Here is a 113740-nt window from a genome sequence, read left to right as displayed (position 1 = left end):
GGACCATCGCATGGACCTCGTCGCCGACCTTGAACTGCGACACGTCTTCTCCGACGGCCACAACCGTGCCGGAAACGTCCGTGCCAAGGATCAGCGGAAAGCTTGGATTGGGCTGCCATTCCGGCGGGAGAGCCCGATAACCATCGCGCAGATAGAGATCCGGCGGGTTGAGGCTCGTGGCATGGACGCGAACAAGCACGTCGTCCGCCGAGATTTCCGGTCGGGGTACATCCTCATAGAGGAGGACATCTGGTCCACCGAATTCGCGCAATCGCACGGCTTTCATCATGTCAGTCATCATGGCCTCGCTTGGATATTGGTTTCGATGACTGAAGATACGATCAACTCCTTCGATTGATAATCATCAGACAATTCGCTTTAATAGTGCCATGAAGGAACAAATCGGAATTGATAGGCTGACGGGGTTGATTGCATTCGCTCGCGCCGGCTCGCTCGGAAGCTACACCGCCGCCGCCCGCTCCCTGTCCATCTCACCCTCGGCGGTCAGTAAAAGCATTCAGCGGCTGGAAAAGCAGCTCGGCGTTTCGCTTTTTGCGCGCACGACACGTTCCCTGACCCTGACGGCCGAAGGGCGCGATCTGCATGAGCGTGCGCTAAGGCTGCTGAACGACGCCGAAGAGATCGAGCAGGCGGCAAAAGCAGCGCGCACCGAGCCAGCCGGCACATTACGGATCGCGGCATCTTTGCCGATCGGCCTGCACGTAATAGCGCCCGTGCTTCCTCAGTTTCGCAGGCTCCATCCGAAGGTTAACATAGATCTACGTCTGAGCGATCACATGGTTGATCTTATTGAAGGCGGCTTCGATGTAGCGGTCCGCATCGGCGATCTGTCAGACTCGCGCCTGCTCTCCCGCCGCCTTCTGCCGCATCGGCTATGCTGCTATGCCTCGCCCGAATATCTGGCCGGGCGCAACCCGCCGACCCATCCGGACCAATTGGAAGAGCACGAGACTGTCAGTCTGCGCTATCAGAGTAGTGGCCAGCTATTCCGTTGGCCTTTCCGTGTCGGCGACAGGGAGGTGGAGATCGTGCCGACCTCCGGCGTTATCGTTGACGCGAGCGAAGCCGTGCTTGCGACGATCTCGGCGGGTGCCGGCATTGGAATGGCAACGAGTTTCATGGCCAGCGCCTGGGTGAGGCGTGGAGCGCTCGTGCCGGTTCTAGCCGACTATGCGGTTGACCGGCACAATATAACAGCGCTGTGGCCCGAGAGCCGACGGTCGAACCCCGCCGTCCGCGCTTTCCTCGACACCTTAGTGAAGTTGTCCTGACAATGGCAGCGAATGTCTGCTTCTGGGGCGACGCTGACTAGGCAGCATTTGCCAAAAGCGGGCGTGAGGACAGATGACAACCCGTCGACAAATTCCGCAGATTTCTACAAGCGGCATTAAGCAGCCACCTTATCCAGCTCCAACAATGCCTCCGAGGGGAGCTCTATCCTGGCCGCGGCGAGGTTTTCTCGCAGATGTCCCCGTGACGATGTGCCCGGGATCAGGAGAATGTTCGGCGATCGCTGGAGAAGCCAGGCAAGCGCAACCTGAATCGGCGTGGCGTTGAGCCGGGCGGCCACGTCAGACAGGGTAGAGGATTGCAGCGGCGAGAAGCCGCCAAGAGGAAAGAACGGCACATAGGCAACCCCTCGGGAGGCGAGTGTGTCGATTAAGGTTTCGTCCTGCCGATGCGCAAGATTGTACTGGTTCTGCACGCAAGCGATGTCGGTGATCTTTCCGGCGTCCTCGATTTGCTTCGCCGTGACGTTAGACAGTCCGATATGCCGGATCAGTCCCTGTTGCTTTAAACCGGCCAGAACTTCAAGAGGCTCGTCCAGCGAGCCTTCCGCGGGGCCGTGCACGTCGAACATAGCGCGCAGGTTGACCACATCGAGCACATCGAGTCCGAGATTGCGGAGGTTGTCATGAACGGCCTGTGTCAGCTCCGCGCGCGCGAACGCAGGATACCAAGAAGCGTCCGCGCCCCTGCCTGCGCCGACCTTGGTGACGATCACAAGGTCGTTGTCATAGGGATGCAAAGCTTCGCGGATTATCTCGTTTGTAACATGCGGGCCATAGAAATCGCTGGTATCTATATGGTTGACGCCGCTTTCCACCGCCTCGCGCAGGACGGCTATGGCCTCCGGACGATCGCTCGGAGGCCCGAAAACCCCCTTGCCTGCAAGCTGCATCGCGCCATAGCCCAGCCGGCGCACCGTATGATCGCCAAGCGCGAAGGTTCCTGAAGTTGCAACAGTGCTCATGGTCCATCTCCTTGTGTTCCTCCAAAATAGACAGGTAGCATATACGCTACAAGAAGCTATAATCCGGACAGGTTGTCCGTGAAGGCGGACAATTGTTTTTACGTTTGGAGAGCAGGGTGGCGGATTTAACGGATCTGAATGCGTTTTTACTGGTGGCTAGATCCAAAGGTTTTCGGCAGGCCGCGCGCGAAAGTGGAGTCAGCTCCTCGGCGTTGAGCGATGCGGTGAAGCGTCTCGAAGAAGACCTTGGGGTACGACTATTCAATCGCACCACCCGCAGCGTGCTCCTGACGGATGCAGGAAGTCTCTTGCTAGAGCGCACCGGACCCGCATTCGCAGAGGTGGCATCGGCACTCGACGAGGTGAAAAGCAGCCGCGGCCGCACCTCGGGGGATCTCAGACTCAATGTTCCGATGAGTGCGGCAAGGCTGGTTCTGCCTCCGATCGTGCCGCCGTTCCTAAAGGCCTACCCGGAAATAAGGCTGGAAATCGTGACCGATGAGAATTTCGTCGACATCATAAAGAGCGGCTGCGACGCAGGTATCCGTTATGACGAACGGCTCGAACAGGATATGGTGGCTTTGCCGATCGGACCGCGCCAGCAGCGCTACGCCCTTGCCGCATCGCCGGGTTACCTTGCAAGAAGAGGCAAACCGCAACATCCACAAGACCTGCTTTCGCATGATTGTATTTTAGGCCGGTTTTCGGGGCGCGCGCTTCCCTCCTGGGAATTCGAACGCGATGGGGAAGAAATCGCCATAAATCCTAAAGGTAGCCTCGTTGTTCAGTTCGGCGGCGGCACCGATCTTGGTATCGACGCAGCCATTGCCGGTTCTGGCATCATTTATATTTTTGAGGACTGGCTAAGGCCACACTTCGATAGAGGAGATCTGATACCGGTGATGGAAGAATGGTGGCTGCGGTTTTCCGGCCCGTTCCTCTATTATTCCGGACGGCGGCTTGTGCCCGCGCCTTTGCGCGCATTTATCGATTTCGTGAGACAATCGCACAAAGATGCAGCGAAATCCTTGCAGCCCGGCCCGTGAATTCAAAGTCCTTAGCTCTGTTTCTTGCCGCCGGCATTGGTCGATCCATCGTGCATATCGCGATAACACGCATTATGCATTCGACTAGAGCGACTATTCAGACATGGGCACGTCTTGCAGTAATCCAGTCCGTTAATCAGATATCGGATGCAACAGATGCGGCGGAGACGCTTTGGCTTGCCCTCGTATTGACGGTAGAGGATGGGCCTGAAAAGCGGGTTACGTGAGCCATCTGCCATGTGAGGCGATTCAAGCAGTTCCAGCGCATCGGCCACGCCCGCATCGGAGCAATGATTTTCCATGGCGTAACTGCGCGCGATGGCTTCGAACATGTTGCCCGCGTTTGACCAAAGGACATTGCGAGACAGTCCGCTCACATCCGAAACAGTTCGGATAACTCCCTCGATATTGCCACTGAACAAAAAGTCGAAACGGTCTTGTGCTGATTTTGCTTGAACCGGGCGACCAAAACCAGACAGGCCAAGCGAGACGATCTCCCCTTCTTCGCTGATGTCAATGCTCAAGTCTGCCGGTGTAAGAGGCATGCGCCAATCCAGCAGCATCGCAGCTGTAGCAATCGGTCTCATTACCTTGGCGAAGTACCGCTTCGACCACTCGCCAGCAACGGCGGCAAGGGGCGCGCTCGGCCCATGTCGGCGACCGTAATTGCCGAGTATCACTAAGAGATTATCGTGCTCCAGCAATTCAATGAAGGTCAGGTCGGTACGCCGCCTGCGCCGGAAGAAATCTCTCCACTGCGAGTGTGCCGGTTGCCGCAGCAATTCGCCAAGAACCTCTGACCTTCGCATACGCTCCCGCCCGCCTAGACAAACCGGGAGACGATCTGGCGAGCCAGATGCTGCAACGAGGCCGTGGAACCGAACGGCCAGGAGGGTGTGCCAGTCAAACGGACATTTCCTTGCGCAACGACAGGCAGCATAGGCCAGAGCGAAGCGTGGAGAAGATCAGCCGGAACGGACTCGCCAAGGATGAACAAGGTGCTGTCGCTATCGAGAGACGCAAGTCCTTCCAGATCGATTGTCGTAAAGCCGAAGGATTGCGCCGGCATTTCAATGCCATCGGCAAAACCGATTTTCCTGAGAAGGCTCGAAATTGCGGCGTTGGGTGCAAAGACCCCTAACCGCGGAACGCCAGGTAATGGTTGCGCGACAACCAGCTTGCGGCCTGCCTGCCAGGCATCGCGCAATTTCAGGTTTTCGATATCATCATCGAAACGTGCGAGGAGCCTTTCGACATCATCCGATCGGGAAAGTGCTGCGCCCGCCTGACGGGCGCTCTGATAGACGCTTACCAACATGTCACCGTCGTTTTCCTGATCGTCGATCAGGTGAACCGGAGCGATCTTACCGAGCGCACGGGCGATGGACGCGTGCCGGTAGCGAGACGTCAAGATGAGGTCAGGTTGCAATTTGCGGATCGCTTCCAGGCTTGGCTGCTGTCGTCGTCCAACGTCAACGGCGTCCGAAAGGCCTTCATTTGCGACATTGACCCATGTTCTGTAGCCGGAGATTTCCGTGCACCCAACGGGCGATATTCCAAGGCAAAGGGCAATCTCGGTGGCAGTCCAATCGAGCGTGACCAGGCGTGAAGATCCTGAGGCGGCGAGTGCCACTGGCGCAGCCATTAAAGCCACCGCGCCGCTCAAGAACGATCGTCTGCGAATACCAGCTACCACTTCACGCTCACTGTTCCGACAACGGTTAAACCCTGCCCGTAATAGCACTGCGTGGGGGTGTTGCAACCGGCAACGTAGGTCTTGTCGCCGAGATTGTACCCGTTAAGCTGGAACGAGTAGCGATCATGTTCGTAACGGGCAAATGCATCCACCAGCGTATAACCAGGAACGAAGAATGAGTTCGCCGTATCCCCGGCAGTCTTGCCGATGCGACGGACACCTGCACCAAGCGTCAATTTGCCGTTCCAGCTATCTGGCATCGGCAGATCATAGCTCACGAACAGCGATTGCTGCTGCTTTGGAACGGTATACGGCATCTTCCCGATCTGGGCTGGCGTCTGGCTCTCGGTTACCACAGGATCCTGCCAACTCGCCGCCGCAGTAAGGTTGAGGCTGTCCCAAAGCGTGGCGTTGGCCTCCAGTTCGATCCCACGAACGCGCACTTCGTCAGTCTGGTAATAAACGCTTGCAACACGATTGACGACATTCTGTTGCGTTGCCTCGAACCCGGACAGGGTCAGGCTGAAATCGTCCCCCTGTGGCGCGAATTTCACACCGACTTCCTTCAACTCGCCTTTGGTTGGCTTCAGCGGCGTTGGCGCCAATGTCAGCACCGGGGAGAAGGACGTTGAATATAGCGCGTAGGGTACAAGGCCGTTATCGAAGACATAAGCGGCACCAACCCTGCCCGTGAAAGCTGAATCGTCCTGCCGATATCGGGTGGTAAGACCGCTGGCAAGAGCGGTGCTGTCGGAGTCGTTACTGACATAGTCTTGGCGACCGCCAACGGTCAGACGAAGGCCGCCGAGTTCCATTTGATCCTGCAGATAAAAACCAACCTGACGCTGTGTCTGATCAAGGTGTGTCGTCAGTGCTGCCGGCTGTACGCCAATGCCGTAACCCGGGTTGAACAGGTCGAGAGTGGGGCCACTGCGTGATCCTGTCCTGTTGACGAGGTTTTGCCACTGCACATCGATACCGCCGAGAAGCGTATGGCTGATTGGCCCACTGTCGAACCTGTACTCAAGATTGGTGTCCAACGCCACGGCGTTGAGCGTTGGCTGCGCATTGTAGACGAGGCGTGAAAGCGTGCGCTGGTTAGCGGAAAGACCATTGCCGAAAAGGTTTTGATAATTGACGTCCAGGTACGAGTACCGGAAATTCTGGCGCAGAACGAGATCGTCGTTAAATGCGTGTTCCAGCCGATATCCGATATAGGCCGTTTCCTTGTCGTAGATCGCCAGCGAGGGATCTCCGTCCGAAAAGCTGCGCGGTATCGTTAAACCGAGACGATTGGGATAGATGCTCCCGACGGCAGGAATAAGCGAGGGCACCTGGCCAGCGTCATCCTTCATGTAAGCGCCATATACCGTGAAACTGGTATCTTCATCCGGCGACCACCTGACCGTCGGGCTTATGGCGAAACGGTCGTTTTTTCCGAAATCGTTCATTGTTTCGCTGTCGCGGATAATGCCTTCCAAGCGATAGGTGAGATCGGAATCCGCACCGAGAGGGCCGGTTACGTCAAACCCCGCTTCCTTCTGTTTGTAACTTCCGAAACGGGTGTAGACTTCTCCGCCAGCTGTCTCTGATGGATCCTTGCTGATCATGTTGACAACGCCGCCGACATTCGTTTGGCCGAAAAGCGCGGAACTTGGTCCGCGCAGCACTTCCACCCGATTAAGGAAGTAAGGCTCCACGCGAAAGCCAGCATAGCCGCCTGTCTGGTTTGCAATCTGTGGCACGCGCAAGCCATCGAGATAAAGATCGGCGCCAAAGCCGCGAATGCTGAAGTAATCGGAACGGGGATCGTTGCCGTAGCGTTGGCCGTTGACATTCGCGCTATAGAGCAAGCTGTCCGCCACCGTCTGTACGGCTCGATCGGTCATGGCGCCGCGGGTCACGACGGAGACAGATTGCGGTGTCTCGGCTATCGCCGTCGTGATCTTGGTGGCTGAAGCCGACTGCGTTGCTACGTAGCCACGTTGTTCGACACGGGCCCCTTTTGTCGCCGCTGTCCCCTGGACAACGATCGGCTGAAGCACGGTGGAAGCATTTGTCTCTTGTGCCTCAGCCGTATCCTTCTGGAGGACGAGCGCGCTCAACGCAACGCCCGACACGAAAAACAGGAGCCGCTGTCTGGTGACGTGGCAGGTTGATGTGCGAAGGCGAAGGACGGTGTTCTGCATTCGAGGACCTGTGATAGGAATACTGCGCGAAGGGTACCCCGGACTGTCCGCAGTGTTTGCCAAATCCCGCACGCTTGGCCGCTTAACTAGACTTTTTTTATCAGCATTGTCAGGTCAAAATCGAGCTTTTCCGGGCCATTTAGTGGCCTTATCTGGCTAAATCGTAGTTTTCTGTTTTGTCGGGCCAATCTTTCCTTTTGAAATATAGACGCTGCGCGATTATGGCTCTCTGCGTTGGATGCGGTCGTGAGACTGCTATGAGAAATCCCATCGCCTGGAACCATGATGAAACAGCCGCAAAGGGCAGCCGACCTTCAAAATGTGCCGCGGCCCGTCGCTGCCATGGCACGGACCTACGAGCAAAGCGTCGATTTTGGCTGGCACAGCCATCGCCGAGGCCAATTGTTACAGATCATCGACGGATTCATGACCGCCCGTACCCCCGACACCTCATTTATCATCCCCTGTGGCTACGGCTTGCTGATTACCCCGGAGATACCACACGCCGTTCATTCACACGGGCGGGTCTCCATGCAGTCGGTCTACATCGAACCGGATCCAGGCGTCGCCATGCCATGGGAGCCGACGCGTGTCATCTCAACCTCCACACTCCTTTCGGCAACGGTTGGGGCGTTTTTGAACGAACCGACCCTTTATGACGAAAATGGCCGCGGCGGACATCTCGCGGCACTGATACTCGAGGAGATCACAAATGCGCAGGAAGGCCCGTTTGCGCTTCCCATGCCAAGTGACAAGCGATTGCAACGGCTGTGTCGGGATCTTTCTGAAACACCGTCGCTCGATCTCGATATAGATCGCTGGGCAGACAATCTCGGCATGAGCAGGCGCACCATGACCCGGAAATTCCGAATTCAGACCGGCATGAGTTTCGCCGAATGGCGGCGTCGCTTGCGCATGGCGCATGTCATGCGCCGCCAAGCCGAGGGAGCGCGCCTGGAGGAGGCAGCGGCGGACGTCGGTTATCGCAGCTTGTCATCTCTTCGCAAGGCCATGCGTGAGGTGGCAGGATGAACAGCCCGCCGAGCAAACAGAGGACGCAGGCCATCGCGGCTCAGGCGTTTGGTCTCAGCGTCGTCTATGATCAGGCTCAAGCGCTCCGAAAGGTCGATGCCGTTGCGCTTGAGGGCCGGATTACAGTCATATGCGGCGCGAACGGCTCCGGGAAAAGCACGCTTCTCAAATGCCTCGCCGGACTCGAAAACCCGACGGAAGGCGAAATCCGCTTGTCCGGGCAGCCGCTCAACGCGTTGTCGCGACGCACCGTCGCCCGCCAGGTTGCCGTCCTGAGCCAGACACCAGAGGTTCACATCGGCCTGAGCGTCGAAGAACTCGTTGAACAAGGCCGTTATCCTCACCGCCCCTGGCTTGGTCGACTGTCGACACGGGACCGCAGGATTATCGAAAGCGCCATTTTTCGCGTCGGCCTTCAAAATTTGCGTGCGAGGCAACTCACGACCCTGTCCGGCGGTGAAAGGCAGCGAGCTTGGTTGGCGATGGCTCTGGCGCAGGAGCCGCGCATCCTTTTTCTTGATGAGCCCACGAGCTTTCTCGACATCAGACACCAGGCCGAATTGCTGACCCTCCTGCGCAAACTCAACGCAGAGGAAGGTCTTACGATCATCGCGGTGCTTCATGACCTCAATCAAGTCATGGATATCTCCAATGACGTCGTCCTGATGCAAAAGGGTCAGGTTCTTGCGGCTGGGCCGACACATCAGGTGCTGCGGACTGACCTGTTGCAGCAAGCCTTTGAGTGCCACGTCGATCTCGTGCCACATCCAGATGGAAGCGGGCGAACCTACTGCATGGTCGACTGGATCGGAGCCGGCAACCGGCAAAACCGTCAGGCCTTGGCTCAACTATGAATTTGTCTTGCCTCCCCCTTCGTCGATTTGCTCCAGCCCTTGTCTGGTCCGTCGGCGTGATCCTTCTGCTGGTCCTGGCAGCGCTGGAATTGAGAGTGGGAAGCAGGCTGGTCGGCTGGAGCGATGTGTTTCTTTTTCCGACAGGCCCTGAGACGCTCGCGCAGGCAATTTTGGAAACAACTCGGGCGCCCCGTCTGGTCGCAGCGATATCAACTGGCGCCGCGCTTGCGCTAGCAGGTTCGGTTCTTCAGACCGTCTTGAGGAACCCTTTGGCGGCTCCGGATATACTGTCCGTAACCAGTGGCGCGCAGCTGTTCCTCGTCGTATCGACCTTGCTGCTTCCCTTGTCTCTGCCGCCCATCGTAGTGACGAGCGCGGGCGGCCTTGCTGGCGCGGCCGCGTGCCTTGCACTGGCCGGCGGCTTTCAAGCCCCGCCGGGCCGGCTGGCTCTTTCCGGTGTCGCCGTGTCGCTTTGTTTTTCCGCGGTGTCATCGGCAATCGTGCTTATTGCTGACGAACGGGCGTCCGGTCTGTTACTCTGGTCGTCCGGCATTCTGGACCAGACCGGATGGTCCAGAACCGCAACAGCAGCCCCGTTGGTGCTCCTGTCCTTCGTGGCGCTCATCGTGATGGCGCGCGCCCTCGACTTGCTGGGACTGGGCGACAAGGCGTCGGCCAGTCTGGGGGTAACACGAGCCGTCACGCTTTTCGGTCTGCTCATCGGCGTTCTTCTTTGCGGCTGCGCCGTAACCCTTGCAGGGCCCATCGGCTTCGTCGGCCTTGCAGTCCCGAACGTATTGCGCGCATTGGGTATAAGCCGGCATCACCGCCACCTGCCGCTTTCAGCGGTTTGGGGAGCAAACAGCCTCCTCCTTGCAGATGTCGTCACGCAATCTCTGGCGCGCAATGGCACGACCATACCTACAGGCGTTGCGATTGCCTGCCTCGGGGCACCGGTCATGCTATTCCTGCTGCGCAGGGCAAAGATCGGGGGGGAGCGCCGCATAGGTTTGCCCATAGGCATCGCGCCCCCACCTTTCCTCCTCGCCGTTGGAGCCCTTGTCGCTTTGGGCCTGTTGACGATGGCGGCAAGTCTCGCGACAGGCGACGGAATATCATTGACACTTGCCGAGGTGACAGGAAACCTCGACCTGCGCGCGCCTCGCCTTCTTGTCGCACTCGGCTGTGGCGCGTTGCTCGCTGCTGCTGGCACGGTCTTTCAGGCGGTGACCCGCAACCCGCTATGCGGGCCAGAGACGCTGGGCCTTACACAGGGAGCAGCGTTGTTTAGCCTCGTCGCACTTCTGCTGGGACTTTCACCAGCAACGCCAACTTTCCAGGTCGTCGCTCTGTTGGGGGCCATCACCGTGCTTTTGCTGCTCCGGTTGCTGGCGCCGAAGAATTCTCCGGAAAAATTGGTTCTGGCTGGTGTCGCAATCGCCGCAAGCCTGGGCGCGGCCGCAACAATCATTGTCGTGGAGGCGCGCTTGCAAACGGCACAGGCACTTTCTTGGCTCGTCGGCTCGACGCACGCCCGCGGCTACGCCGACGCCTTCATGCTGATGCCGTGGGTTTTTGCATTGTCGGCTATAGGGCTGTTGTTCAGTCGCCATCTCGACGCCTTTTTGCTTGGGGACGAAAAGGCCCGCTCACTGGGCCTGGCGACGGGAACCGCGAGCAAATACGCGATGGTCTATGCCGCCTGTGCGGTGGCGATCGCCGTTTCTTCCATCGGGGCCGTCAGTTTCGTTGCCCTGCTCGCACCGCACGCGGCTCGACTTCTTACCGGAGCACGCCACGCAAAAAATCTCCCTATCGCAATGATGCTGGGCGCTGTGATGCTGGCTTTTGCCGACACCGTCGGTCGCAGCATTATCGTGCCACTCGAACTTCCGGCAGGCATCATCACCGCTATTATCGGCGCACCCGCCTTCATGATCCTGCTGCGTTCCGGATTGAGGTCACGGTTGTCTTGATCGCACCGAAGTAGCGCAGAACTCCGATACGATTGTTTGCAGGTGTTCGCTCTTATGAGACCAACGGATCACGCAGTGTCGGGCCAACCGACCCAGCGACAATGCTTGATCATTTCTTCGGGAGAGGAGGTGCCGCCTGGTCCCCCTTTTGCTCAATCGAAACGGTCGCCGTCCTTCCCGCGACCAGCCGAACCGTCGTCGGAGCCTCATCGATCTCGATCCGCACCGGGATTCTCTGGGCAAGTCGAACCCATGAGAATGTCGGCGTCACGCTTGCCAGCGAACCCGCACTATCGCTTCGTTCCTGATCCTCGATCCCCGCAGCAATTCCCGCGACATGCCCGGTGACCGATTGGGCTTCACCCATGATATTGATCGTAACTGGATCACCGATATGGATTCTCGGTAGCTTTGTCTCTTCAAAATACCCTGCAAGATAGATGGATTCTTTTTCCACCAGGACGCCCACCGCAGTTCCAGCCAGGACATAGTTACCCCGGCGCAGCGAAAAGTTCGTAATTGCCCCGGACGCCGGCGCTCTTACGATTGTCCGCTCAAGGTTCAGCTTTGCCAGATCCCGCGCGACCAGTGCAGATCGATAGGCGGCCTCTGCCTGATACATCCGGCTTTCCGCTTGCTGTCGCTCCTTGAGGCTGGCTGCTTCCTTTGAGGCAAGCAATTGATACCGCTCGAAATCGGTTTTCGCCATCTCCGCAGCCGCCCTGCTACCCGTTACCTTCGCTTCTGCCTCGCGCAGCGCGAGGCAGAAGCGATCCGTTTCAATGCGAAACAGCGGCGTTCCTTTTTCCACCTGCGCATTGTCTGATATCAGAACCTCGGCGACAGGCCCGGAAACATCTGGTGCCAATCGGATGATATCAGCGCGGACATGGGCGTCACGGGTCCATGGCGCCTCCATGTAGAAAGACCACAAGTGCCAGCCCAGAATGGCAGCACATGCCGTCATCGACAGGGTTAGAAGCACTTGACCCGTGGTGAGCGTCAGATTTTTCATGATCATTGAAACCAGTTGATAGCGGCAGAAAATCCGCCGACAAGGGTAATGTAGAGCGCAAGGTTGAACAGAGAGCGGTGCCAAACCATTCGGTAGAACCCGATCTTGCCGAGAAGTGATGTGAGAAGACGCAGGCCTGCATACGCAAACAATGCGTGCGCCGCGAGCGAGGGCAGAAAGATGCCATAGAGTTCGACCTGCTCCGTCACGCGGGTTTCCTCCCCGCCCCGGCTATTGGGTAAACGGGAGCGTAAGCGTCCGGAGCAATGCAGAGGCGAAGTGCAACGGCGCGCATCAGAAGCTCGGTATCCATCGCGGTGGCGGCCGCGGGGGAAAGGATCAAACCATCCAGCGCCTGCACCGCCTTTTCCACGCAGCCCTCACCTTTAGCGGCACGGGCACCATACAGGGCTGCGACCGCCTGAAAGGCCGGTTTGGCAGCGAGCCGGATACCGCTCGAAGCCTTAGGCACAAGCTCGTACATTGCAAGCAGATGCAGCCCTGCCCGGACATCCCTCAAGACGTCGCAGTCGCCGATTTCCAAGACCGCTGGTCGTTTTGCCATTCGTAAGGCCAACAGACCGGCAACGTCGATCATGCGATGGTGGGTGATCAGGAAGTCGGATTGGTTGCCAACCGCGATGCTTACGATATGTTTCCGGATAACAGAAAAAAGCCTTCTGGCATTTGTCTCGCTTCGCACGGATCGAAGCAGGCTGCAAACCGTGATCGTCCAGACCATTGCGAGTATGGTCGCCGCTGCGGCATTGACGAAGCTGATGAAGTCTGTCGCTGGATAGGCCTGAAGGGTAAGAAGCAGCGGAAAATTTATGCAAAGACCCATGCCGACGAGGGCAAGCGAAGGCACTGCGAGACATAGGCCCGCCGGTATCAGAAACAGTCCCAAAACAGCGGCGAGCGACGCAAAACCGTCGATTGCCGGAAGGATCGCAAAGCCGTAGATGAATGCCGCAATCGCTGCACCGATCGTCACATTGACAAACTTGCGCATGGCAGGGACCGGATCATCCATGGTGGCAAGGAGGCAACAAAGGACGCCCGATATCTGGGCGAAGGTAACCCCGTCGGACCATCCGGTTGCGATCCAGAAGAAGAGGGAGGTAACAAGGCATACTGCAACCGTCAGCGATGACAGCAAAGCCATTCCGATATCCCGATGCGGTGCAGGCATTCTGTCAGACGCGCCAGCCGCTCTAGGTCCGCCCTCATCTTCAATGGATTTTCTAAGAGTGAGGCACTCGTCAGAGAGCCGAACAACAGCCCGCAGATCTCGGGCAAATTTGACGAGAAGAAGTTCTTCCCATGTCGGAGGCGAGGTGGAGAAGGCGAGCGCATCGATCGTGGAGGAGGAGCCTCTCGGTCTCGAATCCATCTCGGCGATTATCGCCAATGCCTCTTCCCGGCCAGCCGGGTCAAACCTGCCCAGTGATCGTCGCAAATCCTCCAGTTCGCTCAGTAACGGCAGAAAGGAAAGCATCCGGTGCTGCAGCGACCTTACCAGTGCCACTCTGCTTTGGTATCTGGATCCGTCATATTGAAGATGAACCGCGAACGACCGCAGATCGGCAGCCTCTGCCGCCAAGGCGTGGCGTTCCATCCGGCTTTGGTTTCCGTCCTTTTTTGCGGTTGCTGTGGCTTCGAAAAGCTCCTGCGCCCTGGCCATCCATTCATCGATCCGGTTGAGAAGGGTCGTCCCCACGTGAACCGGAAAAACAACGTGACTGACAATCGACGCGCAGATGATTGCGAGGCCGATCTCCTCGGTGCGGGAAACGACAATATCGAAGGTGTTTACCGGAGCGTTGACGAGCGGCAGTCCTGCAAGAAGCACGGTATAGCCCGCCAACAGGCAAATATAACTACGCGGTGTGCGATCAAGGAGACTGACGAAGGTACACCCGGAGACCCACAGGATGATCGCGCCGGAAAGAAATATAGGTTCGTTCACAAGATTCGGGACCATGAGGATTGTTGCACCGCCGCCGATGATTGTGCCCAGCAGCCGATATGCCGATTTTGACGAGATCGCGCCGGACAGGGGATGAGCGACGATGTAGACTGTTGCAACTGCCCAGGACGGCCGGTAGAGATCGAAGCAGATGGCTGCAAGATATGCCGTCATGGCCGCAAGAAATGTTTTCAGCGAAAAGATGACGTTCCCGCTGGTGACAACTGGCCGGGAACTCACACCTCATCCCCCGGCAGTGTGGCCTTGCGCTCGATGCCTTTTTCATCGTTGGCAACATTGTCTGCGAGGCCGTAGGTCGCTGGCGACACGTAGAAAAAGAATGGTGCAGCGAGGCACGCGTGCAGATAGGCTTCGGCAGGGTCAGCGCGCACAACAGTCGACATGGCCGGAGGCTGGCGGGCAAGCAACGCTCGGGCTTTCGAAAAAAGAATGCCTGTAATCCTTTTCAGAACAGCGGCACGATCCGGCCTTTTCCCCATCAGGGATGGGGGCAGGATGCAGAGCCTGCGAGGTCCTTTCGAGGTCATACGAATTTCGGTCCGGACGATATCCGACCACCAGCGGTCGTTGTGTTTTTGAAGTGCCATGATCACCCTCCAGCTTCTTGCGAGATGACCCTATCGACAAACCGATCGGACGAATTTAGATATTCCCTCTAATGATCACTAAATACCCCCAGCCACCACTATCCCTGTCCGGTGCCCTCGCCGACCATGATGTCGAAAGCTCTTCATCGCGCGTTCGCGCTGTGAGGATTGACGTGTCTCAGAATGAACGCGAGGCTCCCGAACACCAGCACCGTAAGGGCCAGCTTGTCATGCCGCTGCTGGGAGGCGTGACTTGTCGCGTCCCAAGCGGCATGTGGATGGTTCCGCCTCATTGTGGCGTCTGGGTTCCAGGGGGCATGCTTCACAGCAATGTGGCCACCGCCAACGCACGTTTGTTCTTCCTATTCATCGAGCCGGGGGCTGCCGATCTGCCGAACCGGTGCTGCACGCTTTCCCTGTCTCCGCTCGTCAGGGAACTGATCATCGAGATGGCCGACCAATCGGCTGCCGCGACTGCTGACTTAGAGCTCATGGAAACGCTGCTTCTGTCGGCATTGTCGCGGATGCCGGTCGAGCATCTTCACCTCCCGCTGACGGACGAGCCCCGGCTTGCACGCATCGCATCCGAGCTGGCAGACGATCCATCCAATCGCAGTACGATGGCGCAATGGGCAAAACGAGTGGCGATGAGTGAGAATTCGCTCGCCCGTCTCGTTCAAAGCGAAACGGGCCTTACCTTCGGCCGCTGGCGACAACAATTGCAGGTGATTGTCGCAATCCGAAGCCTTGCAGCGGGGGCAACGGTGCAGCAGGTTTCGGGGGATCTTGGATATCAATCCGTCTCTGCATTCATAACCATGTTCAAGAAAGCGCTTGGCACATCGCCTGCCCGATATCTGGGAAACTTCGACCGCTGAACGTTAGAAGGTACAGCGACACCTGAAAGGAAATCGGCCGGCTGGCGGAGCTTCCTCCCAATGGACACTCTCCTACCGCAATGGTTTTTACGACCCGCCTCCCACGTGCCGCCTTGCGCGCATTTCTCGATTACATGAGAAGCTATAACGGTCAAACGAAGGGCGCACTAGAACGCCTCGACATTGTCGATCAGCTGATCGACCAGCGACTGGACCGCTGCGCTTCTTACCCACGCCACATACGGCGTCAGGATGAAGTTCGGCAAATCAAGCAGACGCATGAGTGGATGATAGTATGCGGCAGCTCCGTGATGACAACGTCGAAGCCAGGCCCGCACAATCGCCGCATTATCGGCGCTGGTTTTTCGAATGACGACCTCTCCAGACGATCATCGCAAAAGTTGCTGGGCCAACACCTGCATTCGGGACGTTTTGCATTTTTTCAATATCCGCCCACTCAATAACCTCCGGTGAGAAAAATCGTCTCGCCCGTCATGAAACTACATGCCTCCGACGCCAGAAAGACAGCTGCCCCCACCATCTCTTCCGGTCGCCCGGCCCGCCCCATCCAGTTCAGTGCGCTTACATATTCATTCCAGCCCTCCGGGTCCTCGACGCGGCGATGAGCGTTGCGATCCGTATCGATGAGGCCGGGAGCGAGAGTATTGAGCAACACGTTGTCGCGGGCATAATCTCTAGCCTGACTTTGAATTAAATTGTGCTGTGCGGCCTTCGTCGCCGCATAGGCGGTAACGATGCTCTTGGGCCTTAGCTGATTGACTGATCCTATGGAGACGATCCTGCCCCATTTCCGAGCCGACATTCGCGGCAGTGCCGTCTGTAGCATGTCGACCGTCGAGCCCAGATTGACCGCCAGTTGAAACGCCAGATCACCTGGCGTCAGCGCCGATAGAGTGGCATTGATCTGGGCACTGGCGTTGATAACAAGGATATCGAGTGGTGCGATCGCCTCTGCTCGCTCGATAAGATCCCGACCAGCCCCGACTTCGGAGAGATCGCCTGCCAGATGATCCGCCGCTCCCCCGTGCGTAACAATCCGCTCATGTAAAGCCGCTGTGGCGCCCGGCTTGACGCCATGCAGGATGACATGGGCACCTGCCCCAGCCAGCCCTTCGGCAATCGCCGCTCCTATCCCGCGGCTTGAACCGGTAACGAGCGCCACGCGGCCCTTCAGGCCAAAGATGTTTTCAAGGTTCATCCTTTATCCTTCGAACAATGAGACGTGCGCACCGGAAACTCCCGGGCGGCAGGAAAACAGACCACCTGACAGAGGCGCGTCGGCGAGTGTCGAGGCCGGCAGGCGAGTGCGGGCGCTGGTGATGAACAGCGTCGACAGATCCGGGCCACCAAAGGCGATGCTGGTGGGACGGGGCACCGGCATCTCAATTACCTGGTCGAGCTTCCCGTTTGGAAGATAACGGCGCACGGACCAGCCATCCCAGATCGCACACCAGACCCCTCCTTCCGCGTCCACCGCAAGACCGTCCGGCCTGCCGTCAGCGACGGGAATGCGTGCGAATTCGCGGCATCCCGACAGCGTTCCGGTCGCGGGATCGCAATCATAGGCGTGGATGAGGCCAGGTACCGTGTCAACAAAGTAGAAGGTTTTCCCATCCGCGCTCCAGCCGAGGCCGTTGGAGACGATGATGCCGCCTTCCTTGCGTTCGAATGCGCCATCGGTGCTGATACGATAAAGCGCACCCGTGGGCTTGGAGGCGTCAATCCTCATCGATCCCACCCATATCGCACCGTCAGGCCCGCATTTGGCATCATTCAAGCGGTTGTCGACGATGCCTGCCTCCGGGCTGACGAAGGGTGTGAGCCGACCTGATGCAAAATCCAGCCATTCGATCCCATCCTGAGACGCCACCAGCAGACGCCCACCGCGAACCGGAATGACCGCGCTGACCAACTTCCCGGTCTCGCAGGTTTCGTTCCGGCCACTCGCTGGATCAAACCGGTGGACAGCGGGATGAAGAATATCGACCCAGTAGAGCGTATTTTCGCCATCGTGCCACACTGGACTCTCGCCAAGCTGTGCGCCCCATGGCAAGACGCAACTCAGCTCGGCACTCGGACGGCCGGTGACAGACCGGGGCCTGGGCCTGGAACTAATGGCGACAGCCCCAGCCGCACCCGTGATACGGCGCGCGGCAGCAATCAATTCGCGCCCGGCTGGATGGATATTGGAGGAACTGAGTCGCGATGATGGGCCAAGCGCAACAAGCACGCCGATCGGCGTATTGTCGCGACCCATGACAGGGGCGGCTGCCGAATTTACACCTGGCAAGTGCTCCTCATAAGAAATCGAATAACCACGTGCCCGGGTCAACGTCAGGTCGGCCTGGAGCGCATCGAGCGTGGTGATGGTTTTCGGGGTCTGCACATCCAGCGTCAGACGGTCCAGGAGGGCGCGGCCTACGGCGGGGTCCTGAAAGGCGAGCAGTGCCTTGCCGGGTGCTGTGCAATGCAGCGGGACGCGGCGCCCCACCTCGACGCGCACAGAAAGGCCATTCGGCGAACGTTCGGCCAGATATTGCGTCATCGTGCCGTCAAGCCGGCACAGCGCAACCGTTTCCCCCAGTTCGGCCGCCAGCCGCTCGAGTTCCGGGGTTGCCGCCGAGACGAGATCGAAACTCTCCCAGACCCTATGGGACATTTCCAGAAAACGCTGGCCCAGAACATAAGTGCCCCGGGCCGCATCCTGACGGACGAGACCATAGGCGATAAGGGTGCGCAGGATGCGTGCAAAGGTCGGCTTCGGCAGGCCGGAGGCGCGCAGCAACTCGGCAAAACGTAGCGGTTCCTGCGCGTCGGCAACCATATCGAGCAGCGTTAGCCCCTTGGCCAGCGCCGCCGTGCCGCCCGGCGTCTCGGGCTTCATCGCCTCTGCTCCTTCGCGAGTCGCCCCAGCCTTGCGGCCGCCGCTTCGTCCAGCATCCGGTCCATCGTCCATTCTGCTTCAAACCCCAAAGTGTTTCTGATCCGCTCGTTGGACGTATGGTAATAAACGCCGTCGCCGGGAAAATCGACTGTCACGATGGGAAGGCCGGTCAGCACCGCAATCTTCGGCAGAAGCTCGGCGAAATCGGCGGGTTCATCCGCGCCGAGATTGAAGGTGCCACCCGCCGCCTCGGGGTGATCGAGAGCGAGCAGAATTCCTGCCACCATGTCTCGCGTATCGGTGATGTGCATACGGAATGGACGGCCGTTTTCGTTGCGCGACAGAATGTGCGACGGCTCACCGATATCTCGGGACTGGAGCAATTCGGCGATAGCAACGTTTCCGAAATTCTGCTGCTGGCGAATGCGTGGCCGCAGGAAAAACCGGGGACCGGAAAAGAAACTCTCTTCGTCCAGCAGTTCCGCCGCATCCTGCGTATGCGAAAACCGCAGGATCACCGTTTCCATGGTGCCGCTTCGCTGTTGAAAGCGCACCAGCTCTTCGCCCAAAAGCTTGGTCAGGCCATAGGGCGAATTGGGGCAAAGCGGATGATCCTCGGTGACCGGCAGGAATTCCGGTCGGTTTTCCGGATAGACCTCGCCTGAGGAAGCGAACACGAAACGCCGCAGGCCAGATGATGAAGCGGCATCCAGAAGCCGGCGCGTACCCTCGACATTTACAGCGAACATACGATCGCGATCTGCCGGAGCCCAGGACATGAAGGCTCCCAGATGCAGGACGGCGCTCACGCCCTTCATAGCTTCGGACAGTGCCTGCGCATCCTCCAGCGACCCGACGACTTCCTCGCCGCCGGTTCCCGATGGCCTGAGATCAAAACCGCGAACGCTGCGGCCCTGTGCGCGCAAGGCGGCGACAGCGGCACGACCGACACGGCCCGCCGATCCGGTGACGAGGATCATAGCCGTTCTCCGGTCTTTGCATCGAAGAGATAAAGCTTGGCCGGATCGAAACCGAGCCGGAGTGCCTCGTTGCCAGGAAGATTGCCGGTATGCGAGACGCGCGCGATCAGACCCTTGGACTTGCCCTCCTCGCCATCGGCCACCCTTGCGCCTTCCGCGTCGAAATAGACGTATTTTTCCGATCCGAGGCTTTCCACCAGCGTCGGGTGAACATCGAAGGTGACCGGCGCATCGCCGAGAACGAGATGTTCCGGCCGCAGACCGACGATCACGCTGCCTTGGCGATCAGCCGCGCCCGGCACGGAAACATGTTGCCCAAACAGGGTAACAGTGCCGTCACGCAGTTGCGCATTGAGGAAGTTCATGCCCGGCGAGCCGATGAAACCGGCAACGAAAAGATTGGCCGGGTTGTTGAACAGTTCGTCTGGTGCGGCAATTTGCTGGATGATGCCGCCCTGCATGATCACGACCCGGTCCGCCATGGTCATGGCTTCGACCTGGTCATGCGTCACGTAGACGGTGGTGACCCCGATGCGTTTGTGCAAAGCGCCGATTTCGGCACGCATATGGACACGCAGCTTGGCATCGAGGTTGGACAGCGGCTCGTCCATGAGGAAGGCTTGCGGCTGGCGCACGATGGCGCGACCAAGCGCGACGCGCTGCCGCTGACCGCCTGACAGATCCTTGGGCTTGCGATCCAGATAGGGCGTCACTTCCAGAATGCGCGCCGCATCGTCGACCCGGCGGTCAATCTCATGCCTGTCCGTGCCGCGCATCTTCAGCCCGAAGCCGATGTTCTGGCGAACCGTCAGATGCGGATAGAGCGCATAATTCTGAAACACCATGGCTATATCGCGGTCCCCGGGCGCCAGATCCGTGACTTCATTGTCGCCGATGAAGATCTGCCCTTCGCTTGCCGGTTCGAGACCAGCAAGGATTTTCAAGATCGTCGACTTGCCGCAACCGGAAGGTCCGACCAGCACCACGAACTCGCCGTTCTCGATCTCAAGCGAAAAGGGCCTGAGCACGTTGAGCGCGCCATAGGACTTGCTGACGTTGCGAATGGAAATATTGGCCATGCTTATTTCTCCGCGCCAGCGGTCAAACCGCCGACCAAATAACGTTCAAGGAACAGATAGATTGCGATGATCGGCAGCGCGATGAACACCGATGCGGCGGAGATGTCGTTCCAATAGGTGACATATTCGCCCTGCATCGTGGTGATGCCGAGATTGGCGGTCCAGTTGTCCGGCGAGTTGACCAGAAAGGTGCGCGCATAGGCGTAATCGGCCCAGCTGAGCACAAAGGCGTAAAGCGCGGTGGCAGCAAGCCCCGGTGTTGCGATGGGAAGCACGACACGCACCATGGCGCCGATCGGCGAGCAGCCATCGACCATTGCGGCCTGTTCCAGTTCCTTGGGGATCGTGTCGAAGTAACCCTTCAGCATCCAGGTTGCGAAGGGAATGATCATGGTCGAATGTGCAAGCACAAGCGTCCATAGACTACCGATCAAACCGAAGCTCGAAAAGATCGAAAACAGCGGGATAACGAGTAGCGTGGCGGGCAACATCTTGGCTGTGAGAACGAACATTCCCATGGTAGCGCCGCCCCGCATCGAATAGCGGGACAGGGCGTATCCGGCGCTGACCGAAACCAGCATCGACAGCGCAACCGAGCCGACAGCGGCAAGCATCGAATTCCACAGCCACAGAAGGATCGGTTTTGCCGCCCAGACACGGGCAAAAATGTCCCATTGCGGATCGTCCGGCCAGAAAGTCGGTGGCAGGCGGTAGAGTTCGTCGGTGGTGGAAAGGGCGGTAACCAGCAGCCAGTAGACCGGGAACAGGATCATCACCAGCGTAAAGATCACCGTCGCGTAGAGGGCAAGGCTCTGTGCAAAGCTACGTTTCATCAAAGCCTCCTCAGTAGATTGATTTCGAGCGCCGGCCGAGCATCAGCAGGCTGGCAATGATGCAGATCACCAGCGTCAGCACGCCGACGGCGGCGGCGCGACCGAAGTTGTGATACTGGAAGGCCTGGTCGTAGGTCATGATCGACAGCGTCTGGGTTGAACGCAGCGGGCCGCCGCCGGTCAGAACCTTGATGATGGAAAAGTCGCGGAACACCCAGAGCAGGGTCAGCACCAGCGTGACCCCGAGAACCGGCATCAGCAACGGCATGGTGATCCAGCGGAAACGCTGCCAGACACTGGCGCCATCCACCTTGGCAGCGGCGTAATAATCGGCGGGAATGGACTGCAGACCGGCCAGACACATGATCGACACGAAAGGAAAGCCCTTCCACACCATGGTGATGGCAACGGCCCAGAAGGCGGCTGTGGAACTGCTGACCCAGGGGATCATCTGGTCGGTGAAACCGAGCTTGATCGCCAGCCAGCCGAACAGGCCGAAGGACGTGTCGAACATCCATGCAAAGATGACGACCGCGATGATTTCCGGCACCGCCCAGGGCAGCGCCATTCCCAGCCGCGCGACGGTCCGGCCCTTGAAGCGATTATTGGCCAGAAGCGCCGTGCTGAGGCCGACTGCGACGCTGCCGGCCGTTACGACGATAACCAGCTTCAGCGTCACCCAGCAGGCCAGCCAGAATTCCGGCGAGGAGAACAACCATGTGTAATTGCTCAGCGAAAACGGCCGGCTGGCACCGCCAAGCCTTGGTATCTTGACCTGCTGGAACGACAGGTCGATGGCCAAAACGAGCGGCCAGACGATGATGGCGGCAACCATCAGGACTGCGGGCGCGATCAGAATATAGCCTAGGAGATGTTGCCGGCTGGGGCGCGCAAGATCGAAGAACTTGCGACGCCCAGCCCGAACGGGTTCGGTCATGGATGGTCCTCCTGCCGGATGCGGATGATGGCCATGGCCCTTTCCGGGCCACGGCAAGACAACGGGATCAACCCTTGATGGCTTCGGCCTTTGCCTGCATGGTTTTCGCCACCGCCGCCGGATCGAGATCCTGAATGATCATCCGCTGGCTTTCTTCCATCACCATCTTGCTGAACTCGTTGTAGAAGAGCTCAAGTCCGGTCGGAATGCGGTCGATCCCCGCCTCGGACGCGGCCTTCATCGTCTCGATCAGCACCGGAAAATGCGGGATGGTCTTTTCGACACCCGAGACGTCGGCCGTCGGGCTTGGCGGGGTGTTGCCGCCAAGGGTGGCATAGCTGCGCTGGAATTCCGGTGACATCGTCAGCTTGATGAAATCCCAGACCAATGCCTTCTGGTCGTCAGGAATATCGGCCGGCATGGCGAGTACATTGGACGAGCCGCCAAGCGGCGGATGAAGCGGCGGTGCGGCGTAAACGATATCAGCCTTGGCCGAACCTTTTTCGGTGGTGCCGTAAAGCCAGGGGCCGTCCAGCCGCATGGCCATCTTGCCATCGGCAAACAGCTTGCGCACGTCGCTGGCGCTCATGTCGACCGGGCTGATCCCGCTCTTCATCACGGTTTTCCAGCGTGAAAGACCCTCCACCATCTGCGGCGTATCGATGGTGATATTGCCGTCCTTGTCGGTCCAGTAGGCGCCAGCGTCGAGGATATAGTTCAGCATCTCCGTCAGATATTGACCCGGACCGCCTTTCGTTTCATGGCCTGTGCCGAACTGGTCGATGATGCCGTCGCCGTTCAGATCCTTGGTCGTCGCCTTCGCAGCGGCCAGAAACTCGTCATAGGTCTTCGGAACCGCGACGCCCGCTTCTTCGAGAAGCTTCTTGTTGTAGGCCATGACGAAACCGAAATAGTTGGTCATAATGCAGACGGTTTCGCCATTCCATTCGCATTTCTGCTGGCCGGCCCAGCCGGTCATGTCGATGCCGTCCTTCTTCAGCCACGGGTCGAGCGGCTCGAGCCAGCCGCTATCGGCAAACATTTGAAATTCGAAGGACGCCAGATGCACAATCTGCGGCGGCTGGTTGGCCGCAAAAAGCGTCGTCATCGTGTCGGCATAGGAGCTGCGCTCGGCCTTGGTGAATTCGATTTTCACGCCCGGATGCTGTTTTTCGAAGGCGGCAATGGCCGAATGCCACCATTCGCCTGTGCCGGCATCGTCCGTCTGCCAGGAAATGAATTTCAGAACGGTATCGGCCTTGGCCGGGGCAAGGCTGCCCATTGTCATCAAAACGGCGGTCGCGGTGCCGAGCGCCAATCGGCTTATTGTCTTGTTCATGGCTTCCTCCTCCAAAAAACCAGTTCAGATACGTTCAATCAGACCGAGTGCCGCCTCCGACGGCCTTACCCCAAGTCCGGGTCCGGACGGCAGGTGATACCTGCCCTCCCGGCAATCCATGTCGCCTTCCAGCAGGTGACGGTTCGGCTCGAAGATCGAATGCTGGAATTCGTGACCTTTGAGCGTTGGCAATGTCGACGACGCCTGCAGGCTGGCGGCAAGAAATATGCCGGCGCCAACGGTGGCGTGCGGGATGACATCGATGCCGTGCTCGGAAGCAAGAGCACCGATACGGATGAAATTGGTGATACCCTTATGGCCCATTTCCGGCTGCACGATCGCAATGCGGCAGCGCTCGACGCGGGCGCGCATATCCCAATGGGTGCGCCATTCCTCACCAACTGCAATCGGCACTTCGGTATTCTTCGAAACCTTCTCCAGACCGGCAATGTCCTCCGTCCAGACCGGAGCCTCTGCGAACCAAGGGTCGAAGGGCTGCATTTCGGCAATCAGTTCCAGCGCCCGTTCCGGCGTCTGGTTCCAGTGCATGTCGGCGGCAATCTTTGCATCGGGTCCAAGCACCTTCCGGAGATTCGCCATTTCGGCCGCCGGGCCATCGTCTGCCACCGGCGTTGCGAACTTGAAGGCGTTGAAACCGCGGTCCTGCCAGTATTTCGCCAATTCCCCGCGGGCCTTGAGCGTCTTTTCAGGCAGGCCTGAAACATAGGCCGGAAACGTATCCACGCCGCCGCCGAGCAGGTCGCGAACGGACTTGCCGGCTTCCTGTCCGGCAATATCCCATAGCGCAATATCGAGCGCGGCGAGCGCATCCACGTAGAAGCCACCGGTATAACCGCGCACCCGCATCATGTCGTAAAGGTCGTCATAGATCGCCGAAGGGTTCGAAGCATCGCGGCCGATCACGAAACCGGCGAGAAGATCGTTGATGAGAGCGGCGACCGCACCGGGGGCGACGATACCGTAGGTCTCACCCCAGCCCACGACGCCGGCCTCGGTCGTCATGCGCACCAGAACGCTGCGGTCGAAGGTCGGGTAAACCGTGCGATTTCCCTTGCGTACGATATAGCCGTTGGGATTGACCACCTCACCTTCACGCAAGGCGCCGAGATAAGGCACTTTGCGCGGCTGCGTCAGGGTGAAGACTTCGACGCTTGCGATGGGGCTGTTCATGCGGCCTCCACGGCAACGAGGCCTAGTTCGACCAGATTGGCGTCGATATCGGCAATGGCCGCCGCATCAAGCTCGGGTGTCGGCGCACGCACACCGACGCCTTCGATCACGCCGCGGCGGGCCAGCACATATTTGGTCAGCCGCATGCGATAGACCGCCTGCAGCACCAAAAGAGGCAGGGTGCGGACATAAATCCGACGAGCCTCATCCTGCCGCCCGGCAACAAGCGCCCGATCGATGGCAACATGTTCCTCGGCGATCTCCAGCGCCGGCATTGCGGCCGTAGCACCTCGGGCATATTCGTCGAGAATGTAACGCGCGCCGCCCCCGCCGATGACGCCCTTCAGTGTCGAAGGCGCATGGGCGACGATGTGGCTGATGGCTGGGCCTGCAGGAAGCGTCTCTTCCTTGACATAGGTCACCTGCGGCAACGCCCGCACGATTTCCACGATCGCCTGCGGCGAAAGGTCGGAGCCGCGCGGCGCGGGCGCGTTCTGCAGGATGATTTCAACTTCGGGCAACGCCTCGACGATCCTGCCGAGGAATTCGATCAGCGCCGGCGCATCCGTGCCGACCGACTTGGGCACCTGCACCATCAGGTGGCGGATGCCAAGCGCCAATGCCGCCCGCCCGTGCTCAACCACATCACGCCAGTCGGCCGCACTTGCCCCGGCCACGACCGGCACCCGCCCGGCCACCACATCCACGACAATTTTCAGCAACGCCGCACGCTCGGCGGCATTCAAAGTCTCCACCTCGCTGGCGAAACCGGGAAACACGACACCATCGACGCCCTTGTCGAGCGCAAAGACCACCAGTCGCTTCATACCCGCTTCGTCAATGCCGCCATCAGCCAGAAACGGCGTAGGCAGAACAGGCAAAATCCCCTTAAGGCCAGCCAACATCTTTCTCCTCCCGATTAAGTATCATATTTTGATACCTTGAATTCACTAATTGACACTATATAGACTTGCGACCTATGACAAGCCCCAAGATGAAATGAACGAGGAGGTTCAAGACATGGCAGCAGCGGCGACATCGATCATCGTTGATTGGGGAACGACATCACGGAGGGCGGCGCTCGTTGATGAAGGCGGCGAAGAACTCGATCATCTTGAAACCGCCGACGGTATTTCGAGCCTTGGCAAGGGTGAGCACGAGGCGGCGCTGATGGATGCACTCGCACCCTGGTTCTCAAGCCATGGGGCCTTGCCCGTCGCCGCACTCGGCATGATCACCAGCCGAAATGGCTGGGTCGAGGTCCCTTATGTGCCGTGCCCGGCCGGCCCGACGGAACTTGCCGCCGGCACGGTGCGCAGGTCGCTGCCGAACGGGTCCGATCTCGTGTTCCTGCCCGGTCTGACCGATCCCGCCCGCCAGCCCTTCCCGGACGTGATGCGCGGTGAAGAAACCCAAATCGTCGGCCACGGCCTTGGCGACGATGCCACCTTGATCATCCCTGGAACACACAGCAAATGGGCGCGGGTGACGGCGGGAAGGATCGATGGCTTCCAGACATTCGTCACTGGTGAAATCTTCAACCTGCTTATCAATCACTCCTTCATCGCGCGCGGTTCCACGCAGCCGCCGGTCGATGATCAGGAGGCCTATCGCTGGGGTCTGACAGAGGCAAAACGATCCGCCGCCATGCTGTCGCTGCTGTTTTCGGCGCGAACCGGCGGGCTTGCGGGCCGGCTTTCGCCGGATCAGTTGCGATCCTATGTGCGAGGACTGGTCATCGGGCAGGAGTTTCGGCAAGCCCGCGAGGCCGGATGGTATGCGGAAGGAGACGAGGCAGCTATCGTCGGCAATGACGGGCTGAACGATCTCTATCTGGTTGCCGCCGATGTGTTCGGGCTCAAGACATCCATGGGTGCGGATGACGCCCTCACAAAAGGCGCTCTGACTGTCCTGCGGCAAGCGCTTTTATAACCCTTGCCGATCGCCGGTTGCCGAAATGGCGGCATCCGGCTTTCAAGACAATCTTTAGGGCCAATCATGTACGACTTCCCAGCCAATATCGGCACCAGCCGCCACGAAAATGATATCATTGCCGTTCTGGCCCGCATTCAGCGCATCGGCCTTCCAGACAATCCGATCGCCTTTTATGGCTCATCCTCGTTTCGAATCTGGAGCTCCATCACCGAGGATCTCGGCTCGCTGGAGATCGTCAATCTGGGATTTGGCGGTGGCACTTACCTCTCTGCCAGCCACTACCTCGACCGGCTCCTGGTTCCCTTGAAGCCAGGTAGAGTGGCGCTTTATTTCGGCGAAAACGATATTGCCAGCGACGGCCTCAAAGCGCAGACGACGCTTGCGCACCTGCAGGATTTGCGCGATCGCATCTCTCGAGCGCTACCGCAGGCGCACGTCTTTGTTCTGGCGATCAAGCCCAGTCCGGCGCGCTGGATATACCGCCACGAATTCGATCTTTTCAACCAGACGGCGCACGAATGGTGCAACGGCCGCGAACACACGACATGGCTTGATCCGAACGCCGGCCTCATTGGTGAAAATGGCCTGCCGATGTTCCGTTATTATTTATCCGATCTGGTTCACCTGAATGCGGCAGGCTACGCGGTCTGGTCGGAAGCGCTTAGAAAAAAGTTGGGTCTGCTGAACTGAGACAAGGGGTATCTTTATCTTTAGCTCTTGAAAGGAGCCGAACTGTCCCCAGCATTGTTCACAGGCTGATTTCCATTGGATTTATAGAGCACGTCCGTTGAACGCGGAATCGCGTTTAGGCCCCCTTACTGGCGGAATTCTAATTCCATCGCTCCGATTGGTGATTTGGTCGCGGGCAACATGCCCTCAGCTTTCAACGATGATCTGCGTAGCCGCGTTCTAGCTGCGTCACGGGATGGCATATCGACGCGCTCAGCAGCGTCCAGATTTGGGATTTGTATTTTGACAGCCACCGCGTGGATTGCGAGCGAGCAGGAAAGCCGGCTGACCCGGCAAAACAGGGACGACTCCGTCCGCCGGGGCGGCCTCTATCCGGCACTGAAGGATCTTAGTTGAGCCTACCCGCCCTAAGGCGACAGCCAACAATGTGCACAGGCTGAAAGACGTGGTCTCGACCACCGACGACGAAACGGTACACCTCGACTCCGACTCCAGAACCGCCGCCAGGATTTTTCGGGCCATCGTCGAGGCTTATTTGCGCTTCCGCCGTAACTCGTCGCCATGAATGCCAAAGTGCTGGATGATCATATCGACGTTACGGCGGTGCGATTTGAAATAAATATCAAACAGATCACCGAAGACAGGAACACTGCCCACAAGAGCATCCATGGCGATGTTGCCAACCATTCGCGCAAGCTTTTCCTGCGGCACACCAAGGCGGCGCGCTTCATTGACGATATAGAGGCCGACAATCGCGCCCGCACCATCACCAATCAGTGGCAGCAAACCCATGATGGAATCTGCACCAAAACGGATTCCCGTGCCAGGAATGCGGATCGCTGTGTCCATCATACGAGCGATGCCCGACAGCCGCCGCAGACGGCGGAGCCGCTCAGCACCATCCACGAAGTCGTCCGATGTGCCGTGGGCGTTCCACGTTCTCGCTGTCATACAATCGTGCTCCATAAAAGAGATATGCCTCAGCCTAATATGAATGGGGATGTGGAGAGTTGCGTTCAAGAGCGTTGCGCAAGCTATCTGCATCCATTGAAACCGAACCAGTTACGCTCAATCTCTCGGTCCTGCCTATGTGACAGCACCAATCGCCCTTCATCGCTCAGGACCTACACCCCTTTTTCGATTCCGATAGGCCACAGTAATTTTAAGAAATATTTTCCCTTACATTGGCGCGACTACAGGACTGCTAGGTCGAGAGAAAGATGTGAGGCACGCCCTTGCATCTTTAACGTCTTTCGCGAGTTAAAGCTGATCTTCATTAAGTAGATGCGGACATGGCACATATTTTTTGAGTTCATCGGTGCATCTAAAGGCGGACTGCTGATGGACACTGGCGCTTTAACAACAAACGACATCGGAAAACTTATGGCCGTTTCTCATCAAGGTCCGCTGGCTAACACCAGGCTTTCTGGACGAACGATTCTCATTCTGATTGGCGTCGCGGTCATCCTGCACGTGGGTCAGGAAATCTTCGTGCCATTAGCCTTGGCTCTCCTCCTGACATTCACTCTGGCACCTATTGTCTCCTTTCTCCGAAAACACTCTGTGCCCAAGATTGCCGCCGTTATTATGGCGGTCGCCTCAGCCTTCATGGCAATTGCGCTGTTCAGTTTCGTCGTCGCCACGCAGGTGACAAATCTTGCCGAAAACATCCCGACATATCAGCGCAATATCGTCACCAAGGTTCAGGCGCTCAGCCAAGCCGGATCAGGCAATGGTGTGCTCGAACATCTGAGCAAGGTTGTCGAGCGTGTCGGCGCCGAGTTGCAGACACGCGCCGTCGAAAGTCAGGACGAGCAGTCGACCGCACCAACCATGCGAGAGCCGATGCCCGTTGAAATCGTCACGCGATCCCATCCGGTCGAGACACTTGGCAATTTCATTCTTCCGCTTATCAGCCCGTTTGCAACGGCAGGTTTGGTCATCGTTCTTGTTATTTTCATGTTGATCGAGCGTGAGGACCTTCGCGACAGGTTTATCAGGCTGGTTGGACTTGGTGACCTGCATCGCACGACGGCAGCGCTGCAGGACGCTGGAAAACGGGTTGGGAAATACCTTCTGATGCAATTGGTGGTAAATGCCCTTTACGCCTTTCCCATCACCATTGGGCTTTGGGTGCTTGGCATTCCGAACGCGATTCTATGGGGTCTGCTGACGCTGGTTCTGCGTTTCGTGCCCTATATTGGTCCCGTTATCGGAATGGTGTTGCCGCTGTTCCTCGCCCTTGCAATCTCTCCCGGCTGGTCGTTGGTCGCGTGGGTCGCGGCACTTTTCATCATCACCGAACTGATCAGCAATAACGTCGTTGAGCCTTGGCTCTATGGTAGCCACACCGGCTTGTCTCCGATGGCGATCATCATCTCCGCAATCTTCTGGTCCTGGCTTTGGGGACCACTGGGGTTAATGCTGTCGACACCTCTCACGGTGTGTCTGGTCGTTCTTGGCAGATATGTCCCCGAGTTCAGTTTTCTGGACGTTCTGCTCGGAAATGAACCAGTCCTCCAACCGCAGGAAAAGCTTTACCAGCGGCTGCTCTCCGGCGACCCCAACGAAGCGACTGACAACGCCGAGGAGTTTCTCGAAGAGGAATATCTCATCGACTACTACGAAAAAGTTGGTCTTCCTGCCTTGATCCTGGGCGAAGCGGACCGCCAGCGCGGCGTGATGACAGAGGCTCAGATCGCGCTTCTTGCCTCCAGCGCCCATGCCCTCATTGAAAATCTTGCAGAGATTGCGAGCGAAGAGGAAAACGAGGGACTGTCGGAAGACGAACAGACTTCCGCGCCAGAGACCAAAGAGACAATCGCGCTACCGGACGGTAAAGGCAGATCAATTCTATCCCTGGGAGGCCGAGGGGCCATGGACGACGCAGCGTCAGCGATGTTATCGCAAGTTCTCTTGGTTCAGGGTGCGCAGATCAGACAAGCAGACTATACAAGAATTGAAGGGCGAGATTTGAAGGCTCTGGTGGCTGACGATATCGACACCGTTGTCGTTACGTTTCTCAATGAGAACTCGAAATCGCACGCACGACAGATCGTCCGTCGTTTGAAGCGTGTAAGACCTTCTCTTCGTGTCGGCATATTGTTGCCGATGGGAGAGGGCGGGCGCGAAGCGCCAATCGACCCTCAAGACATAAGCGCCGACTTCGTTGCCGCTTCGCTGACGCAGGCCGTCTTGTCGGCCCTGAGCGACACAGGCCCTGTGGCCTTGAAAAGCCCCGTGAGAAAAGTGGCGCGCCAGCGCCGAGTGCCGCCGGTGGCTGCCTGAACGCAGCCACGAGAAGTCTGTCGATGTTACCAAGGGGCACGCATCTCGTCTCCTGGATCATAACGCATAGGACCACCCGAAAGCTTCAGCGCCTGAACTTGCGCACGCTCATCACCGCACAAACCTGCTTTCTGGAAAAAGCACGATGCATCGATACAAAGATTGAAAACGTTACGCGTCTCTAGGTATCTACTGCGAACTAAGAGCAGTCAGGTCTAAAGCTTGACAGTTGCGACATCAAAAGCGGCCTGCGGTTGTGAGACCTTTCAGCTTGGAGTCTCCCCTTGCTGAAACTTGGATTTGAGCCACTGATGTATGGATGACGTTCCCGCCAACAGTGAACCGCCGTCTTCTACAACACCGCCATTGAGGGAGGTAACAAGCGCTCCGGCTTCCTGGGCAATAATCTTTCCAGCCGCGTAGTCGTAATGGCTGAGGCCGTCTTCGAAATAGCCATTTAGCCTGCCCGCGCCAACATATGCGAGATCAAGTGCGGCCGAGCCGAGTCTACGGATGCCTGCTGTCTCGTTGGTGATGGTATCAAGGGCGCGGAAGAAAGCACTGCGGTCCATCGACTTCAACTGTCCGTGGATCGGCATAGATAGAGATATGATGGATTCTTCCGGCTTCTTCTCTTCCAACCGTGTCAGTTCCTTACCGTTCATCCGGGCACCCTGCCCTCGAACTGCCGTGAACATCTCGTCCCGCAATGGGTCAAGGACGACGCCCAGTATTTCGCCATCGTCGTCGCAAAGAGCGATGCTGACAGCAAAATAGGGAATGCCCCAGATGAAGTTGCTGGTTCCGTCAAGCGGGTCTACCACCCAACGGCGTCGTGCGTCTGGCTTGCGCGTACCGGTTTCTTCACCCACGAAACCGTAGCGATCACCTGCCCTTGCCAGAACTGCGGCAATAGCCTCCTCGGCAGCAAGATCGGCCTTGGACGCATAATCACCCAAAGCTTTTCGTTGAACACTATCGCGGGACATGGCGCCGAAATGCGTCTTCAGTTCAGCGCCTCCGGCAAGTGCGGCGGACAATGCAAGCTGCATCAGTTTGTCAAGCGACCGGTCCGCCATCTCATACTCCCGAGGGTAGAAAAGTTATCGTCTCGAAATCCACACCGACGCGAGAGTCGAGATCGAGTGCGTGTCGTGTTTCCACCGAGATGGTCGCACCGTTCTCAAGTCGAAGGCTCTGCGTCCAGGCCTTGCCCATGAAGCGGCGATCTTTCACCGTTGCATTGACGAGAGCGCTGCCGTTTTCGCGGGTCATTACCTGTTCGGGACGTACGACAAGTGTGCCTTTACCGCGGTGGCCGCTTCCTGTGATAGGAAGTCGCGATCCGTCAGCCATCTGGAAGCCGGCCTCATCAAATTCACCCTCCAGAAAGTTTGCGCTACCGACGAACTCGGCAACGAAGCGGTTCGCCGGTCGCGAATAAATTGTTTCGGGATCTGCAAGCTGCTGCACGATTCCATTCTGCATCACGGCGATCCGGTCCGACATTTCGAGGGCTTCTTCCTGATCATGCGTCACATAGATTGCTGTGAGACCGAGTCTCTTCTGCAGACTGCGCAGTTCATGGCGAAGAGCCACGCGAAGACGCGCATCAAGGTTGGACATGGGCTCGTCCATGAGAAGCAGCGGCGGGTTGATGACGAGTGCACGCGCCAGCGCGATGCGCTGCTGCATACCACCACTCATTTCTGCGGGATAGCGCTTCTCGACGCCGTGAAGCTCGACCTGGGCCAGTGCGGCCCGAACCCTTTCAGCAACTTCGTTCTTCGGAACCTTACGCAGTTTGAGCCCGTAAGCGACATTGTCGAACACGGTCTGGTTTGGCCATAGCGCATAGTTCTGAAAGACGAAGCCGATATTTCTGTCCCAGGCGGCGAGCGAGGTCACGTTCTGCCCGTTGAACAGGATTTTTCCGCCATCGATTGGGTGGAAGCCTGCAATGGCGCGCAATAGTGTCGTCTTGCCGCAACCGGACGGCCCTAGCAGCGTGAAGAATTCGCCGGGCCTGATCGTGAGGCTGATGTCTTTCAGAACTGCATGATTGCCAAAGGTCTTGGAGACGGCGTCGATGACGACCTCGCAGCCTTGGGTTGGAGTTTTGGAAGATGAGGTTTCAACCACCGGAATTTCCTCGAATTTGGCCGTAGCGGACAATGAAATAGAGAGGGATGTAAATGATCAGCATCAGCAGGATGGTCTGTGCCGCGGAGACACCGAAATCGGCATCGACCAGCGTGTTTTCGAAGATCACGGCTGTCATCGGCTTCCACGGCGGACGATAGAGAACGATGGTAGACGACAGCTCCGTGACGATGTGAAGGAAGGTGAGCGTTGCACCGGTTACCGCACCCGCCAGAACCAGAGGTGCCGTTATGGTGAAGAAGACCCTGAATGGGCGCGCTCCAAGACTGATTGCGGCCTCTTCGAGAGCCGGGTGAACGCGCCTCAGGGCCGCCTCCGACGCCTTCACCGTAAAAGGCAGGTTACGAATGAGATAGGCAAGGAGAAGGATGAACCAGGTGCCGGTCAGTTGCAGCGGCGCCTTGTTGAACATCATGATGAGACCGATACCGAGCACCGTGCCGGGAATGACGTAGGGCATCATGACGGTGAGGCTGAGAACGGGGGCAATGATCCGGTAGCGCTTGCGTATAATCACATATGCAATCCCCAACCCGATTGCTGTTGCCGCCAGCGTTCCGGCAATACCAAGCGACAAGGTCACCCAAGCCGGCCCCATGCCGGTGCGCCACATAGTGGCGTAGTTCTCCAGCGTAAAGTTCGCCCTGGGCAGGCCGACCCGCCATTCCATGAAGCTGGAAACCAGCACCGTCAGGTGGGGCGTGAATGCCATGAGAAGGGCAATGATGACCGCGCCAAGCACTGTGACATGAGTAAGAGGCGATAGCGGCTTGCGTTCCAGCGCCCGCGACGACACCACGGCAAAACCGCGTCGCGCCAAATAGATTTGCTGCGCCATGAGGAACAGGCTCGAGATGGTGATGAGCACCATCGACCCTGTGGCCGCAAGCGCCGGATTGCGTCCTGCCTCACTCAGGAAGGACGTATAGATCAGAACCGGCAGTGCGTTGACATCGAGGCCAATGATGCGCGGCGTTCCGAAGTCAGACAGGGCTGCCATCGTTGCCAGATAGAGACCGGTGATGATGCCGGGAAGTGCCAGCGGAATTTCGACCGTCATGCGCACACGAGGCGGCTTGGCACCAAGGCTTTCCGCTGCCTCGATATGGCCAGCGTCCAAACTCTGAAACGAGCTGTGACTGAGCAGAAAGATGATTGGAAAGACCAGCCAGGTGATGACCCAAATGACGCCATGCAAGCCGACAATCGAGACATCGAGGCCGAGATAGTTGGTCAGAACGCCGTTTCGTCCCAGGAGCAAGCGCCAGGCGTACGCCCCCAGAAATGGTGGAGACACGGACGCCATAGTGACAAGAAAGACGATAGCAGTGCTGCCCGCGACCCGGTAACGTGCGATAAGATAAGCCAGCGATACGCCGATCAAAGCGGCAAGTCCGGTGGACGTCAACGCGATCAGCAGGCTGTTTACCGTGGCGGAAAGGGTTTCCGAGCGTGTAAAGAAGTCGGTATAGTGGACAGCAGAGAGCGACAGCGATTTGTTTTCGAAGGTGATGTAGGCGTTCGCGGCATGTGAGAGCAGGACAGTGTTGAGCGACTGCGCGTTGATATCTAAGGGTGCTGGTGAAGTTGTCGCGAATAGCCCCCGGGGCGCCTGCTGCGAAAGCGTGAACCGAGCCGAGCCCAGATCGAGTTCAAGTAAACCTGCCTCGTCCTTACCAACCGAAATCGGCTCTTGCGAAGAGAGGCGCAGCGTTCGGTCATCCTGGACGTCTACAGTCAGACTGTCAGTCGAACTCAGCGTTATCGCAACGCCGTCAGAAAGTTTAGCAACGCTGTATCGGGCGGTCATCTCCGGGACGAATTGCAAGCCGTCTTTATTATGCAGAAGAGTAAAACGGCCGCCCTCCTCCAGGAGGGAGGCGGCCATGAGGCGAACCTGCGGGACAACAATCGTCAGGCCGCAGAGCACGAGCGCGACGATTGAAAATATCAGCCAATTGTCGCGCAGCACCTTCATTTTCCGCGAAGCTCCTGAAAGCGAGCCACGACCACAGGGCGCGGATCGACAGCGGATACGATCGTGAGCGTAGCCATGTCAGGCAGAGCGGCGGGAGGCGTTACATCCTTGCGTGCCGAGCGTCGAACGGTGGCGTCGCGAACGATTTCATGCGCCGTCTTGCTGCCGAGGAAATCGATGAAGCTCTTGGCGTCTTCGATGCGCTGTGCGCCCTTGACGATGGCTTGCGCATCGATCTGGCCGGTAACCGCATCGGTCGGATAGACGATTTCGATCGGCAGACCTTGAGCCTTCCACTTGGCACCCAGATCCTCGTTAATCCAGCCAACTGCTGCTTCACCGTCGCGTACGGCGTTGAAGGCGTCATCGGAACCGGGAGCAATGCGCGCACCCTTGGCCATTTGACCGACGAAATCCCAACCGAAATTGCCAGCAAGAGCGGAAAGAATGACATAGCCGGTGCCGGATTTTGCAGGGTCTGGAATAATCAGGCCACCGTTCTTTGCGAAGTCCTGTGAGACGAGATCTTTCTGCGTCCTTGGTATGGAGCCGGCCTCGACGCGTTTGGTGCTGACGACCAGCGGCTGCAGCAGCACCGTGAACGGATGCCAGATGTGATTGGGATCGTTAGTCACCATGTCGGCGTCGGACTTGCTTTCGAACGATTGGAAGAGGGCTGCATTTTCTTCGAAGGTCTGCGTCGGTCCGCCCCACATGACGTCTGCCGAGGAATTGCCACCTTCTGCACGCAGGCGCTCGATCAGCTCGCCAGTACCGCCGCGCACGACGGTCACCTTCACATCCGGATTTTCCTTGGCAAAAGCGTCGAGGATGGGAGCAGATGTCGCCTCCCCATGAGCGGTGTAGACCACAAGTTCTCCGGCATTCGCGACACTGATGATCGACGCCGACGCCAACGCGCCCGCCATGATACGCCGCAAGGTCCATTTCAGCATGACTATGTTCCCTTTTTAAAGTCACTGAGAAGAAGGCGACCCTATTAATCCATTTACCAGATTAAAAATCAAGCCGCCTTTTCTGCGGAATTACGGTCCTTACGTTACAGTATTATGACTGAAGGCTAAGATTATCTGCATTGCGAACTGCTTGACGCCCATAGGCTGGGCTGATAAATTCCATTTAATTTATTAAATAGGAATTGGCCCCGATGAGCTTGATGGGCAGCAATCACACATATTCCGGCCGCTACAACCGTCGCCTCGTTTTCGATCTTATCCGATCTGGCAATGGCATAAGCCGGCGTGACCTTGTTGATGTGACAGGCTTGAAGCCGCAGACCATGTCCAATATCTGCAAGGACCTGATAGACCGTTCAGTGGTTGTGGAAACCATCCAACAAGAGGGCGCGCGCGGTGCGCCGCAAAAGAAGATGTGGGTCAGGGCCGAGGCCGGCTGCTGCCTGGGTATTCACGTGGATCGCGACGGGCTTCTGGGCATCGTCTGCGATCTGGCGGGGCAGGAGTTGGGTCGCGAAACCGCCTCCGCATCGCTCGAAGATCCATCCGACACCATCCGTGCCATTGCCGATATGACGCAGCGTCTGCGGTCGGTTACGGCGGATCGTCCCGCCTGGGGCATCGGCATCGCGATGCCCACATTGCAGGAGGCCGAATTCGAACATCCCGTCGGCCCGCCGGGTTGGGATGCGTGGAGCCGTATGCCGGTGGCGGAAGCCATAGAAGATGCATGTGGCCTCCCCACCATTATCGAGAATGACGCCACAGCCGCAGCAGTTGCCGAACTGAGGGTGGGAAGTGCGGGAGGACTGAGCCACTACGTCCATATTTTCGTCGGGCACGGACTTGGGGCAGGCATTATCAATGACAGCATGCCGCTCCAGGGATTTTGGAACAATGCCGGAGAAATCGGTCTCCTGACATGGCCGGCGGAACTTGCCAATCCAGATGCGGGGAAACAGACACCGTTTTCGATCGACGAGCTTGCAGCGATGCTGTCGTGCGAAAGCAGGGAGATTGCGCGGCCTGGGGCATTGGAGAAACTTTACGCTCAACGCGACAGTATTCTGATGCGATGGCTCGATCTCAATTCAAAGCGCCTGCGGTTGCTGGTGTCGCTGCTTGAAAACATCATGGACCCGCAGACCATCGTGGTTGGAGGGCACTTTCCACCAGCGCTCATCAATTCCCTCATCGACCGGGCCTATCCCCTTTTGCCGTCAGTCAGCGCCCGAAGCCACCGCGAAATTCCCCGGCTGTGTGCTGGCGCTCTAGGGCCGGAGGCCGCCGCGATCGGCGCTGCCATGCTACCTGTGATTGCCCATGGCAGCCCAGACTTCAGGCGCCTCTCATCCATGCGCGGACGCAGCCAGACGATCGATTTCGAAAGACGCTTCGATCGGGTCGCAGGCGCGCCAACGGATGACGACACGTCATCCTGATTTACATAACTCTTGCCGACAGGACCAAAACATGAAAATCGCAATTGCCGGGCTCGGCTTTCGGCTTGCCAATGTCATTGCCTCCTTCCGCAAGGCCTGCCCTGAACTGGAAATTGTCGGCTTGATGGACCCGCAGCCTGCTGGGCTGCCAGCCATTCAGTCGGCAGGCATGGCGGCGCCGCGACGTTTCGAAACCATCGAGGCTATGCTGACGCAGACGAAGCCGGATCTTCTTATGGTCGGTTCGCCCAATCTTTTCCATCTGGAACATATCACCGCGGGATTGCGCGCAGGCGTGCGGGTTTTCACGGAGAAGCCGGTGGTGATCGACGAAAACCAGACGATGACGATGGCGCGTCTGCTTGCCGAATATGGCGATGAAAGCGTTATGGTGGGGCTCGTTCTGCGGTACTCTGACCTTTATCGGGATCTGCGCGCAGCGCAGACGCAAGGTCAAATCGGCGCCATCACGTCGATTGAGGCATCCGAGCATATCGCACCCTACCACGGAGCGTTCTTCATGCGGGACTGGCGACGGCATACGCGCTATGCCGGGCCGTTTATCTTGGAGAAATGCTGCCACGATCTCGACCTCTATGGCAGCGTTGTTGGGCAGCGGGCCATGGCCGTTGCCAGCTTCGGCGGCCGAAAGTCGTTTATCGCGGAAAACAAACCGGATCAGTTCTCCGCGTTTCAACAGCGGGAATTCTATAAAAAGCCGAGCGGCTGGCTAGAGGGTGGCGCGGTGTTTGAGAGTGACGGCGATATTATCGACTATCAGACCGCGATTATCGAATATAATGGCGGGGCGACGATGACGTTTCATACCAATCTCAACGTTCCAGATCAGTTTCGCCGCTTCTGCGTGATCGGTAGCAAGGGAATGGCCGAAGGCGATTTCATCCGCAATCGCTTCGAGGTGCACTCTGCAATAACAGGCGAAAAGCTAGTCGAGCGGCGTTACGAGGGGCACGAAAGCGATCACTATGGCGCAGATGATCAGATGGCCTCGGATATCTACAGGCATCTGACCGAGGCCTCTCCCCTGCCCGTCAATATCGTCTCAGCCTTGGAAGCGGGGCTCGTCGCGATCAAGATCGATGAGGCACGCCGTGTCCGGCGCACCATCGAGCTTGCTGAAACCTGGCAGCGCTTCGATGACGCGCTTCGCACCCCTCATGTGGCTGCCTGAGGCCGCGATTATGACCATGCCAGCGTCTTTGTCATCCGTTATCATCCGCAACGCCCGACCGTCCGATGAGACGGCGATCCTCGACATATGTGTGCGCACTTCGGATCGAGGCGAAGACGGATCACAATACTACTCTGACCCGAGACTTCCCGGACTCTTATGGGCGCTGCCCTATGTCCGCTTCTGCGCAGAAACTGCATTCGTGCTGACGAAGGATGACGTCGTCATGGGCTACTGTGTCGCCGCACCCGATACGATTGCCTATGAAAATTGGCTCGAGGCCGCATGGTGGCCGTCCTTGCAGGAAGAGCTCCGCGATTTCGAAACACGGACAGTAGAGGATGAGAACGTTCTTTCCTATATTCGAAGCGCAAGAAAGACCCCGGCTGAGGTCACACGGCCCTACCCCGCCCATCTGCATATCAATCTTCTGCCTGAGATCCAAAATGGCGGCCATGGGTCGTCGCTGCTGCGACATCAACTGGATTCTTTAACGAGGTCTGACGTAAGAGGCGTCCATCTAGGCGTTAATCAGTATAACGAAAAGGTCGTAGCATTTTACGCCAAATTCGGCTTTGTGGAAATTGACCGGACACCATCGATCGTGATGGCGAAGCGACTGATTGAATGAAATACTTAAAGCGCGTCGCGATCTCTAACGTCGCTCTTCAAGCTGTAGCGCCTTTTGTTTTCTTTTGTTGAAGCTCGAGGATAACCAAAACTTTTCCAGAAATGATTTTCATGACGAGCTGGCTTTTATAGTTCACTCCGTTTTGCGACAAAGTGTCTTTTGCCCTGAAGGGGTACGAACCCGCCGAACGTCATTTGTTGTCAGACTTTTTGGAGCAGTTCCATTGGCTTAGAAACACAGTGGAATGGACTCAATCGAAAATTATTGATGAATTTCGTTTAGGTATTCAGCGCGTTATTGAGGTCGTGCAAACCGACCATCAGCATCATGGGATCGGACGGAGAAGACAGGAAGCCGACGGCTTCGTAGAAGGCTCGTGCGTCATCAGAAATCGCATGGACCAGCACGCCGCGGATCCCGAGCACTTCAGCGGCATTCAGCAGGCGCAAACCCGCGTCGCGCACCAATGCCCTGCCGATACCACGCCCTTGACAGGATTGATCAATGGCGAGGCGGCCAAGCACTGCAACTGGGATTGGATCAGGCATATTGCGCCGAAAGCGACCAGGCACTTCCGGCGGTTTCACGAAGCCAGAGGCCAGGGCGTAGTACGCGATGACGCGGCTCTCGTCGCACACGACAAAGGTCCGCGACGCGCCGCCTGCTTGATTGGCCCGGGCACGGCGCCGAAGCCAGTCGTCCAGTTCAGGCACTCCAGAATTGAATTCGGCCAGTTCGTGATGATCGGCCAGAGGGACTGGTGCGCTGAGAGTCACGCCTCATCCCAGGGCGCTTTGGTCGACATCGTGCGCTTTAGACGCTCATTGGGCTGTGCAGGCGCATCGAGACGGGCAAGATATTCGGCATAAATTTCGGGGCTTACCGTGACGATTGTACGGTCGAGCAGCACCTCCTCCGCACGGCGCTCGGAAGCTTCCAACATGAAATCTGTGCGCGTTTTGCCGAGCAACTCTGCGGCGCGATCGATCAAGTTGCGAGTAGCAGGTTTGATGCGCATATTCAGCGGCACACTTGCGTCCGGGCTCTTACCCGTGTGTGAGGTCGGCATGGGAAACTCCTATCCAAGCGCATTTATATAGCGTAACGACATTATCTTTACAAGCGTCGTAAAGATAATGTCGTTACATTCGCCTGCGGACGAGCGCACGACAGACGCCGGCTTGAAGCATAACCTCATGGGATGTTGTCACGTTAAGTTACCTAGGCCGAGAAAGGCAGCGGCTCGAATTTTCAAGCGATGCAGGCAGCAATTTTCGATGCATCGAACGCTTCGAGGCGGTAGCGAATTGTTTGTGCGGCGCGGCGGCGGGCGGAAACAGAAAAGCGATGTGGGTAGCGCAGTGCATAGAAACGAACTGTTGCAACGCTCCCGGCGATTAGCGACCGTGCAGGGTTCGTTCTCGGTTGGAAACGGCAGATGGCGGTTCTCGGCCCGATTGTTGAAGCTGTTGTGCGACCAATTGTTAAGGCCGGCAGCCACGTCCGCATTTGCCGCACTCGTAGGAGCGCAGCTTGTCAGTGATGATCCGCTAGGGAGCAAAACCACAGCGCTTCATCAAAGACACGACTAGGCGCTTGGCCTCCCTTTTGTCACGTCGCTTCTGTAATATTTCTTCGAGAACAACGCCATCCTGATCGACTGCGCGCCCAATCCAAAACGTGGGCAACGGCAAGGCGTTTAGCGTGACAACGCCTCTTGACGGGCTAAGGCCACTAGGCGCTGCAGGAGGCATACGCCGCCGCTCGGAAGACGTTGATCGCCAGGGGATATCCTTGAGATAGGAACGCATAACCTTACTGATTGCGCGGGGTTCAAGACAGGCGGAGCGCCCGGAATAGCCGTTATGTGCGTGAGGCACCTACGCCCCTGTCAACTTTCAATAGAAAGTCTAATACACCCAGACAGTCGTTGACCGGGCGAGATCGTTTCGACGCCGCGGCTATTTCGCTCTGGTTCCGGTAAGCCAAGTGCTCCGGCGACCATGGAAACGGGTTCAAGACAAAGATAGCGGTCCATACGGTGGGCAGCGAGATTGCTAAAAACAGGGTCGGCCTCGAGCAACAGTGAAAAACTGTCAAAACCGATGCGCGCATATGACCAGTCGGTGAAGTGCAAGGTGTATCCCGTCGAAGCAGGAATGGTAGGTTTCGAGCGGGGCACCGCTTGCTGGCCGGTTGGCACGTTCCGCACATCGAGGGGATATTGCAGTTTGGCATCGGTGCTGGCGTCGCAGCCCAATTCTGCCGAAAAATAGGGATGCCAGCCAAGCGAAACCGGCACAGGCCGGTTTTCCAGATTGGTTATCGACAATTCCACCGTCAGACGGTTGCTTTCAAGCATAAAAGATTGTTCAGCGCGGAAGGAAAATGGCCACTCAGCATCCGGCTTATAGTCAAGCACCAGCGTGCACTGATCGGCCGCCAGGATGGAAATATCCCACGATCGTCGGTGAGCAGGTCCATGCATGGCATCAGGCGAAAGGGCGGGATGTGGAAGAAGGTCGTGCCGGATATCCGCGTGAACGAATGAGCTGCCATATAACCTGTTGTGGTAAGGAATGAGCGGATAGGCACCTGCCCTCGGCCAGTTCAACGGGTCAAAAGACTCCCCCGCTGTCGGCACCAGAATATCGCCGTGATCCTCGTGGTGCAGATGCGTCATCCTTCCACCCCAGGAAGGGCGGAGGCGGGCCGAAAGCTTCCTGAAGGCAATCGTAACCGTTTCAGGCAAAAGCATATGAGCCATCAGGCCGCTTCGGCACGCGTCGCTGCCAGTGAACATAGCCATCTTCCTGCATGGCCTTTTCATCCATCTCGACTCCCCAACCCGGTCGGTCCGGCCTCAGTTCCAGGTATCCATCCTTTGGCAGGTAAGGGTCGACAACATAGCGCGTTTCATCCTCGCGTTTTTCGAGGTCGGTGCCACCATAAACATAGCACTGCCCCTTCGGCAGCCTGTATTCAAGAATACGGAAATTCTGCTGGGCGGCGGAGAAATGCACGTTGACGGCGGTGGCGAGCGGCCCCATCGGGTTGTGCGGCGCGATGCTGACGAAATGCGCCTCTGCCAGCGTGGCGATGCGGCGCATTTCCGAAATACCACCGACAACGCAGATGTCGGGTTGAATGATATCGGCGCCCCGGACTTGCAGAAGACGCAGGAAGTCATTGCGATTGTAAAGACTTTCACCCGTTGCCAGCGTGCAGTTCAGCCCCTGCTTCAGGTCTCCCCACATCTCGATATTTTCCGGACGCAACGGCTCTTCGAAAAATAGCGGATCATAAGGGGCAAGCGCATTGCCCAGTTGACGAGCGGCAGCAGGCTCGAAAATCTTGGCATGCGCGTCGAAGGCAATATCGTAGTCGGGCCGCACCGTTTCGCGAAGCGAGCGGAAATATTCGGCCGAACTGCGCACCACCTCACCCCAGCGATGGGCGTGAATATCGACGCGCCATGGGCTTAGCTTGAAGGCTGTGAACCCCCAATCTTCGTTGAGACGATCGAATTCTTCCCTTGCCGCCGGTGCATCCGGTGCCGTGTAGACGCCGGCGTAAACCTTGATACGGTCACGCACTTCGCCGCCCAGAAGCTTGTAGACAGGCACGCCTGCCGCCTTGGCGGCAAGGTCCCAGAGGCAATGGTCAAGCGCTGAGATTGCCGAAAGACCAAGTGCTCCGGGCGGAAAGCGGTTTTGTTGGAGGAGGAGATTGTAGAGATACTCGACCCGAGTCGGATCCTGCCCGGCAAGGAAGCCGTAGAGGTAATCCAGAACCGGGGGCAATGCGAGATCGGGGCCGTGATTGTAGCATTCGCCCCAGCCGGTCAAACCGTCATCGGTATCGAGAGCGACGATAACGCGGGGGCGGTCCTTGTCGCGGGTAACGAATACCCGCATGCGATCGATTTTCATGCTTTGGTCTTCCTCTTGAATTGCGAGAAGCAACAGCCGCGCTGTTATCTGGCAGCAGCTCCGTTCTTGATCTCGGGCGGCTCGACGTAGCGGAACCTTCTCGTGCGGTCGCGGTCGCGCGGATCCGGGCGCGGAATGGCCGACAGAAGTGCCTGCGTATAAGGGTGATCCGGCGCGTTGCAGACTTTTTCGGCGTCTCCCACCTCAACAAGCTTGCCGCGATACATCACTCCGACGCGGTCGCACATGTATCTGATGACGCCGATGTCATGGCTGATGAAGATGTAGGCCAGGCCAAGTTCGTCCTGCAGCCGCATGAGCAGGTCCAGCACCTGGAAACGCACCGAAACATCGAGCGCCGACGTCGCCTCATCCGCAACGATGATACGCGGCCGGAGCGTGATGGCGCGGGCGATACCGATGCGCTGGCGCTGGCCGCCGGAAAAGGCGTGCGGATAACGCTCACGTCCGGCAGGGTCCAGACCCACCTGCTCCATCAGGGCGCAGACGCGCTCATCCAGCTCCTTGCCTTTCGCAATGCCGTTGACCAGCAGCGGCTCGCCGATGACCTGTGCCACCGTCATGCGCGGATTGAGCGAACCGAACGGATCCTGAAAAACCATGCGCAACTCACGCCGCGCCGCTTTCAGCTCCGCACCTTCGATTTTGGCAAGATCGACCACCGTGCCATCCGCCCGGCGATAGCGCATCTCGCCCCCGGTCGGATCGTAGAGGCGCATGATCGAGCGGCCCATGGTGGTCTTGCCGGAGCCGCTTTCGCCGACGATGCCGAGCGTTTCGCCCGGAAGCAGCTTGATCGACACGCCATCCAGCGCCTTCATCTCACCGAAGTGCATCGAGAGGTCGTTCACTTCCAGGATAGGCGCCGCGGCAAGATCGAGCGGCGGGCGGGCAAGCCGGATTTCCGCCTTCTGCTCAAGCTTCAGAACCGAGCCGATCAGCATGCGCGTATAGGGGTCTTGTGGATTGTGGAATATCTCATCGACTGTGCCATATTCCTTGGCGACGCCGTGATGCATGACCAGCACGTCATCGGCAATCTGCGCCACCACGCCCATGTCGTGGGTGATGAACAGCACCGCCATGCCATGCGCCTTTTGCAGCCGCGATATCAGGTCGAGGATTTCGGCCTGCGTCGTGACGTCCAGCGCGGTTGTCGGTTCGTCGGCGATCAACAGTTGCGGTTTGCAGGCCAGCGCCATGGCGATCATGGCGCGCTGGCGCATGCCGCCGGAATATTGGAAGGCATAACGATCCAGCGCCTTTTCGGGGTTGGGAATTTCCACCTGTCGCAGCAGCTCGATGGCTTCCGCCCGTGCCTGCGCCTTGCTCATCTTCAAGTGCAGCCGCAGAACTTCGGTGATCTGATCACCGACGGTATGCACCGGCGACAGCGACGACATCGGCTCTTGAAAAATCATCGCGATGTCTGCGCCGCGCACCGAGCGGATGGCCCGGCTGCGCGGATCGAGCTTTGCGAGATCCAACGACGTGCCGTCGGCACGGTTGAGGATGATCGACCCGGAAGCGATGTAACCGGGGCTGTCGATGATCTGCAGGATCGAGCGGGCGGTGACGGATTTGCCCGAACCGCTTTCACCCACAACGCAGAGCGTCTTGCCGGGATCGATGGAAAAAGACAGATCGTTTACCGCGCGGAAAATGCCGTTTCGCACGGGAAATTCGGTGACCAGATTGCGGACGTCAAGCAGCGGTCGGTCTGGCTTCATGGAGAGAATATCGCTCATCCGGGGCCTCACTTGTTATAGGGGTCGGCTGCGTCACGCAGACCGTCGCCGAGCAGATTGAGCGCCATGACGGCAACGACAACAGCCACGCCGGGCAGGAACAGCCACGGCGCGGTTGCGATCGAGCGAATATTCTGCGCCTCGCGAAGCAGCACGCCCCAGGAAATGGTCGGCGGCTGGAGGCCAAGACCGAGGAAGGACAGCGAGGTTTCCGCAAGGATCATCGCCGGAACGGCAAGCGTGACCGAGGCGATGATGTGGCTCGAAAAACTCGGCAGCATATGGCGGAAAATGATGCGCCCTTCCGGCACGCCATCCAGCCGGGCTGCCGCCACGAACTCTTCCGTCCTCAATGACAGGAACCTGCCGCGCACGACGCGGGCAAGCTGCGCCCAGCCGGTCAAGGACAGGATGATGGTGATCATCATATATTGCAGCGTTGCCGGCCAACCCTGCGGCAGGGCAGCGGCAAGCGCCAGCCAGATGGGAATGGTCGGCAGCGACAAAACGAAGTCGATGACGCGCTGCATGACAAAATCGATGCGGCCGCCGTAATAACCGGAGATACCGCCCAGAACGACACCGAGAAGCAGCGAGAAAAACACGCCGACGAGACCGATGGACAGCGAAATTTGCGAGCCCTGTATTACCCGGCTGAAAACATCACGGCCAAGGCGATCCGCGCCGAAAAGGAAGAGCGGTCGGGTCTTGTCGGTCGAGGCCAGCAGATGGATATCCGTGGTGAACAGGCCGAGCACCGAATATTCGTAGCCGCGACCGAATAGCTGGATCGGGATTTTCTTGGCCGTATCTTCGACGAACACCGCCGCCAGCGTTTCGGGATCACGCGTCAGCTTCAGCGGATAATAGTGCAGACCAAGCGAGAGGCCGTCCGTCGTATCGATGAAATGCACACGTTGCGGCGGATGGAAGGTGGCGCGCGCATTCTGCAGAACCGGATCGTTGATGGCGAAGAAACCTGGCAAAAGCGCGACGATATACATTGCGATGGTGACGAACAGGGCGGCCATGGCCAGCCTGTGGCGCTTGAACGCCCACCAGATCAGTTGCCATTGCGAGGCGACGGCAGCGCGGTCCGGCCGGGTATTGGTGGTGATGGCGATATCGCTCATGGCGCCCTCCTATTCGAGACGGATGCGCGGATCGACCAGCGCAAGAAGGATGTCGCTGATGAGTGATCCGATCAACGTCAACCCGCAGATCAAAAGCACAAAGGCGCCGGCGAGATACATGTCCTGCGCCATCAGCGACTGCAAAAGCAGCGGCGCGGCCGTCGGCAGATTGAGCACGATAGCAACCACAACCGAGCCTGAAATGAGATTGGGCAACAGCCATGCAATCGTGGAAATGAATGGGTTGAGCGCAATTCTCAAAGGATATTTCGTCAGCAGCCGGAACTCGGACAATCCCTTTGCGCGCGCGGTGGTCACGTATGGTTTGGGTAATTCGTCCAGCATGTTTGCGCGCATGACGCGGATGAGGCTTGCCGTGGAGGATACCGCGAGGATCGCAACTGGTAGCCAGATGTGGGCCATCAGATCCATCATTTTGGCGATGCTCCACGAGGCAGTCTCGTACTCCGCCGAAAACAGCCCTCCGACATCGGCCCCAAATTCCACCGCCGCGACATACATCAGCACCAGCGCCAGAAGGAATGACGGTATGGACAGGCCGAAAAAGGAGAAGGCGGTAAAAAGATAATCGCCGATTGAATATTTGCGCACGGCGGAGAAGACGCCGATCGGAAGTGCGATGGCCCAGGTTGCGAGAAGGCTTGCTATGGCCAGAACCAGCGTCAGCGCCATGCGCTCCCAGATGAGGCCGGAAACGGGCTGCTGCCATTCGAACGAGATGCCAAAATCGCCGCGACTGATAATGCCCCATATCCATTTGAGATATTGCACGATCATCGGGTCATCGAGGCCGAAGCGCTCTCGCAGTTGCGCCGCCGTATTGTGGTCTATGACTTCGTTCGACGCAGCAAGCGTGGCGATGTAAGTCGTCACGTAGTCACCGGGTGGCAGCTGGATCAGTACAAAGGCAAGAAAACTGACGGCGAACAGGGACGGTATCATCCACAGCAGGCGTTTTACGATAAATAGCAGCATGACGTTCTCGCAATCACGTTTTACCACACGCGCCGCCTTCCACTACGAGACGGCTTGCGGGTGGTCGAAGCAACCTGAGAGGCGCCGCCGCATTGATGAAGCGACGCCCATGTGGCGGTGTCAGCTTGTGAAGGTGAACTGTTGCGGCAACGCCGGGCCGGGGTTGGGCCATGACCAGCTGTCGGGTTCTTTCTCCGGCACGTTGCGAAGGTTGTTGCGGATGATACCGAAACCACCAACGGCAAGGCAAAGACCGATCGTCTCGAACTCGTCGGCCGCGATATCGAAGATTTCCTTCATCTTCTCGCCGCGCTTGACAAGGTCGGCCGTCGAACGCGCTTCATCGAACAGTTTGAAGCGCTTCTTCTGGCTTTCCGGCGGCTCTTCCCCCTTCTGCCCGTTGGATGTGTACCAAAGCGCCCACGGAATGGCGTAGCGCGACCCCTGCGGGTGGAACGCGAAGAAGTCACGCGGGTCGAGCATCGGATCGAGACCGCCCGGACCCGGCCAGACCGCCGCATCATGGGCGTTGTCATCGCCGCGTGTGTAGTACAGCGCGCGTTCGATGGTGTTGACCTTGATATCGACGCCGATTTGCGCCCACTGCGCCTTCACCAGTTCCAGCGCATCGACCAGATCGGGATAGAGTGTCGGGATCACATCGATCGAGAAGAAAATCGGCTGGCCGTCGGGCCGGAGCCGCATGCCGTTGCCGTTCTTCTTGTCGTAGCCGGCCTTGTCGAGAAGATCGTTCGCTTTGGCGACATCGTATTCGGTGTTCTGACGCGCCAGCTTTTCGTGATACCAGGGATGTGTCGGGCGCGGCCCGGCCTGATAGCCCTCGCTCTGGCCGAAATAGACGATGTCGATGATTTCCTGGCGGTTGAGCGCGATGGACAGCGCCTGACGGAACGACTTGTCGCCGAACATCTTGCGCATCTCAGGGTCTTTGTGGGTGATATTGAGGTAGATCTGGCACTGCTGCGCAGCCGATGGCACCAGCGTCAACAGACGGTAATCGCCCTTTTTCATGTTCTGCGACAGCGTCGGCTTGTTGGCGAGAACGCTGATATGGCGTTCCTGAATGTCGATCTTGCCGGAGATGACGTTCAGCATCAGCGATTCGACATCCTGCGAAATGCCGAAATTGACTTCGTTGATATAGGGAAGCTGGTTGCCTTCCGTATCGACCTGCCAGAAGTAAGGATTGCGTGTCATGACCACACGAGTCGCGCCGCCGGAATAGGGTTCCTTGACCACCCACGGGTCGAGCGTCGGCTTGTCGACATTCGACCAGCGCGACGGAATTTCGATGTCGCCGCACTTGGCGCGGAACAGTTCCGTCCAGCTGGACACGCCAGCCGCCTTGACGTCGGCATCGAGCGCCGTGTTGTATTTCGGCAGAAACTTGCTGCAATAATGCTTGGCAAACAGCGTCGGATGCTGGCCGAGCGGCGTGGCAAGGTTTTCCAGATAGAGCGCGTTTGGCGCTGCGAATTTGAACCTGACCGTGAAATCATCGACTTTCTCGACATCGACCGCCTTACCGGCGACGGAGAGCTGCGCCGGGGTAGCGCTGTAAAGCTCCTTGTTCTTGATGCAGTCCTCGATGGCGAACACCACGTCATCTGCAGTAAAGGGATGTCCATCAGACCATTTCGCGCCCTGCAACAGATGGAAGGTGAACTGCGAGGCGTCGTCATTGACCTCCCATTTCTCGGCAAGGTTGGGCAGAACTTCGGTGAAGTCCATGTTCCAGCGCACCAGCCCCTGGTTGCCGACCATGCGCAGGATGCCGTTATGGTCCGACGAACCGCGCAGGCCGCGGCGCAATGTGCCGCCATAGGTGCCGATCTTTTCATGCGGCGTCACCACCATGGGGTTTTTTGGCAGACGTTCCGCCAAGGGCGGCAGTTTGCCGTCTTTTACCAGGGCTGCCAGTTCCGGCGCTTCCTTGCCGGCAGCAGCCAGGGCCGAGCTCCCGATGACGGACACGGCGGCGACGCCGCCAAGCCCAGCCATAAAGGTTCGGCGCGTCACGCCCAGTGAAAATTTATCGCCATCGCGCATCGACTATCCTCCCAAAAAATCACCGGCAGCGAGACAGCTTTCACCGAACCGCAACAGCCTCCCGGCCAGCCAGCACACCGATCCTCCACCGGCAGGGCAGACCATATGGGCGTTTTCAGATGATTACAAGTATTGACAGATTTTTACATATTTTTTATTCGTAGACCGGTTTTCACGATCAGGTTTGAGGAAAGAACCGGCACGACAGTAACCACGTTCATGAAAAACCCGGTATTTCTGTTGCGATTGAAATGCAGGAAACCCATTAACTTCAGCGATTTGCAACGGAAGGGCTGCTGATGGACAATCAAACCGCATCCGCCGCCGCTCGAGGCGAGACTCGCTTGAGCGACATCATCTACGAAAAGATCATCGGAATGATTTCTGATGGGCGGTTTCCCGTGAACGAGCGGTTGCCGTCGGAGCAAAATCTGGCTTCCCTGTTCGGGGCTTCCCGGCCTGTGGTGCGCGAAGCGCTGGAGCGGCTGCGCAACGACGGGCTTATCGTTTCGCAGAAAGGTTCCGGCTCCTATGTGCGCCAGCAGCCGGATTCATCCGTGTTGCAGCAGGTTCCTGTCGGCTCGCTTGCCGATGTGCAGCGTTTCTTCGAGTTCCGGTCCGGCCTTGAGTCTGCAGCCGCCGAACTTGCAGCACGCAGTTGGCAGGCTGCCGACAAAGCCCGCATCGAACAGGCCATCACCGCGCTGGAACAGTGTCTTGCGCGCAACGATCTTGGTGCGGAGGAGGACTTTGCCCTGCACGAAGCCATTGCGAAAGCGAGCCATAACCAGTTCCACATCACCGTGCGGATATGGTTCAAGCCGCATTTCGCGATCGGCCAGTCGGTGACACGCAGCCTCAGCCTCAAGCGTACGCCGCAACATGTGCGCGAGGTACAGAACGAACATACGGCAATCGTGGAAGCGATTTTTGCCCGCCAGGAACAGGCCGCGCATGACGCAATGAAAGATCACATCCTGAAGGCCCGTGCCCGCATGTTTCAGGGCGTCGGCAGCTAGAACCGTTTTTCCACATTTCAAAAGGCGAGCCATACAGGGCAAGGGAAAATAATCAGTGATCCAGCCACGCATCATAGAGCCGAAACTCCGCTCTCTCATCGACACGCCGTTGAAGGTCGGCGAATCACCGGCATGGGATGAGCGTACCGGGAATCTGTGGTTCGTCGACATTCTCGCCCCCGCCATTTTCTGCCTGCATCCGGGCGGCAAACTCGACAGATACGAAATGCCCGCCCAGGTGGGTTGCCTCGGTCTTTGCGACAATGGCCTTGTTGTGGCGGGCCTCAAGACGGGCGTGCACCTTCTAGACCCCGCAAACGGCGCGCTCGAACTGCTGTGCGATCCGGACGAAGGACGAGCAGACAGCCGTCTCAACGACGGCAAGGTCGGCCCCGATGGCCATTTCTGGGTGGGAACCCGCGACGAGGCTGCCGTGCAGACAGGAAATGCCCGCCTCTATCGTATCGCGCCGGATGGCGGCGTCGAGCTTGTCATCAATGGCGATATGTTCACATCGAACGGGCTTGCCTGGAATCTGGACGGAACGCGTATGTATCATTCTGACAGCAGCGGTCTGATGTATCAGGCGTTCGATTTCGATGCCGCGACGGGCAGGCTCGGTCCAGCCGAGCGCCTGCACGATTTCGCACCCGACGAAGGCAGGCCTGATGGCGCGGCGACCGATTGCGAAGGCTGTTACTGGAGCGCCGGCGTTCAGGCCGGGCGTCTCAACCGCTTTTCGCCGGAGGGCGAACTGTTTGAGATATACAGGTTGCCGTTCAAAGGGCCGACAATGCCATGTTTCGGCGGCCCGGACCTCAAAACGATCTATCTGACGAGTCTTGTGACCGAAACGAACGGAACAACCACCCCAGGTACGCTTGTTGCGTTTGATGTGCCTGTCGCGGGCGTAGCCGTTCACAAATTTTCTATCTGAAGATGCCCTTTGATTTTTAAGGAAACCAGTTGATGACGACATTCGATTTCCGCCAGGCTCTGCACGGTATTTCCGGCGTCCCCGTTACGGCTTACGAGACAGACGGGGAAGTCGATATAGCTGTCACCATCGAAGCCTATGCCCGTGTAGCAAAGGCGGGCATCCACAATATCGTTGCTGCGGGCAATACCGGCGAGTTTTACGCGTTGACGCCCGCTGAAATTTTCAAGGTCTACGAAGCTGCGATCGAAGGGGTGAACGGGCAAGCCCCCGTTACTGCAGCGATTGGACGCTCGCAGCGGGAGGCCCTGTCCATGGCGCGTCGGGCCAGGGAGATGGGCGCGTCTGCGGTCATGTCCCACCAGCCGGTTGACCCGTTCGCAGCGCCGCAATCACAGATCGACTATTTTATCGGCCTGGCTGAAGGCAGCGAATTGCCTCTCGTAGCGTATGTCCGCGCCGACGGGTTCTCGGTCAACGACATGGTCAGACTATCGAGCCATCCGAATGTCGCAGGCATAAAGTTCGCGACGACGGATATTATGCTTCTGTCGCGTGCGATCGCCGCTTCCGATCCTGACGGCTCACTTTACGTGTGTGGACTGGCAGAAAGCTGGGCTCCCGCCTTCTGCGCCGTCGGAGCCCGCGGTTTCACATCCGGTCTCGTCAATGTCGCGCCGCAATTTTCCATGCAAGTTCATGATGCACTGACGGCCGGCGATTTCTCGACCGCACGTAAGATCGTTGAAAAGATCGAGTTGTTCGAACGGCTGCGGACACGATACCGGAACGGCGCCAATGTGACTGTGGTAAAGGAAGCGATGCAGATACAGGGCCTTGCGGTTGGCCCAGTTCGAGCACCAGGACTCGCCCGTCTGGACGACGAGGATCGTGCAACACTTGAAGTCCTGCTTGCCAGCTGGCAATGACAAAAGCCTCATTCCCAACTGTGGAGACACACTACGATGCCGATGATGGCACCCAACCCATCTGTGGAATTATGCGCCTAACCGGCTCGGTTGCGATGGACAAACAATGCCTTGCGTCACGCCCAGACGAACATTGTGGTTATCTGGACCAGGGGTTGATCACTTTCACCCCGGCAGCCTCGAAAGGGCTTGTATCGCGAGTTGAGATAGTGAGGCCATTTGCTGCCGCTGTGGCTGCAATGTAGCCATCGGCCGTGCCGATTGCTTTCCCAGACGCTCGAGCGCGTGCCATCAGTTCAGAGTAGAACTGAGAAGTAGTCAGATCGAAGGACAGGATGCGGCCGGAAAAGTGTGGCAGCACCTCGCCCTCGAGACGGTCGCGGAGGATAGTTTGCCGTCTGCCTGAAGGCATAGCAGCAATTCCGAAGCGAAGCTCCGCAATCGTTATTGCGGAGATGAACAGCGTTTCGACAGCTTGGGCGTCCAACCAGGCAATCACCGCCTCGTCCGGAACCGGTTTCCAAGGTTCGGATATGACGTTGGTGTCAAGCAAGATCATTCGAAGGTCATCGGCTTAGCAGGTGTCTTGTCGCGACTTTTCTGAAGAGCTTCAACGTCGCTGTTGGAAAGCTCGGCGTCGCGACCAATGGCCGCTAGCAAGGAACCGAGCTGAATACGTTCCGGAGGACGAACAGCCGCTTCAATAATGGCACGAATCTCGGCCTCCGTGCTCCGGCCATGATGAGCCGCTCGCACCCTCAGAGCGCGATGTGTTTCTTCAGAAAGGTTACGAATGGTGACTGCCGGCATTGATATCATCCTTTGAAAAATGATCTCTTTGATATCAAAGTACCAAGAATGATGCTAAAATTCAAGAGTACTGAGTTTCAGCAGGATTTGACCCGTTTTTCCATATCGCGGCCGACAATCCGTCGAGGATACCGCAACCACGAGCTATCGTCTTCTCGGGAAGATCTATGCACACCTTGCGAGAATGACTGTCGAGCGGGCAAGGTTTTCAGCGAGACATGAGCATGACTAGAAATTGCCCATGTTGGCCATTTCCAAACGACTAATTTGCCAAGGAAACAGCGCTTCCCCCAGTGAGGTTGGCTGTCGCGCCCTGTACGTATTGCCCGAGATTGGACATGTCTGATGTTGCCCTAGGGGTCCTCCGCGTCCATATAGTTCCAATGACGCATGATTCGAAAATATTCGTAGGTCTTCGATCCGCTCGCAAACGCTCGCCATCGGCCAGCGAAGCCACAGGCCCAAAATGCCAATGGGACGGGTGTGAAAAGAGCGGTACTCACCGTGCGCCGGTGGGATCGGGTGCAGAAGGTCTTTACCTCTTATTCTGCCTTGAGCATGTGACTGACTACAACAAGGGTTATAGTTTTACGACACCACCCTCCAATGCCGACGTCGCCCGTTACCAGAAAGAAGCGACGACGGGTGCGCGCCCGACCTGGGGAAAGAGGGTGAGCGCGGCGACTGAAACTCCGTTACCGTCTTCAGTTCGTTCAGGCTCGGCAAAAACGCTAAATGCTCGCAAAGCCGATCGGCAAGGGCAAACGCGGATCGGCGCCCAACAGAGAAAGCTCAAGGTACTGGAAGCCAAAGCTTTCGAAACACTCGGCCTTTCTTCCCAGGCGACATCCCAAGAAATCAAGAGCCGCTATAAGGAGAGGCTCAAAATGCACCATCCCGACGCCAATGACGGAGACCGCAATTCTGAGGATGCACTTCGAAGCTCAATCGAAGCGTATCGAATCCTTAAATTGAACGGTTTTTGCTAAAGCCTGTTTGAAAAGGGGCCTAAGATCTCTGCCTTCAAGGGACCCGAGCCACTGACCCGCTCCAACGCATAGATGAGATGATCACTCGGACCTCAATTTAAGCCAACATTTCTCAAGTGCATTCAAAGAGCATCGCCGTCATTCGCCCAGGAGCTGCGAGCAGACACGTTCTCCGTTGCGCGAGGTTGCGCTGAGCAATGGGCCCTCGGCGTGATTTGTATTTTTCGCTATTCGACCGCAAAAGCGAAGACACCGGATGGCCTATTGGACAAACTCTGCCTTGAGGAGAATCGCCGTCATCGCCACTTAAATGGCTGAAAGACACAGGGATACCGATTTCTATGTTGTCACCAAGCAACCGTGCGACACTCTGATTGCCCATATTCAGTCCCGCAGAACGGTGAGGCTCCATCAGTTTTGGTGGAGCGCGCGTCGATGCTTCCCCGCAAGGGCGCCCAGCCTGTCGGTGGTTGGGACTTCGGCTTTTGTCTCGGCACGCCGGGTGCTTGAGGGCCAACTCTCGGTCCCCGATCATTTATCCAGAAAGATGGCTTTCTTTCATCCTTAGCGTTACAACGACTCCGCCCTCTACCCAGTTATAGTCGATTGATCCACCGAGTTGTCCAGAGACTGTCCTGTGCAACATCTTACTGCCGTAACCGTCTGACGATCTGGGCGACTGGGCAGGGTCGCCTCCGTGTTCGCTCCAGACGATCTCGACCTCATCTTCGATTACAGAACCGGATATGTCGAGCAATCCCGCATTATTCGACAAGGCACCATATTTGAGCGAATTCGTTGCCAACTCGTGTATCACGAGTGCCAGGCTGGTTGCGGCCTTTTCTCCTAATCCCATCCGCGGCACAGCAACGCGGATGCGACCTGCAAAAGCTCCGACGTCGTCGTAAGGGGCAAGCAGCACAGCAAAGAGGTCACCGAGCAATGCCGATCTCCCCTGGCCATCGGGGAGCGGGCGCACCAGTTCGTGGGCCCTGCCGAGGGCCGTCAGTCGCTCAGTCAACTGCTTTGCCATTTCCTCTTTTGTCTCGGTCGTCCGCGAGGTGATATTTGTTAATCCAGAGGCCAGAGCCAGAATATTCTTGACGCGATGGCTCATCTCGCCAGCGAGGAGTTCATGCCCTTCCTCCGCCTGCTTGCGGCCCGTGACGTCAAGAAAGATGCCTGTCATTTTTTCGGTTGCAGCGTCTCCCTCGTTGCCCTGGCCTCGAGCGGAAATCCAACGAACGTCGGAGGCGTTCGTGAGAATGCGGAAATCAATTTCAAACGGGCCGTCGATGGCGCGGGTTGCGACGAACGCCGCCCTGACGCGGTCTCGGTCGGCGGGATGCACCTTGGCGGAAAGATGCTCGAAAGTGAGGTCTACCTCGCCGCAAATGTCCCAGAGTTCGTAAGCCTTGGCATCCATCACAAACGTGTCGTCATCGACGATCCAGGCCCAGAGCGCGACCCCGGCCGACTGGATAGCACGCCTGAGCTCGGCTGTACTCCATTCAGGTTGTGATGTGCCTTTGCTCAATTTTAAATTTCTCCCACCCCATACAAAAGCTGGTATCGATCTAGAACTAGCTGGCCAGCGAAGCGTTATCAATGTTCTACGTAGGATGTGCTTTATTGGGATGGAAGTGGAATGGCATTAATTTCGGACCGGTATCGGGACATATTTGTTGGCGATGGAGAGATGGCGCAGATGATGCGGCGCCATGATTGGGCGGATAGTACACTTGGTTGTCCGGACGAGTGGCCCGAAGCGCTGAAGGTCGCAATTCGGCTGTTGCTCACCTCAAAATTTGAAATGTGGCTTGGCTGGGGTCCAGACATCGCCTTTTTCTATAACGACGCCTATAGGCCGACCTTGGGAAATAAGCACCCCAACGCGCTTGCTGTGCCGACAAAGATATTATGGTCTGAAATCTGGAATGATATCAAAGGGCGCTTGGAAACCGTTTATTCAAGCGGAGAGGCAACCTGGGACCGCGCGCTGCTCTTGCTTCTCGAACGCGACGGATATCCGGAAGAAACGTATCATACCTTCTCTTACAGTCCGCTGATCGGAGACAGTGGCAAGGTCGAGGGCGTCTTCTGCGCGGTCACGGAAGAAACCGAGCGGGTCATCAGTGAACGCCGCCTGGCAACCATGCGCACCCTGGCGTCTGGCCTTGCCGTGGCCGACACTGAGGTCGAAGTCTTCAACGCTTCACGCAAAGCGCTTAACGACAACCCTCAGGATCTTCCCTTCTGCGCACTTTACGTTTTTGACGAGAACGGCAATGCGATGCGCCGGTGGGTTTGCGGCACAGCTGAAGACGACACTTTATTGCCGGTAACAATGAACCGTGGTGTGGGCATCTGGAACCTTGAACGCGCCTGGCAAGAACAGGCCATGGATCTGATAAAGTTGTCGGCCACAGACGTCATCCCGTCGGGGCCCTGGCAAAGAGCGCCATCTCAGGCTGCGGTCATTCCCTTGGTCGGACAAGCCAGCGACCAACCCAAGGGGGTAATGATCACCGGGCTCAATCCGCATCGGGCGGTCAGCGACGATTATCTGGATTTCCTTAAATTGATTGCCGTCCAGATCACCTCGCGCTTGGCGAGCGCCGAAGCGTTCGAAACAGAACGTCGACGGGCAGCGGCGCTTGCGGAGGCTGCTGAGATCCGGGAAAAAGCAGCGTTGGCACTCGAGCAGCTCAATCGTCAACTCTCCTCAGAAGTGCAACTTCGGACCGCGGAGCGAGATCGGATGCGCGCCCTGTTCCAGCAAGCCCCAAGTTTCATGTGCATCCTCAGCGGGCCTGAACACACGTTCGAGCTGGTCAACGATGCCTATAATCAACTTGTAGGGCATCGCGAGCTCCTTGGCCTCAGCGTCAGAGAGGCGCTGCCTGAGATTGCTGGGCAAGGCTTCTTCGAATTGCTCGACGGTGTTTTTCGATCGGGCACGCCGTACATAGGTCGTTATGTGCCTGTTTTCCTGGAACGGGATGGCAAGGAGCAGCCGGATCAGCGCTTCGTACATTTGATCTACCAGCCAATTTTTGATCCTAACGGATCAGTGACCGGGATTTTCGTTGATGGCTTCGATGTCACGGACCAAAAGCGTGCTGAGGATCAGCTTCAGAGCCTTAACCACACCCTTGAGGAAAAAGTCGAGCAGCGCACTATTGAACTGAGAACTGCGCTTCTGAAGCTAGAGAAAGAAACTGTCGAGCGCGAAACCGCACAGATCGCGTTGAGGCAGGCGCAAAAGATGGAAGCGCTGGGTAACCTCACAGGCGGCGTGGCGCACGACTTCAACAATCTTCTCCAGGTCGTGAGCGGCAACCTGCAGCTTCTCTCCAGAGATATCGACGGCAATAGGCGGGCAGAACAACGCCTGCATAATGCCTTGGCCGGCGTTGCCCGCGGCGCAAAGCTGGCATCGCAACTTTTGGCCTTCGGTCGCCGTCAGCCGCTCGAGCCCAAAGTCGTCAATGTTCGAAAACTCATCCAGAATATGGACGATATGCTGCGCCGGGCACTGGGCGAAGAGATAGAACTCGAAACCGTTGTCTCCGGCGGGTTATGGAATACGCTGATCGATCCGAGTCAGCTGGAGAACGCCATCCTTAACCTGGCAATCAATTCGAGGGACGCGATGGAAGGCCGCGGACGATTGACAATCGAGACCGGAAATGCGGTTCTCGACGACAATTACGCCCGTTCGCACGACGATGTCCGTCCCGGACAATATGTACTCGTTGCAGTGACTGATACGGGGTCAGGAATATCGCCGGAAATCATCGAGCATGTCCTGGAACCGTTCTTCAGCACGAAAACGGACGGGAAGGGAAGCGGCCTCGGTTTGTCGATGGTTTACGGCTTTCTTAAGCAGTCCGGCGGCCACCTCAAAATCTACAGCGAGGTCGGGCATGGGACGACCATGAAACTCTATATGCCGCGCACGGTGCAGGTCGAAGACAGCCTGAGTGATCCAGAGGCCATCGCGGTGACGGGTGGCACGGAAACTGTTCTCGTGGTGGAAGACGATGACGGCGTTAGAGAAACATCGGTGGCGCTGCTGACGGACCTTGGTTACCGCGTCCTCCAAGCGAGAGACGCACAGTCCGCATTCGCCGTCGTCAGCAGTGGCGTTCAGATCGACCTGCTGTTCACGGACGTCGTGATGCCGGGCCCGATGCGCAGCACAGATCTTGCGAGGAAGGCCAAGGCTCAGTTCCCTGGCATGGCCGTGTTATTTACCTCAGGCTACACCGAAAATTCGATCGTCCACGGCGGCCGGTTGGACGCTGGTGTCGAGTTGCTATCCAAACCCTACACGCGCGAGGCACTGGCCCGCAAAGTCCGCCACGTCTTGAACAACGCGCAGCAACACAGGATTGCCTTGCAACGGATGGAGCGCCAGGAGCCCGCGCCTGCACCCGAGCAGGAGCCGCGTGATAGCCGCCCAACGGTGTCCGCAAAACCGCATGTCCTTATCGTTGAGGATGAGCCGCTTATCCTGATGTCGACGGTCGACATGGTAGAAGAGCTTGGTCACATGGTGCATGAGGCCAACTCAGCGGAGGATGCCCTCAGCGTCCTTGAGACCAACAGGATCGACATGTTGCTGACAGATGTCGGTCTGCCCGGCATGTCCGGGATCGAACTTGCAAGACATGTAAGGGAACGCTGGCCAAACGTGCGGATCGTTTTCGCAAGCGGTGACGACAACGCCAAGACAGCCTCGGGTATTTCCGATGCGCAGCAATTATCCAAGCCTTTCAGTATCGATGGGCTGCGACAGGTGTTGGGTAAGGCCGATCGGACCTTGTGACCGCAATCTGGCTGGCATGGCTCGCGCACGGGTATAACCACGTTTGCCATCGCGCTGTTTGGCGATGGCAGCCTGCCACTTGCGCAAGGTTGAGTATCCAGTTCCACCTGCGCTGTTGACCGCCGGGTCATCACGATTGTGGGACTGGATCTGTGGAGATACCTTGACGCCCCCTGGGCAAGCGAGGCCACGGCACGCTTCGCCGGTTAATGGGCCTTTCGGTTTTTATCCGAAGTCGACGCCCGCGCGGCGTAAGGCATAGCTCGACCGACAAGAACCGCGCGGCATAGAACACCACCAGCTCGATCCGGATCAGCCGTACGCCGCGGGGCACGAGATCACTAGAGGCTGACGTCCTCCAGTTTCGCGATCAGCGTGTTGCGATCCTCAACCGATTTCAATCGCACCGTTAGAGCTTCGCTCTTAACCGGCACCTGGGGCGGCAGAGAGACGGCAATGCCGGGAATATTTTCGGCAGCCCACCGCCTGAAACGAGGCAACTTGTTGGGGCCGCTGATAGGAAGGGTGTGAATATATCTGAAAGTCATGACTGCTTTTTTCCGAATGCGGGCAATGCCATGGCACAGGCGGCCAGATTTGCTCCGCAGTTTTCGTGTCGGGTTGCGAGAAACCTGACGCCAATGTCGCGGTCGCAACTATTGGCGCCAGGCAATCAGCGTCCGGCACTAACCCTTCGGATAGGAAAGACGTAACGAATGGTGAGCGCGAAACCCGTTAGCTCCATCGTCGGCATGTCAGACACCAGAACCTTGCCGCTCGTTCAACCCCAGGATCAGGCGGCCAGAGTGACGGCGGGCATGCCAGCACCCCGGCTCTGCATCGAGTTTCCGTACAAAATCGGCAAGCGCGATATCACCCAACCTGTCCGCCGCCGCTTGTGGAGAAAACCATCGTCTTTTTCGGTGCGCTTTTTCGCGCCAGTGGGTCAAAGTGCCACGCACGTTCGTACCGAATATCGTGACACAGCAGACAAGCTGAGGCTTATCGTTGAGGGTCTTGATATATCTGTATGTCATTACCGGAGCCGGGGACATGTCGCCAATAATTCCTGCCACCTTGAACGCATGTCGCGAGGCCATGACGAGGGGCGGACATGCTTTAACGAGCGGGCCATTGGGCACGATCCAGCGCTCGCGCTCACGGTCCGTGACAAGCAGCACCTTGCGCTCGCCGTCGCGCCCGATCCGCCAGGGAAGTACTCCGACCTGCTGCAACTGACCTCTGTCATCAGGTGACGAGACGATCCGGCTTGCTGTCGTAGCGCGTGTCATTGTCCTGCGGTCTCCGCAAGCCAGCGAAAGGGCAGTCGGAACTCGTTGCGCTTGCAACTATGAGGCTTGTGTGCGGCTCTCAGTGGAACAGAGGTTTCACACCAAGGGCACCGGGCCGCGGCACCCGGCAGTTGACGGTTGCACGCAGGGCAGATTGGAAGGGGGCGAGGGTGGGACATTAAAACGCTCCATGGCTACGTCGCGCGAGCGACGCATACGAACCGCACTTTCAATTGCGTGGTTCCCGGAGCGGCTGGGTCTATGGCGGCGTTAAAGGTTCAGTGCTGCCAGCTCCGGGTTAGGGAACGTGCCTGATCAATAAGCCTGAAAAATAGGGATTTCATGGGCGTTTTCATGATGCTTATCTGGGCAAGGATCGCGTTGCCTGCAAGGTGACCTTTTGCCGCACGATAGGAATGATGCCGGACCATTCGCGCCAAATCGTACGTGAGCGAACCTCGTGACATCCACTCAGCGGCAACAAGCTCTGCGTCACTTTATGGCCTCACTGTCAGACCCAGAGCTTTTCGCTTGAACGCGCGGACGACGATCGAGACATTGATGGAGGTTTTGCAGACGTAGCTGTTCTCGAACAACAGACCTGACCGGTCGTTGCACCGCACTGACGATTCGAGCGCCTGCTCAGCTAGGTTGCGCCCCCACTCGTTGTGGAAGAACGTGCTTCCATCGGTAAAGCCAAGCCCGGTGCTCTGGTATGTCGGTCGAGCTTGCAGCGATCTTAAGGCGGCAAGATAAGCGGCATCATTGTCCGACCTGCGTCCAGCGATCATTGCTTTTCCCAGAGATTTCCGATCGATGCTGGGACGCCTCCAAATAATGAAGCGGTTCTCAACCAGATCAATGTACTCATCGAGACCAGCAACGGGGATCGAGTGGGCGGCGACAGGTTGATAGAACATGAATGGATCGCTCTCTTCGGCGGCCGCATTCGCCCGGAAACACATAACCGCTTCGAGCGATGCCACTATCTCCGGCCAGGCTTTAAGGACGGAGGACATCACCAGAGGGGCGACGCCAGCCTTCCGCCAGAGTGCATGTATTAAAGCCAGAGCAATCCACCGTGGCTCGCCTGTCGTCTCGTTAGCCGCGTTAGCAATCGTTGCAAGGCAGGCCTCGTCCTCACATAGGATAGCGGCGACATCAGCCAGAGTAGAATGATCAAGACCAAAATTGGTCTTGGCAAGCAGGGCAGGAAACAAGGTGGTAACCTCTGAAAAACGCCTTGTTCTCAACAAAGAGAACAAAGACCAGTGGAGCGACTGAATTGGCGAACGACCCGATCGCACGCGTGCGATCGGGTGACGCTCCTGCTTTGAGGCGCAGCGGCTCCGGTCTGGCTTGAGGTCCAATAATCATCACCGATGCGTTCCTCCCGGACAGCATGAGTCGAGCTGGGCCGCCGCTCGTGATCGCCTAGATGACCCCTAACGCGTCCATAGCTTCCGCGACCCGAACAAATCCGGCGATGTTTGCACCAAGGACGTAATCGCCCGGCGCGCCATATTCCTCGGCGGTTTCCGCGCAGACATCATGGATCGCACTCATGATGTCTGCGAGGCGCGCCTCCGTTTGCTCAAACGTCCAGCTGTCACGGGAAGCGTTCTGTTGCATTTCCAAAGCAGACGTGGCGACCCCTCCTGCATTAGCGGCCTTGCCAGGCGCGAACATGACGCCCGCCGCCTGAAACAACCTTACAGCCTCGGGAGTCGACGGCATATTTGCACCTTCTCCCACCGCGATGACGTTGTTTCTGACGAGCGTCTTTGCGTCTTTACCAGTCAGTTCGTTCTGCGTTGCACAGGGCATAGCCACGTCACAGGGGACATCCCAGATTGATCCTCCCTCGACAAAGCAAGCATGCGACCCCTTGAGCTTCACGTATTCCGAGATGCGTCCTCGTCGGACCTCCTTGATCTCCTTGACCAGGGCGAAATCAATCCCGCTTTCATCAACGACATAACCGTTTGAATCGGAGCAAGCGACAATCTTCCCGCCGAACTCGCTTACTTTTTCCATTGTATAAATTGCAACGTTGCCCGAACCAGAAACCGACACACGCTTTTCTGAAAAGTCCATTCCTTTGGAGGCCAGCATCCTGCGCACAAAGTAGCTCGCCCCATAACCTGTCGCTTCTTTGCGAGCGCGCGAACCGCCATAGAACAGGGCTTTCCCGGTCAGGACACCCGCCTCAAATCGATTGGTGAGCCTCTTGTACTGGCCAAACATATAGCCAATCTCACGACCGCCCACACCGATGTCGCCAGCGGGAACATCGGTGTATTCGCCAATATGTCGATGAAGCTCAGTCATGAACGACTGACAAAAGCGCATAATTTCGCCATCAGATCGTCCGCGCGGATTGAAGTCGGATCCGCCCTTCCCTCCACCGATGGGCATACCGGTCAAGGCGTTCTTGAACGTCTGTTCGAATCCGAGGAACTTGATGATACCGACGTTGACCGAGGGATGAAACCGAATGCCGCCCTTATAGGGACCCAAAGCAGAGTTGAACTGCACGCGGAATCCGCGATTGATTTGGACCTGACCGTTGTCATCCACCCAAGGCACACGAAAGATGATCTGCCTCTCCGGTTCACAAATCCGCTCGATGAGGGCGTTTTCCGCATAACGCGGATGTTTAGCAATGACTCTTCCAAGGCTCTCCAGGACTTCGCGCACGGCCTGGTGGAACTCGAACTCTCCTGCGTTTCGGCGCAAGACTTCGTTGAGAATGGGTTCGAGTTTTTCGTCGACGTGAACCATCAAATACTCCGATTTTTTTAATAGCTTAAGGAAGATCGGCATGGGCAAGGCAGCTTGATCACTGCCGGCGAGGATGACTGTCTTGGCTCGTCAGACATCGGGGTTCTTTGACCTCACTCGCTCGGACATCATCGCCTGGAAGTTCGACAGCAGGATTATGCATCCGCCGATGACGACCCAGGCGTCCACGCCTTCTCCGTAAGCGTAGAACCCGACGACCGCAGCCATGGGTACACGCAAAAAGTCGATGGGCATGATGACAGATGCATCGAGGCGCTTAAGCGCCTGTGCCTGGCAGTAATGCGCACTCAAGGCACCAACGCCGGCAACCATCATCCACGGAATATCGGACAGGCTGACGTCCCTCCAATCCGTCAACGCGGCCAGCAGTCCCAGCGGCAGTTGAATGAGGATCATCCAGACCACGATGATTGCTGGTGAGCATTCTTTCGTGAGCTGCTTGACGAGAATTAAGGAAAGCCCATAGCCGGCGGCCGCCAGCAGCACTAAGCCAGCAGCCGGATCAATGACGCCGAATCCTGGACGCACTATCACCAGAACACCGATGAAACCGCCAAGGGTTGCGAGAAGCCGCGGCCCGGTTAGCTGCTCCTTGAGAAAAAGCCAGGCGAAAAATGCGACCCAGATAGGCATCGTAAATTCGAGTGCAAAGACCGAGGCCAGTGGGAGAGCGACCACGCCAATGGTCCAGAAATACTGGGCGGTGAAGTGAACGACGTTTCGGGCGAGATGCCTTGGAAACAGTTTCTTCTGAAGGATCTGCGGCAGGAGTGACCGTCCCACCAGCAAAATTACGCCAAGACCGACGAGAGCCCGGAAAAACAGCACCTGTCTGATCGACAAGGTCGATGCGAGCTCGCGAGACCCGACAGCCATGCTTATGAAGGACGCCATGCTCAGCGCCATCCAGCCAAGTCCCTGCGCAAAACCTGCCCGCCCCGGCATTCCAGTCAAATGTGTGTCTTTTTCCATGATTGCTCCGGACAGCTTGTGCTGCCGCGATAAGGGAAGCCTTGGTCCACTTTTGTTGGCCAAACATCTGAAGCACCATACGAAACAGATGTTGTTGGTGCATTCAAAGGGCGGAGGAACGTGCGCAAGCAAGCGCAGACATCCGGTCCTGCAGACCTTTCTTGCGTCGATATCATTTCGTTCAGAGGTGGCTGAAGGCTTCCGCGGCTGCTCGTCTTTCACCGGCACGGCCGACCCGGACGACAGTCAATTGATGTCTGTGTCCATCGCGAGAATTCCACTCCCCGCGCTGCCCGGGCTTAAGGCCCAAGAGCGCCACGCCAACAGGCGTCAATACAGACAAGCGGCCCGCGTCTGCCAGCACTTCATTCGGGAGAACAAGGGTAACCTGGCGTTGCTGCCCCTCTACATCATACGAGACAGTTGATCCTAGGCAGACCGTGTCGAGCGAGACCTGTTCGTCTGCCAAGACCCAGGAGTTTTCCAGCTTCTCACTCAAGTCGGGGCCGACGTCGAAATCATTGGTCAGGGCCACGAGCGTCAGGCGGCTAAGTGTGTGAAAGTCTGTTGCCCCGATTATGGGCATGGTTTGGCTGAGTGAAGACATGTTTATTGTGACCCGCGCAACAACCCCATCGCTAGAGGAAGGGCGTTGACTTGTTTGAAGAGAGACTTGCCGCAGATGGTAAGGCGAACGTGTTGACGTAGCCACTCTGGATCCGGCAGGCGACAGTGGCCGGACCCGGTTACGATCCTGCGATGGGGCAGACCCTGAAAGCGCTCACTGCGCGTCTTTTGCTCTCGTTCAACATCAACCTAGCATTTATGGAAGGTGCCATGAAGTCAAGGGCACTTGCCGAGATCAAAAGCGCCGGGCAGCGTCTCACGGTGCTTCTTGACTTCTCCCTCAGGCATGCCAAGATTAGGGCACCATGTTGAAAATTGGCAATTTCCATAGATTTCGCCTCTGCCGAGAGTATCCCGTCGAAGGATACTAGCCCGGGACGTAGACTGCTGTCGCGCGTCTGAACCCGGGCTTTGATCCTGCGGGATTGCGCGACCTCACCCTCCACAAGCAGTCTTTTTAAGAACGCAGCTATTCGGCCGCGGTACGAGGCATATGAAATGAACACCACCGATTACACAAAGCCGTCCATCATCGTCCGGCAGACTGACCACGCTCGTCTGACCGCTCTTGCACTCGCGGCACCGGGGCGCGACCTCGACGATGCCGAGAAGTTGCTTATCGAACTTGAGCGTGCTGATGTCGTAGAGGATGACCAGTTCCCCGCAGACGCAGTGGCGGTCGGGTCGACGGTATCCTACCTGACGGAAGGCGGAGCCCGAAGGACGGTTACTCTTTGTTACCCCGGCCTCGCCGACATCGAACGCTCAATGGTCAGCGTGCTGACCCCGATTGGAGCTGCTCTTCTTGGTCTTTCTCCCGGACAGCAGATCGAGTGGAAGGGCCGTGACGGGCATTCACACAAGTTGACCGTCCTTGAGGTGATGGCCGACTTAACGGTCAACGCCTCTTAAGACCCTCATTCCGGATGGTACGAGAACCCGTTTACAAATTGACGGCGACCGTCCGCATCCACCGATTGACGAGGTCACAATTCAAACGTCGCGAGTAATCGCGACTATTTCGATCCCAATCGATGCCAGAGAGCTTCATCTTCCACTCCCTTGGTTGGCCATCTGTCCCTGGATGACCCGGCAAGCTTCGATCCATGCATACCGCCTTGCGTTTCAACGTGAATGAACATCACCTGAATATCTGAATGAGCTACTAGAAGCGCAATCGTTTCGGCATCCATCGCCTCTCTCTCGAAGTTGTTCGAGGAGCAGGTGGCGGCTCAGATGGTTATGCTTGACTGACATCACACATCCTGCAACGCCATTGCCACGCCGAAAAACGAGGCGGATAAATGCCATGGATGATCCAGCGCCTAAAGTTCGCCCTTCCGGTGTTGAGATGGGCTGACCCCAAATGCTTTTTTGAAGCTCTGGGTGAAGGCACTTTGGGTTGCAAATCCCCACGCCTGAGAAATCTCCTTTACGGACCGATCCTTATTCCGATCGATCTCGTCGCGAGCTTTTTGAAGGCGCAGAGCAAGCTGATACTCACTTATTGTTTGTCCCACGCAGTTCAAAAAGGAATATTGCAAAGAACGAACACTGACCCCGCTCAGGCCCGCCAAGAGTTCAGGAGAGCTTCTAGCCGCTGGGTGCGCATGGATATAATCAATCGCTCGACGGACTTGTCGTGGAGCAATGACGGGCACGGGCGCCTCAAGTTTTTGCGTGTAGTTGTTCGGATAGTTTAGAAGAAAACTGTCAACGATCAGATTACCCATACTCGGGGACTGCTTATTCAATGACCTGGCAATTCCTTGTAATGGTGAACCGTTCAGCATTTGAACAAGAGCCGGAAGCCCTTCGAGTTTGCCATGATCCAGAGCGCGTTTGCTAAATTCGATCGGCTGAACCACAGGCCGATCGAGCAATATCGACATGCGTCTTGATAATAGAGCGTCTGAGATAACGACTGTTGAATGTTCGCTACCATCAAGGACATCCACGCTGTCGGCGTGCCGGTAGCCAATGACCTGATTAGCCGCAATCGATAGCCTTTCACCCCGGAAGTCATATTCGGTCGCTCCCTTGCTCGCGAAATTAAACAGAACAGCGTCGAACATCGCAATGGGAGTAACGCGATACGAGCCTATGGTCGCCGACCATTCGAAGAATACTTCATCGATTACGGCCAGTTGACCGGTGACCCCGTAGTTGTCGTGTGAGCCCAGTGGCATGACAGCGACGGGAGCATACGCCTCACTCAGATACTCTTCGACTTCCCCAATATCTCTCGACGAGATCTTGAGCTTTTTGTACAGCCCGTCCGACATTTCCCGCACATCCCAACACAGGTTGACGTGATAAAAAGCGCATTAGGTACCAACTCAAATAACCTGAAATGGCATCATATGTCCCTATAATAACCAACGGTGCGGCATCATTTAGATCTGGGAATCAACCGAGGGTATTGCTCCATTTCGGTCGTAATCAATCATGCTTGCAATCAGCCTCTGCGTTGCGGAAGACGTTCTCAATGTCTAGTGAACGGTTCAGAGGACATTTGTCCGGCACGCTGGCAATAGTCGCAAAAAAATTGCACCTCAGAAACACACCTGCACTTTACAGGTGGCTCATCGGCTTCACGCGCCTTTTGAGAGTGAGAGTTTTCGACTATTCTTAATTATAAACATTGGCGCCTTACCGGTCGCGGCTCTCAACCTCTAAAAAAGGTTCACGTCGAATGGCTTAGCCAAGGATTATGGCCTAAACGTCCGCGACATAAAGTGGTTTGGATACGGATTTGATACAGAGATGTCTGGATGAGCAATCAATTATTTCGGCCTCCAAGCTTTTAGCGGCGATGGAAAACCCGAAAAGGCTCGCAATACTGCGGATTCTCGTTGACGCCGAAATTCCGGTTGGTGAGCTGGCACACCGGGTTGGCCTCAGCCAATCAGCCTTGTCGCAACACCTCGCCAAGCTGCGCAATGCAAACGTCGTACAAACCCGCCGTGAAGCGCAGGTGATCTACTATTTCAGCCATTCCGATGCCGTGCGGCGTATTTTAGCCACTTTGGAAGCGATTTTCCGCGAGCAGCCGCCTGTGTCTCCGGCTGCGGCGCCAAGCGGGCGATAAATTCGCCCCGGCGCATGAAGCTGGTAACGTTATGGATGGCTTCACTGGATTGGACTGGCTGGCCAGTCAAGATTCCTCGCCGCTTTAGACTGTTTTCTTGATGTATTGTAAGCGGTTGTCCGACCGCATATTGTCCGCTGTCGCCTGATCTGTGATCGACACTCCATGGATGAGTGACAACGAGGATCTTGCAGGCATACGTCAGAGTTGTCTTAAGGTGTACTACGCTTATCGACTTACACGGTTACCGTGCTGCTTTCGGCGCTCTTTACGGAGACACACCCAACAAGAAACATCAGGACCACAATCCGCACCTCGGAACTCCGTGAGTCGCTCAGTTTGCTATTCCTTGGCTCTACACTCACTCCTGAAATACACCTCAGACAGCCGAAAGTTTCCTTTGTGTCGCCTGCACTGAGCAACGATATCGATACTCGCCTTCAAAAAACCCACGATGTCGGCCCGGTCCAGGCCTGCGCCGCCCTCCGACTCCTTAACGAGCAGGACCAGTTGCTCAAAAGCCAATTCGGCCGAGTTCGCATGGACCGTGGTTATTGAGCCAGGATGGCCCGAATTCACGTTCCGGATATAATAAAAGGCCGTCCCATCGCGAAGCTCCTGAAGCAGAATCCTATCCGGCCGCATACGAAGACAGGATTCGAGAAGCTCTTTCGGTCCGGCACGCGAAAGCCCCTGCCCTCCTTTCGAGTAGAACAAGCGCACGTGGTTCGGTTGTGAGATAACGAGCTCGGGAGTGTCCTCGATTGAAATGACCCTCTCGTTTTCGGGAATATGCTTGATCAATGCTTTGGAAAGTGTCGTTTTCGCCGAACCTGTGGCGCCAGAAATGATGATGTTTTTTCGAGCGATGACGGCCTGCCGCAGGAAATCCTTAAAACGGCCGGCACGATATGTTTCACACAGTTCCTCATCCTGCGCGGAGGAGGAGGTACTGGTCGCTGCGCACGCTGTCTGGAAAAATCCCTTTTCCTCCAGATCATCAAGACTGAAGTCGACCGAGGAAGGCTTGCGGATTGTCATGCTGACAGTGTCATTGATGGTCGCCGGGGGGATGACGATCTGGATTCGTTCGTTCCCGGGTAGCGTCGCCGACAATATTGGACGCGTCTCATCAATCGACTGATGGGAAAAACTTGCGACTGCCCGGGCGAGACGCATGAGCTTTTCGAAGGTCAGCTCCGGCATTTCATAGGTCCGCCACCCACCTAGACCTTCCGTCAACACCTGCCCGGGCCGATTGACGATCACCTCTAGGAGAGACTTGTCCTGAAGGAATGTCGAAAACGGTTTCATCAGTTCGCTGACGACAGCCGAGTCCTGCCTCTCTGCCATTTCGCGCCCTATTTCGTTAGGAGCGTCGATCGTGGCGCGAAATCCCCCAGGACCGCACGATCGAAAACGCGGTTTCTGGGTTCGGTCACCCGAAGACCGTAGATGCCGGAAAAGTCGAGATCGCGAGCGACAAAGATCGAAACCGGTTCACCTTGGTGCTTATTGAGTGTCGGCGGGATATTGATGGACTGCTCGACCGCGATGGCGGCCGCCTGTTGACTGGCACTCGTTGTTTTTTGCGCGTCAACATCGCTGTCCTGCAGCCGACTGCTTGCATAGTTCGTCGCGTCCCCGACAATGGAAAGCAGAAGAGCGCTGCCGAACCGCTCCCACCAATGGGTGTCGACATGGCCGTCGACACCGGCACGACCAAGTGCGTCGGTTGCTGGTGATGCGAGAGTGACGATAACGCCCTTCGGCGTTTTCGCGCGATTCCAGAGAATGAACAGGCGCTTTTGCCCGCGCTGAAGCCCTCCACGATATTCGCCGACAACCTGCGTGCCCTTTTCCATCAAGACCACCCTGCCATTGTCAGAGAGAACATCGCGGTTGATCACGCATGTGGTAAATCCCGGCTGGTCGGATGCTAGCGCGGTTTCAAGAACGCAGGGAATGGTCGTTCCCATCGCGACGATGAAATTGCGGTTTCCGAGTGTACCGGCCCTTGAGCCTTCAAGCCGCGTTGGCCGCAGCAGGCCATCGAAACGATGCTGCTCATTGTTTTGCTGGTTCTGAACAGACATATTGTTGTCGAGCGGCACGAAATTGCTGTTGTCGGAAGGATAAGAGCTGTCGCTTTCCCTCAGCTCTTTCCGATTCCTCTGCCCTCCACTGAAGGCCATCACGGGCGCGCGGCGGGCGGAATCGAGCAGCTTGTCCTGCTCTTCAATGACCGGTTCGACGACAGGCGTTGGCAATTTTACTTCAGGGAGCGCCTGGTCCGGTTCAACTTTCTCTTTTGCGGCCTCGAAGGGGGTCGTCTGACGAATAATGATCCGTTCGGGCTGAAGATTTTCATCCCTTCCCTTCTTTCCCGTCGTCGACCAAAGCGCGAAGCTGACAAACGCGATGATCGCAATGGCAACAGCGCCGCGTTTCAAGAGAGGGCTGTTGTCGATCTGACGACTGGTGACGGTTTCGGCACGCTCTCCGGGGATACGATCCTCGTCTTCCTGAGCCATGACTGTTCCCTTCCCTATCGCCCGGTAATGTCGCGCTTCACGACGCGCTCCACCGAAGGAGACGTTGTGTTGGTCTCAGGATTGATACCGACGCGGTCGTAGGCTTCGTTGAAGACGCAAAGCACATCCTTGCCCCGACGCAAGATGAACTTGCGGCTGATCGCGTGCACCATCACCAGATCTCCATCGACCGACTTCGGAACAAGGCTTTCGGAGCCGTCGGAGTTCTCCATATAGATCGCGGGCATTTCCTGGTTACCCACAAAGGCGAACGTTGTAATCTTGCCGTTGTCGTAGACGCTTTGCGGCTCCAGTGCCTGCGATCCCTGAGAAGAATAGCGCCAGTTTCGAGGGCCATAGGCTTCGTGAAGCGCCAGCACATTGTCGGCGTCCTTCGCCTGGGCCGAGAGAGCCCTCGACGCTGCCTGCTGGCGGCGAAGCTCGGCGTCATCGCCTGGATACCTGTACTTCACGTAGAAGTAGGTGTTTTGGCCAGCCTCTACGGAGCCATCGCGCGCCGTCAGTTCCATCTGGTAGCTGCGGGTCGAGCCATCCCTGCGCGTCGTAACCACGGAAATATTCGTCACCGGCTGGCTCTCGCGTGGCTTCAGGAACAGGATGTTGCCGGCCGGCGCAACTTCCCAGGCGACGCTGTTGCCGAGCGCGACATGGGCGATTTCCTCGTCCGCCGCGAACTCGACCTGTACGGATGACCGCAGAGTGCCGACCACCCGCGTGATGTTGTAGGGTTGGTAGTTCACGAACCGGACACGACTGTCTTGCGAGGCACCTCGTGGTATCTCAAGCGCAAACGCCGGCGACATCGAAAGGGTCACGATGAGTGCAGGAATTCGAGGGATGCGCATCATCTCACCTCCTCCGGATCAGCGCGATACTCGCTGACGACGAAGCCGAGCGGGTTTACGAGCCGGTCCGTCGAGGACATCGGAGCGTTCGCGTAGGAATAGGTGATCGACGCAACCCAATGGGTCGTTCGCACCTCCTCGCCACGTGTGATGGTTCGCATGTAGCGTACGGAAACGACATTCTGATTGATGAGGGAGATTGAAGCGATATCGATCCTTGCTGTAGCCCCGCGACCATAAGTATTCTGGGGCGATTGCGGGTTGCTGCCACGGTAGAGGGCCGCGAAACGCGTTTGCTCCGCTTGCGTCGACAAGAGGGCGATGGTGCGGAAATTTTCCTGTGCTTCACTCCAGACGTAACCCTCGCGGGCCCGGACATATTTTGCAGCGAAATATTTCGTCACCGCCTCATCGTAGGTGCCAGCCGTCGATGTCAGCGCCGACACGACATCGACGATGCCGGTCGAATTGTCGACGCGCACCACAAAGGGTTCAACCGTCTTGAGGGGTGTGAGACACGCGACGGCGAAGACGGCTACAGCGGCGACAATGCCTGAAACTATGGCAATCGACCAGGCAATCCTGTTCGATCGCTCGACCTGGATCATCCGGTCCTGGTCGAAACGACGTGCTTTGTCGAAGTAGCTCTTGAGATTATCTGTCGTCACCATGTTTCATCCCTCACAGCGGCGATAGGAACCGTCGATGTCCAGATGCGCAAAAGCGGAAGTCTCGCTGGCCTCTTCTACGAAAGGTGTGAGGGACGTGGACGAACTCGTGTTGGATTGCTGCTGTTTCAGCTTGCTGCCGCCCTCCCAGTCCCACATCGAGCGGTTCAATGGGCGGCGCGAATAGCCGTCGCAGTTCGGCAATGGGTAGGTCATCGAAGCGCAGCCGACAAGCGTGGCTGAGAAGGCGAGTAACAGGGCAGGCTTAATCATTCAGCAGGCCTTTATCTAATGTTCTGGAATGGGTGTCATACGCCGGCATTTCTTGATCCAAAGGCGCGGCGGGCAAACCGAGCACCGCGCCCGATCATCCGGCCGGTGTGGGAGGCTGCTCTGGCCAGCATGCCTTCATGCGCATCGCGTGCGGTCGTGTAACCATAGACCAGCGAGGCGCCGCCAGACGCCAGCGCCGATGCAATGCCAGGTAGCTGGTAGAATATGTACAGGGCAGCTATCCCGATGGCACAAAAAGCAATAGGGCGCATAAGGACGTCGCTGTAGCTGTCGATTGCGGTGAAGGTCGAGTCGAGGCAGGAGATCAAAAGCGAACCGACGGCAACGACAAGGACCTGAAGGATCACGAAGTTTGCGAGCTGCCCGATCCAGGACTCGGTAAAACGGCGCGTCGATTGAAACATGGCAAGCGCAATGAAAATCGGCCCGATCGCCAGGACGATCGCCAGCGCCAACCGTGCATAAAGGGAAACAACATAACCGATCCCCGCCACCAGAAAGCTGACGCCGATCACCATGATGCCGCCCACACCTGTGACGATGTCAATCGGCCAGGAAGCCCTGGTCCAGATATCGGTCGCAGAGGCCTGGCCCTTGTCGAGCAGACTGTCAAAGGTGCTGGCACTCGGCGCCGTACCTGCATTCAGCGCCTGAGCGATCTCGCGTGGCAAAACATCGAAGAAGATGTTTGTGACATAGGTCTGATATTCGCCGGCGTTCTTCACCAGCATCACTATGATCGCGAGCTTCATCGCGCGGAAGGCGAAGTCAAGGATAGGTTCCTGGACCGAGCCCCGAAGGATGAGATAGCCGTAGAGGACGACGTAGAGGGTCACTGCCACCGTCAACGGACCAGCGACCCATTCTGCTATGTTCGACGTCCCATCCGAGACGAAAGTCTCCAACGGCCGCTTGAACTGACCGTCGATAAACTCAAACACCTGGTACATTTGGTCAGCCTCCCAATGCCTTTCGCATGTTCTGGAGCCGGAGCTTAACCTCGGCCGCTTCCGCGTTCTGGCAATTGGGCGTCTGCCGCAATGCACCCGGGTTGTTGCGGCACTCGGTAATCGTACGGGACAGCAATTCGGTGTCGGCGACGAACTCGTCCACCGTATGAGTTCGCTCCGCCTCTTGCGAACAAGCCGACAAGAGCACCAGGGAAAGGACGATGAGGGTGCACTTCACTGCAGCGCCGCCTTCATATTGTCCATCCGTTGGCGCCAGTCCTCCGCCTTGCGCTGTTCGTCGACCTGGTTCTGCGCCTGCTGCACCATCCTCAACCCCTCCATCCGCAGGACGTCGGTCTGAAGAAATGCCTGTTCGGCCTGCAGCCGAGCCTGCAGGTCGGCAATCTCTTTGGCGTCGCCAGCCGTGGAAATCTTTCCCCGCAGCTGATCAATCCCGTCGATGCGCTTGGTCGCGGCATCGTAGATTTGCTCACCAACGCTCATTTGCCCGGCATTCTTGTTCTGAAGCCGGGACAATTCCCGAGCGTAGAAATCATCGGCGTCAGTGCGGTAGGTCGAGTTACCTTCCAGAAACCTTGAGGCGGAATCACCGAACACGCCGGTGCCGTTGCCTTTGAGCAATCCCTCGATGGCAGCGAAGTCAAAGGGAAGCGCCTTGCGGATCGCCGGATCGTTGAGAACGTTGGCGACATCCGCCATATCGGTCAGCTTGTTGAGCGAGCCATAAAGCTGCCGAGCCTGGCCGATCTGCTCATTGAGCGCGTCGAGTTGCGACTTGAGCTGCGCGATGCTCTCGATCTGCTTGGCAATCGCAGCCTGATCGTTGACAGGAATCCCCTGCCCTGACGCGCCTTCAGCAGCAAGCATGAGCACCGCGCTGAGCAGTACGCCATGAAGTCGATAGGAAGTCATCAGCTAGCACTCCTTCGCTGTTGGAAAATGGGAAGCCAGTTCTCGACGTCGTCTCCAACCTCCGCGCGGATCGCGTCGAGAAGTTCGACATTGGCGGTCCGGCCGGAGAGGATGGCGAGCTCGTCATCGAAGCCGTTGAGATCGAGCTCGGCAACGACGCTGTTGTGTCCTTGCTTCAACACGAACCTCCGGCTTTCAACGGAAAGCTCGCGCGCTATCAATTCGTATTCGCGCTCGGTGAGCTTGAATCCATCGACATAGTCGGCATGGTTGCCGCGCGAGTTGGGCAGGAAGATCTGTGTCGGGCATTGCTCGATGATCGTGTGCGCGATTGGCGAGTTCAGCGCGTCGCGGGGGCTTTGCGTGGCAAACAGCATCAACCCATTTTGTTTGCGGATGGTCTTCAGCTTGTTTTGCGCAAGATCGCGGAACCCCTCGTCCTGTAGCGCCTTCCAGAATTCGTCGATGACGATGATGATCCGGCGGCCATCGATCATCTGCTCGACGCGATGGAAGAGATAGGCCATCAGCGGTGTGCGAATTTCCTCGTTGTCGAGGAAGTCGGTCATGTCGTAGCCGATGAACTTCCCTGATCCGCCGAAATCGCCAAATCCGATATCTTCGTTGACATTGTCGAAGACCCAGCCGAGCGGCCCTCCCTCTTCCCACCGGCGGAGCCTCGCCGCGATACCTTCCGGATCCGTATTGTTGAGGAAAGCCCGCAGCGCCCCTATTGTGCGTCGCTCAGCGGGCAGGTCGGCAAGGCCGTCGATCGCGCCGGAGATGTCGCGAAGTTCGGTGACAGTCAGTTCCCGCGCCCCTGAACCCACAAGCTTGCCGATCCAGCGCGCCAGGAACACCTTGTTCTCCGGCGTCAGGTTGAGGGCCTTTAAGGGAGCGCAGCCGGTGGGGACCCCGTTCTTCAGCGGCAGGTAGGTGCCTCCGGCGGCGCGAACATAAAGGTCCGCGCCGCGATCCTTGTCGAAGAACACCACGTGCGGGTCGTGTTTCTCGAGCTGTGACAGCATGAAATTGACAATCACGGTTTTGCCCGCTCCCGACGGACCGCACATGAAGGTGTTGCCCAGATCGCCATAATGGAGATTGAAGTAGTAGGGCGAGCCTGAAGCGGTCTTGAGCAGGGCGACGGCGGGTCCCCACTCATTGCCTTCCTTCTGTCCGATCGGATAGGAATGGAACGGTGACAATGCTGCGAAATTCTTCGAGCTGATCGCGCCTGAGCGCGCGCGGTAACGAAAATTGCCCGGAAGTTGCGCCCACCATGCCGCTTCGAGGCCAAGATCCTCACGCGCAACGACAGCCCCGCCATTGGTCAGGCTGGCGCGAACCTTTGCCAGATTGTCGGTTAATTCCTTTAACGTGGTCGCAAAGACGGAGAGTGTCAGGTGATGCTCGCCGATCACGAAGCGGTTGGACTCCAGGTCGTCCATCGCATCGTCAAGTTCATCGATTTGCGAAGCCGCCTTGTCGCCGCTGCTCACCAACTGGTTTTGCTTACGCCCCATGATGACGCGAGCGTCCGCCTTCGACACAAAGCAGAACGACTGTGAGAGAATGAGCTCAAACGGACTGTTTAGAACTCCGTCCAGCATGCCTGTCCTGGTGCGGGCTGGATATTCCTTGAAGCTCAGCATGCCGGCAAAGCGGCTTTCTGCCTCATGCCGGATCTCGATCGTTTCCCGACCTATGATTACGCGATCAGAGTAAATTGCCGAGGCGACGCGACCTTCGGTAAGCGGCACACGCTCACGCCTCCCGCCGACGAGCTGGTGCAGCACCTCGCTCGGTTCAGAGAAGAGCATGCCTTCCTGTTCGTAAAGAGAAAGGGCCCGTGGCTCAAAGCGCCTCAAGCCCGCCACTACGTTGACGACTTTGTCCTTAAGCTGTTTCAGAGCCTCTTCATCCAGCTCCACATCGAGTCGTTTTGACCGTCGAAGGTACGACAGCAGCTTCCCCGCCTTGTCTGCAGGGCCACGCACTGGCGACCAAAGGACGGTCAGATAGAGATCGTTGCGGAAGAGGTGCTCGCGCGCCATGCGTTCCCGGTATTTCTCGTTGAGCGAGGCGGAGAATGGCGTTGCGAACGTTCCGCCCGGATAGTCGCTATCCCTGCGCCGAATGAGATGGGTCCAGATCGCGAGCCGCTCATCGGCTATATTTCGATAGAGCGTGTTGAGGTCGCGATGGAGCGCGTTGATGTCGAGCAGATCAGCAGTTTCGAACGATACGCCTGCGAGCGCGACCATGACCATGAGTGTCCGGGACTCGAGCGCGATTGTCGTCTCGTCGACGTGCCGCACGTAAGGGATAAATGCCTCAGGCGTGAGTTCGCGTGATCTAAGGGTGGCGATGTCAGGCAATTCCAATATCCCTTTCGTCGAAGCGGCGTGTCAGTCTCAGAGGGGAAAGCGTTGCCCCGCCCCAATAGGCACCGTTGCGCGAACGGCCGCGTGTCTCGACCCAGGCGAGCAGGATGCGGAACATGTTGTGATCGTGCTTGACGAGCGCTTTGAAGATGAGATGGAAAACGATGCCGACGAACGCGTAGGCGATAGATCCGGCGACGATGTAGAGGATCGTCGTGACCATGATGTTGAAGCCCATCGCCTCCATCGTGACACCGGCAATCATCGCGGGACGCGTACACGCGATGAAGAGTGTGTCTTCTTCGAGAACCGTTTGTCCGCCCACCATCCTCAGGCTCCGACGATGGTGTTGACGAGTTCGGTGGCGCCAAAGATGCCGCCAATTCCGATGATCCAGAAGCCCGCTCGCCTCAGGTCCATGTAGCCAAACATCCAGGCGATGCAGATGACGATGACCGCAATCACGGCGAGAAGCTTGGCAATGTTTCCCGTCAACATGTCGACGATGTTCTGCAGGACGGTTTCTATGCCGGCGGCTTGCGCGAAGGCGGGCTCAACCATCGTCACTATAATGGCGACAGCCGCGACGGACGAAGCGACGACGGGTCTGATCCGGGAACTAATTATCATTCACTCTGCTCCAATTCCAATTGATTGTCTTGAAACACCAGGACGGATGAACGGCTTCGGGTCTTGAAGACGTCCCACGCGGACGCTGCCGAGATCGCGTGTGCTTCCCCCGGAGTGTTTTCCGCCACCACTTCGGCAACGACGTCTGCTTGGGAAGAATTCGCCGACACGTTTGTCTGCAACCCTTTTCCCGTGTCGCCGATTGTAAATCGAGCCACTGTCGGTCCGAGCCGTTCGATTTCGCGGCGAACCTGATCGCCATAGTTGACCACGCCCCCGACCGACGGATCGTCACGTCCATAGCAGGATTGCAGCACCTGCTCGGCCCTGGGACTGTCAGCACCCACCTTCACCGAGAGGCAGCAATAGCCGTCGAATGGCGTCGCTGGAGCATTCAGATTAAGGCAGCGAGCGACAGCGGCTGGTATCGAGAGGTTCAATCTGCGCAGTTCTTCCGGCCCGACCCCGTCGGGACCAATGTGTATGTCATGGCATGTTGCCTCCGAGGATGCGGCGACTTCGATTACATCGGCCTTGGTCGCAGGTTGCCGCCCGAGCGGTGCACGGCTGTTGATCCTGATGGCGAACGGAGCGAACCGGCTTTCGGGGCTGACCACACCCGCAAGAGCCTCCGATGCAACGAAGGGTGCGCAGGTCTGCGCAAGATCTGAGAAGACAACGGGCATGTCAGAACCACACCCTCTGCGTGCCGACGCCCTCAATCGTCACATCGACGTATCGAGGTTTCTCGCGGACCAGAGGTCGCGCCACGGTATTGGCCAGGCATTGATATCGCCCGTCTACCCTTTGCCACCTCGGTGACGTGACAGAGCCCTTGTTCGGATCGCCACCGTCTCGATCTCGCTGGCAAAAGTCATCGCTCACGGCCTGCAGCGACTTGGAAATGCACGTCGCGTCACGTCCGCTGGGACCGTAGCCAGCAGATAAGCGGTAGCCGGCGTTGCAGTAATATGGTGCGTAAAGAGGGCGTGAGGTCTGAAAACCCACGCCCGCGCAAGTTGGAAACGAACGCCCTTTTGCCAACCACCTCCAAAGCTTCTCGACGGGCGGCCTGCATTCGCCATACTGGGTCGGACCGCCGGGATTGGATAAGCACAGGATAACCTGGCACCCCCATTCGTCGGCACGAGCGCTTCGCTCCGAAATGGTATAGAGTGAAACGAACCCTGACGCTGCTATGATCATTCGAAAGAAAAGGCCCTTCATGCCCCCTACTCTCCGTCTTCCTAAATGTCCGCCTCAACTGAACGGCGACTCGTCTCAATTATTTGACTATGCAAATAATAGATAGTTAAAACGATGGCAAGCAATTTAAGTGAAAGATGGCAGAGTCACGCCTTGTCCGTATTTGCGGTGCGTGAAATCCTGGAGAAGCCGATCGACGGTGAATCGGCGCAGTCGCGCATCAAACAGATCGGCATGATGAATATTCTCTATCTGATGCACCAGGCGCATCAGAAGTTAACACTTTCAAATGTGATTGATATTACCGGAATGACGCGTGGTGGGGTGATCGAAACCATTGAACTCTTGGTCCGGCGGGGCATCCTTACGGAAACGCTGGGAAGAAACTCAATGGGGCGAGGAACGGCTCGACAGTTTGAGTTTTCCCCGCAGGTTTTTGCCGCGCTTGGTGGTTCCGCGGCGACCGGAAATGCGTGATTTTACCAAGTATATTTTATACAGTATTTAATGTGGACGCCGTTTTAGATTAAAGGGTCGGCATGTGCCGTACCGCTCACCAGCATTGTCGCGGAAGATTTTCGCTGCCGATGGATACTGCCGAGTTCGTTCCAGGGGTCTGTGCCTGGTACAGCAGCCTCGACTGACCCTCTGCCACAGCGATGGCGCGAGGCAGGCCATCAAGCATTTGGCTGGGGTGACTGATCACGGCGATACGCCAATCCTGTAGTTTTGTCGGGCCGGCTGCGGAACGGATGGTCTGTAGCGGGGTTATTCTCTGACAGAAACAAGCAGGGTCGGTCATCTGGGCTCGAGCTGCTCACCAAGGAGATCAACATGGACCTTCCGCAGAACACGGTCGTTGCCGTTGCCGATGGCGAAAAGCTTAGCCTTTTTCGGAACGACGGCGATGCGGCGACTGTCAATCTGACAGCGTTGCCAGATCTGGCGATCGACAGCTCGAAGATCTCTTCCGGCGCCCGACATTCCAGTAGCTCGGCTAATCCCGACGATAGTCAGCAAGACGAAGACGGGTTTGGTGCAGGTGTTACGGATATGCTGAACAAGCAGGTGCTTGAGGGCAAGATCAAAAGTCTGGTGATTATCGCGGCACCGCGCACACTGGGTGAGATGCGCAAGGGCTACCATAAGTCGTTGTCGGACGTTCTTATTGGAGAGCTGGATAAAGATCTGACTGGCCATTCTGTGCAGGATATCGAGAAAGCACTTGCTATCGCTTAAATCCTGCATCTAAACGGCGTGATCGGCCCCGCCATTCCCGGCGGGGTTTTTGCTTGGCGCTCGTTGGGAATGTAGAGAATCGGCAACAATTTAGTGTTGCCAAATTTTGCGAGACTGTCCCTGACAAAAACGACGCCACGACTTCTTGCTTACGTCTTATTTCAGGAGATGGCGGGACTGATCTGAATAGCCGGTACGGAGGCGCAAAGCTGAAGTCACTCCCGAGTTGGTCCAAAGAGGAAAAGAATGTGGCATGCACTCCGACCGTGGGGGCGAAGAGACCACAATTGCGCAACTGCGTCTGAGCGAGGGAACAAACCGGACGAAATCTCCGTTGCTCGTCATAATTGTTCATTTGGAGGCGTGTCATGAAACTCAAGCTGGCTCTAAGCGTGATTCTGGGCGTTACCTTCACGGCAGCAGTCGCGGAAGCACGTACTCAATGGCATCTTTACGGTACGGTTCCGGTGACGGGTGACGACGTACGTGAGATCGCCTATCGTTCAGCACTCGACAGATGCAGTTTTGAATCTTACCCATCATACCACCCCGTCGGTATTTATGCAGGTGCGTATGGCTCTCCCGAAATGCGCAGATGCATGTACCGTATGGGTTTCATCTTGGAAAATGGTGAGCCTCTCGCATACCCCGTGAGGAAGGCGAAGTACCTGCTAAGGTAACAAGACGCCAAAATATGTAAGATTGAAGCGACTGACAGTCACCGTTTCAATCACGATGAACTTGGTACGTTTACGGCCCCGGTTCCTCATCAAAGAGGAGCCATTTTGGTTTGCCGAGTGAATCGCGTATTGAAATCCAGCTTCCGAATATCGACTTTCAGGATAACCTGGAGGTCGAAATGATCTACATTGTCATCGCGTTATGCGCGCTCGTAACAGCATTCTTTGCTTGCCGGTATTATGCCGCCAAGATTCTGCTTGTCGAACACAATATCGACAAAGCTATCGCACGGAAATTTGAGTCGAGTGGGAAGGCTATTGAGCTCGCGAAACTTCGAGAAGAAAACGCAGTGATGCGAAACCTTTTGCTCGACCTTCTGGAAAACGAAGTGGCTTTTCCGGTGCAGCAGGCAACGGTATCAGTCGACGACTTATTCAGGATGAAAGCAACCAAGATCCAAAGGTATCGCGAGATACTGGCCGAATCCCGGCACGTCTTGCAGCAGCGTGAGGCCAGTCGCGTTTCCGGGCTCTCCAGCTCACTTAAGAGTACCGAGCGCAGGATTTAAGGTTCAACACACACTCAGCGAAAAATAGCAAGAAACCGAGCAACGGGGATGACGGAAAAGCCGACGGCAACCCTTCCTGGAGCGTCTCCTGTCGGCCCTATGCAGACTTCCAAAAAAGTGTGAGACAAGGCCGGCGGACGATAATCGCCTTAATCCAACGCAGGGAAACCCGATGGAGTCACATAGTCAACCGATACACATAGCGTTCTCACGATTAGAAGCAAAAATTTTACACCAAGCCTTGAATGAAGTTTGCAATGGTCTTTCCCTGCCAGAGTTCGAAACTCGAATGGGAGCGAATCGCGATGAAGTCGAAAATCTGCTTACCAGGTTGACCGAAGTCCTTGATGCCCCATGACCGCAATGGGCGCGAAGCTGCCTATGCAGCAATCGGGCCATCTCGTTCATCGGCCTAATTTCTCCACGATCTCCGCAACACTTTGTTCGACAGACAGGAGAGAGGTATCTAAGCGCAGATCGGGTATCCAAGTCTCATAGTGCATATTCTGGATTGCCGCCCATGATGGCGGGGATAGCCCGTCAACAGAAGGTGATCTTGTCTCTGCGCGATGGCGGTGAACCGCAACATCGGAGCAAAAGATCTCGACCTCGATGAATCTAGTGCCAGACTCAGCGGCGACGTCTCGAAACGCTTTTCGGGTTAGAGGCAAAGGGTTGACGGAGTCTACGATAACCGTGTGCCCGAGCCGCAGGTTATCGGCCGCCAATCGAAAGAGTGTCACATACCCGCTTGGGCCAACATCCAGCCCTTCCACCAATGGTGCGGTTGTACGGATTGCCTGCTCGACAGTGTCCACCCTGAGATAAAGCGCCTTTATTCTCCGTGCCAACGCTTGAGCAACGGTGCTTTTTCCTGATCCAGGCAGTCCGCCGAAAATTACAAGCATTGTTGATTCCCGCCATGCCACTGCCAAACTAACAGAATTGTCTTTCAATGTCCCCTACTGGCGCAATCCAGCCGTAACAACTTTCGGCCCATTGCGGACTTTTGGTTGTCACAGGTACTGTAGCTGTCATGGACTCTCTGTCCAAATTTCATTGCTGACAGGCCGCAAAAGTGAACGAACCCTATAATACGACGATCATTCAAATCATCATCGGTGCTCTGAAAGAGCTGGAACAAGAAGACGATGTCATCCTTCTAGGGCCATCACCTCGAAAGGCCGCCGAGAAAATTGCCGCGAAACTAAGGTCTATGGTGCCGAATCCTGACCTCACGCCAGAAGAAATGCGCGGTGTACGACTGCTGATTCTTCATGCGATCTCTAACAAGTCATTTTTTGACTGGGAGATGCCGACGCTGACGGGATTTACTGCTGCGAGGTTTCAAGAAATTGCAGAAAAGCTTCCTCGTGAATGACAGCAAATAGCGCACAGGTGACGTGTTACGCCGCTGCGAAGCGTTGCCTGCTTTCAGGCGCGTCCCATGATGGCCTCTGTGACCGACACGAAGGCGCTTTGCCGACTGGCCGGAGCCGACCCCATTATCGCCGTTCACTATGCGGGCTGACTTCCCGGAAGCAATCATCGCGGGGGGGCCTTAGCTGTAAAGGTAGCGACGCATGCAATAGAGCAGCGTTGCCATTTCCGCGTTCTCGCGCAAGTCGATCGCGCGCCTGAAGAGGAACCGATGGGTCGCCTCGTCGACGCCATTAGTTAGCTCGCATTCAAAGGTGAACCGATGCGTCTGTGAGGATCGGCTGGTTTAGCGAACGGAAGCTTCCGTGAACTTAATGCGGGCCGAACGACCGATTGAAGCCGCTTTGCCAGCTTGCCAGACCCGATCCCATTCTGGCCGTTTGGCGCCAGAACGCCAACGCCCAAAAGCCGCCGCGAGCAACTAATCCAAAAGCTTGCCTTGCGCTCCGTCCTTATACCTCGCTCGCAGCTTCCCCAAGATCTCGTGTGAGAAACATGACGGTCGCCAAATCGGACGTTCCTCTGGGAAACTCTCTCCCAGATCGTGCCACTCGACACGAGCATCGGCGGTCGTGCCCTGGAAAGTGGCCTCAATATTGGCCGAGAGGGCTGGAGCACTGTCGGGAATTAATATCCTCTGCCTCATGGTCGTGGTTTGCTCTGGGCCGGCGGTGCGCCGAACTTGCGGGAATAGGCGCGGGAAAATGCGGCGGCGCTGCCGAAGCCGACCCCGGTGGCGACCGATTTGACACTTCGTCCGGCGCGCAGTTCTGCTCGTCCAAGCGCCAGGCGCCAGCCATTGAGGTAGGCGATAGGCGACTGGGCAACGGTTTGCGTGAAGGTGGAAATGAATTGTCCGCGCGACATATCCGCTATGGCGGCAAGGTCCGCAATCCGCCAATTTCGCGCCGGATTGTCATGTATGGCCACAAGGCTGGGATGCAGTCCGGGGTGCGCCAGACCCGCCAGTAATCCCGCATCGACCGTGCCGATCGCTATTGCCTTGCGGATCGCAAGCACGACGATGATCTCGCATAGACGCGCCTCGATAGTACCGCCACCACAGCGGGCGACCTCGACCTCGGCCACCATCAGTTGACACAAACCGCGCAATTCCGGTTCGTTGGCCAGTGAAAGGCACAATTCGTCTGGCAGTGCACCGACCAACGGATTGGCACTACCGCCAAAATCCACTGTGGCGCCAGCGCATATAGCTGCGCCACCCGGCAGCGACGCCGTGGATCTGGCGCGATAAAGCAGATGGGTTGGTTCACCTGCGCCATGGACATTGATGATCAGGAGGTTAGCGGCTTCAGCACAATCGCAACGTGATGCGCCAAGATGAAAGGCTTTCAGGAAAGCCGTCAACCGATCATGTTTTCGCCCGGAATCTGAACTTTCAGTCATGTATTTCCTCCCTTTCCTGATCGCAAATCTTGTATCCTCCTTGAGCGAAGCACGCCAGCACGTCTAAACAGACAAGAGACAGCATGACACAGGATTCTGCAGCTAAATTTGACGCCTCCCGCGCAGGGGAATACGCACGACAAAGTAGGATAGCGCTGGCCGGATATGACGCCTGCCACGAGCTTTCCGCCTGCATGCTGTCTGCAGCTCTGGGCGAAGGAACGGCGGCACGGGTGCTGGTTGTCGGGGCTGGCGGTACGGCGGGCGAAATCATCGCCGCCGCTCGGCTGGAACCGCAATGGTCCTTTGTCGCCGTCGATCCTTCAGCACCGATGCTCAACCTTGCACGCGATCATCTGGTCAGGGCCGAAGTGTCTGACCGGGTGGAGACCGTCCTCGGAACCGTCTCCGATCTGGATAGAGCTCCATCGTTTGACGCCGCAATCATGATCGGCGTGCTGCACCATTTGCCAGGGAACGCCGCAAAGCAGGATGTTCTGGCGCAGATTGCAATGCGGCTGTATCCTGACGCGCCCCTGATTGTGGCGGGGAATTATCGGGCGTATGCCTCTCAGCCCCTGCTCATGGCAGCCTGGGCAGCACGCTGGCGTATGAACGGCGCCGGGCCTGAAGAGGTCCAGGCCAAAATGGGCAAGATTCTGCAGGGTGCGGAGCCACCCCGATCGGAAGACGAGGTCATTTCGTTGCTGGAGGGCGTTGGTTTCAACGAACCGCTTCGGTTTTTTGCAAGCCTGTTTTGGGGAGCATGGCTTGCCCGACACGTGGGGAACGCTAAGTGAGCGCCATAATCTGCTCGATTTGCAGACAGTTTGGATCAAAGAGACAAGTTCACTCTAAGCCATCCGGTATTGGCAAATTGTCAACCCGAACCCCGATGGCTCAACGTAACGCCGGGGCGAAAAACGCCGTATGAGCACACTCGCGCAGCTAGAGGATAGCTTTCAGGCATTCGAAGCGACAACGCGAGCGACTTGAACGAAGGCGTATATCCGGAAAAGGCCGATGCGCCGAAATACACGGTCCCGCTCGGCTCGGTGCCCTTGGCTCATATGATAAAAATCGGCGAGGCTGCATGCAACCTCGCCGTATCTGGCCGTTGACTTGCGCGTTCTATTTACGCGTAAAATTCGGGAGCCTTCTTGAAGTTCGCCCAGGCGTCAGGGTCATGGCCGGTGACGACTGTCGCATCATGCTTTTCGGCATAGGTGCGGAGCTTCTGAACAGAACGGACCGTGTCAACGGTCGAGGCAAGGAAGCCAGGCAAAGCCTTCTCTTCCCAGTGGTCCAGTGTGTAGGCAGCATCGATCGTCAGGAGAAGCGGTTGGCTGTTTGGCAGGCGCACCAGGAAGGACTGGTGGCCGGGTGCATGACCGGGCGTGAAGATCGTGGTGAGCGTGCCGTCACCGTAAACGTCGTAATAATCGTCCTGCGTACCGTTGAGGAACTGCCACTTCAGGCCCGGCTTGTCGAAGTCCTTGCGGATATAGCCACCGCCAGCAAACCAGTCGGGCGTAAAGGCATACTCATATTCAGAGCGCTGCACGATGTGGGTTGCGTTGGGGAAGCGACCGATGGCGCCGGTATGATCGAGATGCAGGTGCGACTGCACAACATATTTGACATCGGCCGGATCGAAACCAAGCGCCTTGATCTGGTCAACGCAGCCCTGGTCCTTGTCCAGCACTGGCCAATAGACATCGCAGATGCCGCCCCAATGGCCACGCGGATCCGTTGCAACTTCAATCGCGTTGCCGCCATCGATCACGGTGTGCCCGGCCGGATGGGTAATCAGGAAAAACGGAACGGGGATCTCATAGTCCGCACCGTTCCCCTGGTTCATCTTGATGTTGTGTACCTTGCATTTCAGCGTACCCGACTGAAGCATGTAAAGTCTGATATCGGTCACTCGTTTTCCTCCCTTGGGACTGAAGATATTGCTGTAAGAAATGGGTCAGAACGCCTCGCGGTAGAGCGCAAGCGCATCCTCTTCGCGGACTTCGACCGGATTATTGACCAACAGACGGCTCTGTTTCATTGCGTCGGACGCAAGCATGGCGAGCGTGTTGTCCGTCACGCCGACATCGCGCAGACGCCGCGGCGCGCCGCTCTGGTCCATCAGCGTTTCCATATGCTGAACGAACGCATCCGAACGGGTTGCCGCATCCCCTTCACCCGGAACACCCAGCACGTCGGCAAGCTCCGCATAAAGCGACGCTGCAGCCTTCGCGTTAAAGCGTAAAACCGGCCCCAGCATCAGGGCATTGGAAAGCCCGTGTGGCACGTGATAATGGCCGCCCAGCGGATAAGCGAGCGCGTGGACGGCGGCCACCGGTGAGTTGGCGAAAGCCTGACCTGCCAATGTCGCACCCAACAGCATGCCTTCCCGGGCTTTCCGGTCGGTGCCGTCCTTGCAGGCGGCGATCAGATTTGCACCGAGCAGACGTAGTGCCTCGCGCGCCAGAGCATCTGATAGCGGGTTCTTCTTGTGTTTGCCGGTGTAAGCCTCGATGGCATGCACCATGGCATCGATACCGGTGGCAGCCGTATGGACCTGCGGCAGTCCCACCGTCAGTTCAGCATCCAGAAGAACGAAATCAGCGTAAAGCTGCGGAGAAACAACCCCCATCTTGGTGGTTTCTCCCGTGGTGATGATGGAGATGTTTGTGACTTCCGAACCGGTACCAGCCGTGGTCGGAACCAGCACGAGCGGCAGGCGTGATCCCTTAACGTTTCCGATCCCGTACATGTCGGCAAGCGTCTGGTCGGAGACCAGAAGGACAGCCACGAGCTTGGCGATGTCGAGCGATGAGCCCCCGCCAAGACCGATGACGATATCGACTCCGATCTGCCTTGCGGACTCGACGCAGTCGGCAACGATGTGCTCTGGCGGATCAGCAACGACCTTGTCGAAGATCGTGACGTTAAAGCCGCTCGCCGCAAGGGCGTCAGCGATCGGCTTGATGAGGCCGGCCTTGATGAGACCTGCATCGGTAATCAGCAGCGCCTTGCGCGCCTGAAACCTGCCGGAAAGAATCTCTCCGAGGCGCTGGGCGCCACCCCAGGCAACCTGCATGGAGGGAACGGTGCGGAATTCGAAAGGGTTGATGGTCATCTGATCCTCCCAGCGTGATCTCAGCCGATGGCCGAGCACAGGTATTTGATTTCAAGATATTCATCGATGCCGTAGTGCGAGCCTTCGCGGCCCAAGCCGGACTGCTTCACGCCACCGAATGGTGCGACTTCGTTGGAGATGAGGCCTGTATTGTGGCCCACCATGCCGTATTCGAGTGCTTCTGCGACACGCCATGTCCGGCGGACATTCTCGGTGTAGAAATAGGCCGCCAGACCAAATTCGGTGTCGTTCGCCATCGCGACCGCTTCGTCTTCCGTCCCGAACCGAAAGAGCGGGGCGACGGGTCCAAAGGTCTCCTCACGGGCAACCTTCATGGCCTGGGTTGCACCAGTCAGAACCGTTGGTTCGTAAAATGTGCCTCCAAGAGCATGGCGCTTTCCACCGGTGACGATCTTTGCTCCCTTGCCAAGGGCGTCAGCAACGTGATCCTCGACCTTTGCCACGGCATCCTGGTCGATCAGTGGACCGATCAGAACACCAGGTTCGGTGCCCTCACCGACGGACAGGCTTTCGACCCTTTTGACCAGTTTTTCCGCGAATGCGTCGTAAACACCATCCTGGACATAGATCCGGTTGGAGCACACGCAGGTCTGCCCGGCATTGCGGTATTTCGACACGATCGCGCCCTCAACGGCCGCATCCAGATCGGCATCATCAAAGACGATGAAAGGCGCATTGCCACCAAGTTCCAGCGACAGTTTCTTGATCGTCGGGGCCGATTGCGCCATCAGCAGACGACCGACTTCAGTCGATCCGGTAAAGGAGATCTTTCGCACCGTGTCGCTTTCGGTAAACACCTTGCCGATATCGCGTGCGGCGCCCGTCACCACCTGGAAGACACCGGCGGGAACGCCCGCTTCTTCGGCGAGAACACCCAGAGCAAGTGCGGTGAGTGGCGTCTGTTCAGCCGGTTTGACGATCATCGTGCAGCCTGCGGCAAGTGCCGGGGCCGCCTTGCGGGTGATCATCGCGGCCGGGAAGTTCCATGGCGTGATCGCGGCGCAGACGCCAATCGGCTGCTTCAGGATGGTAATGCGCTTGTCGGTGGTCGGCGAAGGAATGGTATCGCCATAAACACGTTTGGCTTCCTCCGCGAACCATTCCACGAAAGATGCCGCATAAAGGGCTTCGCCCTTTGCTTCCGCAAACGGCTTTCCCTGTTCGGCAGTCATCAACGCACCAAGATCGTCAGCGTTCGCCACCATGAGATCAAACCATCGACGCAATATGGCAGCGCGGTCCTTCGCAGCCCGGCGGCTCCACTCGGAAAATGCCTTGCCTGCTGACTCGACTGCAGCTTCGACCTCATCTGCCGACAATGAAGGAACGTGACCGATGATCATCGAGTTGGCGGGATTTTCCACCGCAATCGTCTTGCCATCCGCAGCTTTCAGCCAGCGACCATTCACCAGGCAGGCATCACGCAACAGCGCCGCATTTTTTAGCTTGATCATCGACCTCTCCCGCACTAGAGTTCAACTAATTGAACTTGAATCATTAGAGTGAACTATGGCCAAAGGGGCCAAGTGTGTCAAGGAAGGTGCATGGCTGAAGATCAACAATCGTCGCAAATATCAGACACTGTACCGGCACTCAGACGCGCCGTGCGTATTCTGGATCTTGTGGCAGGTTCCCCACGGGACCTCACAGCAGCCGAGCTGACACGATTTCTGGATTTGCCCAAAAGCAGCGCGCATGGCTTGCTTGCGGTGATGACTGAGCTTGATCTTCTGGCGCGATCTGCCGATGGAACCCTGCGTATTGGACCCCACTCGCTCAGATGGGCGAATGGTTTTCTATCGCACCTCGATATCGTATCGACATTCAACGACCATCTCGCCCAGCGCCACGACCTCGATCCCTACACGGTGACCCTCACCGTCCGCGAGGGTGGCGAAGTCGTTTACATCGGCTGTCGCAACTCGGCTCAGCCGCTTGGACACACGTTTCGGATCGGTATGCGTCTGCCGGCGCCATTTACGGCCACCGGGAAGATCCTCCTGTCCGATCTGGGGCCCGGTGAATTGAGGATGCTGTTCTCTCAGTTTCCTCAGCCTCTGACATCAAGGAGCGTTGCTGCCCTTTCGCAGCTTGAAGAGGAACTGGCTCTGACGCGCGCTCGCGGCTACTCCATCGACGATGGTCAGATCCGCGAAGGTATGCTTTGCATTGGGGCTGCCATACGCGATTACTCGGGAGCCGCATCTGCCGGCATTGCAATCAGTCTGATCCGCAGCGAAGCCAGCGACGAAAAAATCGCTAGCCTTGGTGAGGAGCTTCGCACCACCGCCAACGCGCTTTCTGAAAAGCTTGGGTACCGATCGCAGAAAGACTAGTCGTAACCCGTCGCGGTATAGTCGATGCCGACGAGCCCAGCTTTGCTGTATGCGCCAGTGCACCGATACCCCAGGTAGCCCCCTGTCCCGAGTACGGCTGCGCCGAGCGCAGTTCCCGGTCGAGAACATAAAAGACATCATCGATGTATTGAGCACCAAGGGAAAAGACTTCGGTCCGCAGATGCGCGATCCACCGCGTTGCCTTATTCCTGGCTGGGACGAAGCCGAGCAATCGGTTGTCATCACAGGTCATGGCCGTCGGGGACGGGGCGAAAACCTGCGTGCGCGTCTCCACGAACTTGCCAATAATCTCTCGGCAATTGCAGCGCCAGAAGGCAGACCGTAGGTTCTCTACCCGGCGAAACCTGGCAAGAGTGGAAACGATGCCTATTGTTAGATCAAGGAACGCGAGACGACTCCTTCGGAGCGTGTCCTAGGTGTCTCGCCGGACTGTATGAGGCGGCGTCTGTAAGCTCGGGACCTGTTGCAGCCGATATCTCGGCAAACGCAGTTGAACTGGCTAATATCCGGTCATCTCCAGATAACCTTGTCCAGATGTGCTTCCATCAAACTCTATTGGCCCTTCCCAGTAGGGGGTTGACGTCGCCATCCAGGCCTTCTCGTTCAGGGGCTTCGTTTTTATGTCGAGGCCACGGCTGGGTATCTTCACGCTCCATTCGACCGGAACGCTCTTGCCGTTGATATTCGCGGTTCGCAACGGACTGAGCAAAACGTCGTCGGGATCGACGGGAGACGGCCTGCCATCGGCGGAAATCCAGTTGGCGGAGATGTAGCCGCTTTTGTCGTCACGCAGACGGAAGGCCATGAGTTTTTCGCCGGATGCAAGGTGAAGTGAAAACCAGTCCCATCCCGTCTGGCTCGAGGCTAGCGGTTGCGACGACCATTCCCGATCGAGCCACGCCTCGCCCGTTACCTCATGGGTTTCACCATCAAGAAAGACGCTGCCGCTGACACTGTAGAATGGCTGGGAGTAATAATAGCTTGCCTGGCCCTCTGCCGATTTAACGGAGTAGCCGTTGTCCCCCTGACGCACCAAAGGCCCGTGGGCCTGAAGTTTCAGACGATATCGGAAGCTCTCGCCATTGGCGTTCAAATCAAGCTGATCGAGGTCGTCCCGTGCATCGTCAGTCCCTGCCTTCATTTGCCAATTGTCAATCCAGGCCTCGAAGGGTTCGCCTTTGACCCCCGCCTGCCCCACGCCTCCCCGCGCCAGCCGTTCGGCAACATGGTGGCGGCTCGCAGTCGTCACGGCTGCGTGGCCAATCCAGATTTGAGGGTCGGACCATCCGGGGCGCTCGACAGGTTCAAGGGCAGAACGAAAGAGTGTCCATTGGACGCCCATGCGCTGTCCATCGGCCGTTTGCAGATTTGCAGTAACGTACCACCACTCGATCCTGAAACCGGGATGTGCCTTGTGGTCTTTCGGAAAGACGAGTTCAACGCCTCGTGTGGGAATGCTGAAGCCTTCGGCATTTGACCCGAGGCCCGCAAAGCCCTGCCCTATGACCGGCGTGGACAAGGAAGTGCATGAAGCGCAAAGGAGCAGGAGGACGGCTTTAGCGTTCACTGGCGAATATCCTCAAAAGATCGGCCGGCGCGGTTTTAGCAAGCCGTCGAACAGGGATCAGGACCGAAATGATGGCGGCGAGCAGGGCAACAAGACCCAGCCTCAGCCAGTCCAGCGGAAACAGGATCAGCGGCAGTCGCCATCCAAAAGCCTCCACATTGATGATTGCCAGCAAAACCCAGGCCAGTCCCAGCCCGACAGGAATGGCAGCAATGAATGTCACAAGCCATAGAGCAAGAGTTCGCAGCACCTCCAGCATCGCAAGGTCGCGTCGACGAAGTCCAAGTGCCCAGACAGGAGCAAGCTGCGGCAATCGAAGCGAAGCGAGCGTAAGCTGGCTCGAAAACATGGCAAAACCCGCCACCGCGAGCGTGAGCACATTCAGCGCGCCGGTGACCGCAAACGTCTGTTCGAAGATTGCAGCAGACTGCCGTTTCAGCGAGGCCTGGTCTACAATATTGGCTTCGGGCAGGCCGAACTCCGTCATGAGGCGTTGTCTGAAGCCCGCAACCTCCTGTAGCTCCATGCGAAGGCCGTATCTCAGCTTTTCAATGTCCGGGTAGTGCTGGACGAGGGCATCAAGACCAATGATGATCTCGCCCCTCGGATTGCCATAGTCGGAAAACACCCCGACGACCCGGGCTTTCCAGCCACCTGGCATTTCTATCTCTGCGCCGGGCGACGCCTTTCCTGACCTCCAGAACTGTTCGTTGACCAGTGCACCCTTACCGCTTGCAATCTCATCCCATGTTGCGGGCGCACCCGAAATCAACGGCCAATGATCCCTGTATGTCGCATCGTCAGCGACGCCGAAGATGCGGACCTTCTGCCCCGCAATTTCCCCTTCCGTACTCCAGATGGGTAGAACCGCCCTTGCATGGTGTGGAAACCACTGCCGCAGACGCGCAGCTTCAGCCTCGTCACGGGCCGTCACATAGACCTCTGCGGCCAGGCGCTGATCGAGCCATCCCACAAAGGTTTGCCTGAAGCTTGAGACCATGGTGCCGACCCCGATATTGGCCGACAAAGCGAGCAGCAATGCCATCAGCGCCAGGGAAAGACCCGGCAGTTGCTGGCGCGTATCGGCGAAAAACCAGCGGGTCAGTCCGTGTCCGGAGATGTGTTCCGCCACTCTCATGCCCAGTGCCAGCAAGGTTGGAAGAATGAGTGCAGCACCCAGAAGAAGCGCTGCAAGCACTGCGAAACCTGAAATGAGCCCGCCGCCCAGCAGCACAAGCGCGCCGGATACAAAAAGCAGAACCATCCCGGCGGCCGCCTGATGGAGGAGGCTTTTCGTGGACACCATCGCCCACGCCCTGCCCTGTGCCGTGGACAGTATCGGCATCCGCCAGACGCGGAGGAGATGTTGAAGCGAGGAGAGTCCGGTCCCCACCAGCGCCATTGCAAGGCCGGCGATCCACCATTCAGGCCGCAGCGAGAGTGAACCGGCAACACTGGCCCCGTAAAGGCCACGCAGGGTCGCGGCCACGCCCGGCAATAGAGCCGATGCGACCACGTAGCCGACGACAATGCCCAGCGCTCCCGATACCAGCGCAAAAAGCGCGGTTTCGACAACCAGCATCGTGGTCAGGGAGCGAAGCGAGACCCCGAGCGACCGCATGGTCCTGAACGACCCACGCCGTTGCTCGAACGACAAGCCCGTTGCGGAATACACGATGAAGAGACCGACAACGAAGGCAAGAAAACCAAAGGCGGTCAGGTTGAGATGAAAACTGTCCGTGAGCCTTGCAACGTCGGGCCTGCTACTTGCGTGTTCGAGGGAAAGTTCAGGGGCTATGTTTCCGATCGTCGGAAGATCGGGGTCTTGCGATGGCGAAACGATAAGCCGGCTCAGTTCACCATTGCGTTTCAACAGGCGGTCAGCCGTGGAAATATCGACAAATGCTGCGCCGTCGGGGAGATCCGCTCGTGCCTTAAGGGAAAGGCCAGAGGTATCTTTCAATGTGGCAGCCGTTGCAGGCGAAACGATCATCTGTCCGGGCGTCTGGATGAATTCCACCAGCCCGGACGGATCAGATGGTGCAGGCACCATTCCGTCGGGTGGCATGGTCAGAGGGTCGATGCCGATAAGCCTGATACGCGTCGTACCAAACCTGTAATCGCCTTCAATGATCGGAGAGACGTGCAAACCCGCCCTTCGAAGCCGGGCATATGTTTGCGAGGAAATTCTGCCGGCGTCCTTTGCCACCAGTTGATCCAGCTGGTTTTGCGCCAGGACCAAGGCCGCCCGGTCATAACTTGCTCTGGCTTCGGCATTGATTGCCTGGACCGCGCACCAAAGGCCGGTTGCAAGCGTGACGCCGACAATGAGGGTGAGAAGCTGAAGCGGTCGGTAGCGCCAGTGTGAGAGCAGCGCCCGGAAAGCGGTCCAGTTCATTACGAAACCTTTCCGCCACTCAGCGCGATACGCCGATCGAGTTTTACCGCCAATCGGCTGGAATGGGTCACCAGGAGGAGTGTGATCTGCGCGGACTTTGTCAGTCTCAACATAATATCGATGACGATATCAGCCGTCGCCTCGTCGAGATTACCTGTCGGCTCATCGGCAAGAATGAGGGGCGGTCTTGCCGCAAGCGTACGTCCGATCGCCACCCTTTGCTGCTGACCGCCGGAGAGCTGTTCGGGATAGCGTGCAAGCAGCTCTCCGATCCCCAGCGCCTCGACCAGGCTTTTTTCCCAGACCGGGTCGAAACGGCCCGCCAGCCGGGCGTGAAACGAGATATTGGTTCCGACATCGAGGCTCGGAATGAGATTGAACTGCTGGAAGATTAAGCCCACCTCCCGGCGTCGGAAGCTCGCTCGACCGGCCTCGTCAAGATCGGTTATTTTCCGCCCCCCCACCGTGATGATGCCACTGTCGGGCAAATCAAGGCCGCCGGCCAGATGCAAAAGCGTACTCTTTCCGCTGCCGGATTCCCCCGTCAGGGCAAGACTTTCGCCGGCTTCAAGTGAAAGGTCGACGCCGTTCAGGACCGGGATAATGCCTTCGGCTGTGTGGTAGGATTTCTTGATGCCGGAAAGTGAAAGGACCATGGCTCTTCGATCTCTGCTTCGTCCTATATGGACCGATATGCTGGCGGATCTCAACCGGTTTAGATACCGATATTCGACGCGCAGCCTAAACGACCGCACCGTTTCTGCCTGTAAAGTCGCCCTCCCCTCTGGCGTCTCCCCCTCCCGTTCCGAGCGTGAGATGGCACCCGACACAAAAAACACTCGCCGTAGCCTGCCGACAGTCATGGCGGCTCCAGGGGCCGGATTGACCAACGAACTACATGATCAACGTGACGGTTTATGTCGCGGCCCCTTAGATCATTTCTGAGCCGGGCACCATCCGGACAGCGGACTGCACAATGACGGGTTCATCGTGCGAAAATCTCTTCTGCATAAAAGAAAGACGCGACATCTGAACCCGCTCTTGCTCTGCTGTGGTCTTGCGAACGCGGTGACGCGGTCGGCGCAAGCGCCCAAAGAGAGCCGCCTGCGCATCCGCTCGCAGCGTCAAGGAAGGTGCCTTGGCGCCCTCGGTTTTTTCAGCGTATCCATGAGTTCCAGCGCTGCACCAGCTTGCCCATGTTCGCGTTGATCCATTGTGCATCAGGGACGATGATCCGGTTTTCAACATCTGCCGCAGATGGGAGGGTGGCGCGAGCCTCAGATGACATCTGCGAAATCGCTTTCTGACTTGGAGGAGTGCAAGAAAGCGTTTCGCAGGCTTTGGCCTGCACCGCAGGATTCCTTAGCCAGAACTCAATGAGCTTCAGCGCATTTCCCCGATTCGGTGCACCACGCACGAGCGCTATTCGATCGCCCACAAGAAATGCGCCATCGTAACTCCAGCCAATCTTGTAACCTTCTGCTCTCAAGGCCTTCGCGCGCGTCAACCAGATCTGTCCAACGCGATACTCGTCATTGCGAAACGCCTGAACGCTTTGATCTCCCGTCCTCCACCAAACCTGTACACTGTCCCTGACTTCGTCAAGCTTGCGAAATGCTCGATCTACATCAAGTGGGAAAAGTTTTTCTCTCGGCACTCCGTCCGCGAGCAATGCTGCGGCCAACACTCGCCATGGATCGTCAAAATTAGGAAAACTTCGAGCACCCGGAAACTTCGCCAGATCCCACATGTCAGCCCAAGTTTGAGGGTTGCTGCCGTTCTCATTCAGTTTGTAAGCCAAAAGGGTGGAGGTTGACTGCAATTTCGCCCCGCCGCGCGTACAAGAGTCGGCCAGCAGGTCCGTGCTGTTAATGAACTGCTTGCAAAAGTCTGACAGGTCTTCCGTTATGGCGAAGTGTGCGTCGGATCCAGCTTGGATTTCGCCATCCAGATAGAGGTCCCAGGTGACGTTGCCTGTTTGAACCATAGCAGTGACCTTCGCCCTCTTCTCGGCATCTGTTCCAGAAACAGTGACGACTTTTATTCCTGTCGCTTTCGTGAAGGGCTCGAACCACGCTTCACGCAGGGCCTTTTCGTAGGTACCTCCCGTCGTAGCAATGACCACTCGTTGCTCGGCACTCGCCTTTTCAAGCCCAAGAGCGAACATGAGAGCAAAGGCGGCGAACACGTAAAACGCGGATTTCAGGCAAGCCTTCGGCGTCTGATCCGATCTGATCATTTCAAATCCTCTTCAGTTAATGTGGAGTTAGTGTCTGCTTCGAGTAGTCAGAAGTTGCGCCACCGTCATGAGCACGAGCGAGATCGCGACGAGCACGGTTGACGCGGCGGCGATCACTGGCGTGAGATTGAAATCGATATCTTCGAACATCTTGCGTCCAATCGACTTCCCGCCAATGTCAGAGATGAAGAACGAAACCGTCGCGTCATCGAACGACGCAAGAAATGCAAAGACCGAAGCCGCGGCGACGCTCGGGCCAATATTAGGCAGCATCACGAGGAAAAAGCTCTGAAATCGATTTGCGCCGCAGTTGAGAGCCGCGAGTTCGAGCGAAGGGTCAAACTTCTGCACCGCAGCACCCACCACGATCATGACATAGGGGATGGCTAAAACCGTGTGCGCGAGAACAAAGCCTGCAAACGTCCCAGTTACTCTCCACGGTGAGAACACCAGGTAAAGCGATACACCCAGAACCACGTGCGGGACGATCATTGGCCCAAGCGCAAGGCTCTGCAGAAGCCCCTTAAAAGGCAATCTGCTCTTTGCGAGCGCGAGCGCTGCTGTCGTGCCAATGGTTGTTGCCACGATAGCTGTCGCGAAGGCGACCTGCAGGCTGAACAATGTTGCCGACATCCAGTCAGGATCAGAGAAATACGCCCTATACCATTTTAAAGTGAGGCCTTGCGGTGGAAACGCAAGGTAGCTGCCGTCATTCAAGCTCATCGGGATGACGAGAAATGTCGGCAGGATCAAGAATACCGTTATCAGGAAGACGAAGAAGCCTGCGGTATAGATCCGTACGATATTGCGATACCGTCCGACGGCATTGCGAAGTGGCCGCGCCAAAGAAGGCCGGACCGGAAATGTTGAACTATCAGATGCCACTGTTCAGCCCCTTGCTTAGCGAAAGAGTTCTTCGAAATATGATTACGACGGCAAGCGTGACGACCAGCAGTGAGGTTGAGAGCGCAGCCGCAAAAGGCCAATCGAGCAGGACAGTCGTCTGTTGACCGATGAGCGTTGCCATCATGAGCGATCCTGCTCCCCCTACCAACGCCGGGGTGACGTAGAAACCAAGTGCAAGAACGAAACTGATAACGCAGCCCGCAAATATCCCAGGAAGGCTCAGAGGAACAATGATTGCGCGAAAAGCGTGCAATCGAGTTGAGCCAAGATTCATTGCCGCCTGAACGTACTCCGGAGGGATAGCCCGCAGTGCCGCGAAAATAGGCATGATCATGAAGGGAAGAAGGACATGGGTCATTGCGACGATGACCGCACCCTGTGTGTAGATCATGCGCAGGGGCTCGTCGATGAGCTTGCTCGAGAGAAGTGCCTGGTTGATAATGCCGGTTCTCTGAAGCAGCACAATCCAGGCATATGATCGGACCAGGACCGATGTCCAGAGCGGAATGAGCACGCATCCCGTCAATATGAGGGCCCAGGGGTGTTTGATCCGGACCATCGCGTAGGCTACAGGAAAGCCTAGGAGCAGGCAGCAGCACATAACCGCAAATGCCACGACCGTCGTGGAGAACAGGACGTTTAGATAAAGCGGGTCGCGAAAGATGCGGATGTACAGCTCGAGGCTCATGTCCGGCATACTGAGTGCGACGAGCCTTGCCAGAGGATAAACGAACCCTATCAAAAGCATGAGCGCAGCTGGCAGAAGCAAAAGCAATGCGCCTGCATGGGAATATGTTTTTGCAGAGGGCGTAGAAAACATCACACTTTGTAAATTGGCGAGTGCTCTGGAAGCGGGTGAAGAAGCGCTCATGCCGCAGACGTCTCCTCTTTTGAAAAAAACCTGACAGCCTGCGGGTCGGGTACGAGATCGACCGTATCACCGGCGCGGAAATTTACCTCACTTCCGGTCACGACCTGAACCTCCACCAGCGGTGATCCAGGCAGGTCCAGACGGACCATGAACGCATGGAATGATCCAACGAATGCAAGACTCTCGATCTCAGCTGGTATTGCCCCAAAACCTCGAGGACCTCGTTTTTTCAAGGCGATCCTCTCGGGACGCATGGCAAGAATTACCTCGTCACCAAGCCGGAGTGCCGCATCGACAGAAGCGGTCCGGACAAATACGTCGTCGGCCAATCGCACGAGCATCCCGTCGTCTTCAAAAGAAACAATCTCTCCTCCGACGAAGCTCATTTTTCCGACAAAATCAGCAACAAAACGGGTTGCGGGCGCGTGGTAAAGACTGGAAGGAGCCCCTATCTGAACGATGTTTCCGCCCTGCATTATCGCAACGCGATCGGACATCGTCAGCGCTTCTTCCTGATCATGCGTTACATAAAGGACGGTTGCTCCCACCTGTCTCTGGATGCGCTTGATTTCGAACTGCATGGCTTCACGCAATTTCTTGTCTAGCGCGCCGAGGGGCTCGTCCATCAGCATAACGGGCGGCTCAAACGCAAGCGCTCTTGCGACCGCCACACGCTGCTGCTGGCCACCCGACAGTTCAGAAGGAAACCTGTCAGCAAAACCGGCCAGGTGAACGAGGTCAAGCATGTCGTCTGCCCGCTTCTTCCATCCGGAGCGCCACCGCGATCTGAGCTTTAGCGGGAATGCAATGTTCTGACGGACAGTGAGATGGGGGAAAAGCGCGTATTTCTGAAAGACCATCCCGATATTTCGCTTATTCGGCGCAAGGTCGGTCACATCTCGGTCGCCGATCACGATCCTGCCTGCCGTGGGACGCTCAAAACCGGCAATCATCGTCAGGACGCTGGTCTTGCCTGACCCAGATGGGCCCAGCACTGACACGAACTCGCCTGGCTCCACGCGGACGTCAACACCAGCGACTGCAACGACGTTGCCATAGCTCTTCGCGAGCCCGTCAAGATTTAGAGTCTCACCTATCAATACCTCACCCCTCCGTTTTTTAATGCCGCGACGAACGTGAAAACGAGTGCTCGGAGCAGCTTTCAAGATTATCTTGCCAAGCCAGCGACGCGTAACAGATTAGATGCTAGTAGCGTTTATGATGTCACATAGCGTTCGCAAAAACTTTGCATTCCATTTTTGTGACATCAAAAATGTGGTGAGTCAACGGAACAAGAGGGGAAAATGATCGACATTTTACGTGATGAGAGCGATACCGGCGCCCAAGGCCAGCGAATGGGAAGCATGGTTTATGACGTGCTACGAGAGAGAATGATCCGCGGCAGCTACCCTCCCGGGCACAAGTTTACTGTCCGGGGGATAGCCAGCGAGCTCGACGTGAGCACGACGCCTGCGCGCGACGCGTTGAACCGCCTGACAACCGAATCGGTACTTGTTTTTTCCGGCCCCAAGACGCTCATCGTTCCGACGCTCACAAAGGCGGAATTACGCGATATCACCGTTACGAGGATCGCCCTAGAAGGAACCGCCGCGGAATACGGAGCAAGGAATCCCGACGAAGCGACAAATAGAAAACTCATTGATATACAAAGAGTTATAAACGAGAATTTAGCGGCGGGCCGGTATCACGATGCTCTGTGGCACAACAAGGAATTCCACTTTGCCATCTATAATCTATCCGGACTGACCGGCCTGCTCAGCATGATTGAAACTCTGTGGGCGCGCATCGGCCCTACACTTCTCAACCTCTACCCCGAGTACGCGCAAAACCGCCAGGGTGTCCACAATCACATGGTCGCGATTGAGGCTCTTATTGACAAAGACCCGGCCGGCGTGCGGGCGGCGATAGAGAACGATATCAGGGAGGGTTACCGCAAACTTCGCAACGCCGTATCGGTGACAGACGAATTATAACCTGAACTTAAAATTGACGTCACATATTGACTCATCAAATTTTTGTTGCAACAAAATTGCAAATGACGGGCGCAGTGTGCCTGTCTTCCTCTAGGACAAGGGTTTTATGGTTCAATGCTGTCATCGTCGAATACCCCGCTAACAGGTCCCACCGACCGGCAAACGTCCATCGCGTTCTTTGAACGCGCCTCCACCGTTTTTCCAGGCGGTGTCACACGCGCGACAATTGAGCTGGATCCCCACCCGATCTTTGTTGCCTACGGGGAAGGCGCGTTTGTGACCGACGTCGACGGACACCGTATGCTGGATCTAAACAATAACTTCACGACCCTGATCCACGGACATGCCTATCCCCCAATAACTGAAGCGATCGCCGGACTACTAAGAACAGGCAGTTGCTTTGCTAATCCGATGAACCATGAAATCGATCTGGCCGAATTGCTAGTAGGCAGGATTCCGGCTGTTGAGCAGGTCCGCTTCGTCGCGAGTGGAACGGAAGCCGTCATGTTTGCCATCAAAGCCGCTAGAGCAACGACCGGCCGGGTCGCAATCGCTCGGGTGGAGGGTGCGTACCACGGAGCATATGACTGGGCGGAGGCGGGCCAGCACGCATCGTCGAATACGCCCTGCGCCGCCTATCCAGGCATGCCAGCAAGCGTCATAGATGACGTCGTGCTCCTCCAATTTAACTGCCCCGCGCAGTTGGAGCAACAGATCGCGATGAATGCCGGGCGCCTTGCCGCTATTCTTATCGATCCGATGCCCAGCCGGGCAGGTCTCATAGAGCCGACACAGGAGTTCATCGCAACAATCAACAAGGTGGCGAAGCAACATGGGATCGTCATTATCGCGGATGAAGTACTGAACCTCCGCCAGGGCTTCGCTGGAGCGTCAGCGCGCTACGGTCTGGAGCCGGATCTCGTCACAATGGGGAAGATCATCGGCGGTGGCTTTCCAGTAGGGGCAGTCGGTGGACGTCAGGAGATCATGTCGGCCTTTGGCAAGCAAGGAAGCAAGGCACCATTGACGCAAGGCGGAACTTTTTCTGCAAATCCCGTGTCGATGGTCGCTGGCCGTCTTGCGATGGAAGCCCTGACGCAAGATGCTTTCCAACGTCTCGAACATATGGGCAACCTGGTTCGCGAGGGGTTGAGGTCACGCATCGAACGTCACGGCGCAAATCTGAGCGTGACGGGAGCGGCTTCGCTTTTTCGAATACACGCCAAGAAAGTGGCGCCGGCTTCTTACCAGGACAGCATTCCGACAGCTTCGGAAGACGTCGTTCTGAAACTGCTGCGCAGGCACTTTGCAAACAATGGGATCTTGATGCCCTACGGTGCCGCTGCGTCGCTATCAACGCCCATGACGGACAATGACATGGGTGACATTGTTTCCGTCTTTGACGATTTCCTCGTAAATCTCGATCGACATGCCTGGGAGGCCGCATAATGGATACTGCAGTTCATGAAACAACCGTCGCTGAGCGTATTGCCCAAGCGTTGAGGCGCCATGATGTGGAGGTGATCTTTGGACAAAGCCTTCCGTCGGCGGTCATTTTAGCGGCCGAAAAGATCGGTATAACGCAGATTGCCTATCGTCAGGAAAACATGGGTGGCGCCATGGCCGATGGTTACGCCAGGCGTTCGGGCAAAATCGGGATCGTGGCAGCCCAGAACGGGCCCGCGGCGGCGCTGCTGGTTGCTCCGCTGGCTGAAGCACTCAAGGCTAGCGTCCCGGTCGTTGCACTTGTCCAGGATGTGGAGCGTGATCAGACTGATCGGAACGCGTTTCAGGACCTCGATCACATCAGCCTCTTTCAGTCATGCACAAAATGGGTTCGTCGTGTTTCCGTGGAAGAGCGGGTAGACGATTACATCGATGCCGCGTTCACCGCCGCCTCGTCTGGCAGAGCAGGTCCCGCAGTCCTGCTTCTTCCTGCGGATCTTTTGCGATCCGTATCTACTACCCCTTCAAGGAGAAGAACGAACAATCTCGGCCATTGGCCGCTCGACAGATCACGTCCCGCCGACAAAGATCTTGATATCGCTGCGAAAGCGATTGCGAACGCACGCGCACCTGTCGTGATAGCAGGCGGCGGCATCCACGCCTCCGGGGCTGCCCAGCAGTTGCGACTGCTGCAGGACGAATGCTCGATACCTGTGTTCACAACGAATATGGGCAAGGGCGCAGTTGATGAGTGGCACCCTCTTTCAGGAGGCGTACTGGCATCTCTTGTCGGTCCGAAGTCACTGGGTCAACACACGGTCGAGATCGTTCGCGAAGCGGATCTTGTCGTCTTAATCGGCACGAGGACGAACCAGAATGGAACAGACAACTGGCGCCAGTATAGTCCCGATGCCCAGATTATTCACATAGATACCGATCCACAGGAGGTCGGCCGGAATTTTGAGGCAATTCGTCTTGTTGGTGACGCACGGGAGACCTTGGCCGGCCTACGCGAAACGATCAGGCTTTGTGACTTGCACCTCAGAACCGTTTCCCGAGAGGCCGTCTGCAACCGTCTTCGCGAAAGCTGGAGGAAATTCAATGATGATCGCCGAGTCTATTACAGCTCTGAGGCCTCACCGCTTCGTCCCGAACGGATTATGGCCGAACTTCAGGGAGTTATCGATGAAAACACCACAGTGGTGGCGGACGCAAGTTATTCATCGATGTGGGTCCTCGGACAACTCAGAATTTCTTCCGAAAGGACACGTGTGCTCACCCCGCGGGGTCTTGCAGGACTTGGGTGGGGAGTTCCCCTTGCAATCGGAGCCAAGGTCGCCGCACCTGAGAGCGATGTTGTCGCGCTGGTGGGAGATGGGGGATTTGCGCACAGCTGGGCCGAGCTTGAAACACTGGTCCGCATGCAAATTCCGATCACGATCATCGTGCTGAACAACGGAATTCTTGGCTTCCAGCGTGATGCCGAAACTGTAAAATTCGGAAAGTACACAACCGCCTGCCATTTTGCAGAGGTCGATCACGTCAAGATTGCACACGCGTGCGGATGCGATGCGGTCCGGGTCACGCAACCGCAGGACCTCAAGGCCCATATGCAAAAGGTCAAGAAAAGAAAGTTGCCGTTGCTGATAGAGGTTATGACCGATCCTGAAGCTCACCCGGCACTTTCTCTCTTTGCTCAGATGGACAGTGCGGCATGACGAGAGATCGCCAGAGCCGAGTCGCAGTGGTCGCCGGAGGCACGTCAGGTATCGGACTGTCGGTTGCACGACATTTCCTCGGTATTGGCCACAAGGTCGCGGTTTTTGGGCAGACAGAAAGCGCGGCGAAGGCCGCGCGCTCGTCCTTCGAGGCTGAGATAATATCTAACCAGCTATTGGTCGGTTGTTGCGACGTCAGAAATCCAGGCGAGGTTGCCGATTTCTTTCGCGATGTCGAAACCTTGTGGTCGTCCACTGCGCTACTGGTTTATTGCGCGGGCATTTCGCCGAAAGCAACGGACGGTGTGGCCAAGCGATTTACCTCGGTTGACCTGGACGAGTGGAATGATGTGCTGGACGTGAATTTGACGGGCGCCATGCTCTGCTGTCAAGCAGCCGTACCAGGTATGGTCGAGAAGGGATTTGGCCGGATTGTCCTCATCGGCTCGCTTGCAGGTCGAACACGGCCTATGATCGCCGGCGCGGCATATGCAGCATCAAAAGCCGGGCTTGCTGGCCTGGCCCGTGCGCTCGTCAGCGAATTTTCAGCCGACGGTATCACAATCAATGTCGCCGCTCCGGGTCGCATCTTGACGCCAATGGCGGGAACCGCGGCGACGCCAGTCAATCTCGACGCAGCAAAACGAATACCCACCGGGCGACTAGGAGAGGCTGAAGAAGTGGCACAGCTGGTCGGCTTTTTGGTCTCCGATGAAGCCGCTTTCATCAATGGAGCGATCATAGACATCAACGGCGGCGAGTACACGCCCGCCTAACCCACAAATTGTCAGACGCAGAAAACAAAGCGAAGGGAGATGCTCGTGCGTCACTCGATCTTAATCCACACGACTGACCCGGAGCTCTACCTGATTTTGCGTTACATTCTCGAGCAGGCCGGCCACGACGTCGACCTGCTGCCGAGCCTCGACATGTTTTTACCGGATGATGCGAATAGTCAGCCACAACGCCGCACGGTACTGATCTGCCTTGCAATGGACGATCTGCTCCGCTCAGCGGTTCTTATAAAGAAAGAACAGCCGGACATTCGAGTTGTCGGCTTCCCACTTGACAATAAAAAGATAGACGGCGTTCAATCATCCGTATTTGACTATCTGGTGAGGCGCCCTTTTGACCCCGGCAACCTGCTTGAGTTTCTCAAGTTTGGCCTGCGTTGCAACACAACCGCACCAACTGATGTCAGCGTTTTTCTCGATGACGTGGAAATCAATGTTGCATCCGTCCGGGTCCGGCGGGGTGAGACGCACATCAGTCTATCGCCCCTGCATTTCAGGATCCTGTTGTATCTTGCAAGAAACACAGACAGGGTCGTCAGCCGTGACGAACTCATCCGGAATTGCTGGCCCGAGGATGCCGATGTCGAACCGCGTACGGTGGACATTCACATCGGCAAAATAAGACGGTCTTTGAACCGACACGGCCATAACGTCATCAGAACCGTGCGCTCCGCAGGATATTCGGCGAAAAAATTATAATCCGGCGCACAATTCATACGTCAGTAAGCGACCGAAAAACTCTGGCCCAAAAAAGAAAATCGCGATCCCTCCCGTCGAGGCGTGCATCAATAGCACTGAAGGCAACGGCGAGCGCGGCATCTGTACCGAAAATCACTCTGGCAATTGCCGTGGCGTCGGCTTCATCGCAAGACGTGAGAATGTCATCGCCGGCGCTATCGGCAATGCCTGTACTTTTCCAACTACGCATGTAACCTCCGAGCCACCCGGCGCGGAACAACGAATATGCCGGGCGTTCAGGCTCGTTTCAGAGATGCAGAGCGCAGCGCCTGCATGTTCGCCCATGGCTATTCGATCAGGTCACGGCTTTCCCGCCCATAAAGCGCAATGGGCCTCAAGAAAGCATCTTTATGATGTCACATAATACGCTCCGACTTCAAGCGACTTGCCGGAATATCGAGGATAATTTGTTGATTATTCTATTTTACATAGATAGCTACCGGTGATTGCATTATTTTTTGTGACATCATATGACGGCTACGAACAGACGTTATGTATTAAGGATCTGAGATGCAGCACGGGATAGAAACCAAAGCCGCAGTCGCAATTCTTACGGAGAACGCGGACTATTTTGCAATGCTCAAGCACATTCTCTCTACGGAGGGCACGCGGGCGGTTCTCTGCGATAGAAACGAAATCGGCGACAAAGTTGCCCAGCCGGACATCGTCGGACTGATCCTCGATGTGGATCGCGATCACCATGGGGCAGCCATCATCTGCCAACGCATCAAATCGTGTGACAAGACGGAAAACCTGCCAGTACTTGCCATCATTCCCAACGGCGACACCGAAGTCTATATGGAACTCATGCGTGCAGGCGCGGATCAGTGCCTGATCCGCCCATTCTGGCCGCCACATCTCCTGGGCTTTCTCGAAGGCATAAACCCTGTACGGCAACAGCCAGTCGCGACAACGTCACAAAACGCATCCCTTAAACTTGGCGAAATCGAGCTTTGGCCAGAACGCAAACGCGTTTTGGTTAGCGGCGTCGAGCTCACTTTGGGACCGATCGAGTTCAAATTGCTCGAACACCTTCTTACGGCTCCCGGGAGAGTGTTCAGTCGAGACGAGTTGATAACAGCGGCGTGGCCGAATGAGGTTTACGTGCAACCACGGACGGTTGACGTTCACATTGGCCGTATCAGGCGGCACCTGAAGAAAGCGGCGGGCTTCGACATCATCAGAACTGCGAGATCAAGCGGCTACGCCATCGATGTAGCCGCGCAGCCGGCGTAGCGCCGTTCTGGTTTATGACGCCAAAGGTTTACAGAGATTTCTCAAAATCTTCCGAGAGCGTTTGTTGATCGTTGCGATAATTTGCCGATCCTGCATGCATCTTTTTGGTTAGGGGACCTGAGAAATGTTGACCGACAAAACGCTGCAGCACGCAAGCCGAAACACCAGGGGATTGATAGATCATGCCGAAGACTACTTCAACGCGGCTCACCAGCAAGGCTTGATGGCCCTATATGCGCGGCCAAGGGCTGCGAGGCAGGTAGACATCGTTTTTGACGGCTTTCCATCACAGCGCATCACTGATTTCGTGCGTTGTTCATATCTGGGCCTCGACAATCACCCGCTCGTCATAGACGGCGCGATCAAGGCGATTGAGGAATACCGGGCACTGCACTGGTCATGTGCAAGGACCCGACTGAATTTTGCAATCCTCCGCGACTTGGAAAATTCGCTTTCAGATCTCTTCCAGGCGAGGGTCATCACCTACACAACGGTGCTGGCGGCGAACATGGGAGCATTACCTATCGTCGCCTCCGGACACCTCACCGGCGGCATCAGGCCGATGATGGCTTTTGACCGCCACGCGCACGCAACACTCGCCTTTCACAAGGGCACAATTGCTCTGGAAACGCAGGTCCGTACGTTGGCCCACAATGATCTAGATGCATTGGAGGAGTTGTGCCGGTCCAACAGGGCCGTGGCTTACGTTTGCGACGGCGTCTACTCGATGGGTGGAAACGCGCCCATTCGGGATCTGCGCTTCTTGCAGGATCGATACGGTCTGTTTCTCTACATCGATGACGCCCACGGCGTATCAATCTGCGGGAAGGACGGTGAAGGATTTGTGAGGTCACAATACGGAAACGAACTCGGCGAGCGAACGATCATAGCCGCGTCGCTCGGAAAGGGTTTTGGCGCCTCGGGCGGAATGTTGATGCTTGGTACGGCGCGTCAGGAAGAACTATTCCGTCGTTTTGCTGTCGCGCACGCTTTTTCTGCGTCATTGAATGTTGCGGCAATTGGTGCAGTTTCAGGTTCGTTGACAATACACCGCAGCGATGAGCTTTTGCGAAGACAGTTGGCTCTTAGTTCCAATATCGAACTTCTGGACTCGATGTTGGTGACAGAGCAAAGCGGAGCTCCCTTGCCAATTCGGACGGTGAACCTTGGCACCGAAGAGCGTGCCGTCAATGGCACCCGGGCGCTGCTCGATCGGGGAATTTACGGCTCGGCGATCTTCTTCCCGACAGTTGCGAAGGGGAAGGCCGGCATTCGCGTTTGTGTCACCTCGGACCATACACCTGAGGAAATCACGGGACTTTGCGCAGCTCTGTCAGAGATCATGGATGACCAGGCAATATCGTAAGTCCGCATCAGGCTTTAGTCGCTCAGAAGGCCGGTCTTGCGAAGAGAATAAGCGGCGGGTTTTGCGGATAGCAACATTTGTTGCCAGCAAAGTGTGATGTAAACTACAGATTGAGGCGGACGAATCCAGCCTGTTGCGGAGAAGAGAAGACATTTGCCGACCATGAAAACATCGCTCGATCATATTCCTCCGCAAATACAAACGGAGCTCCAGCGTGCGCTGGAGATTATTCACGAAGAATTCGAGGATGCCCTGGAGGGCGGCACGGCGAAATTCAAAAAGCGTGGCCGCATCCTGAAGATCATCCTCTTTGGATCCTATGCCAGGGGTACGCAGGTGGACGAACCGTTCACATCCAAGGGGTATAGATCTGATTTCGATCTGCTTGTGATCGTCAACAACCGCAAGCTGACGGATTTTGCGGAATATTGGTACAAGGCTGCCGACAGGTTGATCCGTGACAAGATGATAAAGAGGCCCGTGCAGATCATCGTCCACTCGCTGCGAGAAGTGAACACATCCTTGCAGGCGAGCCAGCATTTCTTTTCCGACATCCGCAAGGAAGGCATCGCTCTCTACGAGTTGGACGATAAACCTCTTGCCGAACCCAAGATGTTGACACCGGAAGAGCACTTGCGAGTCGCAAAAGAGCATTTTGACCATAGGTTTAACGCGGCTTCGAAATACAAGAAGGGGTTTGACTTCTACAACCGGGAAGGAGATATCAATGAGGCAGCATTCCTCCTCCATCAGGCGATCGAGCAGGCTTATGCTAGCGTGCTTTTAACGCTGACGAACTACACGCCGGCGTCTCACAACCTGAAAGTCCTGCGATCCTTCGCAGAAGAACGGGATCGTCGACTGATCGAGGCCTTCCCTCGCGATCACCATCGGGAGAGAGCATGGTTCAATACGATAAACGAAGCATACGTAAAAGCACGCTACTCAAGCCAGTACAAAATCAGTCAGGAAGCGCTTGACTGGATTGGCGAGCGAGCAACACTGCTGCTCAGTCTGGTGGCCGAGGTATGCCGCGATCATATATCGGCGCTTGAGAGAGACGCCGGTCGTGAGATTGCCGAGCAAGGCGCGGCTGAAGAATAGCGGGCTAAAGCGCTTTCCCAAATTAACTTTAACTTGGTAGTGGACCTTGGCGGCTAGCGGCACCGTCGTTCATTAACCGCGCGTTGGTGGAGTTCCGAATGAAGAATCCGGGAAGGAATGATGACCGTCAAACTGTTGTAACGTGACTTTGACCGTCTGTTGCGTCGCATCGAAGGTGTCGTGCAGTATCCTCGCTGTCATTTTCGGAAAACTCTAAGTGTATTACAAAACGATGTTTGCGTTACAAGCTGCAGCTGCTCCAGCCTTATTGTTTTCTGATCAGTCGCCGAGAATTTCTTATGGCCAAACACATTTCCGAAACGTTCGTGTCGATCCCGAATTCGGATCGGACGATCAATCTGCTGTGCGCAGCCCTGCGGGGTTGGTCTTTTTCAACTACCACCAATCATTCCGAACGACTTCTTACCTTTGACGACGGGAGAGTCATCATCACCAACTTAGACGGTAGCCTACACCTTCGTGTGGAGGCCGAGGATCCTTTAACACTCCTCGGGATGCGGTCCGTGCTGCAGGCAGCCCTCTATAAGGTCGCTACCAACATGCTTCCGAATCTCGAATGGCACCGCGCCGATGGCGAGCCCCTCGAGTGACCGGGCCACAGGTAGAGAGCGCCCGCTACGGATAATACAAGATGGCTTCGGATCAGATAGCCTCTCAACTTTCCCGGAAAGATAAGCGAGTTAAGGGCATAGCCGACAAATTTGTGAAGTTGCCTATCCCCGCCTTCCGGCAAATCTCCGCCACCGGCACGCCGTCTTCGCCCTGCTTAAAATGAACGGCTTCTGGGCGTCCAAGAACTTCGATGCCTTCATGCTTCCGCTCCTTTTCCTAACCGGGAAGTTATCGCGGAAAACTCCAAGTATGAACTGGTCCAGTTTTCAGGGATCAGAGCAGTCATGAACATTGTGCTGCGTACCCGTCGTCCTTGGAATAAGGGAATTTTGGTCGGCCAAAAGCGACCACTTCAGCCCAAGACTGTCTTGTCGATCCGCGTTCGACTTGAAATGAGCGGGGCGCACCGAGAACTGGCGCTCTTCAATCTTGCCATCGACAGCAAGCTCCGCGCCTGTGATCTCGTCAGGCTTCGGGTCGAGGACTTGTGGTCGGGTAGTTCGATCCGGGACCGCGCCACCATCATCCAGAAGAAAACCATACGGCCCGTACAATTTGAGGTCACCGAGCAGACTAAAAATTCCCTCGCCGCCCGGCTTCCTTTCGTTCGAAGCAATGGTGGCAGCTATCTGTTTCCCAGTCTCAGAAAAACATCGCAGCATCTATCAACAAGGCAGTACGCTCGGATCGTGCATCAATGGGTTGCTTCCGTCGGGCTGGAAGCCAGCGCCTACGGCATCCACTCAATGCGGAGAACGAAGGCGGCGCAAATTTACAAGAAGACTGGCAATCTCCGGGCTGTCCAGATTCTGCTTGGTCACACAGAACTTGAAAGCACAGTCCTATACCTCGGCGTGGAAGTTAATGACGCGCTCAGGATCGCTGGGCAGATCGAGCTTTAAAGCAAATGACCATCGGCAACAGCCGATGGTCTGCCTCGCGCCAATTGCGGCCGTCTTGCAAGCTTGTTTTAAGGTTCAGCCGAAGTAACCCGATATGCCATTCCCAGCGATCGCGGAGCAGTTTCTTTGAAGCCAAATTTTTCGTAGAGTTTGTTCGCCGGAACGTCGGCGATCAGACTGACATAGGCCGAGACGGGCAGCTTTCGCGAGACATACGACATGATTGTCTGCATGATGGTTTTTCCCAGTCCTCGTCCCTGATGGTCGGGATGAACAGCGATGTCGACAACCTGGAAAAAGCAGCCTCCATCGCCGATCAATCGCCCCATCCCGATTGCCGCGCCTTGATGCATGACAACGACCGAGTAAACCGTACCCGTTAGCCCTAACCGGGCAGCCTCTGGCGAAAACGCACTTAGCCCGGCGACAGAACGAAGATGCAGGTACTCTTCCACCGTCGGCAAACGGGACGCGGTGCTGTATTGCGATTGTTCCATCTTGTCGGACACTTTCCAAATTGAGCCCATAAAGTAGCGATTATTTGCCACTCCAAACGGTCAGTTGTAAATGGACGTTCAGGACCGAGCTCGACTTCCTCTCCGGGCCGAAGGTCGTCTTCTGCTTCGCGCCAACAGCGGTCATCGGCTGTCACTGACCGCTTTGTTTAGCGTCGCTAGTTTGACAACACAAAGCATGCGTAGGAAGAGCGCTGGAGCGCCTGGCACGCAGACATGGCGGAAGATCGGCTTGAGAAGCCAGAGAATCGTACCCGATAGAGGGTGTCTGAACCGCTGTTGACCATTTCAGTATATGGGGAAATCTCGTTAAAGGCGGCAAGAGCGTCTACCTGAGCTTTGGCAAGAAGGCTCTGTGCAGCTCGGTGCGAATTTGTCGCGGCAATCTGGACTATCCAGCCCCTTCCTGGGATCTCAGGCCGCGGTGCAATCGAATTAATCACTTCGTTGGAGACCGGAGAATGTTCCCTTACGGCCGCTACAGGGAGGGGAATGTACCCTTGCGGAAGATCGAACTCGCTCTTCATCAATGCCTGGGCAACTCTCGTACCCCTTCTAACCGAGGCGGCCGGCATGGCCTCATCCAGTAAGGCGGCCATGCGGTTGTCGCGGCTTCGAGCGGTCTTGCCTCCGAGCACGACGCCGACGACGTGCTTGCCGTTTTCGTTGACCGCAGTGACGATGTTAAACCCCGACGCGTTGATGTATCCGGTTTTTATCCCATCCATGCCTTTGTAGCGATACATCAGATGGTTATGGCCTTTCACAAGCTTGCCCCTGAAAGAAAATGCTGGTGTTGAGAATAAAGCATACTCTTTTGGGAAATCCAGCATCAAGGCAATCGCAAGTCCCGCCATGTCGCGGGCTGTTGTCACCTGAAGCTTGTCCGGTAGGCCGGAGCCGTTCCGAAACACGGTCTTCTTCATGCCAAGCTGGCGCGCTTTCCGCGTCATCATTTGCCCAAAGTTCGTTTCCGAGCCGGCAAGATGATCGCCGATCGCCTCGGCTGCATCATTGGCTGATTTCACCATCATGCCGTAAACGGCTTCTTTAACTGTGATTGTTTTGCCCGCTGGCACGTCTAGCTTGAATGGAATCGTCGCGGCTCCGTTATTCGTCATCACAATGCTCTGATCCCATCGCAGGCGACCATCGTGCAGGGCCTCAAAAACCAGATACAGTGTCATCATTTTCGTCAGGGATGCGGGGTGATTCAAAGTGTCCGCATTCTGCGAACGCAGAACTTTTCCATTGTTGGCGTCGATAATCAGATGGGCATATCCCGCGTGAGCCGATGCCGTAATCAAGGCAGCATTGACCACGACGGCCGCAAGAAGCTGAATCAAAGGTGCCGGTCGCATGGTGATTTTTCCTCTATGCAATAAACAATCAAACGATGGTTTTGACCCGAAGACGAGCATTCAAGCCAATGAATACGAAGGGCCGCGTTCGATCTTTATCGAAGGTAGCGGCTACTTGGTGTCAGTCGCGGGAGGCAAGGCAAGGATCTAGCAAAACATGCTGGTCATCTTGAATCCTCATGCCGCCCCGGACGGTGACGACCTCGCCGAGACGCATGTCGTTATCCGAATAGGTTACGCACAACACACGAATGCCTGGCTGGGAGCAGATACCGAGATAAAAGAGCACGCCGTCGGTATCAACGATCGTCAACGGTCCAGTTGCCCACAGATCGACCCGCTGATCGCTTTGGGGCCGAAAATTTCGGATGGCTCGGCTGAGGTCCCCGCATGCCGCTGTTTCCTTGGGCGTTCCCTCCGAAAATGTCAGACCCGGCCTACCGGGATAGCGATCCTCCTGCGCCGTCGTCGACGACGCGCAAGCCAAGAGGGCGATCACATGTAAAAACAGGCGTTGCATATTCAATCCTCCGATGAATGATTGCGTGAGATCGGCGCTGAACATCTGACAGTTCAAGGCAGCGAATAGGATTGACCGGGTGGCACCTCGAACGAGGGCAATTCCCCGAGCATTGGAAGAATGCGGCTGAACACCGCACTGCCAGTCGGCACGGCGTTCCACCCGGATGTGCGAAAGCCGTGGGTTTCCGGGAGCCCCTTCGGCTCGTCTAGAAGCGTGAGCACTAGGAATTTCGGGGCATCGACGGGGACCAAGCCCATGAACGATGTGATGTTCAGGGTTTTCGAGTAGCGGCCGTCGACGACTTTCTCTGCCGTGCCCGTCTTCCCGCCTATCCGGTATCCCGACACTCTGCCGTTCCGAGCGGAGCCAACCTCGGCGTTCAGCTGGAAAAGATAGCGCATGGCCTGCGTCGTTTCTGCCTTGACGAGGTCCGTGCCAAGAAGACGGGGCGCCAGCTCCGACGCCTTGATGAAGGTGGGCCGGATGAGCTTTCCACCGTTGACCAGGGCAGCCACGCCGACACTCGCCTGGAGCGGTGTGACCGCAAGGCCGTGGCCGAAAGAGGCGGTCGCCGTTTCGATATCGTCCCAGCGCTTCGGTAGGATCGGCGTGGCTGATTCCGGCAGTTCCGTCCGAAGGGTTTCCAACTGTCCGAATTGCTGGAGAAAGCGCCTATGGGCTTGCCTGCCGATATCCAGAGCCATCTTTGCCATCGAGATGTTCGAGGAGTAGATGAATGCCTCCGGGAGGGACAGGGGCCTGTACTTGCCCTGGAAATCGTGGATTCTTGCCCGACCGAAAGCGAGTGGCTTGCTGGCATCGATCACCGAATGGATCGAGTATCGGCCGGAATCGATCGCCATGGCGGTGGTCAGCGCCTTGAACGTCGAACCCATTTCAATATTGGCCGCGGCAATACGATTGATGCGATCGGGCTTCAGCGCGTCTGAAGGCGCATTGGGATCGAAGTCCGGCAAGGATGCGAGGGCGAAAACCTCTCCGGTCTCGACCTGGAGCACGAGCCCTGCCGCCGCGTTGGCGGAATACTTCTCGATTGCCTTTCTCAATTCAGCCTCGAGGGCATGCTGCACGCGGAGATCGATTGTGGTGACCACAGGCTCCAACGCATCCGCTGAAGTGTCCATGCCACTTGCGCGAAGATCCGCCAGGCCTTCCGTCTCCATCCACTTCTCAAGCCCGGATATGCCGATGTTATCGACATCCACCGCGCCAAGCACATGGGAGGCCAGTGCTCCGTTGGGATAGAAGCGCTTCGTCTCGCTTCGGAAACTGACCGCCGGCACGCCGGCGTCCCACAACGCCTGTTCTTCGAGCGGCGTTATCTGCCGCTTGATCCAGGCGAAGTGCGTCCGCGCGGCAAGTTTGTCATAGAGTTGACGATGATCGATCGCCGGAAACACTGCAGTGATCCGCTCGACCGCCTCGTCGATATCGACGATCAGCCTGGGTATAGCAAACGCGCTGGAAATCGGGACATCCATCGCCAGAATAGCGCCATTTCTGTCCAGAATTGCAGGACGGTGGTTCGCGGCGACCTTCGACCCGTCGGCAAGCAGGGGAGGCTCCAGGAGACCGAGAAACGCAAGGCGCAAAAGCATCATCAGAAAGAGGCTGACGAATGCTGCCGTCATCAGCAAGAGCCTGCCATTTCGGCTCCGGCCGCCTGGCCGCGGCGTTGATCGCGAGGTGCGGCGCATCTCAATACAGGCCGCCGGTGCTGCGCATCAGCCGGTCAAGCAATGCACCATCGAAATTTCCCGACGATGAACCTGCCTTGGCGTCCGCCGTGTCGGCAATCACGTCGCATGGGGCCACACAAGCGCCTGTTCCCGGCTTGAACGCTTCCAGAACCGAGCCCGATTGCTCGTCTGTGGCCGTGCCGCTTCGCAGGTCGACGCGCTGGAGGAACATGCCTTCCGGACGTTTGAAGGTGCCTGCCTGCCGGCCAGCGAGCGCCGTTTTCATGAAGTCGATGAAAACAGGCGCAGCGAGACCACCTCCGGTTTCACCGGAACCCATGGGGGTCGGCGTATCATAGCCCATGAAGACACCCGTCACCAAATCCGGCGTATAGCCCACGAACCAGACGTCCTTTTCGTCGTTTGTCGTACCCGTCTTCCCCGCGAGCGGCACTCCGAGCACGTTCACGCTCCGCGCCGTGCCGCGCTGGACCACGCCTTGCAGCATCGAGGTGACCTGGTAGGCGGTCATCGGGTCGAGCACGTAGTCCTTGTCGTCCACCAAGGTCGGTTCCGGCTCACCGTTCCAAGGCGCAGCGTTACAGCCCTCGCAGCGCCTCCCATCCTGCTTGAAGATTGTCTTTCCGTCGCGGCCTTGAATCCGGTCGACGAAGGATGGCCGCACCTCTCGACCACCATTGGCGAAGACGGCGTAGGCCGCGACCAGCCGCATCAGGGTGGTTTCACCCGCACCAAGTGACATCGGAAGATATTCCTTCAGATCATCGTAGAGGCCGAAGCGTTCGCTGTAGTCCGCCACCACATCCATGCCGACGGCGCGGGCGAGCCGCACAGTCATCTGGTTGCGACTGTTTTCGAGACCGGTCCTGAGCGTGGAGGCGCCGCCGGAACGACCGTCATAATTCTTGGGTCGCCACAGCCTGCCTGCACCATCGGGAATGGCCAGAGGTGCATCCAGCACCAGGGTTGCGGGGGTATAGCCGGCGTCGAGTGCGGCAGCATAGACGAACGGCTTGAACGAGGAGCCGGGTTGACGGAAAGCCTGGGTCGCACGGTTGAATTGTGATTGCGTATAGGAGAAGCCACCCGCC

At 57.1% G+C, this 113740-nt stretch carries 108 protein-coding genes and 2 pseudogenes (2 of these 110 cut by a window edge); 36 read left to right on the top strand and 74 right to left on the bottom strand.

All coding sequences use genetic code 11. From position 1 onward, the window contains the following. Positions 1–298: the beginning of an NADP-dependent oxidoreductase gene (locus ACZ5A6_RS26130; RefSeq protein ID WP_464111471.1), read on the bottom strand. 719 nt of this gene lie to the left of the window's left edge; only the first 298 of its 1017 coding nucleotides appear in the window; the start codon lies at positions 296–298; its stop codon lies beyond the left edge, outside the window. Positions 299–389: 91 nt separating this feature from the next. Between ACZ5A6_RS26130 and ACZ5A6_RS26125 the strand changes: the two genes are divergently transcribed. Further along, positions 390–1292: a substrate binding domain-containing protein gene (locus ACZ5A6_RS26125; RefSeq protein WP_464111470.1), complete on the top strand. Its 903-nt coding sequence runs from the start codon at positions 390–392 to the stop codon at positions 1290–1292. 116 nt (positions 1293–1408) lie between these two features. Here ACZ5A6_RS26125 and ACZ5A6_RS26120 read toward each other — a convergent pair whose 3' ends face one another. Further along, positions 1409–2275: an aldo/keto reductase family oxidoreductase gene (locus ACZ5A6_RS26120; protein ID WP_464111469.1), complete on the bottom strand. Its 867-nt coding sequence runs from the start codon at positions 2273–2275 to the stop codon at positions 1409–1411. Between the two features lie 116 nt (positions 2276–2391). Here ACZ5A6_RS26120 and ACZ5A6_RS26115 point away from each other — a divergent pair, with 116 nt between their 5' ends. Continuing rightward, a complete protein-coding gene (locus ACZ5A6_RS26115) occupies positions 2392–3321 on the top strand; it encodes a LysR family transcriptional regulator (protein WP_111795193.1) in 930 nt (309 codons plus the stop codon). An 11-nt stretch (positions 3322–3332) separates the two neighbouring features. Here ACZ5A6_RS26115 and fhuF read toward each other — a convergent pair whose 3' ends face one another. Genes fhuF through ACZ5A6_RS26100 form a run of 3 tightly spaced genes read right to left on the bottom strand, consistent with a single transcriptional unit; the run spans position 3333 to position 7206 of the window. Continuing rightward, positions 3333–4130 carry a siderophore-iron reductase FhuF gene (gene fhuF, locus ACZ5A6_RS26110; protein ID WP_464111468.1) on the bottom strand — a complete coding sequence of 266 codons (798 nt, stop codon included), beginning with the start codon at positions 4128–4130 and terminating at the stop codon, positions 3333–3335. Positions 4131–4144: 14 nt separating this feature from the next. Beyond that, positions 4145–4966, bottom strand: a complete 822-nt coding sequence (locus ACZ5A6_RS26105) for an iron-siderophore ABC transporter substrate-binding protein (protein ID WP_464111467.1) — start codon at positions 4964–4966, stop codon at positions 4145–4147. A gap of 44 nt (positions 4967–5010) precedes the next feature. After that, a complete protein-coding gene (locus ACZ5A6_RS26100) occupies positions 5011–7206 on the bottom strand; it encodes a TonB-dependent siderophore receptor (RefSeq protein ID WP_464111466.1) in 2196 nt (731 codons plus the stop codon). Positions 7207–7491: 285 nt separating this feature from the next. Between ACZ5A6_RS26100 and ACZ5A6_RS26095 the strand changes: the two genes are divergently transcribed. Genes ACZ5A6_RS26095 through ACZ5A6_RS26085 form a run of 3 tightly spaced genes read left to right on the top strand, consistent with a single transcriptional unit; the run spans position 7492 to position 11068 of the window. Continuing rightward, positions 7492–8238, top strand: a complete 747-nt coding sequence (locus ACZ5A6_RS26095; RefSeq protein WP_464111465.1) for an AraC family ligand binding domain-containing protein — start codon at positions 7492–7494, stop codon at positions 8236–8238. After that, complete coding sequence (locus ACZ5A6_RS26090; protein ID WP_111795190.1) at positions 8235–9092, top strand: ABC transporter ATP-binding protein; 858 nt, start codon at positions 8235–8237, stop codon at positions 9090–9092. Before ACZ5A6_RS26095 ends, ACZ5A6_RS26090 begins: the two co-directional genes overlap by 4 nt. Positions 9093–9148: 56 nt before the next feature. Beyond that, positions 9149–11068, top strand: a complete 1920-nt coding sequence (locus ACZ5A6_RS26085) for an iron ABC transporter permease (protein WP_464111464.1) — start codon at positions 9149–9151, stop codon at positions 11066–11068. A 109-nt stretch (positions 11069–11177) separates the two neighbouring features. Here ACZ5A6_RS26085 and ACZ5A6_RS26080 read toward each other — a convergent pair whose 3' ends face one another. Genes ACZ5A6_RS26080 through ACZ5A6_RS26065 form a run of 4 tightly spaced genes read right to left on the bottom strand, consistent with a single transcriptional unit; the run spans position 11178 to position 14660 of the window. After that, positions 11178–12083, bottom strand: coding sequence for an HlyD family secretion protein (locus tag ACZ5A6_RS26080; RefSeq protein ID WP_111795220.1), 906 nt, complete (start codon positions 12081–12083; stop codon positions 11178–11180). 2 nt (positions 12084–12085) lie between these two features. Continuing rightward, positions 12086–12292: a DUF1656 domain-containing protein gene (locus ACZ5A6_RS26075; RefSeq protein ID WP_025591573.1), complete on the bottom strand. Its 207-nt coding sequence runs from the start codon at positions 12290–12292 to the stop codon at positions 12086–12088. Continuing rightward, positions 12289–14292, bottom strand: a complete 2004-nt coding sequence (locus tag ACZ5A6_RS26070) for an FUSC family protein (protein ID WP_464111463.1) — start codon at positions 14290–14292, stop codon at positions 12289–12291. Before ACZ5A6_RS26070 ends, ACZ5A6_RS26075 begins: the two co-directional genes overlap by 4 nt. Beyond that, positions 14289–14660, bottom strand: coding sequence for a hypothetical protein (locus tag ACZ5A6_RS26065; protein WP_464111462.1), 372 nt, complete (start codon positions 14658–14660; stop codon positions 14289–14291). The genes ACZ5A6_RS26070 and ACZ5A6_RS26065 overlap by 4 nt, the downstream gene beginning before the upstream one ends. A 71-nt stretch (positions 14661–14731) precedes the next feature. Here ACZ5A6_RS26065 and ACZ5A6_RS26060 point away from each other — a divergent pair, with 71 nt between their 5' ends. Further along, a complete protein-coding gene (locus ACZ5A6_RS26060) occupies positions 14732–15538 on the top strand; it encodes an AraC family transcriptional regulator (RefSeq protein WP_051093860.1) in 807 nt (268 codons plus the stop codon). A 457-nt stretch (positions 15539–15995) separates the two neighbouring features. Here the strand turns inward: ACZ5A6_RS26060 and ACZ5A6_RS26055 are convergent, their stop codons facing one another. The 9 genes from ACZ5A6_RS26055 to ACZ5A6_RS26015 form a co-directional block, all read right to left on the bottom strand. Continuing rightward, positions 15996–16757, bottom strand: a complete 762-nt coding sequence (locus tag ACZ5A6_RS26055; RefSeq protein WP_464111461.1) for an SDR family NAD(P)-dependent oxidoreductase — start codon at positions 16755–16757, stop codon at positions 15996–15998. A gap of 3 nt (positions 16758–16760) precedes the next feature. After that, entirely contained in the window at positions 16761–18443 is a 1683-nt protein-coding gene (locus ACZ5A6_RS26050; RefSeq protein ID WP_111790866.1) for an SMP-30/gluconolactonase/LRE family protein, read from the bottom strand. Continuing rightward, on the bottom strand, positions 18440–19423 hold the full coding sequence (locus ACZ5A6_RS26045; protein WP_464111460.1) for an NAD-dependent epimerase/dehydratase family protein: 984 nt from the start codon (positions 19421–19423) through the stop codon (positions 18440–18442). Before ACZ5A6_RS26045 ends, ACZ5A6_RS26050 begins: the two co-directional genes overlap by 4 nt. Beyond that, positions 19420–20502, bottom strand: coding sequence for an ABC transporter ATP-binding protein (locus ACZ5A6_RS26040; protein ID WP_464111459.1), 1083 nt, complete (start codon positions 20500–20502; stop codon positions 19420–19422). Before ACZ5A6_RS26040 ends, ACZ5A6_RS26045 begins: the two co-directional genes overlap by 4 nt. Positions 20503–20504: 2 nt before the next feature. Next, positions 20505–21335 carry a carbohydrate ABC transporter permease gene (locus ACZ5A6_RS26035; RefSeq protein ID WP_003492168.1) on the bottom strand — a complete coding sequence of 277 codons (831 nt, stop codon included), beginning with the start codon at positions 21333–21335 and terminating at the stop codon, positions 20505–20507. Positions 21336–21345: 10 nt separating this feature from the next. Further along, on the bottom strand, positions 21346–22272 hold the full coding sequence (locus tag ACZ5A6_RS26030) for a carbohydrate ABC transporter permease (protein WP_464111458.1): 927 nt from the start codon (positions 22270–22272) through the stop codon (positions 21346–21348). 67 nt (positions 22273–22339) lie between these two features. Beyond that, positions 22340–23611 (bottom strand): ABC transporter substrate-binding protein, encoded by a 1272-nt coding sequence (locus ACZ5A6_RS26025; protein ID WP_065687603.1) that lies wholly within the window; start codon positions 23609–23611, stop codon positions 22340–22342. A gap of 24 nt (positions 23612–23635) precedes the next feature. Then, entirely contained in the window at positions 23636–24802 is a 1167-nt protein-coding gene (locus tag ACZ5A6_RS26020; protein WP_013637451.1) for a mandelate racemase/muconate lactonizing enzyme family protein, read from the bottom strand. After that, positions 24799–25707: a dihydrodipicolinate synthase family protein gene (locus ACZ5A6_RS26015; RefSeq protein ID WP_464111457.1), complete on the bottom strand. Its 909-nt coding sequence runs from the start codon at positions 25705–25707 to the stop codon at positions 24799–24801. The genes ACZ5A6_RS26020 and ACZ5A6_RS26015 overlap by 4 nt, the downstream gene beginning before the upstream one ends. 115 nt (positions 25708–25822) lie before the next feature. On the opposite strand from ACZ5A6_RS26015, the gene ACZ5A6_RS26010 reads away from it, so the two are divergent. Then, complete coding sequence (locus ACZ5A6_RS26010; protein WP_464111456.1) at positions 25823–26734, top strand: 2-dehydro-3-deoxygalactonokinase; 912 nt, start codon at positions 25823–25825, stop codon at positions 26732–26734. A 66-nt stretch (positions 26735–26800) separates the two neighbouring features. Next, positions 26801–27427 carry a GDSL-type esterase/lipase family protein gene (locus ACZ5A6_RS26005; RefSeq protein WP_142851299.1) on the top strand — a complete coding sequence of 209 codons (627 nt, stop codon included), beginning with the start codon at positions 26801–26803 and terminating at the stop codon, positions 27425–27427. 531 nt (positions 27428–27958) lie between these two features. Here the strand turns inward: ACZ5A6_RS26005 and ACZ5A6_RS26000 are convergent. Then, on the bottom strand, positions 27959–28378 hold the full coding sequence (locus tag ACZ5A6_RS26000) for a DUF4112 domain-containing protein (protein ID WP_076844305.1): 420 nt from the start codon (positions 28376–28378) through the stop codon (positions 27959–27961). 432 nt (positions 28379–28810) lie between these two features. On the opposite strand from ACZ5A6_RS26000, the gene ACZ5A6_RS25995 reads away from it, so the two are divergent. Further along, positions 28811–30715 (top strand): AI-2E family transporter, encoded by a 1905-nt coding sequence (locus tag ACZ5A6_RS25995; RefSeq protein ID WP_464111607.1) that lies wholly within the window; start codon positions 28811–28813, stop codon positions 30713–30715. 266 nt (positions 30716–30981) lie between these two features. On the opposite strand, the gene ACZ5A6_RS25990 is transcribed toward ACZ5A6_RS25995, so the two are convergent. From ACZ5A6_RS25990 to ACZ5A6_RS25975, 4 genes are read right to left on the bottom strand one after another with little or no spacing between them, the layout of a single operon-like run. After that, positions 30982–31794, bottom strand: a complete 813-nt coding sequence (locus ACZ5A6_RS25990; protein ID WP_464111455.1) for an inositol monophosphatase family protein — start codon at positions 31792–31794, stop codon at positions 30982–30984. 1 nt (position 31795) lies between these two features. Continuing rightward, positions 31796–32857: an ABC transporter ATP-binding protein gene (locus tag ACZ5A6_RS25985; protein WP_003517174.1), complete on the bottom strand. Its 1062-nt coding sequence runs from the start codon at positions 32855–32857 to the stop codon at positions 31796–31798. Continuing rightward, positions 32850–34856: an ABC transporter permease gene (locus ACZ5A6_RS25980; protein ID WP_464111454.1), complete on the bottom strand. Its 2007-nt coding sequence runs from the start codon at positions 34854–34856 to the stop codon at positions 32850–32852. Before ACZ5A6_RS25980 ends, ACZ5A6_RS25985 begins: the two co-directional genes overlap by 8 nt. Continuing rightward, positions 34853–35812: an extracellular solute-binding protein gene (locus ACZ5A6_RS25975; protein ID WP_464111453.1), complete on the bottom strand. Its 960-nt coding sequence runs from the start codon at positions 35810–35812 to the stop codon at positions 34853–34855. The genes ACZ5A6_RS25980 and ACZ5A6_RS25975 overlap by 4 nt, the downstream gene beginning before the upstream one ends. Positions 35813–36024: 212 nt before the next feature. Between ACZ5A6_RS25975 and ACZ5A6_RS25970 the strand changes: the two genes are divergently transcribed. From ACZ5A6_RS25970 to ACZ5A6_RS25960, 3 genes are read left to right on the top strand one after another with little or no spacing between them, the layout of a single operon-like run. Next, positions 36025–37275, top strand: a complete 1251-nt coding sequence (locus ACZ5A6_RS25970; RefSeq protein WP_464111452.1) for an ROK family protein — start codon at positions 36025–36027, stop codon at positions 37273–37275. A 31-nt stretch (positions 37276–37306) separates the two neighbouring features. Then, positions 37307–38467 carry a Gfo/Idh/MocA family protein gene (locus tag ACZ5A6_RS25965; protein ID WP_112681656.1) on the top strand — a complete coding sequence of 387 codons (1161 nt, stop codon included), beginning with the start codon at positions 37307–37309 and terminating at the stop codon, positions 38465–38467. Continuing rightward, complete coding sequence (locus ACZ5A6_RS25960) at positions 38433–39098, top strand: GNAT family N-acetyltransferase (RefSeq protein ID WP_464111451.1); 666 nt, start codon at positions 38433–38435, stop codon at positions 39096–39098. The genes ACZ5A6_RS25965 and ACZ5A6_RS25960 overlap by 35 nt, the downstream gene beginning before the upstream one ends. A 278-nt stretch (positions 39099–39376) precedes the next feature. On the opposite strand, the gene ACZ5A6_RS25955 is transcribed toward ACZ5A6_RS25960, so the two are convergent. From ACZ5A6_RS25955 to ACZ5A6_RS25915, 9 genes and pseudogenes are all read right to left on the bottom strand, one after another. Then, the gene (locus tag ACZ5A6_RS25955) at positions 39377–39874 is read right to left on the bottom strand and encodes a GNAT family N-acetyltransferase (RefSeq protein ID WP_112523883.1); all 498 of its coding nucleotides are present in this window, start codon (positions 39872–39874) and stop codon (positions 39377–39379) included. Further along, entirely contained in the window at positions 39871–40167 is a 297-nt protein-coding gene (locus ACZ5A6_RS25950) for a type II toxin-antitoxin system TacA family antitoxin (protein ID WP_019565754.1), read from the bottom strand. The genes ACZ5A6_RS25955 and ACZ5A6_RS25950 overlap by 4 nt, the downstream gene beginning before the upstream one ends. A 182-nt stretch (positions 40168–40349) precedes the next feature. Next, positions 40350–40780, bottom strand: a pseudogene (locus tag ACZ5A6_RS25945) (DDE-type integrase/transposase/recombinase); the annotation flags it as partial. A 209-nt stretch (positions 40781–40989) separates the two neighbouring features. Then, on the bottom strand, positions 40990–41856 hold the full coding sequence (locus ACZ5A6_RS25940) for an aldose 1-epimerase (protein ID WP_464111606.1): 867 nt from the start codon (positions 41854–41856) through the stop codon (positions 40990–40992). Continuing rightward, positions 41843–43030: a galactarate dehydratase gene (locus ACZ5A6_RS25935; protein ID WP_013637437.1), complete on the bottom strand. Its 1188-nt coding sequence runs from the start codon at positions 43028–43030 to the stop codon at positions 41843–41845. Before ACZ5A6_RS25935 ends, ACZ5A6_RS25940 begins: the two co-directional genes overlap by 14 nt. 44 nt (positions 43031–43074) lie before the next feature. Further along, the gene (locus ACZ5A6_RS25930) at positions 43075–44799 is read right to left on the bottom strand and encodes an ABC transporter ATP-binding protein (protein ID WP_019565751.1); all 1725 of its coding nucleotides are present in this window, start codon (positions 44797–44799) and stop codon (positions 43075–43077) included. Between the two features lie 8 nt (positions 44800–44807). Further along, positions 44808–45932 carry an ABC transporter permease gene (locus ACZ5A6_RS25925; protein WP_025591532.1) on the bottom strand — a complete coding sequence of 375 codons (1125 nt, stop codon included), beginning with the start codon at positions 45930–45932 and terminating at the stop codon, positions 44808–44810. A 9-nt stretch (positions 45933–45941) separates the two neighbouring features. Next, on the bottom strand, positions 45942–46928 hold the full coding sequence (locus tag ACZ5A6_RS25920; RefSeq protein WP_003517191.1) for an ABC transporter permease: 987 nt from the start codon (positions 46926–46928) through the stop codon (positions 45942–45944). 120 nt (positions 46929–47048) lie between these two features. Continuing rightward, positions 47049–48998 (bottom strand): ABC transporter substrate-binding protein, encoded by a 1950-nt coding sequence (locus ACZ5A6_RS25915; protein ID WP_060643031.1) that lies wholly within the window; start codon positions 48996–48998, stop codon positions 47049–47051. Positions 48999–49297: 299 nt separating this feature from the next. Between ACZ5A6_RS25915 and ACZ5A6_RS25910 the strand changes: the two genes are divergently transcribed. Genes ACZ5A6_RS25910 through ACZ5A6_RS25900 form a run of 3 tightly spaced genes read left to right on the top strand, consistent with a single transcriptional unit; the run spans position 49298 to position 51883 of the window. Then, on the top strand, positions 49298–50017 hold the full coding sequence (locus ACZ5A6_RS25910; RefSeq protein ID WP_003517195.1) for a FadR/GntR family transcriptional regulator: 720 nt from the start codon (positions 49298–49300) through the stop codon (positions 50015–50017). A gap of 55 nt (positions 50018–50072) precedes the next feature. Continuing rightward, positions 50073–50954: an SMP-30/gluconolactonase/LRE family protein gene (locus ACZ5A6_RS25905; RefSeq protein ID WP_112401572.1), complete on the top strand. Its 882-nt coding sequence runs from the start codon at positions 50073–50075 to the stop codon at positions 50952–50954. Between the two features lie 32 nt (positions 50955–50986). Then, on the top strand, positions 50987–51883 hold the full coding sequence (locus tag ACZ5A6_RS25900) for a dihydrodipicolinate synthase family protein (protein ID WP_464111450.1): 897 nt from the start codon (positions 50987–50989) through the stop codon (positions 51881–51883). 139 nt (positions 51884–52022) lie between these two features. On the opposite strand, the gene ACZ5A6_RS25895 is transcribed toward ACZ5A6_RS25900, so the two are convergent. After that, complete coding sequence (locus tag ACZ5A6_RS25895) at positions 52023–52442, bottom strand: type II toxin-antitoxin system VapC family toxin (protein ID WP_003517201.1); 420 nt, start codon at positions 52440–52442, stop codon at positions 52023–52025. Further along, positions 52439–52693, bottom strand: a complete 255-nt coding sequence (locus ACZ5A6_RS25890; protein ID WP_003517203.1) for a FitA-like ribbon-helix-helix domain-containing protein — start codon at positions 52691–52693, stop codon at positions 52439–52441. The genes ACZ5A6_RS25895 and ACZ5A6_RS25890 overlap by 4 nt, the downstream gene beginning before the upstream one ends. A 383-nt stretch (positions 52694–53076) precedes the next feature. Here ACZ5A6_RS25890 and ACZ5A6_RS25885 point away from each other — a divergent pair, with 383 nt between their 5' ends. After that, positions 53077–53682 (top strand): J domain-containing protein, encoded by a 606-nt coding sequence (locus tag ACZ5A6_RS25885; RefSeq protein WP_111790892.1) that lies wholly within the window; start codon positions 53077–53079, stop codon positions 53680–53682. A 535-nt stretch (positions 53683–54217) separates the two neighbouring features. Here ACZ5A6_RS25885 and ACZ5A6_RS25880 read toward each other — a convergent pair. Next, positions 54218–55219, bottom strand: coding sequence for a sensor histidine kinase (locus tag ACZ5A6_RS25880; protein ID WP_003517209.1), 1002 nt, complete (start codon positions 55217–55219; stop codon positions 54218–54220). Positions 55220–55381: 162 nt separating this feature from the next. On the opposite strand from ACZ5A6_RS25880, the gene ACZ5A6_RS25875 reads away from it, so the two are divergent. Next, positions 55382–58516 carry a hybrid sensor histidine kinase/response regulator gene (locus ACZ5A6_RS25875; RefSeq protein ID WP_464111605.1) on the top strand — a complete coding sequence of 1045 codons (3135 nt, stop codon included), beginning with the start codon at positions 55382–55384 and terminating at the stop codon, positions 58514–58516. Positions 58517–58857: 341 nt separating this feature from the next. On the opposite strand, the gene ACZ5A6_RS25870 is transcribed toward ACZ5A6_RS25875, so the two are convergent. From ACZ5A6_RS25870 to ACZ5A6_RS25845, 6 genes are all read right to left on the bottom strand, one after another. Next, the gene (locus ACZ5A6_RS25870; protein WP_013637426.1) at positions 58858–59064 is read right to left on the bottom strand and encodes a hypothetical protein; all 207 of its coding nucleotides are present in this window, start codon (positions 59062–59064) and stop codon (positions 58858–58860) included. A 207-nt stretch (positions 59065–59271) separates the two neighbouring features. Continuing rightward, the gene (locus tag ACZ5A6_RS25865) at positions 59272–59808 is read right to left on the bottom strand and encodes an NUDIX hydrolase (RefSeq protein WP_464111449.1); all 537 of its coding nucleotides are present in this window, start codon (positions 59806–59808) and stop codon (positions 59272–59274) included. A 497-nt stretch (positions 59809–60305) separates the two neighbouring features. Then, the gene (locus ACZ5A6_RS25860) at positions 60306–61178 is read right to left on the bottom strand and encodes a hypothetical protein (RefSeq protein ID WP_464111448.1); all 873 of its coding nucleotides are present in this window, start codon (positions 61176–61178) and stop codon (positions 60306–60308) included. A gap of 64 nt (positions 61179–61242) precedes the next feature. Further along, the gene (gene gdhA, locus ACZ5A6_RS25855) at positions 61243–62592 is read right to left on the bottom strand and encodes an NADP-specific glutamate dehydrogenase (RefSeq protein ID WP_111799780.1); all 1350 of its coding nucleotides are present in this window, start codon (positions 62590–62592) and stop codon (positions 61243–61245) included. A gap of 90 nt (positions 62593–62682) precedes the next feature. Continuing rightward, a complete protein-coding gene (locus ACZ5A6_RS25850; RefSeq protein WP_464111447.1) occupies positions 62683–63585 on the bottom strand; it encodes a DMT family transporter in 903 nt (300 codons plus the stop codon). Positions 63586–63766: 181 nt separating this feature from the next. Beyond that, the gene (locus ACZ5A6_RS25845; RefSeq protein ID WP_065687585.1) at positions 63767–64192 is read right to left on the bottom strand and encodes a GreA/GreB family elongation factor; all 426 of its coding nucleotides are present in this window, start codon (positions 64190–64192) and stop codon (positions 63767–63769) included. A 518-nt stretch (positions 64193–64710) separates the two neighbouring features. Here ACZ5A6_RS25845 and rnk point away from each other — a divergent pair. Continuing rightward, positions 64711–65124, top strand: coding sequence for a nucleoside diphosphate kinase regulator (gene rnk / locus ACZ5A6_RS25840; protein WP_003517236.1), 414 nt, complete (start codon positions 64711–64713; stop codon positions 65122–65124). 413 nt (positions 65125–65537) lie between these two features. Here rnk and ACZ5A6_RS25835 read toward each other — a convergent pair whose 3' ends face one another. After that, positions 65538–66497 carry an AraC family transcriptional regulator gene (locus tag ACZ5A6_RS25835; protein ID WP_013637417.1) on the bottom strand — a complete coding sequence of 320 codons (960 nt, stop codon included), beginning with the start codon at positions 66495–66497 and terminating at the stop codon, positions 65538–65540. A 485-nt stretch (positions 66498–66982) separates the two neighbouring features. On the opposite strand from ACZ5A6_RS25835, the gene ACZ5A6_RS25830 reads away from it, so the two are divergent. Further along, positions 66983–67303, top strand: coding sequence for an ArsR/SmtB family transcription factor (locus ACZ5A6_RS25830; protein WP_025591476.1), 321 nt, complete (start codon positions 66983–66985; stop codon positions 67301–67303). A gap of 342 nt (positions 67304–67645) precedes the next feature. On the opposite strand, the gene virB11 is transcribed toward ACZ5A6_RS25830, so the two are convergent. The 13 genes from virB11 to ACZ5A6_RS25765 are packed head-to-tail and all read right to left on the bottom strand — an operon-like array spanning position 67646 to position 77792. Further along, entirely contained in the window at positions 67646–68656 is a 1011-nt protein-coding gene (virB11, locus tag ACZ5A6_RS25825) for a P-type DNA transfer ATPase VirB11 (protein ID WP_174027851.1), read from the bottom strand. An 8-nt stretch (positions 68657–68664) separates the two neighbouring features. Further along, entirely contained in the window at positions 68665–69837 is a 1173-nt protein-coding gene (virB10, locus tag ACZ5A6_RS25820; RefSeq protein WP_153793587.1) for a type IV secretion system protein VirB10, read from the bottom strand. A gap of 14 nt (positions 69838–69851) precedes the next feature. Beyond that, positions 69852–70706: a P-type conjugative transfer protein VirB9 gene (gene virB9 / locus ACZ5A6_RS25815; protein WP_464111446.1), complete on the bottom strand. Its 855-nt coding sequence runs from the start codon at positions 70704–70706 to the stop codon at positions 69852–69854. Further along, the gene (locus tag ACZ5A6_RS25810; protein WP_003517248.1) at positions 70703–71374 is read right to left on the bottom strand and encodes a VirB8 family type IV secretion system protein; all 672 of its coding nucleotides are present in this window, start codon (positions 71372–71374) and stop codon (positions 70703–70705) included. Before ACZ5A6_RS25810 ends, virB9 begins: the two co-directional genes overlap by 4 nt. A 3-nt stretch (positions 71375–71377) precedes the next feature. Continuing rightward, positions 71378–71644, bottom strand: a complete 267-nt coding sequence (locus tag ACZ5A6_RS25805) for a hypothetical protein (protein ID WP_003517250.1) — start codon at positions 71642–71644, stop codon at positions 71378–71380. A 35-nt stretch (positions 71645–71679) separates the two neighbouring features. Then, complete coding sequence (locus ACZ5A6_RS25800) at positions 71680–72615, bottom strand: TrbL/VirB6 family protein (protein ID WP_003517252.1); 936 nt, start codon at positions 72613–72615, stop codon at positions 71680–71682. Positions 72616–72619: 4 nt separating this feature from the next. Further along, a complete protein-coding gene (locus tag ACZ5A6_RS25795; protein ID WP_003517253.1) occupies positions 72620–72853 on the bottom strand; it encodes an EexN family lipoprotein in 234 nt (77 codons plus the stop codon). Then, a complete protein-coding gene (virB5, locus tag ACZ5A6_RS25790) occupies positions 72850–73548 on the bottom strand; it encodes a P-type DNA transfer protein VirB5 (RefSeq protein WP_464111445.1) in 699 nt (232 codons plus the stop codon). The genes ACZ5A6_RS25795 and virB5 overlap by 4 nt, the downstream gene beginning before the upstream one ends. Continuing rightward, complete coding sequence (locus ACZ5A6_RS25785; protein WP_464111444.1) at positions 73548–75929, bottom strand: VirB4 family type IV secretion/conjugal transfer ATPase; 2382 nt, start codon at positions 75927–75929, stop codon at positions 73548–73550. Before ACZ5A6_RS25785 ends, virB5 begins: the two co-directional genes overlap by 1 nt. Continuing rightward, positions 75922–76263: a VirB3 family type IV secretion system protein gene (locus tag ACZ5A6_RS25780; RefSeq protein ID WP_013637408.1), complete on the bottom strand. Its 342-nt coding sequence runs from the start codon at positions 76261–76263 to the stop codon at positions 75922–75924. The genes ACZ5A6_RS25785 and ACZ5A6_RS25780 overlap by 8 nt, the downstream gene beginning before the upstream one ends. A gap of 2 nt (positions 76264–76265) precedes the next feature. Continuing rightward, on the bottom strand, positions 76266–76565 hold the full coding sequence (locus tag ACZ5A6_RS25775; protein WP_464111443.1) for a TrbC/VirB2 family protein: 300 nt from the start codon (positions 76563–76565) through the stop codon (positions 76266–76268). Next, entirely contained in the window at positions 76562–77251 is a 690-nt protein-coding gene (locus tag ACZ5A6_RS25770; protein ID WP_111790829.1) for a lysozyme family protein, read from the bottom strand. The genes ACZ5A6_RS25775 and ACZ5A6_RS25770 overlap by 4 nt, the downstream gene beginning before the upstream one ends. 1 nt (position 77252) lies before the next feature. Beyond that, complete coding sequence (locus tag ACZ5A6_RS25765; RefSeq protein ID WP_111790828.1) at positions 77253–77792, bottom strand: hypothetical protein; 540 nt, start codon at positions 77790–77792, stop codon at positions 77253–77255. A gap of 93 nt (positions 77793–77885) precedes the next feature. On the opposite strand from ACZ5A6_RS25765, the gene ACZ5A6_RS25760 reads away from it, so the two are divergent. The 4 genes from ACZ5A6_RS25760 (at position 77886) to ACZ5A6_RS25745 (ending at position 80259) form a co-directional block, all read left to right on the top strand. After that, positions 77886–78248, top strand: coding sequence for a transcriptional regulator (locus ACZ5A6_RS25760; RefSeq protein WP_111790827.1), 363 nt, complete (start codon positions 77886–77888; stop codon positions 78246–78248). Positions 78249–78605: 357 nt separating this feature from the next. Then, the gene (locus tag ACZ5A6_RS25755; protein WP_111790826.1) at positions 78606–79010 is read left to right on the top strand and encodes a host attachment family protein; all 405 of its coding nucleotides are present in this window, start codon (positions 78606–78608) and stop codon (positions 79008–79010) included. A gap of 368 nt (positions 79011–79378) precedes the next feature. Then, positions 79379–79690 (top strand): hypothetical protein, encoded by a 312-nt coding sequence (locus tag ACZ5A6_RS25750; RefSeq protein ID WP_162690687.1) that lies wholly within the window; start codon positions 79379–79381, stop codon positions 79688–79690. 179 nt (positions 79691–79869) lie between these two features. Next, positions 79870–80259, top strand: a complete 390-nt coding sequence (locus ACZ5A6_RS25745) for a hypothetical protein (RefSeq protein WP_333718155.1) — start codon at positions 79870–79872, stop codon at positions 80257–80259. Between the two features lie 404 nt (positions 80260–80663). Here ACZ5A6_RS25745 and ACZ5A6_RS25740 read toward each other — a convergent pair whose 3' ends face one another. Next, complete coding sequence (locus tag ACZ5A6_RS25740; protein ID WP_112497501.1) at positions 80664–81167, bottom strand: P-loop nucleotide/nucleoside kinase family protein; 504 nt, start codon at positions 81165–81167, stop codon at positions 80664–80666. Positions 81168–81337: 170 nt separating this feature from the next. Between ACZ5A6_RS25740 and ACZ5A6_RS25735 the strand changes: the two genes are divergently transcribed. Continuing rightward, positions 81338–81640 carry a hypothetical protein gene (locus ACZ5A6_RS25735; protein WP_060642115.1) on the top strand — a complete coding sequence of 101 codons (303 nt, stop codon included), beginning with the start codon at positions 81338–81340 and terminating at the stop codon, positions 81638–81640. A 701-nt stretch (positions 81641–82341) separates the two neighbouring features. Here ACZ5A6_RS25735 and ACZ5A6_RS25730 read toward each other — a convergent pair. Next, positions 82342–83106: an AraC family transcriptional regulator gene (locus ACZ5A6_RS25730; RefSeq protein WP_111791113.1), complete on the bottom strand. Its 765-nt coding sequence runs from the start codon at positions 83104–83106 to the stop codon at positions 82342–82344. 83 nt (positions 83107–83189) lie between these two features. On the opposite strand from ACZ5A6_RS25730, the gene ACZ5A6_RS25725 reads away from it, so the two are divergent. Beyond that, entirely contained in the window at positions 83190–83906 is a 717-nt protein-coding gene (locus ACZ5A6_RS25725) for a class I SAM-dependent methyltransferase (protein WP_111791112.1), read from the top strand. Between the two features lie 335 nt (positions 83907–84241). Here ACZ5A6_RS25725 and attM read toward each other — a convergent pair whose 3' ends face one another. Genes attM through ACZ5A6_RS25710 form a run of 3 tightly spaced genes read right to left on the bottom strand, consistent with a single transcriptional unit; the run spans position 84242 to position 87714 of the window. Next, positions 84242–85033, bottom strand: a complete 792-nt coding sequence (attM, locus tag ACZ5A6_RS25720; protein ID WP_162690714.1) for an AttM family quorum-quenching N-acyl homoserine lactonase — start codon at positions 85031–85033, stop codon at positions 84242–84244. A 45-nt stretch (positions 85034–85078) separates the two neighbouring features. Further along, entirely contained in the window at positions 85079–86239 is a 1161-nt protein-coding gene (locus ACZ5A6_RS25715) for an iron-containing alcohol dehydrogenase (RefSeq protein WP_111791111.1), read from the bottom strand. 20 nt (positions 86240–86259) lie between these two features. Further along, positions 86260–87714, bottom strand: coding sequence for an NAD-dependent succinate-semialdehyde dehydrogenase (locus ACZ5A6_RS25710; RefSeq protein WP_020811857.1), 1455 nt, complete (start codon positions 87712–87714; stop codon positions 86260–86262). A gap of 90 nt (positions 87715–87804) precedes the next feature. On the opposite strand from ACZ5A6_RS25710, the gene blcR reads away from it, so the two are divergent. Beyond that, positions 87805–88596 (top strand): IclR family transcriptional regulator BlcR, encoded by a 792-nt coding sequence (gene blcR / locus ACZ5A6_RS25705; RefSeq protein ID WP_111791110.1) that lies wholly within the window; start codon positions 87805–87807, stop codon positions 88594–88596. Between the two features lie 520 nt (positions 88597–89116). Here blcR and ACZ5A6_RS25700 read toward each other — a convergent pair. The 7 genes from ACZ5A6_RS25700 to ACZ5A6_RS25670 form a co-directional block, all read right to left on the bottom strand. Continuing rightward, entirely contained in the window at positions 89117–90184 is a 1068-nt protein-coding gene (locus ACZ5A6_RS25700) for a lipocalin-like domain-containing protein (RefSeq protein ID WP_111791108.1), read from the bottom strand. After that, positions 90174–92582, bottom strand: coding sequence for an ABC transporter permease (locus ACZ5A6_RS25695; RefSeq protein ID WP_464111442.1), 2409 nt, complete (start codon positions 92580–92582; stop codon positions 90174–90176). Before ACZ5A6_RS25695 ends, ACZ5A6_RS25700 begins: the two co-directional genes overlap by 11 nt. Beyond that, a complete protein-coding gene (locus ACZ5A6_RS25690; protein WP_111791106.1) occupies positions 92582–93238 on the bottom strand; it encodes an ABC transporter ATP-binding protein in 657 nt (218 codons plus the stop codon). The genes ACZ5A6_RS25695 and ACZ5A6_RS25690 overlap by 1 nt, the downstream gene beginning before the upstream one ends. Positions 93239–93738: 500 nt before the next feature. Next, entirely contained in the window at positions 93739–94821 is a 1083-nt protein-coding gene (locus tag ACZ5A6_RS25685; RefSeq protein ID WP_111791104.1) for an ABC transporter substrate-binding protein, read from the bottom strand. A gap of 27 nt (positions 94822–94848) precedes the next feature. Further along, the gene (locus ACZ5A6_RS25680; protein ID WP_111791103.1) at positions 94849–95706 is read right to left on the bottom strand and encodes an ABC transporter permease; all 858 of its coding nucleotides are present in this window, start codon (positions 95704–95706) and stop codon (positions 94849–94851) included. Next, complete coding sequence (locus ACZ5A6_RS25675; RefSeq protein WP_111791102.1) at positions 95696–96598, bottom strand: ABC transporter permease; 903 nt, start codon at positions 96596–96598, stop codon at positions 95696–95698. The genes ACZ5A6_RS25680 and ACZ5A6_RS25675 overlap by 11 nt, the downstream gene beginning before the upstream one ends. Beyond that, positions 96595–97698 carry an ABC transporter ATP-binding protein gene (locus tag ACZ5A6_RS25670; protein WP_111791101.1) on the bottom strand — a complete coding sequence of 368 codons (1104 nt, stop codon included), beginning with the start codon at positions 97696–97698 and terminating at the stop codon, positions 96595–96597. The genes ACZ5A6_RS25675 and ACZ5A6_RS25670 overlap by 4 nt, the downstream gene beginning before the upstream one ends. 204 nt (positions 97699–97902) lie before the next feature. Here ACZ5A6_RS25670 and ACZ5A6_RS25665 point away from each other — a divergent pair, with 204 nt between their 5' ends. From ACZ5A6_RS25665 to ACZ5A6_RS25645, 5 genes are all read left to right on the top strand, one after another. Further along, positions 97903–98592 carry a GntR family transcriptional regulator gene (locus tag ACZ5A6_RS25665; protein ID WP_010974389.1) on the top strand — a complete coding sequence of 230 codons (690 nt, stop codon included), beginning with the start codon at positions 97903–97905 and terminating at the stop codon, positions 98590–98592. Positions 98593–98706: 114 nt separating this feature from the next. Then, positions 98707–100041, top strand: coding sequence for an aspartate aminotransferase family protein (locus ACZ5A6_RS25660; RefSeq protein WP_111791100.1), 1335 nt, complete (start codon positions 98707–98709; stop codon positions 100039–100041). Continuing rightward, on the top strand, positions 100041–101756 hold the full coding sequence (locus ACZ5A6_RS25655) for an acetolactate synthase catalytic subunit (protein ID WP_111791099.1): 1716 nt from the start codon (positions 100041–100043) through the stop codon (positions 101754–101756). Before ACZ5A6_RS25660 ends, ACZ5A6_RS25655 begins: the two co-directional genes overlap by 1 nt. Continuing rightward, entirely contained in the window at positions 101753–102532 is a 780-nt protein-coding gene (locus ACZ5A6_RS25650) for an SDR family oxidoreductase (RefSeq protein WP_111791098.1), read from the top strand. The genes ACZ5A6_RS25655 and ACZ5A6_RS25650 overlap by 4 nt, the downstream gene beginning before the upstream one ends. 39 nt (positions 102533–102571) lie before the next feature. Next, positions 102572–103249, top strand: a complete 678-nt coding sequence (locus ACZ5A6_RS25645) for a winged helix-turn-helix transcriptional regulator (protein WP_111791097.1) — start codon at positions 102572–102574, stop codon at positions 103247–103249. Between the two features lie 13 nt (positions 103250–103262). Here ACZ5A6_RS25645 and ACZ5A6_RS25640 read toward each other — a convergent pair whose 3' ends face one another. Beyond that, positions 103263–103478, bottom strand: a complete 216-nt coding sequence (locus ACZ5A6_RS25640) for a hypothetical protein (protein ID WP_041694754.1) — start codon at positions 103476–103478, stop codon at positions 103263–103265. Between the two features lie 320 nt (positions 103479–103798). Here ACZ5A6_RS25640 and ACZ5A6_RS25635 point away from each other — a divergent pair, with 320 nt between their 5' ends. The 4 genes from ACZ5A6_RS25635 to rctB all read left to right on the top strand — a co-directional run bounded on the left by ACZ5A6_RS25635 (position 103799) and on the right by rctB (position 107605). After that, complete coding sequence (locus tag ACZ5A6_RS25635; RefSeq protein ID WP_013637366.1) at positions 103799–104524, top strand: winged helix-turn-helix transcriptional regulator; 726 nt, start codon at positions 103799–103801, stop codon at positions 104522–104524. Between the two features lie 124 nt (positions 104525–104648). Further along, positions 104649–105890, top strand: a complete 1242-nt coding sequence (locus tag ACZ5A6_RS25630) for an 8-amino-7-oxononanoate synthase family protein (RefSeq protein WP_111791096.1) — start codon at positions 104649–104651, stop codon at positions 105888–105890. Positions 105891–106052: 162 nt separating this feature from the next. Then, positions 106053–106994: a nucleotidyltransferase and HEPN domain-containing protein gene (locus ACZ5A6_RS25625; protein ID WP_111791095.1), complete on the top strand. Its 942-nt coding sequence runs from the start codon at positions 106053–106055 to the stop codon at positions 106992–106994. Positions 106995–107293: 299 nt separating this feature from the next. Further along, the gene (gene rctB, locus ACZ5A6_RS25620; protein ID WP_111791114.1) at positions 107294–107605 is read left to right on the top strand and encodes an SMa0974 family conjugal transfer regulator; all 312 of its coding nucleotides are present in this window, start codon (positions 107294–107296) and stop codon (positions 107603–107605) included. A 112-nt stretch (positions 107606–107717) separates the two neighbouring features. On the opposite strand, the pseudogene ACZ5A6_RS25615 reads toward rctB, so the two are convergent. Further along, positions 107718–107827 (bottom strand): annotated as a pseudogene (locus ACZ5A6_RS25615) (IS3 family transposase); the annotation flags it as partial. Between the two features lie 84 nt (positions 107828–107911). On the opposite strand from ACZ5A6_RS25615, the gene ACZ5A6_RS25610 reads away from it, so the two are divergent. Further along, complete coding sequence (locus tag ACZ5A6_RS25610; RefSeq protein WP_112497535.1) at positions 107912–108529, top strand: tyrosine-type recombinase/integrase; 618 nt, start codon at positions 107912–107914, stop codon at positions 108527–108529. Between the two features lie 68 nt (positions 108530–108597). Here the strand turns inward: ACZ5A6_RS25610 and ACZ5A6_RS25605 are convergent, their stop codons facing one another. From ACZ5A6_RS25605 to ACZ5A6_RS25585, 5 genes are all read right to left on the bottom strand, one after another. Then, positions 108598–109056, bottom strand: a complete 459-nt coding sequence (locus ACZ5A6_RS25605; protein WP_112402689.1) for a GNAT family N-acetyltransferase — start codon at positions 109054–109056, stop codon at positions 108598–108600. Between the two features lie 146 nt (positions 109057–109202). Further along, positions 109203–110405 carry a serine hydrolase gene (locus ACZ5A6_RS25600; protein WP_111791048.1) on the bottom strand — a complete coding sequence of 401 codons (1203 nt, stop codon included), beginning with the start codon at positions 110403–110405 and terminating at the stop codon, positions 109203–109205. Between the two features lie 121 nt (positions 110406–110526). Next, positions 110527–110970, bottom strand: a complete 444-nt coding sequence (locus tag ACZ5A6_RS25595; protein WP_112497611.1) for a hypothetical protein — start codon at positions 110968–110970, stop codon at positions 110527–110529. 8 nt (positions 110971–110978) lie between these two features. Further along, positions 110979–112580, bottom strand: coding sequence for a peptidoglycan D,D-transpeptidase FtsI family protein (locus tag ACZ5A6_RS25590; RefSeq protein WP_464111441.1), 1602 nt, complete (start codon positions 112578–112580; stop codon positions 110979–110981). A gap of 67 nt (positions 112581–112647) precedes the next feature. Further along, positions 112648–113740: the final stretch of a penicillin-binding protein 1A gene (locus tag ACZ5A6_RS25585; protein WP_111791051.1), read on the bottom strand. 1331 nt of this gene lie beyond the right edge of the window; 1093 of the gene's 2424 nt are visible here — the last part of the coding sequence; its start codon lies off the right edge, out of view; the stop codon is at positions 112648–112650.

The sequence above is a fragment of the Agrobacterium sp. 6Ca8 genome, from assembly GCF_055382765.1.
The sequence above is the reverse complement of the archived record's forward strand: the minus strand, read 5'-3'. Positions and strand labels throughout refer to the sequence as shown.

Coding starts and splice junctions, on each gene's coding strand:
- ACZ5A6_RS26125 (WP_464111470.1), top strand. CDS start 390: ATGAAGGAACAAATCGGAATTGATAGGCTGACGGGGTTGATTGCATTC.
- ACZ5A6_RS26120 (WP_464111469.1), bottom strand. CDS start 2,275: ATGAGCACTGTTGCAACTTCAGGAACCTTCGCGCTTGGCGATCATACG.
- fhuF (WP_464111468.1), bottom strand. CDS start 4,130: ATGCGAAGGTCAGAGGTTCTTGGCGAATTGCTGCGGCAACCGGCACAC.
- ACZ5A6_RS26105 (WP_464111467.1), bottom strand. CDS start 4,966: ATGGCTGCGCCAGTGGCACTCGCCGCCTCAGGATCTTCACGCCTGGTC.
- ACZ5A6_RS26100 (WP_464111466.1), bottom strand. CDS start 7,206: ATGCAGAACACCGTCCTTCGCCTTCGCACATCAACCTGCCACGTCACC.
- ACZ5A6_RS26095 (WP_464111465.1), top strand. CDS start 7,492: ATGAAACAGCCGCAAAGGGCAGCCGACCTTCAAAATGTGCCGCGGCCC.
- ACZ5A6_RS26090 (WP_111795190.1), top strand. CDS start 8,235: ATGAACAGCCCGCCGAGCAAACAGAGGACGCAGGCCATCGCGGCTCAG.
- ACZ5A6_RS26080 (WP_111795220.1), bottom strand. CDS start 12,083: ATGAAAAATCTGACGCTCACCACGGGTCAAGTGCTTCTAACCCTGTCG.
- ACZ5A6_RS26065 (WP_464111462.1), bottom strand. CDS start 14,660: ATGGCACTTCAAAAACACAACGACCGCTGGTGGTCGGATATCGTCCGG.
- ACZ5A6_RS26060 (WP_051093860.1), top strand. CDS start 14,732: ATGATCACTAAATACCCCCAGCCACCACTATCCCTGTCCGGTGCCCTC.
- ACZ5A6_RS26055 (WP_464111461.1), bottom strand. CDS start 16,757: ATGAACCTTGAAAACATCTTTGGCCTGAAGGGCCGCGTGGCGCTCGTT.
- ACZ5A6_RS26050 (WP_111790866.1), bottom strand. CDS start 18,443: ATGAAGCCCGAGACGCCGGGCGGCACGGCGGCGCTGGCCAAGGGGCTA.
- ACZ5A6_RS26045 (WP_464111460.1), bottom strand. CDS start 19,423: ATGATCCTCGTCACCGGATCGGCGGGCCGTGTCGGTCGTGCCGCTGTC.
- ACZ5A6_RS26040 (WP_464111459.1), bottom strand. CDS start 20,502: ATGGCCAATATTTCCATTCGCAACGTCAGCAAGTCCTATGGCGCGCTC.
- ACZ5A6_RS26035 (WP_003492168.1), bottom strand. CDS start 21,335: ATGAAACGTAGCTTTGCACAGAGCCTTGCCCTCTACGCGACGGTGATC.
- ACZ5A6_RS26030 (WP_464111458.1), bottom strand. CDS start 22,272: ATGACCGAACCCGTTCGGGCTGGGCGTCGCAAGTTCTTCGATCTTGCG.
- ACZ5A6_RS26025 (WP_065687603.1), bottom strand. CDS start 23,611: ATGAACAAGACAATAAGCCGATTGGCGCTCGGCACCGCGACCGCCGTT.
- ACZ5A6_RS26020 (WP_013637451.1), bottom strand. CDS start 24,802: ATGAACAGCCCCATCGCAAGCGTCGAAGTCTTCACCCTGACGCAGCCG.
- ACZ5A6_RS26015 (WP_464111457.1), bottom strand. CDS start 25,707: ATGTTGGCTGGCCTTAAGGGGATTTTGCCTGTTCTGCCTACGCCGTTT.
- ACZ5A6_RS26010 (WP_464111456.1), top strand. CDS start 25,823: ATGGCAGCAGCGGCGACATCGATCATCGTTGATTGGGGAACGACATCA.
- ACZ5A6_RS26005 (WP_142851299.1), top strand. CDS start 26,801: ATGTACGACTTCCCAGCCAATATCGGCACCAGCCGCCACGAAAATGAT.
- ACZ5A6_RS26000 (WP_076844305.1), bottom strand. CDS start 28,378: ATGACAGCGAGAACGTGGAACGCCCACGGCACATCGGACGACTTCGTG.
- ACZ5A6_RS25995 (WP_464111607.1), top strand. CDS start 28,811: ATGGCCGTTTCTCATCAAGGTCCGCTGGCTAACACCAGGCTTTCTGGA.
- ACZ5A6_RS25990 (WP_464111455.1), bottom strand. CDS start 31,794: ATGGCGGACCGGTCGCTTGACAAACTGATGCAGCTTGCATTGTCCGCC.
- ACZ5A6_RS25980 (WP_464111454.1), bottom strand. CDS start 34,856: ATGAAGGTGCTGCGCGACAATTGGCTGATATTTTCAATCGTCGCGCTC.
- ACZ5A6_RS25975 (WP_464111453.1), bottom strand. CDS start 35,812: ATGCTGAAATGGACCTTGCGGCGTATCATGGCGGGCGCGTTGGCGTCG.
- ACZ5A6_RS25970 (WP_464111452.1), top strand. CDS start 36,025: ATGAGCTTGATGGGCAGCAATCACACATATTCCGGCCGCTACAACCGT.
- ACZ5A6_RS25965 (WP_112681656.1), top strand. CDS start 37,307: ATGAAAATCGCAATTGCCGGGCTCGGCTTTCGGCTTGCCAATGTCATT.
- ACZ5A6_RS25960 (WP_464111451.1), top strand. CDS start 38,433: ATGACGCGCTTCGCACCCCTCATGTGGCTGCCTGAGGCCGCGATTATG.
- ACZ5A6_RS25950 (WP_019565754.1), bottom strand. CDS start 40,167: ATGCCGACCTCACACACGGGTAAGAGCCCGGACGCAAGTGTGCCGCTG.
- ACZ5A6_RS25940 (WP_464111606.1), bottom strand. CDS start 41,856: ATGCTTTTGCCTGAAACGGTTACGATTGCCTTCAGGAAGCTTTCGGCC.
- ACZ5A6_RS25935 (WP_013637437.1), bottom strand. CDS start 43,030: ATGAAAATCGATCGCATGCGGGTATTCGTTACCCGCGACAAGGACCGC.
- ACZ5A6_RS25930 (WP_019565751.1), bottom strand. CDS start 44,799: ATGAGCGATATTCTCTCCATGAAGCCAGACCGACCGCTGCTTGACGTC.
- ACZ5A6_RS25925 (WP_025591532.1), bottom strand. CDS start 45,932: ATGAGCGATATCGCCATCACCACCAATACCCGGCCGGACCGCGCTGCC.
- ACZ5A6_RS25920 (WP_003517191.1), bottom strand. CDS start 46,928: ATGCTGCTATTTATCGTAAAACGCCTGCTGTGGATGATACCGTCCCTG.
- ACZ5A6_RS25915 (WP_060643031.1), bottom strand. CDS start 48,998: ATGCGCGATGGCGATAAATTTTCACTGGGCGTGACGCGCCGAACCTTT.
- ACZ5A6_RS25910 (WP_003517195.1), top strand. CDS start 49,298: ATGGACAATCAAACCGCATCCGCCGCCGCTCGAGGCGAGACTCGCTTG.
- ACZ5A6_RS25900 (WP_464111450.1), top strand. CDS start 50,987: ATGACGACATTCGATTTCCGCCAGGCTCTGCACGGTATTTCCGGCGTC.
- ACZ5A6_RS25895 (WP_003517201.1), bottom strand. CDS start 52,442: ATGATCTTGCTTGACACCAACGTCATATCCGAACCTTGGAAACCGGTT.
- ACZ5A6_RS25890 (WP_003517203.1), bottom strand. CDS start 52,693: ATGCCGGCAGTCACCATTCGTAACCTTTCTGAAGAAACACATCGCGCT.
- ACZ5A6_RS25885 (WP_111790892.1), top strand. CDS start 53,077: ATGACGCATGATTCGAAAATATTCGTAGGTCTTCGATCCGCTCGCAAA.
- ACZ5A6_RS25875 (WP_464111605.1), top strand. CDS start 55,382: ATGGCGCAGATGATGCGGCGCCATGATTGGGCGGATAGTACACTTGGT.
- ACZ5A6_RS25870 (WP_013637426.1), bottom strand. CDS start 59,064: ATGACTTTCAGATATATTCACACCCTTCCTATCAGCGGCCCCAACAAG.
- ACZ5A6_RS25865 (WP_464111449.1), bottom strand. CDS start 59,808: ATGACACGCGCTACGACAGCAAGCCGGATCGTCTCGTCACCTGATGAC.
- gdhA (WP_111799780.1), bottom strand. CDS start 62,592: ATGGTTCACGTCGACGAAAAACTCGAACCCATTCTCAACGAAGTCTTG.
- ACZ5A6_RS25850 (WP_464111447.1), bottom strand. CDS start 63,585: ATGGAAAAAGACACACATTTGACTGGAATGCCGGGGCGGGCAGGTTTT.
- ACZ5A6_RS25845 (WP_065687585.1), bottom strand. CDS start 64,192: ATGTCTTCACTCAGCCAAACCATGCCCATAATCGGGGCAACAGACTTT.
- rnk (WP_003517236.1), top strand. CDS start 64,711: ATGAACACCACCGATTACACAAAGCCGTCCATCATCGTCCGGCAGACT.
- ACZ5A6_RS25835 (WP_013637417.1), bottom strand. CDS start 66,497: ATGTCGGACGGGCTGTACAAAAAGCTCAAGATCTCGTCGAGAGATATT.
- virB11 (WP_174027851.1), bottom strand. CDS start 68,656: ATGGCAGAGAGGCAGGACTCGGCTGTCGTCAGCGAACTGATGAAACCG.
- virB10 (WP_153793587.1), bottom strand. CDS start 69,837: ATGGCTCAGGAAGACGAGGATCGTATCCCCGGAGAGCGTGCCGAAACC.
- virB9 (WP_464111446.1), bottom strand. CDS start 70,706: ATGATGCGCATCCCTCGAATTCCTGCACTCATCGTGACCCTTTCGATG.
- ACZ5A6_RS25810 (WP_003517248.1), bottom strand. CDS start 71,374: ATGGTGACGACAGATAATCTCAAGAGCTACTTCGACAAAGCACGTCGT.
- ACZ5A6_RS25805 (WP_003517250.1), bottom strand. CDS start 71,644: ATGATTAAGCCTGCCCTGTTACTCGCCTTCTCAGCCACGCTTGTCGGC.
- ACZ5A6_RS25800 (WP_003517252.1), bottom strand. CDS start 72,615: ATGTACCAGGTGTTTGAGTTTATCGACGGTCAGTTCAAGCGGCCGTTG.
- virB5 (WP_464111445.1), bottom strand. CDS start 73,548: ATGACTTCCTATCGACTTCATGGCGTACTGCTCAGCGCGGTGCTCATG.
- ACZ5A6_RS25780 (WP_013637408.1), bottom strand. CDS start 76,263: ATGGTGGGCGGACAAACGGTTCTCGAAGAAGACACACTCTTCATCGCG.
- ACZ5A6_RS25775 (WP_464111443.1), bottom strand. CDS start 76,565: ATGATAATTAGTTCCCGGATCAGACCCGTCGTCGCTTCGTCCGTCGCG.
- ACZ5A6_RS25770 (WP_111790829.1), bottom strand. CDS start 77,251: ATGCCCGTTGTCTTCTCAGATCTTGCGCAGACCTGCGCACCCTTCGTT.
- ACZ5A6_RS25765 (WP_111790828.1), bottom strand. CDS start 77,792: ATGAAGGGCCTTTTCTTTCGAATGATCATAGCAGCGTCAGGGTTCGTT.
- ACZ5A6_RS25760 (WP_111790827.1), top strand. CDS start 77,886: ATGGCAAGCAATTTAAGTGAAAGATGGCAGAGTCACGCCTTGTCCGTA.
- ACZ5A6_RS25755 (WP_111790826.1), top strand. CDS start 78,606: ATGGACCTTCCGCAGAACACGGTCGTTGCCGTTGCCGATGGCGAAAAG.
- ACZ5A6_RS25750 (WP_162690687.1), top strand. CDS start 79,379: ATGAAACTCAAGCTGGCTCTAAGCGTGATTCTGGGCGTTACCTTCACG.
- ACZ5A6_RS25745 (WP_333718155.1), top strand. CDS start 79,870: ATGATCTACATTGTCATCGCGTTATGCGCGCTCGTAACAGCATTCTTT.
- ACZ5A6_RS25740 (WP_112497501.1), bottom strand. CDS start 81,167: ATGCTTGTAATTTTCGGCGGACTGCCTGGATCAGGAAAAAGCACCGTT.
- ACZ5A6_RS25730 (WP_111791113.1), bottom strand. CDS start 83,106: ATGACTGAAAGTTCAGATTCCGGGCGAAAACATGATCGGTTGACGGCT.
- ACZ5A6_RS25725 (WP_111791112.1), top strand. CDS start 83,190: ATGACACAGGATTCTGCAGCTAAATTTGACGCCTCCCGCGCAGGGGAA.
- ACZ5A6_RS25715 (WP_111791111.1), bottom strand. CDS start 86,239: ATGACCATCAACCCTTTCGAATTCCGCACCGTTCCCTCCATGCAGGTT.
- ACZ5A6_RS25710 (WP_020811857.1), bottom strand. CDS start 87,714: ATGATCAAGCTAAAAAATGCGGCGCTGTTGCGTGATGCCTGCCTGGTG.
- blcR (WP_111791110.1), top strand. CDS start 87,805: ATGGCTGAAGATCAACAATCGTCGCAAATATCAGACACTGTACCGGCA.
- ACZ5A6_RS25695 (WP_464111442.1), bottom strand. CDS start 92,582: ATGAACTGGACCGCTTTCCGGGCGCTGCTCTCACACTGGCGCTACCGA.
- ACZ5A6_RS25690 (WP_111791106.1), bottom strand. CDS start 93,238: ATGGTCCTTTCACTTTCCGGCATCAAGAAATCCTACCACACAGCCGAA.
- ACZ5A6_RS25685 (WP_111791104.1), bottom strand. CDS start 94,821: ATGATCAGATCGGATCAGACGCCGAAGGCTTGCCTGAAATCCGCGTTT.
- ACZ5A6_RS25675 (WP_111791102.1), bottom strand. CDS start 96,598: ATGAGCGCTTCTTCACCCGCTTCCAGAGCACTCGCCAATTTACAAAGT.
- ACZ5A6_RS25665 (WP_010974389.1), top strand. CDS start 97,903: ATGATCGACATTTTACGTGATGAGAGCGATACCGGCGCCCAAGGCCAG.
- ACZ5A6_RS25660 (WP_111791100.1), top strand. CDS start 98,707: ATGCTGTCATCGTCGAATACCCCGCTAACAGGTCCCACCGACCGGCAA.
- ACZ5A6_RS25655 (WP_111791099.1), top strand. CDS start 100,041: ATGGATACTGCAGTTCATGAAACAACCGTCGCTGAGCGTATTGCCCAA.
- ACZ5A6_RS25650 (WP_111791098.1), top strand. CDS start 101,753: ATGACGAGAGATCGCCAGAGCCGAGTCGCAGTGGTCGCCGGAGGCACG.
- ACZ5A6_RS25645 (WP_111791097.1), top strand. CDS start 102,572: ATGCTCGTGCGTCACTCGATCTTAATCCACACGACTGACCCGGAGCTC.
- ACZ5A6_RS25640 (WP_041694754.1), bottom strand. CDS start 103,478: ATGCGTAGTTGGAAAAGTACAGGCATTGCCGATAGCGCCGGCGATGAC.
- ACZ5A6_RS25635 (WP_013637366.1), top strand. CDS start 103,799: ATGCAGCACGGGATAGAAACCAAAGCCGCAGTCGCAATTCTTACGGAG.
- ACZ5A6_RS25630 (WP_111791096.1), top strand. CDS start 104,649: ATGTTGACCGACAAAACGCTGCAGCACGCAAGCCGAAACACCAGGGGA.
- ACZ5A6_RS25625 (WP_111791095.1), top strand. CDS start 106,053: ATGAAAACATCGCTCGATCATATTCCTCCGCAAATACAAACGGAGCTC.
- rctB (WP_111791114.1), top strand. CDS start 107,294: ATGGCCAAACACATTTCCGAAACGTTCGTGTCGATCCCGAATTCGGAT.
- ACZ5A6_RS25610 (WP_112497535.1), top strand. CDS start 107,912: ATGAACATTGTGCTGCGTACCCGTCGTCCTTGGAATAAGGGAATTTTG.
- ACZ5A6_RS25605 (WP_112402689.1), bottom strand. CDS start 109,056: ATGGGCTCAATTTGGAAAGTGTCCGACAAGATGGAACAATCGCAATAC.
- ACZ5A6_RS25600 (WP_111791048.1), bottom strand. CDS start 110,405: ATGCGACCGGCACCTTTGATTCAGCTTCTTGCGGCCGTCGTGGTCAAT.
- ACZ5A6_RS25595 (WP_112497611.1), bottom strand. CDS start 110,970: ATGTTCAGCGCCGATCTCACGCAATCATTCATCGGAGGATTGAATATG.
- ACZ5A6_RS25590 (WP_464111441.1), bottom strand. CDS start 112,580: ATGACGGCAGCATTCGTCAGCCTCTTTCTGATGATGCTTTTGCGCCTT.